Source organism: Roseomonas gilardii, assembly GCF_001941945.1.
GTDB lineage: Bacteria > Pseudomonadota > Alphaproteobacteria > Acetobacterales > Acetobacteraceae > Roseomonas.
Genome location: NZ_CP015583.1, coordinates 1,571,136 through 1,684,578 on the forward strand (window position 1 = coordinate 1,571,136; position 113,443 = coordinate 1,684,578).

The following is a 113,443-nucleotide window of genomic DNA, read 5'->3' on the forward strand; positions in this document are numbered from 1 at the left end:
TCGGTGCGCGGGCTGGAAGGGCTGCCGCAGGAGGTCCGCCTCCTCATGGGCGAGGATGCCCGCGCCACGGTGGAGGAAGGCGGCGTCGCCTTCTCGGTGGACCCGCTGGGCGGCCAGAAGACCGGCTGGTTCTATGACCAGCGCGACAACCGCGCCCGGGTGGCGGCGCTGTCGCGCGGGCAGACGGTGCTGGATGCCTTCTGCCACACGGGCGGCTTCGGCCTTCAGGCGGCGAAGGCCGGCGCCAGCGAGGTGACGCTGCTCGACCGTTCCGAGCACGCCCTGGCCACGGCGCGGGAAACGGCGGAGCGCAACGGCCTCGCCGACCGCGTCGCCTATCGCCGGGGGGAGGCGATGGAAAGCCTGGAGGCCCTGGCCGCCGAGGGGCGGCAGTTCGGCGTCGTCGTCTCCGATCCTCCCGCCTTCGCCAAGACGCGCAAGGACCACGGCCCGGCGCTGCGGGCCTATGCCCGGCTGGCGCGGCTTTCCGCCCGTCTGGTGGCGCCGGGCGGCATCCTCTTCATCGCCTCCTGCTCCCACCATGTCGGCACGGGCGAGTTCACCGACGCGGTGGTGGAGGGGCTGGGCCGGGCCCGGCGGGACGGGCGCATCCTCGGCATCTTCGGGGCCGGGCCGGACCATCCGGTGCATCCCGCCCTGCCGGAAAGCGCCTATCTCAAGGGCGTGCTCCTGCACCTGTCGTGAGCGATGGGGCGGTGCCGGCGCGGCTGCGCGCCGCCTATCGCCGCGCCCGCTACGAGGCCGGCGGCGTTCCGGTCCGGATCGGCCGGAGCAGCCCCCGGCTTGACGCGCTGCTCGCCAGCCTCGGGGGCCGTCCCGGTGCCCTGGTGGGCGGGCTGGTCACGGCCTGGAACCCGCTGGGCCGGCGCCTGTCCGAAAGGGAGAACCGCCGGCGTCAGGAACGCCTGGACCGGGCCATCCGGCATCTGCCCAGTCTGCCCGCGGCCAGTGGCGAGGGCTGCTGGCGAGAAGAGCAGCGGCTGGTCCTGACGCCGCCGCGCCGGTTGGCCATGCTGGGGCGGCGCTTCCGGCAGAACGCGGTGGTGCTGCTGGTCCGGGGGCGGCCGGCCCGGCTGCTCTGGCTGCGATAGGCCGGGGCGCTATGCCCCGGCGGCCGCGCCCGGCAGGCGGCGCCGGAAGACATCCAGCCCCTCCACGCCCACCGGTGTTTCCGCTAGTTGCCAGCCTTTCCCGGCATAGAAGCCGCGCAGCGCCGGCCGGGCACAGAGATGGACCTCCGCGAAGCCCCGGCCTTCGGCAAGGCGCGCGCCTTCCGCCAGCAGCCGCGTGGCAATCCCCCGCCCGCGCCATTCCGGCTCCACCCAGAGCGCGGCCAGCCAGGGCGCCAGCGCCGGGCGTTCGGCGAGGTCGCTGTCGATCAAAAGGACATGGCCGAGATAGGTCCCATCCCGGTGGGCCACCAGGGCCTGGGGGAGGGCGCCTCCGCGCAGGCCAGGGCGCAGCCGGGCCGCGATCGGTCCGGGGTCCGGCTCTTCCGCCTGCCACCAGGCCCGCCAGATCCGCTCCGCCACCACCTCCAGGAAGTCCGGCACGGCGGGGAGCGGGCTGACGCGTGGCTCCATCACGGGTGGTTCATCACGGGGGCCGCATCACAGGAAGCGTTCCCGCAGATCCACCCCGTTGGCACGGCCCAGCACCCCGGACCCGTCGCGTAGCCAGCGCTCCGCCGCCTCCCGCCCGTGACGCTTGAGCGCCGCCAGGAACTCGCCCTCGCCATTGTACTTGCTGGAGACGCCGAAGTTCCGCAGCAGCTCCTCGTCCTCGATCATGTGGATGTAGAGCTGGCCGTAGCGCGGGTCGTTCAGCGCGCCATTGGCCAGCAGGCGCTGCACGAAGGCGACGGCCCGCATTTCGTACATCAGCGAGGCGTTGAAGCCGATCTCCTGCATCCGGGTCATGATGTCGGAGGCGGTGTAGGGGATGTCCGGCCGGGTCAGCGGGTTGATCTGCACCAGCACGATATCGGGCGGCGACCCCCGGCCATAGAGCGGCCAGAGCGGTGGATTGCCCAGGAACCCGCCATCCCAGAAGGCCTCGCCGTCGATCTCCACCGCCTTGAAGATCTGCGGCAGACAGGCGGAGGCGAGCAGCGCCTCCACGCCGATCTCCGGCCTCTCGAAGACGCGCGCCTTGCCGGTGCGGACATTGGTGGCGGAAACGAAGAGCTTCGGCCCGCCCGGGTCCCGGCGCAGGCGGATCGGGTCCAGCACCTCGGCCAGCGCCTCGCGCAGCGGGTTCAGGTCGAGCGGCGTGGGGTTCATCTGATAGGGCGAGAAGACCCGGGTCAGCGTGTCGAAGGCCTGCCAGGCGAGGCTGTAGCTGAGATCATAGCCCCAGAAGGCCTTCTCCAGCGGCGTGTTGCGCAGCGGGCTGAAGGACAGCCGCTGCGCCAGCCCCCACCAGAAGCGGTCCAGCCGGGCCTTGGCCCGCGCGGGACCGCCCTCCGCCAGCCCCTGGGTGACGAGCGCGCCGTTGATCGCCCCGGCGCTGGTGCCGGAAATGGCCGCGATCTCCAGCCACTCCTCCTCCAGCAGCCGGTCCAGCACGCCCCAGGTGAAGGCGCCATGCGTGCCGCCGCCCTGGAGGGCGAGGTTCACCGCATGCCTCGCCCTGCCTTCCTCCCGGCCCTCCATCCCGGAGCCGGCGAGGGGCAGGGCGGGAGGAACGCTGCCTTCCATCAGGCGGCGGTCCAGCCGCCATCCAGGCTGAGGATCTCGCCGGTCAGGGAGGCCGTGTGCGGGCCGCAGATATACAGGGCCATCTGCGCCACCTCCTCGACCTCCACCCAGCGGCGCGAGGCCATGGGGCGCAGCAGGTGCTCGGTCAGCGCCGCCTCGGCGGAGATGCCCTCACGCTTCGCGATCGGCTCGACCTGCGCTTCCGCCAGCGGGGTGCGGACGAAGCCGGGGCAGATGGCGTTGCAGGTGACGCCTGTGCCGCGCGCCGTTTCCAGCGCCACGACCTTGGTCATGCCGACGATGCCGTGCTTGGCGGCGACATAGGCGACCTTGTTCGGCGAGGCGACGAGGCCATGGGCGGAGGCGATGTTGATGATGCGGCCCCAGCCCGCCTTCTTCATGCCCGGCAGCAGGGCGGCGGTGGCGTGGAAAGCGGAGGAGAGGTTGATCGCGACGATCTGGTCCCACTTCTCCTCGGGGAACTCGTCCACCGGGCTGGTGAACTGGATGCCCGCATTGTTCACCAGGATGTCCACATGGCCGAGGACTTCCTCCGCCTGGGCGCACATCTTGCGGACCTCCCGCGCATCCGACAGGTCGGCGGCGGAATAGGCGACCTCGCCGCCGGTGACCTCGGCCAGCTCCGCGCGCACCCTGTCCACCTGTCCCGGCGCGCCCAGCCCGTGCAGCAGGATCTTCGCCCCGGCCTGGGCGAAGGCGAGGGCGATGCCGCGCCCGATCCCGCTGGTGGAGCCGGTGACCAGGGCCGTGCGGCCCTCCAGGCTGCGTTCCATGGAGTTCTCCTTTGTTCCGTCCCGCCAGGGCGCCGGGCCGCGCAACGGCACCGTCAGGGCAGACGCCCGAGCAGGGACACGAGTTTCCGCAGCATGGGCCGGTCCAGGGCCGGCGCAAGCCTGTCCAGCGCCGCCAGGCGCAGGCTGGGGCCCAGGGAGGGCTGCGGCAGGGGCAGGGCGGCGAGGTCGCGCAACGGGCGGCCCAGCAGCATCGCCAGGGCCCCGGCGAGCTCGCGTGGCGCGGCGATGCCGGGTGCCAGCACGGCGGCGCCGAGCAGCCGGTCCCGCCGGTCCAGCACCAGCCGGACCAGCCCGCCCGTCCGGCCCTCGGCGACCAGCCGGCCATTCTCCGTGAGGCCGCGCCGCTGCACCCGGACGGCATGTCCCGCCGCCTCCGCCTCGGCGGCGGTCAGGCCGACCTGCAGCAGCTCGGGATCGGTGCGGACCAGCCGCGTGGGCGGGGGCACGGAGGGGTGGCCGGGAATGCGGAGGAACAGGGAGCGCAGCAGCAGCGCCGCGTGCTCCTCCGCCCGGTCGGAATGCGCGCCGGCATCCGCGACATCGGCGATGCTGCCCGCCGCCCAGACGCGCCGGTTGCCCCGGGCGCGCAGGCCGCGGCCGGTGGCGATGCCGTCCTCCGTGGTGGCGATGCCGGCGGCGGCGAGGTCCAGCGGCGCGAGCCTCGGCCGGGGCGGGGTGGCCAGCAGGAGATGCGTGCCGGTGATCCGCCGGCCGTCCTCCAGCAGCAGCTCCAGCCCTTCGGGATGCCGCTCCACCCGCGCCGCCGGCTGCCCTTCGAAAAGGGCGACCCCTTCCGCCCGGAGCGATTCGCGCAGCAGCTCCACCAGTTCCGGCTCCAGCCCGGGGAGGATCGGGCCGTCCGCGACGACGGTGGCGAGGCAGCCCAGGCGCTGATGGGCCTGCGCCAGTTCCAGCGCCTCCGCCCCATGGCCCAGGATCAGCAAGTGCCCGGGCGGCGTGTCCAGGTCGAGGCCGCTCTGCCCGTCGAGATAGGGGATGTCGGCCAGCCCCTCGATGGCGGGCAGCAGTGGCGCGCTGCCCGCTGCCACCACGGCCTGGCGGAAGCGCCACGTGCGGCCGGCGGCCTCCAGGCAGTCGGGGGCCAGGAAATGCGCCGAGGAGCCGGTAACGAGATCGACCCCCAGGCCACGCAGCCGGGCCTCCGAGGATTCGGGTTCCAGGGCCTCCGTGGCGCGGCGGAGATGCGCGCGGACGCCTTCCCAGTCGATGGCCAGGTCCGCGGCGCGGAGCCCGAGTCGTCCCCCCTGCCGCAGCGCCTGCGCGGTGCGCGCGGCGACCAGCATCGCGTCCAGGGGCAGGCGCTGCCGCAGGCGTCGCCCACCGGGCGCATCGCGCTCGAAGAGGGTGACGCGCCGGCCCAGCAGGGTCGCGAGGGTGGCGGTGGAAAGGCCGGCGGAGCCGGCGCCGATCACGGCGATGTCGGTCTCAGGCATGCGCCGCCCCTTATGGCCGCAGCCGCGCCCCGCGTCAGGAGGGGATCGCACGATGTGACAGGATTGCCGGCGGCACGGATGCAGGAAAATGGGGCCGGCTGCGCGCCGGTCCCGCGCGTTGAGTGGTTGACGGGTCCGATACCCTCTCCCTATACAGCGCCAACCGCGCCGGACCCGTTGCCTTGTGCACCGGGGCCGGTGTTGCCTGTCGTGCCTGTCTCCCTGCCCTCATGGGGAGGGGACGGAGACGGGCACGGCCGGGAGGACCCGAAACGGGGGTCGGTCCCGGCAGATCCAGCCACTTTTTCCGAACGGAGCCACGTCCCGTGAAGCGTACCTATCAGCCCTCCAAGCTCGTCCGGAAGCGCCGGCACGGCTTCCGCGCCCGCATGGAGACGGTGGGCGGCCGCAGGGTCGTCGCCAACCGCCGCTCCAAGGGCCGCAAGCGCCTGTCCGCCTGAGCGGACGGCGCGCGGTTCCGCGTATCCCATGGCCCTGCCGCGCCTGAAGCAGCGGCGCGAATTCCTTCGCGTCGCCGGCAAGGGTAAGCGCGCGGCACGGCCCAGTGTGCTGTTGCAGGCTCTTCCGGAAACGGAAGGGCCTCTTCGCGTCGGTTTCACGGCGACGAAGAAGCTCGGCAACGCCGTGGTGCGCAACCGCGCCAAGCGGCGGCTGCGCGCCGCCGCTCATGAACTGCTGCACGCGGCCCCGCCGCCGGGCTGCGAGCGTCGCGGCTGGGACCTCGTGCTCGTGGCCCGTGATGGGGTGATGACACGCGACTGGCCCACGCTGCTGGGCGACCTGCGCGGCGCGCTCCGCCAGGCGGGCGTCATCGCCGCACCCAGGCCCGCCGCCACGGAAGGCGGCGACGCTGCCGCGCCGGGGCAGGGGGCATGAGCGGGGGCATGAGCCCCGCCGCCGGCGTCCTGACCGTCGCGGTGCATGCCTATCGCTATGGGCTTCGCCCGATCATCGGCAGCCACTGCCGCTTCCACCCGCATTGCAGCGACTATGCGCTCGAGGCCCTGGCCAGCCATGGTGCCGCGCGCGGCACCTGGCTGACGGCCCGGCGAATCCTGCGCTGCCACCCCTGGAACCCGGGCGGCTGGGACCCTGTCCCGCCCGCATCGCCCCGCATTGGGGCATCCACCGCCCGCGAGAACGGTTGAATCGATGGACAACAAGCGACTGCTCGTCGCGATCGCGATCTCGATCGCCATCCTTCTGGGCTTCGAGCTGTGGAACCGCCCGACGGTGCAGCAGCAGGTGCAGAGCCAGCAGCAGGCACGCCAGGCGCCGACCGAGCCCCTGCCGCCCGGCATCGGCTCCCCGGCCCCGACCCAGGGCGCCGTGCCGCCGGAGCGCAGCGCGGCCGAGCACCTGCCGATCGAGACGCCGCGCCTGGCCGGCAGCCTCAACCTGCGGGGCGCGAAGCTCGACGACCTGGTGCTGAAGAACTACCGCGAGACGGTCGCGCCGAACTCGCCGCTGGTGCGCATGTTCGCGCCGCGCGGGGAGGTCGCGCCCTATTTCGCCCAGTGGGGCTGGAGCGCCGCCGATGGCCGCACGCCGGTGCCGGGGCCCGACACCGACTGGACGGTGGCGGACAAGGCGCCGCTGACGCCGCAGCATCCGGTGACGCTGCGCTGGGACAACGGCGCGGGGCAGGTCTTCGAGGTCGTGGTGTCGGTGGACGACAACTTCATGTTCTCGGCGCAGCAGCGGGTGATCAACAACGGCGGCGAGCCGGTGCAGGTCCTGCCCTGGACCCGCGTGCGGCGCGAGCACACGCCGCAGCTCGCGAACTACTACATCCTGCATGAGGGCTTCGTCGGCGTGCTCGGCGGGCACCTGCAGGAGCTGAAGTACTCGGCGGCCAAGGATGCCGCGAACAAGGCGCAGGGGCTGGCCTTCCAGGAGGACAGCACCGGCGGCTGGGCGGGCTTCACGGACAAGTACTGGCTGGCCGCGGTCACCGCGATGACGCCGCAGGAGCAGATCCGCGCCGCCTTCCGCCACACGCAGGAGCAGCCGGGCCCCGAGGGCGACCGCTGGCAGGTGGACTTCTCCGCGCCGCAGCCGCTGAGCGTCGCGCCGGGCGCGACGGTGGATTTCGGCACGCGCGTCTTCGCCGGCGCCAAGGAGGTCCGCACCCTCGATGCCTATCGCGACAATCTGGGGGTCACCGATTTCGACAAGGCGGTGGACTTCGGCTGGTTCTACTTCCTGACCAAGCCCTTCTTCTACGCGCTGGACTGGCTGTACCACATCGTCGGCAACTTCGGCATCGCCATCATGATCTTCACGGTGGCACTGAAGGCGCTGTTCTTCCCGCTGGCGAACAAGTCCTACAAGTCCATGGCGCGGATGCGGTCGCTGACGCCGCGGATGAACGAGATCCGGGAGAAGTTCAAGGACGACCCGGCGAAGATGCAGCAGGAGATGATGGGCCTGTACAAGACGGAGAAGGTGAACCCCGCCTCCGGCTGTCTGCCCATCCTGATCCAGATCCCCGTCTTCTTCTCGCTCTACAAGGTGCTGTTCGTCACCATCGAGATGCGGCACGCGCCGTTCTTCGGCTGGATCCGCGACCTCTCGGCGCCCGACCCGACCAACCTGTTCACCCTGTTCGGGCTGATCCCCTGGGATCCGCCGCACATGCTGCACATGCCCGTCTGGGCGATCATCATGGGCTTCACCATGTGGGCGCAGCAGCGTCTGAACCCGCAGCCGCCCGATCCGATCCAGGCCAAGCTCTTCGCCTGGATGCCGGTGATCTTCACCTTCATGCTGGCGAGCTTCCCGGCCGGGCTGGTGATCTACTGGAGCTGGAACAACACCCTCTCGGTGGCCCAGCAGGCCTGGATCACCCGGCAGGAGCGTGCCGAGCGCCGCGAGCAGAAGAAGCTGGCGCGGACATGAGCGAGGCACCGGAGCACAAGCCGGAGGCCGGTGCCCCGGCCGCTCCGGTGGATGAGCGCGAGGCCGAGCGCCTCGCGGCGCTGGAGGCCGGGCGGCTGCTTTTCGCCCGGCCCTGCCGCTTCGTCTTCGCCTCCCAGCGGCTCGACCAGCTTCCCGAGGCGAGGCTGCCGGAGGTGGCCTTCTGCGGCCGTTCCAACGTGGGCAAGTCCTCGCTGGTGAACGCTCTGACGGGGCAGAAGACCCTGGCCCGCGTTTCCAACACCCCCGGGCGCACCAAGCAGTTGAACTTCTTTGAACTGGGCGGGGAGGGGCAGGCGCGCCTGACCCTCGTGGACATGCCGGGCTATGGCTATGCCCAGGCGGCCAGGGCGGTGAAGGAGGACTGGCAGGGGCTGATGTTCGACTACCTGCGCGGGCGAACGACCCTGCGGCGGGTCATCCTGCTCCTCGACGCGCGGGTGGAGACCAAGGACTCCGACCGGGCGGCGATGGAACTGCTCGGCAAGGCGGCGGTGCCCTTCCAGATCGTACTGACCAAGGCCGACGACACGCCGTCGGCGCGGCTGGCGAAGCGCCAGCAGGAAGCCGAGCTCCTGGTGGCGAAGCAGGCTGCGGCGCATCCGCTGGTGATCACCACCAGCAGCGAGAAGGGCCTGGGCATCCCCGAACTCCGGGCGGAACTCGCCTCCCTGGCTCTGCTCCCCGGAACGGACTGAGGCGCCGAAGACACAGTGCGGCATAATGGCCGCAGATCAACCTCTGCGTGCTTTCCCCGAATCCCCTGACGATCATAAGACAGGGGAACCCCAGGGAGGGTTTCGGTGAGAGGCGTGGTCCTTGCACTCTGTGTTGCCTTGCTGGCCCCGGCCGTCCAGGCCGCGACGCCCGACCGCTGCCCGGTCGACACGAGGCCGGAGTTGCGCCGCATCATCGGGGAGCCGGGTCATCTCCGACCGCTTCCCGATGTGACGCAGAGTTCCCCCCGCATCGGCCTGTCCCGGCCGGACGCTTCCTGTGGCTTCCCCCCGGTGCGCCGGATTTCCCGCCCGCGCACCGGCTGATCGGCGCGGCGAGGAGCGGGAGCACCCGGGCTGACCCCACCGGCCCGGATGCACACCCCGCCCGCTCCTTGCCGCCCGAGAGGCCTTCCACCGATCCTGGCCCTGTCCGCCCCGGTCTTCCGGCCAGGGGTTGCCCGGCCACCGGGGAGGCCCTTGACCCTGTGCTGCGGTGCCCGCAAGAGGCGGACGGCGCCTACCGCCGCGATCCATCGGAGCCGATGCCATGACCGAGACCGTGCGCGACAACATCGCGCTCCTTTCCGGTGCGCTGCCCTTCCTGAAGCGTTACGACGACGCCGTCGTGGTCGTGAAGTACGGCGGCCATGCCATGGGGGAGGAGGATACGGCCTTCCGCTTCGGCCAGGACATCGCGCTGCTCGAACAGGTCGGCATCAACCCGGTGGTGGTGCATGGCGGCGGGCCGCAGATCAACGCCATGCTGAAGCAGTTGAACGTGCAGTCCGAGTTCGTGCAGGGCCTGCGCGTCACCGACGAGAAGACGGTGGACATCGTCGAAATGGTCCTCGCCGGTTCGGTGAACAAGCAGGTGGCCGAGGCGATCACCCGCGCCGGGGCCATCGCCGTCGGCATCAGCGGCAAGGACGGCAACCTGATCACCGCGCGCAAGACGTTGAAGACCGTCACGGACCCGCAGACCGGCGAGCCCAGGGTGCTCGACCTGGGCTTCGTGGGCGAGCCGGAGCGGGTCGACACCCGTGTCCTGGAGCTGCTGATCGGCGCCGACATCGTGCCGGTGGTGGCGCCGGTGGGGGTGGATGCGAAGGGCCAGACCCTGAACATCAACGCCGACACGGTGGCCGGTGCGGTGGCCGGGGCGCTGAAGGCGGCGCGGCTGCTGATGCTCACAGACGTGCCCGGCGTGCTGGACGAGAACAAGCGCCTGATCCCCGAAATGACGGTGGCCGAGGCGCGGGCCGGGATCGAGAGCGGCATGATCTCGGGCGGGATGATCCCCAAGGTCGAGACCTGCATCCAGGCGGTGGAGCTGGGCGTCGAAGGCGCCGTGATCCTCGACGGCCGGGTGCAGCATGCGGTGCTGGCCGAGCTCTTCACCGATGCCGGGCCGGGAACACTGATCCGGCCCTGAGGATTCCGGCCGCCCCGCGCCATGGCGGCGGGGCGGCCTATCCCAGGAAGTCCCGCAGCAGCGCGTTGAACCCGTCCGCGCGCTCGAAATAGGGCGAATGGCCGCATTCCGGCACGATCACCGCCGGCCGTCCCACCATCCCGCCCAGCGCCCGCGCCGCGGCGGGCGGGAAGACGATGTCCTCCTCCCCCGCGACGAAGAGCGTGGGCATGGCGAGGCTCCGGACTGTTTCCGCCGGTCTCGTGCGCCCGGCCATCAGGCGGGGGCGCAGCGCGGCCTTGTCGGCCTCCGCGCTCTCGTCGATCCCGCGATAGAGGAGATGGAGCGCCGGCTGCTCCCGCGCCGCGCGTTCGCCCATGGCGGGATGGATGCCGAGTCCGGCGCATCGCGCGGCGGCCTCGGCGGCGCGTTCCGGCCAGTCGCCCAGATCAGCGGCGCTGCGCGGGTCGATGGTGCCGGAGGTGGCCGACATCACCAGGGCGCGGACGCGCCCGGGGGCGCGCAAGGCCACCTCCAGGCAGCTCCACCCGCCCATGGACTGCCCGACCAGCGCCGCGTCGGGCAGTTCCAGATGGTCCAGCAGCCCGAGCAGATCCTCGGCGAAGCCATCCAGGCCCAGCGGCGGCGTGGCATCCGTGGAGGGATGGAAGCCGCGATGGGCGAAGGTGACGCAGCGGAAGTCGCGGGCGAGGTCGGGCACCTGCTGCCACCAGGACAGGTGACTGCCGCCCAGGCCATGGGCGAAGACGATGGCCGGGCCCTCGCCGGTCACCTCATAGGCGATCTCGCCGCCCGCGCGCGCGAAGCGCCCCCGCTGCCGTGGCAGGCTCCGCTCTCCGATCCTCAGCATGGGCTTCCGCGCTCCGAATCCTGTCGCCGGCGGTGATCCTGGCACGGGCCGGTGGGGCATTGTGACGCCCCGGGACCGGCAGGTGGGGCGATTCCCCCGCAAGCGGCGCGTTGACACGCCTGCTGGTGCGCGCGAGAGGGTCACGCCAAACGCATTCGCACATCTATCGGGATCATCGCGACCATGGACCTGTCCAGCCTGCGGAAGACCATCGAGGCCCTCTGGGAGCGCCGCGCGGAGGTGACCCCCGCCACCCAGGGCGCCGACCGCCAGGCGGTCGCGGATGCGCTGGGCCTGCTGGACAGCGGCAAGCAACGCGTCGCCTCGGTCTCGGACAATGGCGACTGGACGGTGCACCAGTGGCTGAAGCAGGCGGTGCTGCTGAGCTTCCGGCTGGAGGACAACACCCTCCGCCGGGAGGAGGGCGCCGGGGCCTGGGACAAGGTGCCGCTGAAGTGGGAAGGCTGGAGCGAGACCCAGTTCCGCGAGGCCGGCTTCCGCGCCGTGCCGGGCGCCGTGGCCCGCCGCCCGGCCTATATCGCGCCGAACGTGGTGCTGATGCCCTCCTTCGTGAATGTCGGCGCCTATGTCGATTCCGGCACCATGGTCGATACCTGGACGACGGTCGGCTCCTGCGCGCAGATCGGGAAGAACTGCCACCTCTCCGGCGGCGTCGGCATCGGCGGCGTGCTGGAGCCACTGCAGGCCAACCCGGTGATCATCGAGGATGACTGCTTCATCGGTGCCCGTTCCGAGGTGGCCGAGGGCGTGATCGTGGGCCGCGGCTCGGTGCTGTCGATGGGCGTGTTCCTGTCCGCCTCGACCAAGATCATCGACCGTGCCACGGGCGAGGTCTTCGTCGGCCGCGTGCCCGCCTATTCCGTGGTGGTGCCGGGCAACCTGCCCGGCAGGCCGCTGCCAGACGGTTCGCAGGGGCCGTCGCTCTACTGCGCCGTGATCGTGAAGCGGGTGGATGCCCGCACGCGCGAGAAGACCTCGATCAACGAGCTGTTGCGCGATTGAGCCGCCCTTGACCGGAGCCCGGGCCGTGACCGCCATCGCCGACCCCCTGCCGATCGCGCAGGCGCTGATCCGCTGCCGTTCCGTCACCCCGGCGGATGACGGGGCGATGGCGGTGCTGGAGGGCATCCTGGAGCCTCTGGGCTTCCGCTGCACCCGGCTGCGCTTCGGCGGGACGGAGAACCTCTTCGCCCGGCGGGGCGGGGAGGGGCCGCATCTCTGCCTGGCCGGACATGTGGACGTGGTGCCGCCCGGCGAGGGATGGAGCCACGATCCCTTCGCGGCGGAGGTCGCGGGGGAGGTGCTCTACGGCCGCGGGGCCACGGACATGAAGGGCGGGGTGGCCGCCATGCTCGCCGCCGCCCATGCGCCGCAGCCGCGCGGCAGCCTCTCCTTACTGATCACCGGGGACGAGGAGGGCGACGCCCATGACGGCACGGTGCGCGTGCTGGAATGGATGGCGGCGAACGGACAGGTGCCGGACATGTGCCTCGTGGGCGAACCGACCTCCAAGCTCCGGCTGGGCGACACGATCAAGATCGGGCGGCGGGGCAGCCTGACCGCCTATCTGACGGTGCGGGGCACGCAGGGGCATGTCGCCTATCCGGCACGCTGCGACAACCCGGTGCACCGCTTGGTGCGGGCGCTGAACCGGCTGGTGGCGGCGCCGCTGGACGAAGGCACGGAGTGGTTCGAGGCCTCCTCGATCCAGGTCACCACCTTCGATGTCGGCAATCCCACGACCAACCTCGTGCCGGCCGAGGCGAAGGCCACGCTGAACATCCGCTTCAACAACCTGCACAGCGCCGCCAGCCTGGAGCGCTGGATCCGCGATGCGCTGGAGGCCGAGGCGCCGCTACACGAGGCGCGCTTCTCCTGCTCCGGAGAGGCCTTCCTGACCGCGCCCGGGCCCTTCGTGGAGGCGCTGCGGCGCGCCGTGACGCGGGTGACGGGCGAGGAGGCGGTGCTCGACACGGGCGGCGGCACCTCGGACGCGCGCTTCATCACCCGCCACTGCCCCGTGGCCGAGCTGGGCGCGGTGGGGGCCACCATGCACAAGGTGGACGAATGCACGCCCGTTGGGGAGCTGCGCGCCCTGGCCGCGCTCTATGGCGCCGTGATCGCGGAGTGCCTCGGCTGAGCGCGCCCCAACAGCCTTCCGCCGCCCCGCCCGCCCTGGCGGTGCAGGTCCTGGCGGGCCTGCGCGGCGCCGTCCTGCTGGCGCGCGGGAAGGCGGTGGGGATCGACTTCACCTGCCTGTCGCCGGAAGGGGCGGCGCGCTCCTTCTGGGCGGCCCTCATCTGTCTGCCGGCCTTCGTGCTGCTGCGCCTCGTCAGCGGGGCGGCCGGCGAGGTCGGCACCGACCCGCTGCGCTTCCTCGTGGCGGAGCTCTCGGGCTTCGCCTGCTCCTGGGCGGGCTATGCCCTGGCCTCCTACTGGCTGGCGGCCCGGGCGGGGTTGCTGGCGCGCTGGCCACGCTTCATCGCCGCCTGGAACTGGGCGAACATCGTCCAGTACGTCGTGCTCCTGGTGCTGCTGCCGGTGCCGCCGGGCATGGTGGCGACCTGGCTGGGCATCGCCGCCTTCGGCTACGCCATGTGGCTGGAATGGTTCGTGGCGCGGGAGGCCCTGGGCGTGAATGCCTTCCAGGCGGCGACCTTCGTGGCGCTGGACCTGGCGATCAGCATCTTCCTGGCCGGGGCGGTGCAGGCCGTCGCCATGGTGGACTGACGGAAGGCCGCCCCCGTTCACGGGGTTTTCGCCCTCCGCGTCGTGGGGACAGCCTTTCGTTACCTATCACAGGTTGTTAACCTATTCCCGCATTTCCAGGGAGACGTGTGGGATGGTCCTCGATACCGCGGTGCTGACGGATGCGTGCCGCCTGGCATCCGGGTTCCGGCCGGTATGACGGACAGCCGGCCCGAGGGGACCGCTTTCTGCATCTATGGCCAGTTGCGGGACGAGGACCTGACCTTCCCTGAGACGGCCCGGATCGCGGCGGAAAGCGGAGCGAGCGTCTTTCTCAGCACCTGGCGGCGGCGTGGCGCCAAGACGGGCGGTGCCACCAACCTTTCGCAGTTCTTCCGCATGTTCGGGCGCGAGGCCGGCTTCGCGCTGCCGCGTCGCCTGGGCTACCGCTTCAGCGAGAGCTTCCCGGATTTCGCCGCCCGTGCCATGGCCGGGGCGGGCGAGGTCGAGCCCGAGAGCCTGCGCGGCTGGTTCCCGGGCGTGACGCTGGATATCGAGGACGAGGCGCTCGACCTCGACTTCGCCGGCAGCCGCAGCGACAACAACAGCCTGCGCATGCTCTACAAGCTGTGGCGCGCGGTGGGGCTCAAGCGGGCGGAGGAGAAGCGGCGCGGACGGCGCTTCGCCGCGGTCGTGCTGTTCCGCCCGGATGTGCTGCCGCCGGAGCCCCGGCAGATGCCGCCACCGGCCGCGCTGCCGGAGGCCATCTTCCTGCCGCCGGGCGGCTGGGCGCCACGCCACGCGCATGACGTGCTGATCGTCTGCTCCTCCGAGACGGCGGATGCCATCGGCGCCCTGTTCGGCCGTGCGGTGCTGGAACGGGTTTCCGGCTGGGACGGCATCCATCCCCAGTTGCACGACCACCTCGCCGCCCTGGGCAAGGAGATCCGCAGCGTGCCCGTGCCGCTGGCCCTGCGCGAGCGGGCGGAGCGGCACCAGCCCCACAACCGCGCCCTGCTCCGCGAATTGCTGGACAGCGGCAACTGGGACGCGCACGGCTGGAGCGAGCCCAAGCCACAACTGGGCAAGGCCCTGGCCGATCTGCTGCGCGCGGTGGAGGAGGTCCTGGACGGCAAGCCCGAGGCGGCGCTGGAGCGGCTGCGCGCGCTTCTGGACCGCGGGCCGCCGCTCGCGGTGCTGGAAGGCGTTGCTTCCGTGGCCGCCGATGCGCTGCTGGCCCAGGGACGGAAGCGGGACGCCTATGCGCTGCTGCTGATGCGTGTCCTGGCCGCGCTGGTGCCCGAGCCGGGCTGGCTGGAAGACGGGGAGTTCCATCGCAACCTGACCCGGCTGAGCGAGGCCGGCGGGCCGCTCACCGGCCAGCAGGGAAGCTGCGCCGCGATCGAGGCGCTGCTGGACGAGGCCCCGATGGCGCCGGTGGTGCGGGAGGTCTGGACGGCGATGCTGCGCCTGCTGCCCTGGGACCGGCTCTCGGCCGAGGCGGAGCGGGTGGCGGAGTTCTTCGGCCAGGACATCGCGGTGATGAGCCGCCGCTTCTGGCAATTGCTGAAGGGCAACCGGCTCGACGAGGCGGCGGCACTGGCGGCGCGGATGCGGCAGTCGGCGCCGGGCGACTGGCGCGGCAACGACCATCTCGGCCATGTGCATTCCCGCCGGGGCGAGGTACGGGAGGCGCTGGACTGCGCCATCGCCGCCCTGGCCATGGAGCCGGAGAACTGGGGGCTGCTGGCCCGGGTCGGCAAGCTGCACGAGCAGCTGGGGCAGTTCCCGCAGGCGCGCCGCCACATGGAGGCCGCGCTGGCCCGCGATGCCGACCATCACGTGCGGGCGGGCTATGCCCATCTGCTGGCCCGGATGGGCGAGACCGAGGAGATGCGGCGCTACGTGTCCCGCTGTCTCGCCGAGGCGCCCGAGGATGCCTGGCTGCGCGATGCTCTGGGACCGCTCGCGCCCCAGGCCGCCTGACCGCGCATCACGCCGATGGTCAGCGCCAGTCGGGCTCGGGGTCGTAGCGGACGAAGGTGAAGCAGAGGCCGGTGGGCGGTGCGGTCTGGCCCGCCTTGCGCCGGTCCCGGCCTTCCAGCAGGGCGCGCGGCCAGCCCACCGGCCGGCGGCCCATCCCGACCTCGTAGAGCGTGCCGACGAGGTTGCGGATCTGGTGGTGCAGGAAGGAGCGCGCTTCCGCCACGACCAGGATCTCCTCCCCCTGCCGCGTCACGTCCAGCCGATCCAGGGTGCGGATCGCGTCCTTCGCCTGGCAGGAACTGGCGCGGAAGGCGGAGAAGTCGTGCCGGCCCAGCAGGCCCTGCGCCGCCGCGTGCATCGCCTCCGCATCCAGGCGGCGGGGAACGTGCCAGACCCGGTTCTCGTCCAGCGCCGGCCGGGCCGGGCGGTTCAGGATGCGGTAGCGGTAGCCCCGGTGCCGGGCGCTGAAGCGGGCATTCCAGCCCTCCTCCACCCGGGCGGCCGCGATGACCGCCACCGGATGGGGCCGGGAATGGAAGTTGATCGCCTCCCGGACCCGCTCCGGCGCCAGATCGGCGGCGAGGTGCAGGCTGACCACCTGGCCCTCCGCATGCACGCCGGAATCGGTGCGGCCGGCGCACTGCGCCGTGACCGGCTCCCCGCCATTCAGGGAAAGGGCGGCTTCCTCGACCACCTGCTGCACGCTGGGCAGCCCGTCCTGACGCTGCCAGCCGGCGAAGGGGGTGCCATCATACTCGACCCGGAGGGCGTAGTTCGGCACGGTTCAGGCGTCCGGAGGGAAGGGCAGCACCGTGCCGGGCGGGAGGGCATAGCCCCGCAGGAAGGCATCCGCCTCCATCGGCGCGCGGCCGGGGCGCTGCAACCGCAGCAGGCGCAGCGCGGTGCCGCCGCCGCAGGCGATGCGGGGCAGGGTGTCGAGCACCGTCCCGGGCGGCGCATCGGCGGTGCCGGAGGGTTCCGCCGCCAGCACGCGGATCGCATCGCCCCCAGCCTCGAACTGCGTGCCGGGCCAGGGCGTCATGCCCCGCACCCGCCGGTCCAGCGCCGCCGCGTCCTCGCGCCAGTCGAGCCGCGAATCGGCCTTGGTCAGCTTCGGGGCATAGGTCATGCCCGCTTCCGGCTGCGGCACCGGAGAGGGATTCTCCGCCAGCGCCCGCAGGACCAGACGGGCCCCGATCTCCGCCAGCCGGTCGTGCAGCCCGGCGGTGGTGTCGCGCGGGCCGATCGACGTGGCCTCGCGCAGCAGCATGGCGCCGGTGTCCAGCCCTTCGTCCATCTGCATGATGGTGATGCCGGTCTCCGCATCGCCCGCCAGCACGGCGGCATGGATCGGCGCCGCCCCGCGCCAGCGCGGCAGCAGCGAGGCATGAATGTTCAGGCAGCCGCGCCGCGGGGCCTCCAGGATCGGCTTCGGCAGGATCAGCCCATAGGCAGCGACCACGGCGGCATCCAGGTCCAGCGCGCGGAAGGCGTCATGCTCCGCCGTGTCGCGCCGCAGCCGGACGGGGTTGCGCACGGGCAGGCCGAGTTCCAGCGCCGCGCGGTGGACGGGGCAGGGCGACTCCCGCTGCCCGCGCCCGGAGGGGCGGGGCGGCTGGGTATAGACCGCCGCTACCTCGTGGCCCGCCGCGACCAGGGCACGCAGGGCCGGCACGGCGAAATCCGGGCTGCCCATGAAGGCGAGGCGCATCGGCGGGGCCATGGGGCTCAGTCCTCGCGCTGCTTGTTCTTCTGGTCCTTGTTGAAGCGCCGCAGCAGCATGTTGCGCTTCAGGGGAGAAAGGTGGTCGATGAAGAGCACGCCGTTCAGGTGGTCGATCTCGTGCTGGAGACAGGCGGCCATCAACCCCTCGGCGGTGATCTCCTGCCGGGCGCCTTCCAGATCCTGCCAGCGGACCTTCACCACCGCCGGGCGCTCCACCTCGGCATACTGGTTGGGGATGGACAGGCAGCCTTCCTCCCGCAGCGCGGTCTCCCGGCTGGCCTGCACGATCTCGGGATTGACCATCACATAGGGCTGCCGCGCCTCGTCGGGCTGCAGATCGACCACGATCAGGCGCAGGCTCTCGCCGACCTGCGGCGCCGCCAGGCCGATGCCCGGCGCCTTGTACATGGCGTCGAGCATGCGGTCGGAGAGGTCGCGGACCTTGTCGGCATCCGCGGGACCGATCGCGCGGGTCCTGGCGCGCAGCCGGGGGTCGGGGATCAGGAGGATGGGCAGGGGAGGGGCGTCGTTCGCCATGATGCCCGGCATCTAGCCATGCGGCGCCGGTGGCGCAACGTCCGCTGGCCGCAGGTCTCCCCGGCGCGCGGTTCTCCGATGGGAGAGGCGCATCTTGTCGCCCCGTCTTGCAACGGGGATGCGGAGGCACGACATTGTGCGTCGCGGGCCGGTGCTTCGGGCCGGTTCCGCGCGTCTCGCTCATCCACGAGGAGGCACCAGACCGTGTCCCGTTCGTCCGTCTTCGGATCGCCGCTGTTCCTCGGCTTCGACCATCTCGAGCAGATGCTCGACCGGGTGCAGAAGAACGCCGAGGGCTACCCCCCCTACAACATCGAGCAGACCGCCGCCGAAAGGCTGCGGATCACCCTGGCCGTGGCCGGCTTCTCCATGGAGGATCTCCAGATCACCCAGGAGGACAACCAGCTCGTCATCCGGGGCCGCCAGAAGGATGAGGGGGAGGGGCGCATCTTCCTCCATCGCGGCATCGCATCCCGTCAGTTCCAGCGCGCTTTCGTGCTGGCCGAGGGGATCGAGGTCGAGGGCGCCTGGCTCGACAACGGGTTGCTCCATGTCGATCTGCGCCGCCCACAGCCGGAAACCCGGGTGAGGACGATCCGCATCAACGGCGCCGGACGGCCCGTGGTGTCCGATCAGGACTGATCCCGTGGACCTGCCCCATGGATCTGGACCCATGATCCGGGACGTGTCCGACAAAAAGGCTTGCAGCGATGTGCTGAACCCTCGCGGCCCCGCCGCGTTGGGAGAACAGGCCACCAGCAGAGGGCCGCTTCGCCAAAGGGATTACCGGGAAGCGCCCAGGAGTGTCGCCATGAATGAATCTCGCGAAGCTCGTGAAACCACGGTCCTGAAGGGCCTGTCCCCCGCCGACTGGGCCAGCTTCGGCCGCGAGCAGATCGCCTATATCCGCCCCGTCGTGGTGGACGGGGTGAAGGCGGTGGCCATCCATTCCGCCGATGGCACGCCGATCGGCGCGGCCCCGACAGCGGATCTTGCCATCGCCGCCATCATCCAGAACGAGATGGAGCCGGTCCTGGTTCACTGAACCGGCGCCGCCGGACCCGTCCTGTCACGGGACGGGTGCGGCGGACGACAGATCCCGGCAACATCCGGCATCCTCCGAAAAAGCGGGGCGCTCCTGGCGCTCCGCCTTTTTGCGTCCGCCTGTCGCCGGCACGCCGCGCAAAAATAGGGGCTTCCGAAGAAGCCCCACCTGAACGCTTGTCTATGTGATTGTTTTTATCGGGTGTGATCTGGCGCTCAGACGAGCGCGACGACATCCGTGGCGCCGGGCTCCGGCTTGCGCTCCGCCGCCTGGCAGCGCGCGTGTTCGTTCACGCGGCGGCGGTGGCGGCGCAGACGCTTGGCCACCTTGGTGGCGGCATCCTGGAAGGCGCGATGGGCATCCGTGCCCTCGCCTTCGGCCTGCACGGAAAGACCGCGGCCGGCATGGAGGTTGATGTCGCAGACGAAGAAGCTGCGATCCTTGCTGAAGGTGACGTTCGCCTCAAGGGCGCGGTCGGAGTACTTGCGGGCGATGACTTCCAGACCCTCGGCCACATGGACCTTCAGGGCATCCCCGGTTTCGACCTGCTTCCCAGAAACCATGATGTGCATTTCGGAGCAAACCTCCTCTGCTTGTCGCAGGAGGACCCGTCCCGATGCGTTCAGAAGACCGGGACGGCCTTTTCCCGCTTGCGTTGCACCGAACTGGGTATGCGCAACGCGTCCCGGTATTTGGCCACGGTTCTGCGGGCGATGTCCACCCCTTCCGTGCGCAGCCGGTCCACGATCGCGTCATCGGAGAGAATTTCGTCCGGATGCTCCGCGTCGATCATGCCGCGGATGCGGTGGCGGATCGCCTCGGCGGAAAAGGTTTCCCCGGCTGTGCCGGCGATCGCGGTGGTGAAGAAGAATTTCAGCTCGAAGCTGCCGCGTGGCGTCGCGATGTACTTGTTGGCGGTGACGCGGGAGACGGTGCTCTCGTGCATCTCCACCGCCTCCGCCACGTCGCGCAGGATCAGCGGACGGAGATGGGTGATGCCATGGCGGAAGAAGGCGTCCTGCCGCCGCACGATCTCGGCTGCGACCTTCAGGATGGTGTTCGCCCGCTGTTCCAGCGACTTCACCAGCCAGTTGGCGCTCTGCAGCCGCTCCGCCAGATAGGCACGCTCCTCCCTGTTGCGGGCGGCCGTATGCGCCTGGGCGTGGAAGCCGCGATTGACCAGGATGCGCGGCAGGGTTTCGGGATTCAGCTCCAGCACCCAGCCTTCATCCTGGGCACGCCGCATCAGGACATCCGGCACCAGGGTCGGAGCCGGGGTGTCGTCATAGGAGGCGCCGGGCTTCGGGTCGAGGCGCCGGATCTCCGCCACCATGTCGGCGAGGTCGGCGGCATCCACGCCGCAGACCCGGATCAGCGCACCCAGGTCGCGCCGTGCCAGCAGTTCCAGGTTGTCCAGCAGCGCCTGCATCGCGGGATCGAGCCGGTTCTTCTCCGCGAGCTGCGCCGCGAGGCATTCCGAGAGGCTGTGGCAGAACAGGCCGACCGGCTCGAAGCGCTGCATGCGGCGCCGCACCACGGCCACCGTTTCCTCGGCGCAGCCCATCGCGGCGGCGATGGCGGCATCGGTGGCCAGCATCCGCCCCGCCGGGTCGAGCAACGCGATGAGCTGCCCCGCGATCAACCGCTCCGCCGCATCGCCGAAGGTCAGCCGCGCCTGCTCCGCCAGCTCCTCCCGCAGCGAACGCGGATGCTCGCGCGCCAGCTCGTCGATGCCGCGCTCGTCATCCTCGAAGCCGGAGGCCTGGCCCCGCACCGCCGCCGGCAGCTCCGTGGCCTCGTAGAGATTCTGCGTGTCGTGCAGATCGAGATGCACGTCCGCCGTGGCGGACGGGAAATCCACCGGCGGCACGGCCGCCTCGGGCTCCGGCGCCGGCGCGGATTCCGTCTCGTCTCGCTCCAGCAGCGGATTGCGTTCCAGCTCCTCCTCGACGAAGGCCACGACCTCGAGATTGGAGGACTGCAGCAGCTTGATCGCCTGACGAAGCTGCGGCGTCATCACCAGGGACTGGGAGTGCCGCAGGTCCAGGCGTGGGCCGAGGGAAAAGCTCATCAGAGGCTGAAGCGCTCTCCGAGATAGACGCGGCGCACGCCCTCATGCTCGACGATGTCGCGCGGGCTGCCTTCCATCAGCACCTGCCCGTCATGGAGGATGTAGGCGCGGTCGATGATCTCCAGCGTCTCGCGCACATTGTGGTCGGTGATCAGCACGCCGATCCCGCGATCCTTCAGGTGCTTCACGAGGTCGCGGATCTCGCCCACCGCGATCGGGTCGATGCCGGCCAGCGGCTCGTCCAGCAGGATGTAGTCGGGATGCGTGGCCAGCGCGCGGGCGATCTCGCAGCGCCGCCGCTCGCCGCCCGACAGCGCCAGGGCGGGGGCGCGGCGGAGATGGGAGATGCCGAATTCCGCCAGCAGCGCATCGAGCATCTCCTCGCGCCGGTCGCGCTTGGGCTCCACCACCTCCAGCGCCGCGCGGATGTTGTCCTCCACCGACAGGCCGCGGAAGATCGAGGCCTCCTGCGGCAGATAGCCCAGGCCAAGCCGCGCCCGCCGGTACATCGGCAGCAGCGTCACGTCATGGCCGTCGAGGAAGACCTGCCCCTCATCCGGCCGCACCAGGCCGGTCATCATGTAGAAGGTCGTGGTCTTGCCGGCGCCGTTCGGCCCCAGCAGCCCCACCGCCTCGCCACGCTTAAGGTTGATCGAGACGCCGCGCACCACGGGGCGCTTCTTGTAGCGCTTGCCCAGGCCCTTCGCGACCAGCCCACCCTGATCCGGCACCAGTCGCAATCCCTCGCTGTTGTCCATCCGCGCCGCGCTCATCGTCCCCGCCCCTGCGGCTGTCCCTGCTCCTGCCTGGGCGCGGTATTAGCACCGGAAGGGTTACCAGTCCGTCCAGGCTGCGTCCCCCCTTGGGCGCCCCCCTGACCGCCCCCCGGCTGGTCGCCGGACTGCGGCACGACGAGGCCCTGCACGCGGGTGCCGGGCGCGGAAACGAGGCGGGCGAGGCCGCTGCGCATGTCCACGATCGCTTCCGACCCGTTCAGCTGGTTCTGGCCGCGCGTGATGCGCACATTGCCGAGGATGCGGGCGATGCCGGTGACGGGGCTGTACACGCCGCGGTCGCCGCGCACGATCTCCTGCTCGGTGCGGATCTCGACATTGCCGAAGACCTCCACGCGGTCGAGCTTGGAGCCTTCGCCCGGAGCCCTGCGCGGCTGGCCGCCCTGCGCGCCCGCGCGGACCGGCTGTGCCGGGGCCGGGGCGGGCGCCTGTTCCAGGAAATAGCCGACCAGCGTGTCGGCGGCGATGCGGCGGTTGTCGCTGGTCACCACGCTGGCCGCGCCACGCGCCACCGCCATGCGCTTCTGCGGCCAGTATTCCAGGCTGTCGCGGGCGGTGATGGTGTCGTCCGGCGTGGTCAGGCGCAGGTTGCGCCCGGTGAGGACCATGACCGCCTGGTCCATGTCATAGACGCCGCGGTCGCCCTGGGCCTGGTCCGTTTCCGTCTGGATATGGACGTTGCCCTCGGCCTCCAGGCGCCAGATCTCGCCGTTGGAAACCGGGCTGTCGCCGCCGGGCTGCGCCGCGGGGTCAGGGGCATTGGCGGGGGCTGCACCGTCCGCGCCTGCCTGTCCCGCGCGGTTGCGGTAGCGCGCGACCAGCCGGTCCGCCGTGAGCGTCACGCCGTCGCGCACGGCCTTCGCGTTGCCGGTGGCGATGACGACCTGCTCCGCCTGCCGCCACTCGATCCCGTTGGTGGAGGTGACCTCGACCGGGCCGCCCCGGGTCATGTCCACCGGCTGTGCCCGGGCGCCCGGCGAGGCCAGCCCCCCGGGTAGGGCCGCGAGCAGGGCCGCGAGGGCGAGGGATGACAGCAGGCCGGCCCGGCGCGGGCGCCGTGCGGCGATGGGAGGCAGGGGGGTCACTGGTTGCCCTCCAGCATGGCGTGGGTGTTGCCGGTGAAGGTGATGTCCGCCCCCTTGTCCTTGAGGATGAACCCGTCGCCGGTCAGCGTGCCGAAGGAGCCCTGTGCCGCCACGGGGCGGTCTCCCTGGGCCTCGCCGAGCTTGACCTGGATATGCGCGACCTCGGTCTTCAGGGTCGTGCCGTTGTCGTTCCAGAGAGTCACGTTCCCCCAGAGGTCCAGAAGGTCCTTGGCCTTGTCGTAGCGGCCACTGTCGGATTCGAGCAGCACCCAGCCGCCGCCGCTCATCATCAGGTCGGCGCGCGGCTTCTCCAGCATGATCGGCGCGTCCTGCGCGGTCTGGGTGGCGACGGCGGCGGTGACGTTGAAGGGCCGGCCCTGCGAATCGACCCCCTGATAGCGCGGCTGCACCACGCGGATCGTGTCGGCGGCGTTCTGGGCCATGCGGCGGAAGGAAAGCCGCGCCTGGTCGGTGGTGCGGTCGATCTCCGGCCACAGGGCGATGGCCGCCAGCAGCGACAGCGCGCCGAGCGGCAGCAGGAACTTCGCCGCCCGCACCGACCAGCGCCGGCGCAGCATGGCGCCGCGCGAATAATGCCGCCGGGCGCGGGAGGGCAGCAGCATCTCGTGCGCCTCCCGTTCCCCGGCCCCCGGGACGGCCGGCGGGGGCTGGGGCTTTCCGGCGGCGCCGCTCAAGCGACCCCCAGCCGCAGCAGGTCGTGGATATGCAGGATGCCACCGGGGCTGCCATCCGGCTCCACCACGAAGAGGCTGGTGATGCTGCGCTCGTTCATGATGCGCAGTGCCTCGGCCGCCAGCGCGTCCGGGCCGATGGTGCGTGGGCCACGGGTCATCACCTCGGCGGCGGGGCGGTTCAGCAGGTCGCCCGGGCTGGCCTCGTCATCCAGGGCACGGCGCAGGTCGCCATCGGTGATGATCCCGACCAGCCGCCCGTCCTCGACGATGCCCAGGCAGCCGAATCGCTTGGCGGTCATGTCCACCAGCGCCTGCCGCATCGGCAGGCCGGGCGGGGCCAGCGGCATGTCGCGGTGCATCACGTCGCGCACCCGGCGAAGCTGGGCGCCCAGCTTGCCGCCCGGGTGGAAGACGCGGAAATCGGCGGCGGTGAAGCCGCGCCGTTCCAGCAGCGCCACAGCGAGCGCATCGCCCAGGGCGAGCTGCAGCGTGGTGGAGGTGGTGGGGGCGAGGCCGAGCGGGCAGGCCTCCGGCACCTCGGGAAGGACCAGCGCGACATCGGCGGTCCGGGCCAGGGTGCTCCCGCCCCGGCCGGTGATGGCGATCAGCGGCAGGTCGAAGCGGCGGCTATGGGCCAGCACGTCGGACAGCTCGGCCGTCTCGCCGCCATTGGAGATGGCGAGCACCGAATCCCCGGCCACGATCATGCCGAGATCCCCGTGCGAGGCCTCGCCGGGATGCACGAACTGGCTGGGCGTGCCGGTGGAGGCGAAGGTCGCGGCGATCTTGCGCCCGACATGGCCGGACTTGCCCATGCCCGTCACCACGACCCGCCCGGTGGTCCGGGCGAGCAGGGCGACGGCATCGCGGAAACGTTGGTCGAGCGACGAGGCGAGGGCGGAAAGGCCCGCCGCCTCGATCTCCAGCACGCGGCGTCCCGCGGCGAGGTCCGGATCTTGGAAAGAGGCGTTCACCGGCCCGTTATGGTGCGCCGGGGCCAAGCGGTCAACGCGGAGTCACTTTCCGCATCAAGAATCGTGCCAGCCGTTGCCGCCGCTCTGGACGCCGGGGCTCAATGCGCGAAGATATCGGGCTCCGCATAGCCCATCAGGTCCAGCCGCCCACGGGTGGGCAGGAAGCGGAAGCATGCCTCCGCCAGTTCCAGGCGCCCCTCGCGGATCAGCAGGGCCTCCAGCCGCGCCCACAAGGCGTGCAGGTACAGCACATCCGAGGCAGCGTACTGCAACTGCTCCGAGCTCAGTTCCGCCCCCCCCCAGTCGCTGGATTGCTGCTGCTTCGAGATCTCCACCCCCAGCAGTTCCCGGCACAGCTCCTTGAGCCCGTGGCGGTCGGTGAAGGTACGGACGAGGCGGGAGGCGATCTTGGTGCAGCGCACCGGCGCCACCTCCACCCCCAGCGCGGCCTGGAGGATGGCGACATCGAAGCGGGCGAAGTGGAACAGCTTGATCCGCGCCGGGTCGGCCAGCAGGGCGCGCAGATTGGGGCAGTCCCCACCCCGGCCGCCCAGGGCTTCCGGGACGATCTGCACGCAATGGGCCGATCCGTCCCCGGCGGAGAGCTGCACGAGGCACAGGCGGTCGCGGCGGGGATCGAGGCCCATCGTCTCGGTATCCACGGCCACCACGGGCCCGAGATCAAGGTCGGGCGGCAGGTCGTGCCGGTGCAGGTGGATCCGGCGGTCGGACATGAAGATGGTGCTTCCCATGGATGCGGGCCTCGGCGGCGGTCTGGTTCCGGCCGGCGCGTCGGTCCGGCAGCCTGGAGGAAGAGCCGGCTCCTGGCGAGGGAAAGCATCCGCGCCCGGGTGTCGCCGCATCATGGATATCGGGGGGGATCGGGCAGGAGACGTGGTGCCCAGGAAAGGACTCGAACCTTCACGACCTTGCGGTCACTGGCACCTGAAGCCAGCGCGTCTACCAATTCCGCCACCTGGGCCGGTGACTTCGATCCTGTCAGTCCAACGCCGGAAACGGATCTGCGATCCGGCGGGTCAGCAACCATGGTGCCCAGGAAAGGACTCGAACCTTCACGACCTTGCGGTCACTGGCACCTGAAGCCAGCGCGTCTACCAATTCCGCCACCTGGGCAATTCGGTGCGGTGTGGCGCCGCTCTTACGGTCCCGTGACCATGCCGTCAAGCGGGGGTGGCGATGCTTTCGACACCCGCGCGAAGACCGCCGCGCCTGGCCCGTCCTTGCCGCCACCGGGAGCGTTCCATCTCTCTGAGGGAACGCAAACGGGAAGGAATCCGGCATGACGACGCGACAGGTGGCCACGGTGTTCGGCGGGGCGGGTTTCATCGGACGGCATGTCGTCCAGCGCCTCGCGCAGCTCGACTATGTGGTGCGGATTCCCAGCCGGCATCCCGATCGCGCCCGGCGGCAGATGGTGCAGGGCCGGGTGGGGCAGATCGTGCCCCTGGCGGCCGCGCTTGCCGACGAGGCGGCCGTGGCACGCGCCATCGCGGGAGCCGAGGTGGTGGTGAACCTGATCGGCATCCTGGCGGAGCGCAGGGCCGGCGACTTCCGGCGCGTGCATGCGGAGGCGGCCGGGCGGATCGCGCGGCTGAGCGCGGCGGCGGGCGTGTCGCGGCTGGTGCATGTCTCGGCCATCGGTGCCGACCCCAACAGCGCCAGCGCCTATGCCCGCTCCAAGGCGGAAGGAGAGGCGGCGGTGCGGGCGGCTTTTCCGCGGGCGACGATCCTGCGGCCCTCGATCGTCTTCGGAGCGGAGGATGCCTTCTTCAACCGCTTCGCCGCGATGAGCCGGCTGCTGCCCGTCCTCCCCATCGTGGGCGCACGGACGCGGTTCCAGCCTGTCTATGTCGGGGATGTGGCGGCGGCCGTCGAGGCGGCAGCGATGCGCCCCGACGCGCCGGGACAGACCTACGAGCTCGGTGGCCCGCGCGTGGCCAGCTTCCAGGCCCTGATGGAGCAGATGCTGGAAATGCTGGGCCGCCGCCGCCGGGTCGTGGAGATCCCGGCCGGGATCGCGAAGCTGCAGGCGAAGCTCCTGGGCGTGCTGCCCAATCCTCCTCTCACGGAGGACCAGTTGCTTATGTTGCGGCACGATAACGTCGTGTCGGGCCATTATCCCGGTCTGGGGGAGCTGGGGGTGACCCCGCATCCACTGGAAGCCATCCTGCCCTCCTACCTCACCCGTTACCGCAACCGAGGTTGATTTCGCCGTAAAGGTCCGTATCGGCCTTAAATAGCAGCCCTTAAAGAGATTGATAATCATTTTCAACAAATAACCATGATATTTATGTCAGTTATACTGACTTAACGGGCTTTTTTGCACTCGCAATGACGCGAGGAGCGTGCGATAGGCTTGCCAAACCTCCTTTAATGATCCGGTCCGACGCCCGGCCGCTTGCAGAGGGATCAACGATGGCCGAACGCATGCTCCAGTTCGTGCGCCTGCAGCAAAGGCAGCCCGAGAAGCGCGATGCCGCCGAGCGACGCCGGGATTTCGGCGAGATCTACGCGGATTTCGAGCCCGAGCGCGCCGCGCAGCAATCCAGCCGCTGCTCCCAGTGCGGCGTGCCCTTCTGTTCCGTGCACTGCCCGCTGAACAACAACATCCCCGACTGGCTGAAGCTGACGGCGGAGAACCGGCTGGAGGAGGCCTACGAGGTTTCCGCCGCCACCAACACCTTTCCCGAGGTCTGCGGCCGCGTCTGCCCGCAGGACCGGCTCTGCGAGGGCAACTGCGTCATCGAGAAGGGCTTCGAATCCGTCACGATCGGGGCGGTGGAGCGCTACATCACCGACACCGCCTGGGAGAAGGGCTGGGTGAAGCCGCCCGTGCCGGTGCGGGAGACGGAGCGCTCGGTCGGCATCGTCGGCGCCGGCCCGGCCGGCCTGGCTGCCGCCGAGCGGATGCGCCGCCGCGGCTGGCAGGTCACGGTCTATGACCGTCACGACCGGGTCGGCGGGCTGATGATCTATGGCATCCCGAACTTCAAGCTGGAGAAGGAGGTCATCCTCCGCCGCTGGAAGCTGTTCGAGGAGGCCGGCATCCGCTTCGAGCTGGGCTTCGAGATCGGCCGCGACGCCTCCCTGGCGGAGCTGCGCGAGCGCCATGACGCCATCCTGATCGCCACCGGCGTGTACCGGGCGCGCGACGTGGAGGTGCCCGGCAACGACCTCGACGGCGTCGTCCCGGCCCTGGACTTCCTGATCGCCTCCAACCGCCAGGGGCTGGGCGATGCGGTGCCGGATTTCGACAGCGGCGCGCTGAACGCCGCCGGCAAGCGGGTGGTGGTGATCGGCGGCGGCGACACCGCCATGGACTGCGTGCGCACCTCGATCCGCCAGGGCGCGGCCTCGGTCACCTGCCTCTACCGCCGCGACAAGGCGAACATGCCGGGCTCGATGCGCGAGGTGAAGAATGCCGAGGAGGAAGGCGTCCGCTTCTCCTGGCTCGCCGCGCCGAAGTTCTTCATGGGCGAGGCCGGCAAGGTGACCGGCGTGCAGGCGGTGCGGATGCATCTGGGCCTGCCCGAGGCCACCGGCCGCCAGCAGGTCGAGCCCATTCCCGGCAGCGAGTACACCGAGCCGGCGGACCTGGTGATCAAGGCGCTGGGCTTCGACCCGGAGGACCTGCCGGAGATGTTCGGCGAGCCCGGGCTGCGCGTCTCCCGCTGGGGCACGCTGCAGGTGGACCACCGCACGATGATGACCAGCATCCCCGGCGTCTTCGCCGCGGGCGACATCGTGCGCGGCGCCAGCCTGGTGGTCTGGGGCATCCGCGACGGGCGCGACGCGGCCGACCGGATCGAGCACTGGCACGAGAAGCAGTCGGCCGTCGCCCAGGCGGCGGAGTGAGGGGCGGGGAAGGGATCAGGACGATGAGCGAGAAGATGATCGAGAGCGGCTCCGCCTTCGCCGCCGCCTATCCGCTGGAGGCCGCGCGCCTGACGCAGGAGGCGCATGTCGATGTCACCGAGCACGACGCCTGCGGCGTCGGCATGGTCGCCGCCCTGGACGGCGTGGCGCGGCGGGAGGTGGTGCAGGCCGGCATCGACGCGCTGCGCGCCGTCTGGCACCGCGGCGCGGTGGATGCGGACGGCAAGACCGGCGACGGCGCCGGCATCCATATCGAGATCCCGCAGGACTTCTTCGCCGAGGCGGTAGAGCGCGGCGGCGACCGGCTGCGCCCGGGCCCCATCGGCGTCGGCATGATCTTCCTGCCCAAGACCGATTTCGGCGCGCAGGAGCGCTGCCGCCAGATCGTCGAGGTCGAGATCCTCAACGCCGGCTACAACATCTATGGCTGGCGGCAGGTGCCGATCGACGTCTCCTGCATCGGCGAGAAGGCCAATGCGACGCGCCCCGAGATCGAGCAGATCCTGATCTGGGACCCGGAGAACCGCGAGCCCGCGCTGATGGAGCGCGACCTCTACGTGATCCGCCGCCGCATCGAGAAGCAGGCCATCGCCGCGCAGGTGCCGGAGCTGTACCTCTGCTCGCTCTCCTGCCGCTCGCTGATCTACAAGGGCATGTTCCTGGCGGAGAGCCTGACGCAGTTCTATCCGGACCTGCTGGACGAGCGCTTCGTCTCGCGCTTCGCCATCTTCCACCAGCGCTACTCCACCAACACCTTCCCGACCTGGCGGCTGGCGCAGCCCTTCCGCATGATCGCGCATAACGGCGAGATCAACACCGTCCACGGCAACATCAACTGGATGAAGAGCCACGAGACGCGGCTCGCCCATCCGCTGCTCGACCCGTACATGGAGGACATCAAGCCGGTCGTGCAGGCCGGCGGCTCCGACACGGCGACGCTCGACAACGTCTTCGAGCTGCTGGTCCGGGCCGGGCGCGACGCGCCGATGGTGAAGTCCATGCTGATCCCCGAAAGCGTCAGCAGCAACGCCACCATGCCGGAGGCGCATCGCGACCTCTTCCTGTACTGCAACGCGGTGATGGAGCCCTGGGACGGGCCGGCCGCGGTCTGCGGCACGGACGGGCGCTGGGTGGTGGCCGGGCTGGACCGGAACGGGCTGCGCCCGCTGCGCTACACGGTCACGGCGAACAAGCTGCTCTTCGTCGGCTCGGAGACGGGCATGGTGAAGATCCCCGACGACCAGGTGATGGCGAAGGGCCGCGTCGGCCCGGGCCAGTGCATCGGCGTCGATCTCGACCATGCGCGCTTCTTCAGCGATGCCGAGTTGAAGGACATGCTGGCCGCCCGCAAGCCCTATGGCGACTGGGTCCACCGCACCACGCGCATCGACGGCATCGTGCGCGCCGACCAGCATGAGCCCGAGGCCCCGCCGGTGGAGGCGCTGCGCCGCCGCCAGCTCTCGGTCGGCTACACGCTGGAGGAGCTGGAGCAGATCCTGCACCCGATGGTGGAGGATGCCGCCGAGGCGATCGGCTCCATGGGCGACGACACGCCCGTGGCGGTGCTGTCGCAGCAGTATCGCGGCCTGCACCACTACTTCCGCCAGACCTTCTCGCAGGTCACCAACCCGCCGATCGACAGCCTGCGCGAGACGCGGGTGATGACGATCAAGACGCGCCTCGGCAACCTGGGCAACATCCTCGACGAGGACCCGACCCAGCTCGACATGCTGATGCTGGACAGCCCCGTGCTGTCCAATGCCGAGTTCGACGCGATGCGGGCCTATATGGGCACCAGCGCCACCTCGGTGGACTGCACCTTCCCGGCGGCGGAGGGGGAGGCGGGCCTCCGCCATGCCATCGACCGCATCCGGCGGGAGGCGGAGGAGGGCGTGCGCTCCGGCTGCGCCCATGTGATCCTGACCGACGAGGCCCAGGGGCCCGAGCGCTGCGTGATCCCGATGATCCTGGCGGTCGGCGCGGTGCACACGCATCTGGTGCGCAACTCGCTGCGGACCTTCTGCTCGCTCAACATCCGTTCCGCGGAATGCGTGGACGTGCACAACTTCGCCGTGCTGATCGGCGCCGGCGCCACCACGGTGAACGCCTATCTGGCGCAGGACAGCATCGCCGACCGGCACCGCCGCGGCCTGCTGGGCGAGATGAGCCTGACGGACTGCGTGGCGCGCTACCGCAAGGCGGTGGACAAGGGCCTGCTGAAGATCATGTCCAAGATGGGCATCGGCGTGCTCTCCTCCTATCGCGGCGGCATGAACTTCGAGGCCATCGGCCTGTCGCGCTCGCTGGTGGCGGAATTCTTCCCCGGCATGCAGTCGCGCATCTCGGGCATCGGCCTCTCCGGCATCGCCCGGCGCATCCTGGCCCTGCACAAGACCGCCTGGAACGCCGATGCGGTGACGCTGCCGGTGGGCGGCCTCTACAAGCTGCGCCGCCGGGGCGAGGCCCATGCCTTCGACGGCTCCCTGATCCACACGCTGCAGAAGGCGGTGGACACGGAGAACTACCAGACCTTCAAGCGCTACAGCGAGGCGGTGCGGCGCCTGCCTCCCGTGGCCCTGCGCGACCTGCTGGACTTCCGCACCGAGGTCGCGAAGCCGATCGCGCTGGAGGAGGTCGAGAGCGTCACCGAGATCCGCAAGCGCCTGCTGGCGCCCGGCATCTCGCTCGGTGCGCTGAGCCTGGAGGCGCATGAGACGCTCTCCATCGCCATGAACCGCATCGGGGCACGCTCCGACAGCGGGGAGGGCGGCGAGGATGCGTCCCGCGCCCGGCCGCGCGCCAATGGCGACAACGCCTCCTCGGCGATCAAGCAGGTGGCCTCCGGGCGCTTCGGCGTCACGGCGGAATACCTGAACAACTGCCGCGAGATCGAGATCAAGGTGGCCCAGGGCGCCAAGCCCGGCGAGGGCGGGCAGCTTCCGGGCTTCAAGGTGACGGAGCTGATCGGCAAGCTGCGGCATTCCACGCCGGGCGTGACGCTGATCTCCCCGCCGCCGCACCACGACATCTACTCGATCGAGGATCTGGCGCAGCTCATCTACGACCTGAAGCAGATCAACCCGGACGCCTCGGTCTGCGTGAAGCTGGTGGCGCGCTCGGGCATCGGCACGATCGCGGCGGGCGTGGCCAAGGCCAAGGCCGATGCGATCCTGGTCTCCGGCCATTCCGGCGGCACCGGCGCCTCGCCGGTCACCTCGATCAAGTATGCCGGCCTGCCCTGGGAGATGGGGCTGACCGAGACGCACCAGGTGCTCCAGCTCAACCGGCTTCGCCACCGGGTGAAGCTGCGCACCGATGGCGGGCTCAAGACCGGGCGCGACGTGGTGATGGCCGCCATGCTGGGCGCCGAGGAATTCGGCATCGGCACGGCGAGCCTCGTGGCCATGGGCTGCATCATGGTGCGGCAGTGCCACAGCAACACCTGCCCGGTCGGCGTCTGCACGCAGGACGAGGCGCTGCGGGAGAAGTTCACCGGCACGCCGGAGAAGGTCATCAACCTCTTCTCCTTCATCGCGGAGGAGGTGCGTGAGATCCTCGCCTCGCTCGGCTTCCGCAAGCTGGAGGAGGTGATCGGCCGCACCGACCTGCTGAAGCAGGTCTCGCGCGGTGCCGAGGACCTCGACGATCTCGACCTGAACCCGCTGCTGGTGAAGGCGGATTCCGGCGGCGAGAAGCCCTACTGCACCATCGAGGGCCGCAACGAGGTGCCGGAGACGCTGGACGCGGACATGATCCGCGACGCGGCACCGCTCTTCGGCCGGGGCGAGAAGATGCAGCTCCAGTACAACATCCGGAACACGCATCGCGCCATCGGCACCAAGACCTCCTCGCACATCGTGCGGCAGTTCGGCATGACCGGGCTGCAGCCGGGGCACCTGACGGTCCGCCTGCGCGGCTCGGCGGGCCAGTCGCTCGGCGCCTTCGCGGTGCAGGGGCTGAAGCTGGAGGTGCGGGGCGATGCCAACGACTATGTCGGCAAGGGCCTTTCGGGCGGCTCGATCGTGGTGCGGCCGGGCAACAACGTGAACCTCGTCTGGCACGAGAACAGCATCGTCGGGAACACCTGCCTCTACGGCGCCACGGCGGGCGAGCTCTATGCCGCCGGACAGGCGGGCGAACGCTTCGCCGTGCGCAACTCCGGCGCCACCGCGGTGGTGGAGGGCGTTGGCGCCAATGGCTGCGAGTACATGACCGGCGGCACGGTGGTGATCCTGGGGCCCGTGGGCGACAATTTCGGCGCGGGCTTCACCGGCGGCATGGCCTTCGTCTGGGACGCGGACGCCACCTTCGAGCGTCGCCTGAACCCCGAGACGCTGCTCTGGGGCCGGCTGGAGTCGGCGCACTGGGAGGGCGTGCTGCGCGAGACCATCGCGCGCCATGCCAAGGAGACCGGCTCGCGCCTCGCGGCCCGGCTGCTGAACGACTGGGCGGTGGAGCGGAACGCCTTCTGGCACATCGTGCCGAAGGATTACGCGAAGCTGCTCTCGCGCCCGATGCGGGAGGTGGCGGCGGCAGCCGAATAGGCCACCGGAACCGCGATCCCGGAAAGTCCTGGCGGGGCGGATCATGTCCGCCCCGTCATGCCGCCTTCATGCCCTGGTCGCGGCCCGGATGTCCGCGTGAATCAACCACCGCAAAACTCGGTTTAGACGGTTGGCGCCGCCGCTCTCCTGCCGTAATGGCTGCGTCGTGCGCGTCCTGTATCACCTTCCCCTCTCGCCCCATTGCCGCAAGGTCCGACTGGCCCTGGCGGAGAAGCGGATTCCCTTCGAGCTGCGGCTGGAGCGCGTCTGGGAGCGCCGGCCGGAATTCCTCGACCTCAACCCCGCCGGAATGGTGCCGGTGCTGGAGGAGGAGAACGGGCTGGTCCTCGCGGACTCCTATGTGGTCTGCGAATATCTGGACGAGGCCTATCCCGAGAACCCGCTGCTCGGCCGCACCCATGCCGAGCGGGCCGAGGTGCGACGGCTGGTGGCCTGGTTCGACGGCAAGTTCAACGACGAGGTGACGCGCAACCTGCTCTACGAGAAGCAGTTCAAGCGCATGCTTCAACGGGGCAATCCGGATGGCCCCGCCCTGCGCGCCGGCTATGCCAACATCAAGGGCCATCTGGAATATCTCGGCTGGCTGGCCGAGACGCGGAGCTGGCTGGCGGGCAGCAGCCTGTCTCTGGCGGACCTGGCGGCGGCGGCGCATCTCTCGGCGCTCGACTATATCGGCGACGTGGACTGGACCCTGTCCGACGCCGCCAAGGACTGGTACGCGCGCATCAAGTCGCGCCCGTCCTTCCGCCCGATCCTGGCCGAGCGGATCAGCGGCGTCTCCCCGCCGGAACATTACGACGACCTGGATTTCTGAACCCGGCCTCCCGGCCCGGCGCTGAAAACCCCGTGACACCGCGTGCGGCGCGGGCAACCCGCCCTGCCGCCGGGCGTCTTGCCTTCCGCACAAGGCGGAAGGCGACGGAGCGATGGAACTCGGGATCAAGGGCCGTGTCGCGGTCGTCACCGGCGGCGATTCCGGCATCGGGTTGGAAACGGCGCGCTTCCTGCTCCGGGATGGAGCGAAGGTCGTGCTCTCCGATAAGGACGCCACCTCGCTGGAAAAAGCCGCGGCCGGGCTGTCCGGCGAGGTTCTCGCCATAGCCGCCGACCTGACGAAGCCGGATCAGGTCGAAGCTCTGGCGAAGGGCGCGTGGGAGCGATTCGGGGCCGTGGACATCCTGGTGAACGCCGCCGGCATCACCGGCCCGACCGGAATCTTCCACGAACTGGATGACGAGGACTGGCGCCTGGCGCTGGAGGTGGACTTCATGGCGGCGGTGCGGATCTGCCGGGCCTTCATCCCCGCCATGGCCGAACGGGGCTGGGGCCGGGTGGTGCTGATCGGCTCCGAGGATGCGGTGCAGCCCTATGCCGACGAACTGCCCTATTGCGCGGCCAAGGCAGCGATCCTCAACCTGACCAAGGGTCTCTCGAAGACCTATGCGAAGCAGGGCGTCCTCGTGAACAGCGTCTCCCCCGCCTATATCGAGACGCCGATGACCGACGCGATGATGGAGAAGCGGGCGAAGGAGAACGGCACCTCCTTCGAGGAGGCCGTGCAGAGCTTCCTGAAGGAAGAACGCCCGACCCTGGAGCTCGCGCGCCGTGGCAGGCCGGGGGAGGTCGCGGCCACCATCGCTTTCCTCTGCTCCAATCTCGCCAGCTTCGTGAACGGCGCCAACTACCGGGTGGATGGCGGCTCGGTCGCCACGGTCTCGACCTGAGCTAACGCCGCTTCGGACCTGCCTCGCTGAGCGCCAGGTTCTGCTGCGCCAGATCGGCGGCCGCGCTCTCCGGGGCGGACTGGATCACGCTCTCCCAGTCCTCCCGCGCGCCGTCCAGGTCCCCGTTCAACTGGCGCAGGATGCCGCGTTCCAGCAGCGCCTCGGCATTGTCGGACTCGATGGTCAGCGCCCGGTCGATGGCGTGGAGAGCCTCCTGCGGCCGGTCGAGATGGCGCAGGGCGGCGGCCCGGAAGACCCAGGCATCGGGGCGGTCCGGGTCCAGCTCCGTGGCCCGCGTCGCATCGGCCAGGGAATCGGCGTAGCGCCCGAGGCTGCCGGAGGCGAGGGCCCGGTCCACCAGCAGGTCGGCAGTGTCCGGGGCCAGGGCTAGGCCCAGGGTCGTGGCGGCATAGGCACGGCCGGCATCGCCGATGGCCATCCAGGCCTGCCCCGCCTGCCCGTAGAGCACGGCGCGGGCGGTGTTGTTGAACCCCGTCTGCGCCGCCAGCGCCTCCAGCCGGGGAGCGGCCCTCTCGCCATCGCCCAGGGCCAGCAGGGCCAGGGCCTGGCAGTGGCGCGACCCGTTGCTCGTCCCTGCACGGTCCTGCCAGGCCTCGGCGAAGGCCAGCGCCCCCTGCGGATCGTCCGGGATCTGGTCCAGGCAGCGGAGATATTCCGGGCTGTCGTCCAGGCGCGGCGATTCGGGCGGCAGTGGCAGCACCTCCTCCGTCAGCGGGACGGGCGGGCGGCGCAGCAACTGCCAGCCTCCTCCGGCCAGGGCGGCCAGGAGGGCGGCGGCAAAGGCGCCCATCAGCACGGGTCGGAGGGACAGACTCATCCCTCCCATTCTAGAGCAGATGTCGGAAAGGCGGCATCGCCCGAAAGCGTGAATCTGCCGCCCGGCCCCTGGGCCGGGAAAGGCGCGCAGGGCGGCCCTAGCCAGCACCGGGGAGCCACGCCACATGGCCTTCCCGATGGTATCCGACGCTCCACCGAATCTCCTGATCCTGGGCCTGGGCTATGCCGGCGAGGCCATCGCCCGTGAGGCGCTGGCACGGGGTATCGCCGTCCGGGGCACGCATCGCCAGCCGGGGCAGGGGGCGGGAACGGGCTCCGTGCCAGCGATCCCCTTCGAGGCTGCCGGACCGGCGATCGTGGCCGCGACGCATCTCGTGGTCACCGCCCCGCCCGGGGAGGATGGCGACCCGGTGCTGGCGCGGCATGGCACGGCGCTTCGTGCCGGGCTGGAGGCGCGGCTGCGCTGGGTGGGCTATCTCTCCACCACGGGTGTCTACGGTGACCGGGGCGGCGCATGGGTGGATGAGGCGACCCCCCCCGCGCCGGGCCAGCCGCGTTCCCTGCGGCGGCTTCAGGCGGAACAGGCCTGGGAGGCCGCCCTGGCCGGCCATGCCCAGCTCGACATCTTCCGCACCGGCGGCATCTACGGCCCCGGGCGCAGCGCGCTGGACGAGGTCCTGGCCGGGAAGGCGCGGCGGGTGATCCGGCCGGGCCACGCCTTCGGGCGCATCCATCGCGACGATATCGCCCAGGCGGTGATGGCTGCGGCGGATGCCGGCGGCCCCGGGGCGGCCGTGTCCCGCGTGCTGCATCTGGTGGATGACGAACCGGCCGAACCGGCCCTGGTCATCGAGGAAGCGGCGCGGCTGCTCGGCCTGCCGCCGCCGCCCGCCCTGTCCTTCGATGAAGCCTGGGCGGGGATGTCCCCCATGGCGCGCTCCTTCTGGTCCGAGCATCGCCTCGTGGCCAATGCGCGGACCAAGGCGGCGCTCGGCCTGGAATGGCGCTATCCCAGCTACAGGGAAGGTCTGCGGCAGATCGCCGCGAAGCAGGGCCTCCACCCGGAGGGGTGAGGCTCAGGCCCCTTCCGGGCGGAGCAGGCCGTTCAGGCTGCGCCAGAGCAGGGCAAGATCGCCCGGGCGCGACAGGCGATGGTCGCCATCCTTCACCAGCGTGAGCGACACGGCAGGGCTTTCCACCGTCTCCACGATGCGCAGCGCATGCCGCCAGGGCACCTCGGCATCCTCCATGCCCTGGAGGAGCTTCACCGGGTTGGTGTAGCCCAGGGGTTGCCCCAGCAGCAGGTTGTTCCGCCCATCCTCCAGCAGCGCGGCGGTGAAGGGCATCGGGTCGCCATAGTCGGAGGGGCGGTAGGTCACGCCGTCGCGGGCCAGGGCGAGGCGGTCCTCCTCGGTCAGCTCCTGTGGGATCAGCGCCTCGGTGAAATCGGGCGCGGCGGCGATGCCCAGCACGCCGTGCACGCGCTCCTCGCCCCACAGCCTGGCCAGCAGCAGCGCGATCCAGCCGCCCATGGAGGAACCCACCAGGATCAGCGGCTCCTCCGGGGCACGGGCATCGATCACCGCCGCGGCGTCGCGGGTCCACTGGCTGATGGTGCCGTCCTCGAAGCGGCCGCCGCTGCTGCCATGGCCGGAATAGTCCAGGCGCAGATAGGCCTGCCCACGCTCGGAACAGCGCTCGCGCAGGTAGAGCGCCTTAGTGCCCTCCATGTCGGAGTGGTAGCCGCCGAGGAAGACCACCGTCGGCCCCGTGCCCTGCAAGGCGGCCCAGGCCAGTTCCACCCCGTCGCCGCGGTCGAGGCGGCCGAATTCTTCCATCATGATGCAGTCCTTGGCAGTCCACGGGCGGCCAGGGAGCGGAACAGGGCCCCGGCACCGAAGCGCCAGGGCGGGCACTCGTCCGTCCGCGCCACTTGGTTGCACAACGCGCCAAGACGCCCGGAGGCGATGCGGACCCTGTCGCCCCCGGCATGGGTGAAGCCACCGCCGGGCGTGGATCGGTCCTTGCTGGGCGAGAAGGGCGTGCCGAGGAAAAGCACGAACCCGTCCGGGTACTGGTGATGGGCATTGGCCGCCTGGGCCACCAGATCGGCCGGGTCGCGGCTGATCGAGCCGACCTGCCCGCTCTCGTCCAGGACGAAGCCGTCCTCCCCCTCGATTCGCAGCGCGATCTCCGCCCGGCGCACATCCTCCAGCGTGAAGCCGGCATCGAAGAGCCGCACCGCCGGGCCGAGGGCCGTGGCGGCGTTGTTGTCCTTGGCACGGCCGAGCAGCAGCGCCGAACGCCCCTCGATGTCACGCAGGTTCACGTCGTTGCCCAGGGTGGCGCCCAGGATCTCCCCCCGCGCGTTGACGCAGAGCACCGCCTCCGGCTCCGGGTTCGACCAGGCGGAGGCGGGATGCACGCCGATCGGCGCGGCGGGGCCGACCGCCGCCATGGGCTGGCACTTGGTGAAGACCTCGGCATCCGGCCCGATGCCGACCTCCAGGTACTGGCTCCACCAGCCCTTGGCGACGAGGGCCTCCTTCAGCCGCATCGCCTCCTCGCTGCCCGGCACCAGGGCGGCGAGATCCTCGCCGATGATGCCGCGCACCTCGGCCCGCACTGCCTCGGCGCGGGAGGCATCGCCGCGGCAGCGCTCCTCGATCACCCGTTCCAGCATGGAGCGCACATAGGTCACGCCGCAGGCCTTGATCGCCTGCAGGTCCACCGGGGCGAGGAAGCGGCCCTCCGCCAGCGCCGCCTCCGGGTCCAGCGCCAGGGGCTCGCCCCGCGCCTCGATCGCCGCCAGCGGGTCGGCCTCGTTCAGCCAGGCGCTGACCGTGCCGAAGGCGGGCGTCATGTCATAGGCCCGCCCCCGGCGCAGGGCGATGGCGACCGGCCCCTCCGGCGTGTCGAGCCGCAGCGCGAAATGGCCCTCGCGCCAGTCCTGCGGCAGGGTTGCCCGCATGGGGGCCGCCTGCATGGTGGCTGCCTGCATCGGTGCGTTCCTCTCTTGGCTTTTCAAGACTGTAGAGGCGGGGCGGGGGGCCGCCAAGCGGGCAGGGCGGCGCCGGACGGTTCCAAGCCCGCCGATTCCGCATTACAGCGGCGGCACGATGCCCGCTCCTCCCGCCATCCTCCAGGTCCTGCCCGCGCTGCATTCCGGCGGCGTGGAGCGCGGCACCGTGGAGATCGCCCAGGCCATCGCGCGGGCGGGCTACCGCGCCCTGGTCGCCTCGGCCGGCGGCGCGATGGCGCGAGAGGTCGAGGCGGTGGGCGGGCGCCACATCACCCTGCCGCTGGACCGGAAATCCCCCGCCGCGCTGGTCGCCAATGCCGGGGCGCTGGCCCGGCTGATCCGGGCGGAGGGGGTGCGGATCGTGCATGCGCGCTCCCGCTTCCCGGCCTGGTCCGCCTTCTGGGCCGCGCGGCGGACGGGCGCGCGCTTCGTCACCACCTATCATGGTGTGTACAGCGAGGATTTCCCGGGCAAGCGCCTCTACAACTCGGTCATGGTGCGCGGCGACCGGGTGATCGCCATCAGCGAGCATGTGGCCGAGGTGATCCGGCAGCGCCATGGCGTCGGGCCGGACCGGCTGCGGCTGATCCCGCGCGGGGTGGATGTCTCCGCCTTCGATCCCGACACCATCCCGGCGGAACGCGTCGCCGCACTGCGCGCCGCCTGGGGATTGCCACAAGGGGGCGTGCCGGACGGGCGCCCGTTGATGATGCTGCCCGGCCGCCTCAGCCGCTGGAAAGGGCAGGGCACCTTCCTCCAGGCCCTCTCGCGGCTCGGTGGGGACGGACCCACCGGCATCCTGGTGGGGGAGGGCGACTACCGCGCCGAGCTGGAGCGTGACGCTGCCGCGCTGGGCCTCGGGGACCGCCTGCTGCTGCCCGGCATCACTCGCGACATGCCGGCGGCGCTGATGCTGGCGGATCTGGCGGTGCATGCCAGCACCAAGCCGGAGCCCTTCGGCCGCACGGTGATCGAGGCCCAGGCCATGCGCGTGCCGGTGATCGCCGCCGATCTCGGCGCACCCCGCGAAACGGTGGAGGAGGGCGTCACCGGCTGGCGCGTGCCGCCCGGCGATCCGGAGGCGCTGGCCGGGGCGATCCGCCGCGCCCTCGCCCTGCCGGCGGAAGGGCGCGCGGCGATCGGTGCTGCGGCGCGGGCGGCGGTGCTCGCACGCTACACCACCGCCGCGATGCAGGCGGCGACGCTGGACGTGTATCGGGAGCTGCTGTGAGGATCCTGGTCATCAAGCTCTCGGCCCTGGGCGACATCGTCCTGGCCTTCGGCCCCTTCGCGGCGATCCGCGCGCATCATCCGGATGCCCATGTCACCCTGCTGACCACGAAGCCCTTCCTGGACTTCACCCGGCACATGCCCTGGTTCGACGAGGTCTGGCAGGACGACCGGCCGAGCGGGCCGGGCGGGCTGCTGCGCCTGGCGCGCCGGCTGCGGGCCGGGCGGTTCGACCGGGTCTATGACCTGCAAACCTCCGGACGCTCCTCGCGCTACCGCCTGCTGACCGGCCGCCACCCGGAGTGGTCGGGCATCGCGCGCGGCGCCAGCCATCCCCATGCCAACCCGCTCCGGGATTCCATGCACACGCTGGAGCGGCAGCGGGAACAGCTGGAGATGGCCGGCATCCACCATTTCCCGGCACCGGATCTCGGCTGGCTGGAGGCGGACCTGTCGCATCTCGGCCTGCCGGAGCGCTTCGTCGCGCTGGTGCCGGGGGCGAGCCCGAGCCGCCCGGCCAAGCGCTGGCCGCATTTCCCGGCCCTGGCGGCGCTGCTGCCCCTGCCATCCGTGGTGGTGGGCGGCCCCTCCGAGACGGCGCTGGCCGGGGCCATCCGGGCGCAACGGCCCGATGCCATCGACCTGACCGGCCGGACATCGCTCTTCGAGCTGGCGGCGGTGCTGCGCCGCGCCGCCGTCACCGTGGGCAACGACACCGGCCCGACCCATCTGGCGGCGGCGGTGGGCAGCCCGACCCTGACACTGTTCGGTGCGGACAGCGATCCCGCGCTCACCGCCCCGCGCGGGGCGAGGGCGGCGGCGCTGCAACGCCTGCCGCTGGACAGCCTGGACCCCGCTGCCGTCATGACAGCCCTGCGCGGCCTGGACGTGCTGCCGGCACCCTCCCCATCTGCCCCACCTTGACGTGTTGCGGGCGCGGTCCCAAAGGTCGCGCCTTGTTTCACACCCCTCCCCACGCAAGGAACGGCCCGCGCCCATGCCCGTGATCACTCTGCCCGACGGATCCACCCGTGCTTTCGACGGGGCGGTGACGGGCACGACGGTCGCGGCCGCCATCGGCCCCGGCCTCGCCAAGGCGGCGCTGGCCATGGAGCTGGACGGGAAGCTGGTGGATCTCGCCACCCCGGTCGAGGCGGATGCCAGCCTTCGCTTCGTCACCCGCAAGGACCCGGAGGCGCTGGAGCTGATCCGGCACGACGCGGCGCATGTGCTGGCCGAGGCGGTGCAGGAGCTGTTCCCCGGCACCCAGGTCACCATCGGCCCGGCGATCGAGGACGGCTTCTACTACGACTTCGCCCGCAACGAGCCCTTCAAGCCCGAGGACTTCCCGGCGATCGAGGCGAAGATGCGCGAGATCGTCGCGCGCAACGCCGGCTTCGTGCGCGAGGTCTGGCCGCGCGAGGAGGCGATCCGCTTCTTCGAGGAGAAGGGCGAGCGCTACAAGGCCGAGCTGATCCGCGACCTGCCGGCGGATGTGCCGATCAGCATCTACCGCCAGGGCGAATGGCTCGACCTCTGCCGCGGGCCGCACATGCGCTCGACCGGCGATATCGGCTCCGCCTTCAAGCTGATGAAGGTGGCCGGGGCCTATTGGCGCGGCGACCACCGCAACGCCATGCTGTCCCGCATCTACGCCACCGCCTGGCGCGACCAGAAGGAGCTGGACGCCTACCTGCTGCGGCTGGAGGAGGCGGAGCGGCGCGACCACCGCAAGATCGGCAAGGAGATGGACCTGTTCCATCTCCAGGAGGAGGCGGTCGGCTCCATCTTCTGGCACCCCAAGGGCTGGAAGCTCTACCGGGCGCTGGAAGACTTCATGCGCCGCCGGCTGGACGATGCGGACTATCAGGAGGTCCGCACCCCGCAGCTCGTGGACCGCAAGCTCTGGATCGCTTCCGGCCACTGGGAGAAGTTCCGCGAGAACATGTTCATCGCCACCGTCGAGGACGAGTCCGAGAAGGACCGCGTCCTCGCGCTGAAGCCGATGAACTGTCCCTGCCACGTGCAGATCTTCAACCAGGGCCTGCGCAGCTACCGCGAGCTGCCGCTGCGCATGGCCGAGTTCGGCGCCTGTCACCGCTACGAGCCCTCGGGCGCGCTGCACGGCATCATGCGGGTACGCTCCTTCACCCAGGACGACGCCCACATCTTCTGCACCGAGGAGCAGATCGCGGGCGAGACGGTGAAGTTCGTGGCCCTGCTCTCCGCGATCTACCGCGACCTGGGCTTCGAGAGCTTCCGGGTGAAGTTCTCCGACCGCCCCGAGAAGCGCGCCGGCACGGACGAGGTCTGGGACCACGCGGAGGGCGCGCTGCACGAGGCCTGCCGCATCGCCAATGTGGAATACGAGATGAACCCGGGGGAGGGCGCCTTCTACGGCCCGAAGCTGGAATTCGTCCTCCGCGACGCGATCGGCCGCGACTGGCAGTGCGGCACGCTGCAGGTGGATTTCGTGCTGCCGGAGCGCCTGGACGCCGAATACGTGGCCGAGGACGGCACCCGCAAGCGCCCGGTCATGCTGCACCGCGCCATCCTGGGCAGCTTCGAGCGCTTCATCGGCATCCTGATCGAGCAGCATGCCGGCCGCTTCCCGCTCTGGCTGGCCCCGGTGCAGGTGGTGGTGGCGACCATCGTCAGCGACGCCGATGCCTATGCCGGGCAGGTGGGGCTGGCGCTGCGCGCCGCCGGGCTCCGGGTGGAGCTCGACACGCGCAACGAGAAGATCAACCGCAAGGTGGCGGACCATATCGCGGGCCGCGTACCGCTGATGGTGGTGATCGGGCGGCGCGAGGCCGAGGAAGGGAAGATCGTGCTGCGCCGCCTGCCCGGGCGCGAGCAGGAGACCCTGTCCCTGGACGAGGCCGTGGCGAAGCTGGCGGCGGAAGCCGCCCCGCCCGATGCCAACCGCGAGAACATGGTTGCAGCGGCCTGAGCCGCGCACCATAAAATCATTCCTACGAAACCGTAACAGGAGCTAACCCTGGCCCGAGGCCCTATTCCGAACCAGCTTCCCACCCGCGACGGTCCGCGGGTGAATGAGGATATCCGCGTCCCGCAGGTCCGCCTGATCGACCAGGACGGCGAGATGCTCGGCGTGATGAGCGCGCGCGACGCCCTGCTGCGCGCCTATGATGTCGGGATGGATCTCCTGGAAATCAGCCCGAACGCCGATCCGCCGGTCTGCAAGATCACCGACTACGGCAAGTACAAGTACGAGCAGCAGAAGAAGGCCAACGAGGCCCGCAAGAAGCAGAAGGTCGTCGAGATCAAGGAGATCAAGGTACGGCCGAACATCGATGACCACGACTACGAGGTGAAGATGCGCGCCGCGCGCTCCTTCATCGAGGAAGGCGACAAGGTCAAGGTGACGCTTCGCTTCCGCGGCCGTGAGATGGCGCACCAGGATCTGGGTGCCAAGGTGCTGGAGCGGATCCGGACCGAGCTGGGCGATACCGTGAAGGTGGAATCCATGCCGCGCCTGGAGAACCGCCAGATGATCATGGTGCTGGCGCCGAAGTAAGGCCGCCCCGCCCCGGAAGGCCTCCTTCCGGTGGGGCGACCCCATGGGGCGATCCGGTTCCGGTTCGCCCGTTCCGGCTGGCGGCAGGCCCTGGGCCTGGCCGCCCGGCCGCGTTTGCGCCGTTCGCGGCGCTTCCGGCTGGTGGACGGACCCTGGCGGTGCGTGGTCTCCCGCACCGGCGGAAAAAAGCGGGCCGATGAGGTCAGCCGAAGCGGGGGTGCCGCGTTCCCGCCCTGACCGGCCGGTGCGCCCCCGGGCTTGCGGGCCATCGCCGGCTGGCTGACTTTGTGCCGGCAAGGGTGAGGAAGCCGCATGCATTTCATCCGCCTCTACGCCAGGGTTCTGGGCCTCCTGGCGCCAGACAAATGGGTCGCGATCGGCCTCGCCTTCTCGGCCCTGGCCCTGGCCGGGCTGCAGTTCCTCGAACCGGTCCTGTTCGGGCGGGTGGTGGACGTGCTGTCCGCCTCCGGCCGCCTGCCGGCCAGCGAGATCTGGCGGCAGGCCATGGCCCTGCTGGTGGTCTGGGGGGCGGTGGGCCTCACCGGGATCGCGGCGAATGTCGCGACCTCCCTGCTGGCGGACCGCATGTCGCACCGGAACCGGCTGGTCTCGATGCACCGCTTCTTCCAGCACGTGCTGTCGCTGCCGCTGTCCTTCCATGGCGACACGCAGTCCGGCCGGATCATGAAGATCATGCTCTCCGGCTCGGACAAGCTCTTCTCGCTGTGGCTGGGCTTCTTCCGCGAGCACCTGATGACCTTCCTCTCGGCCATCGTGCTCCTGCCCCTGACGCTGTTCCTGAACTGGCGGCTGGGCCTGCTGCTCATGGCCCTGGTGGTGATCTTCGTCACCGTCTCGATCTTCGTGATCAAGCGCACCCAGGCGGCGCAGGAGCATGTGGAGCAGCTCCATTCCGGGCTGGCGGGCAATGTGCAGGATGCGCTGTCGAACGTGACGGTGGTGCAGGCCTTCACCCGGATCAATGCCGAGACCCGGGCCTTCGGCGACACCATCCAGCAGGTCCTGGCGCACCAGTTCCCCGTGCTGAACTGGTGGGCGGTGGTGACGGTGATGACCCGCGCCTGCTCCACCATCTGCATCATCCTGATCTTCCTGCTCGGCACCTGGCTGCACATGCGGGGGCAGGCGACGGTGGGCGAGATCGTCTCCTTCATGGGCTTCGCCAACATGCTGATCTCGCGCATGGAGGGGGCGGTGGCCTTCGCCTCGCAGACCGTGCTGCAGATGCCGGCCCTGGCGGAGATGTTCTCGGTGCTCGATGCCCGCTCCTCCGTGCCCGAAAAGCCGAACGCCGTGGATATCGGCCAGGCGAAGGGCGAGGTGCGCTTCGAGAACGTGGCCTTCGGCTATCCGGGCGGCCCGCTGATCCTGAAGGATGTCTCCTTCACCGCGCCGCAGGGACGCACCATGGCCCTGGTCGGCCAGACCGGCGCCGGCAAGTCCACCGCCATGTCCCTCCTCCAGCGGCTCTGGGACCCGGTCTCCGGCCGGATCACGCTGGATGGGCACGACCTGCGCGACATCTCCCTGGACTCGCTGCGCGGGAATATCGGCGTGGTGTTCCAGGATTCGATGTTGTTCAACCGCACCATCCGGGAGAACCTGCTGATCGGCCGGCCGGGCGCGACGCAGGAGCAGATCGAGCACGCCTGCCGCATGGCCGAGGCGCATGACTTCATCATGCGCCAGCCCCTGGGCTACGACACGCTGATCGGCGAACGGGGCAGCTCGCTGTCGGGCGGGCAGAAGCAGCGCCTTTCCATCGCCCGCGCGCTGCTGAAGGACCCGCCGGTGCTGATCCTGGACGAGGCCACGAGCGCGCTCGACACCGCCACCGAGGCCCGGGTGCAGAAAGCGCTGAAGGCCCTGATGGCCGGGCGCACCACCTTCATCATCGCCCACCGGCTTTCCACCGTCCGGGACGCGGACGAGATCATGGTGTTCGACGCGGGCTACATCGCGGAACGCGGCACCTTCGACGAGCTGGTGGCGCTGAACGGCCGCTTCGCCGAGCTGGTGAAGACCCAGCTCGCCGGCACCACCACGGTGAGCCAGCCGGCCCCCGTGCCCGCCTGAAGGGATCGCCGGCTCGGCCGGCCAGGGCCGCGAACATGGAAAAGCCGCCACGGAACCCCGTGGCGGCTTTCGCTTCTTCCGGCTATCCCGTCCCACAAGGAGCGGGATGGCTGCTCCGGATTACCGCACCAGGCGCAGGCTGCCGTCCGGCGCCCGCTCGTACACGCCGCCGCCGCCGAGATAGGCGCCGTTGCTGGCGCTGCGGCGGGACGAGTTGGCACGGTTGCGCAGATGCGCCGGACCGGTGCCGGGCCCGCCATCGACCGACGAGGAGCCCGCGCCGCTGTAGTCGCGCGGGGTCGCCCCAGGGGTGGCGTAGGAGGTGCCCGTGCGGTTCATCGGCGGCGTGTTGACGCGCGAGGAACCGGCCGCGCTCATGTCACGCGGCGTGGAGCCATATCCCGGACGGCTGGTGGCCGGGTTGTTCAGCATCGGCGTATCGACGCCGGAGGAACCGGCGCCGCTGTTGTCACGCGGCGTGGCGCCCGGAAGGGCCTGGGTGGCCGGCATCTGCTGCGCCGAGGCGGCGCCGGCGCCGAGGGCGAGAGCCAGGGCGCAGGCCGAGAACAAGGTCCTGTTCATTGTTGATCTCCTTGGGTGGACCCCATGAAGAAGTGACTCCCCTGAATTCCAGGGGCCTTCTTCTCCCGGCTGGGTCTCGACCGGCTAACGGAGACTTTGCCGCCAAGTTGCGGTCACGTCTTCGCGCCATGGGACGGGCGTGAAAGCCGGACGAGCATTTCGGCGGGAAAGTCCCCGTTGCAATGCGGAAGACGAGGACTTGGCGCCGCGCCGCCTCAACCGTGGTCCCAGAGCCGGGCGGCGCCGAAGACGCCCGAACTGTCGCCATGCTTCGCCTGCACGATGTTGGTCCGGTGCGAGTCCCCGAAGATCCAGGGCTCCATCAGGCGCGGCACCTCGTGATAGCAGTGCTCCAGGTTCGAGACGCCGCCGCCAAGCACGATCACGTCCGGGTCCAGCATGTTCGTCAGGTTGGCCAGGGCCCGGGCCAGCCGGTCGGCATGGCGCTCCAGCCCGGCGCGGGCGATGGGATCGCCGGCCGCGGCCTGCTCGCCGATCGCGGAGGCATCGCGATGCCCGGGACCATAGGTATCGACGGCGAGGCCGGGGCCGGACAGATAGGTCTCCAGGCAGTTCGGGTTGCCGCACCAGCAATGGGTGCCCGGCATCTCCTCGGCGCGCATCCAGGGCAGGGGAGTATGTCCCCATTCGCCGGCGATCCGGTTCGGCCCGTTCAGTGGATAACCGTTCACCACGATGCCGGCGCCGCAGCCTGTGCCCAGGATCACCGCGAAGACGACCGGATAGCCCTGGCCCGCCCCGTCGGCGGCCTCGCTCATCGCCAGGCAGTTGGCGTCGTTCATGACCCGGACCTCGCGGCCGATGGCGCGCGCCAGATCGACGTCGAGCGGATGCCCGTTCATCTCCTGGGTGTTGGCATTCCGCACCAGGCCACTATGGGGGCTGATGCTGCCGGGAATGCCGACGCCGATGGTCGGCCGGCCATCGGCGCTGCGGAGCTCCGCCTCGGCTTCCGCCACCAGCGCGGCGATGTTGTTCACGATGTCGTCATAGGCCCGGGGCGTCGACCTGCGCCGGCGCAGGCGCACATGGCCATCCTCGTCCAGGGCAACGATCTCCGTCTTCGTGCCGCCCAGATCGACGCCAAGCTTGATGCGCATGAACAGCCTCGTTCTCCCGCCCCGGAGGCTGCGGCAAGACGGGGACGCAGGCAAGCGGCACCACGTACCGCCCTAACACTGGTGAAGGAAGCGGGACGTGACGCGGGGCGCGGAGCCGGGCAGAGAGGGACCGAGACAGGGGCCGCCGCCGGACACAGTCCGGTGACCGGCCCGGCCGGCGGGCACGGGGGTTCCGGCTGTGCTGGACAGGCTGGCGTGGGAGTGATGGAATTGCGACGATGAGCGAGACGGTGCTCGATGTGAAGGGGCTGAGCTGCCCCCTGCCAGTGCTGAAGGCGAACAAGGCCCTTCGATCCCTGCCTGCCGGGGCACGGCTGACGGTGCTGGCCACGGACCCGGCCAGCGTCAAGGATTTCCAGGCCTATGCCCGGGAAACCGGCCATGCGCTCGTCAGCTTCAGCGAGGGGGCCGGCCTGTACCGCTTCACGCTGCGCAAACGGAAGGACACGGTCGCGCCCGAGGCCGACTGACCCGGCGGGAGGGGACCGGGGGCAGGGGGGAAGAAAGAACAAGTGGATCTTCTGTTGCTGACGCACCGGGCTTGCCTGGGCCATGACATGGGCTTCGAGGCCATGGAACGCCCGGCGCGGCTGCGCGTGGTGCTGGAGGCGCTGGAGGCGCAGCAGTTCTCGATGCTGGCGCGGGAGGAAGCGCCCCGCGCGACCCGCGAGCAACTGATGCGCGTCCATCCGGCCAGCTACGTGGACACCATCCTGGCGACACGGCCGGAGGGCGACGAGCACGTGGTGATCGACGGCGACACGGCCATGGGCGCCGGCAGCGCCGAGGCCGCGCTGCGTGCCGCGGGGGCCGGCATCGCCGCCGTGGATGCGGTGATGCGCGGCGAATTCGCGCGGGCCTTCTGCGCCGTGCGTCCGCCCGGCCACCATGCCGAGCCCGCGCGGGCCATGGGCTTCTGCCTCTTCTCGAACATCGCCGTCGCGGCCCGCCATGCGCAGGAGGTGCACGGCGCCGGGCGGGTGGCGATCCTGGATTTCGACGTCCACCACGGCAACGGCACCCAGGCGGTGTTCGAGCGCGATCCCAGCGTCTTCTTCGCCTCCTCGCACCAGATGCCGCTCTATCCCGGCACCGGCGCCGCGAAGGAGCGCGGCATGGGCAACATCCTCAACGTCCCGCTGCCGCCCGGCTCCAAGGGGGACGAGTTCCGCGCCGCCTGGTCGGAGCTGATCCTGCCCGCGGTGGAGCGCTTCTCCCCCGGCCTGATCCTGGTCTCGGCGGGCTTCGACGCCCATGCGCGCGACCCGCTGGCCCATCTCCGCCTGACGGAAGCGGATTTCACCTGGGTGACCGGTGAAATTTGCGCGCTTGCAAGGCGGGTCTGCGGTGGGCGGGTGGTATCGATGCTCGAAGGCGGCTACGACCTGGACGCGCTGGCCCGTTCCGTGGCCGCGCATGTGCGGGCCCTGATGGATGCCTGAGACATGGATGACGGGGCCCGGCTTCTGGAAACGAGGTTCATGAACGATACGTCGCCGGCGGTGGAGGCGCTTTCCTTCGAGGAGGCGCTACGGGAGCTCGAGGAGATCGTCCGCAGCCTGGAGCGCGGCGATGCGTCCCTGGAGACGGCGATCGCCAGCTACACCCGCGGCACCGCCCTGCGGGCCCATTGCGAGCGGAAGCTGAACGAAGCGGAGCAGCGCGTGCAGGCGATCGTCCCCGGCCCCAACGGGCCGTCGCTGCGGGAGATCGAGGAATGAGCGACCAGACCATGCCGGCATCCATTCCCATCGCCCTGGCCACGGCGCTCACCGCCGCGCAGGGGGAGATCGAGCAGGCGCTCGACATCCTGCTGCCGCGCGAGGAAGGGCGGGAAGCGCCGCTCTTCGCCGCGATGCGCTACGCCGCGATGGGCGGCGGCAAGCGGATGCGGGGCTTCCTGGTCCTGGAAGGCGCGCGGCAGTTCAACGTGGCCCGGGCCTCCGCGCTGCGCGCCGCCGCTGCCATCGAGATGCTGCACGCCTATTCGCTGGTGCATGACGATCTGCCGGCGATGGACGACGACGATCTCCGCCGCGGCAAGCCCACGGTCCACAAGCAGTGGGACGAAGCCACCGCCATCCTGGTCGGCGACGCCCTGCAGACCCAGGCCTTCGCCGTGCTGGCGGCGCCCGACACGCATCCCGACCCGGCGGTGCGGGCGGAGCTCTGCCTGCACCTGGCCCTGGCCTCCGGCGCGCGCGGCATGGTGGGCGGGCAGATGCTCGACATCCTGGCCGAGAGCGCCACGGAGCCCATGACCCAGGCCGAGATCGGGCGCTTGCAACTGCTCAAGACGGGCAAGCTGATCGAGTTCTCGGCCGAGGCCGGGGCGATCCTGGGCAAGGCGCCCGCCGCGCAGCGCATGGCGCTCTGCTCCTACGGGCACGATGTCGGCGCCGCCTTCCAGATCGCCGACGACCTGCTGGACGCCACCGCCACGGCGGAGGAAACCGGCAAGGCCACCGGCAAGGATGCCGGTGCAGGCAAGGCCACCCTGGTCAGCCTGCTCGGCCTCGAACGCGCCCAGGTCCAGGCCGAGCGCCTCGTGGCCCAGGCGAGGCGGCATCTCGACAGCTTCGGGGAGAAGGCGGATCTGTTGCGCCAGCTCGCCGACTACGCGATCCAGCGTAGGAACTGACACCATCCACGCGGCCGGAGGACCCATGTCACGACCCAGCACGCCGCTGCTCGACCGCGTCCGCATCCCGGCGGACCTGCGCAATCTTTCGGCCGAACAGCTCCGCCAGCTCGCCCATGAGCTGCGGGCGGAGACCATCGACGCGGTGAGCGGCACCGGGGGGCATCTCGGCGCCTCCCTCGGGGTGATCGAGCTGACGGTGGCCATCCACGCCGTCTTCGACACGCCGGCCGACCGGCTGATCTGGGATGTCGGCCACCAGGCCTATCCGCACAAGATCCTCACCGGCCGCCGCGACCGCATCCGCACCCTGCGGCAGCCGGGGGGCCTGTCCGGCTTCACCCGGCGGTCGGAAAGCGAGTACGACCCGTTCGGCGCCGCGCATTCCTCGACCTCGATCTCCGCCGGCCTCGGCATGGCGGTGGCGCGGGACCTGAAGGGCGACACGCGCAACGTCATCGCCGTGATCGGCGACGGCGCGATGAGCGCCGGCATGGCCTACGAGGCCATGAACAACGCCGGCGCCATGAAGTCCCGCCTGATCGTGGTGCTGAACGACAACGACATGTCGATCGCCCCGCCGGTGGGGGCGCTCTCGGCCTATCTGTCGCGCACCATCTCCTCGCGGCCCTTCCTCTCCATCCGGGACGTGATGGGCAAGCTGGCGAAGCGCTTCCCGGCACCGCTGGCCCGCGCCGCGGAACGGGCGGACGAATACGCGCGCGGGCTGCTGACCGGCGGCACGCTCTTCGAGGAGCTGGGCTTCTACTATGTCGGCCCGATCGACGGCCACGACCTCGACGCGCTGCTACCGGTGCTGCGCAACCTGCGCGACGCGGATGAGGGCCAGCCCGTCCTGCTGCATGTGGTGACCAAGAAGGGCAAGGGCTACGCCCCCGCGGAATCCTCGCCCGACAAGTACCACGGCGTGCAGAAGTTCAACGTCGTGACCGGCGAGCAGCAGAAGGCGCCGCCGGGCCCGCCCGCCTACACCAAGGTCTTCGCCAATGCGCTGATCGCCGAGGCGGAGCGGGACGACCGGATCGTGGCGGTCACCGCCGCCATGCCCTCCGGCACCGGGCTCGACCTCTTCGGCAAGCGCTTCCCCCGGCGCACCTTCGACGTGGGCATCGCCGAGCAGCACGGCGTCACCTTCGCCGCCGGCATGGCGACGGAGGGGATGAAGCCCTTCTGCGTGATCTACTCGACCTTCCTGCAGCGCGCCTACGACCAGGTGATGCACGACGTGGCGCTGCAGAACCTGCCCGTGCGCTTCGCCATGGACCGGGCCGGGCTGGTCGGCGCGGATGGCGCCACCCATGCGGGCTCCTTCGACATCGCCTATCTCGGCTGCCTGCCGAACATGGTGCTGATGGCCCCCGCCGACGAGGTGGAGCTGGTCCACATGACCGCCACGGCGGCGGCCCATGATGCCGGGCCGATCGCCTTCCGCTACCCGCGTGGTGAGGGCACCGGGCTCGTCGCCCTGCCGCAGCGTGGCGAGATCCTGCCGATCGGCAAGGGCCGCATCCTGCGCGAAGGCACGGCGGTGGCCCTGCTGTCCTATGGCACGCGGCTCGCGGAATGTCTGAAGGCGGCGGATGAGCTGGCGGCGCAGGGGCTTTCCTGCACCGTGGCCGATGCGCGCTTCGCCAAGCCGCTGGACACGGCGCTGGTGGAGCAGCTCGCGCGCCATCACGGCGTGCTGGTGACGATCGAGGAGGGCTCGGTCGGCGGCTTCGGCAGCTTCGTGGCGCAGCACCTCGCCTGGAAGGGCCTGCTGGACGGCGGGCTGCGCTTCCGGCCCATGGTGCTGCCCGACCGCTACATCGACCACAACAATCCTCGGAAACAGTACGACGAGGCCGCGCTGAACGCCGCCCATGTGGTGGCGACGGTGCAGGCGGCCCTGGGCTCCGACGCGGGGGGCGCGGTGCTGGCGCCCGCCCGGGCGTGAAGGCGGATCGGAAGGCGGAGGCCGGGGCAGCCGCCCCGCACGCCCCTTCCGGCCCCGCCGCCAGCCCCAACGCCAGCCTTGCGGGGGGAAAGACCCGCGCCGACCAGGCCCTGGTGGACCGCGGCCTCGTCGAGAGCCGTACCAAGGCCCAGGCGCTGATCCTAGCCGGCAAGGTCTTTTCCGGCGAGGCGCGGGTGGATAAGCCCGGCCAGCCGGTGAAGCCGGACACGCCCCTCCAGGTGCGGGGCCAGGAGCATCCCTGGGTCTCGCGCGGTGGCGTCAAGCTGGCCCATGCCCTGGAGCATTTCGGCCTCAAGCCCGACGGGCGCACCTGCCTCGATGTCGGCGCCTCCACCGGCGGCTTCACCGACGTGCTGCTGAAGCACGGGGCGGCCAAGGTCTTTGCCGTGGATGTCGGCCATGGCCAGCTCGCCTGGAGCCTGCGCCAGGACCCGCGCGTGGTGGTGATGGAGCGGACGAACGCCCGCTACCTCGACGCCACCCACATCCCCGATCCCCTGGACGCGGTGGTCTGCGATGCGTCCTTCATCGGGCTCCGCACCGTCCTGCCGGCGGCGCTCGCCCTCGCGGCGCCCGGCGCCTGGGCCGCCGCGCTGATCAAGCCACAATTCGAGGCGGGGCCGGATGCCGTGGGCAAGGGCGGCGTGGTGCGCGACCCGAACGTGCACCGCCGGGTCTGCCACATGATCCGGGAATGGTGGGCGGGTCTGGAGGGCTGGTCGGTCCTGGGCGTGGCGGAAAGCCCGATCACCGGCCCCGAGGGAAACAAGGAATTCCTGATCGCCGCGCGGCGGAACGGGAAGGCCTGAAGCCTCCTCTTCCCCTTTGTCAGGCCGTGGAACTGGCGGAGGCGGCGGGCGTGGCGGTCATGGCATGGGTTCCGGTGCCGTCGGCGGGACCCTGGGTGCGAAGCTGGGCCAGCAGATTCCAGACGCGGTCCGGATCCATTCTGATTTCCGGATCGTTAATGAGACGGTCCAACTCCTCGAGTGCGGTCTCGAGCTCGCTATCGGTCATCCGACCTTCCCCGAATTTTGCACTGCAACGCGGCGAGAATGCCCCCCAGGGCAACAGCCTGCAACAATAACATTCATCAAGTCGCAAGGTTTTCCGGCCAGGATGCCCGGTCAGGGCTTTCCAGGGATCAGCCGCAGGATTCAACTGCAGGTAGCAAGGCCGGAAGACGCCCCTGCGGGTGCGAGGGGTGGCGGAAACGCAGCTCGCCACACGGAGTCGAGTCGGGGGGCGCCATGTCGAACATCTCCATCCGGGAGGCGCAGCTCACCGTGACCACGTGGCGCGCCACGGGCCTGGTGAGGAAGCGGCGGACCGCCCCTTCCAGCTCCAGGCTCTCGCGCAGGCTGCGCCATTCGGTCCGGTTCAGGTCCTCCAGGAACATCGCCAGGATGCCAGGGCGTGTGCCGCTGAGCCGGGAGGCCGCCAGCGTGGCGCGACGGCAGACCGCGGCAGCGATGCCATTCTCCCGCCCGGAACGCGCGGCCAGCACCAGGATGCTGTCGCTGCCGGGGTTCCCTGCCATGGCCAGGTGCGTGTCGGGACCGAACTGGGCCCGCAGCGCCGCAGGCAGCCCCACCTGCGCCCCGGCGATCAGCAACGGGTCGAGCTTCAGCACCGCGGCCTGGTCGGCATCCTGGCGCTTGTGGGAGGAGAGCAGGGCGGTGATCCGGCGGTGCAGCTCGGCGACGTGTTCCGGCTCCTGCATGCCGTCCGGCAGCGTCACCTTGAGCACGTAGCGGCCCGGATGCGCCGAGAGCCAGGTGTGCAGATCGGGATTCACCCGGTCCACCAGGGTGCACCAGCCGCTGTGGTGCAGGGGGCGTCCCTCATCGGCCAGAGCCGTCTCGCAGACGATCTCCGCCTCGGCCTCGTCCCGCCGGATCAGCAGGTCGTGCGGGGTGCCGTCGATCAGCCCGGCATGGTGCACGGCGAAGCCGCGGGACCGCTGCAGGCTCGCCACCCGCAGCATGTGGAAGAGGGGAATGAGGTTCGCCTGCCCCGTCAGCCCGGCGGCGAGCAGGTGGCGCAGCCGGTCGCGCGGCCCTGGCGGCAGGGTCGCGGCCAGCTCCACCGCCTCCCGCGCGAAATCCAGGGCCCGCGCCTCGGTGGCAGCACTGCCCTGGCGGCCCAGGCTGGCCTGGGCCTCGCCGCCGAAGATGCGGGCCAGGGCGAGTTCGAGGGCGTGGCGCTGTTGCAGGGCACGGGCGCTGAAGGAACGGCGGCGGGAGGCCTCGCTGATGTCGGAAAGGCGCTGAAGCCACGCCTCCTCGCCGGCGAGGTCGAGGAAGGCGTCCTTGATGGCGTGATGAGACCCTGCCGCATACGCCATACGGACCAACCCTCCGAAACCGTGCTGCCGCTAAATCCCGAGTTTCGGGATCGGTCAATCAAACGTCTTCGTGAGGCGTTCAGTTGCGCGGCAGGCGGACGCGGGCGGGGGCATCCGGGTTCTGGGCGCGGTGGCGCATCAGGTGGTCGGCCAGCACGCAGGCCAGCATGGCCTCGCCCACCGGCACGGCACGGATGCCGACGCAGGGATCGTGGCGGCCCTTGGTGACCAGTTCCACATCCTCCCCGAAACGGTCCACCGCCCGGCGCGGCTGGAGGATGGAGGAGGTGGGCTTCACCGCGAAGCGCGCGACCACGGGCTGCCCGGTCGAGATGCCGCCCAGGATTCCGCCGGCATGGTTGGCGGAGAACAGCACCTCGCCATCCTCGCCCATGCGCATCTCGTCCGCGTTCTCCTCGCCGGACAGGGCGGCGGCGGCGAAGCCCTCGCCGATCTCCACGCCCTTCACCGCGTTGATGCTCATCAGCGCGGCGGCAATGTCGGAATCGAGCTTGCCATAGAGCGGCGCGCCCAGGCCGGGCGGCACGCCCTCCGCCACCACCTCGATCACGGCGCCGATGCTGCTGCCGGCCTTGCGGATCGCCATCAGCCGCTCCTCCCAGCGCGCGGCGGCGGCGGCATCGGGGCAGAAGAGGGCATTGCGCTCCACCTCGGCCCAGCTCCAGGTGGAGCGGTCCACCGTGTCGCGGCCCAGCGCCACCATGGCGCCCCGGATGCGGATCTCGGGGCCCAGCACCTTGCGCGCCACCGCCCCCGCGGCGACCCGCATCGCGGTCTCCCGCGCCGAGGACCGGCCGCCGCCGCGATAGTCGCGCACCCCGTATTTCAGGTGGTAGGCGAGGTCGGCATGTCCCGGGCGGAAGCGGTCGGCGATCTCCCCATAATCGCGGGAGCGCTGGTCCTGGTTGGTGATCTCCAGCGCGATCGGAGTGCCGGTGGTCAGGCCCTCGAAGGTGCCGGACAGGATGCGGACCTCGTCCGGCTCCTGCCGCTGCGTCACGAGCTTCGACTGGCCGGGGCGGCGCTTGTCGAGGAAGGGCTGGATATCCGCCTCGGCGAGCGGAAGGCCGGGCGGGCAGCCATCCACGACGCAGCCGATGGCGGGGCCGTGGCTCTCCCCCCAGGTGGTCACGCGGAACAGGTGGCCGAAGCTGTTGTGCGACATGGGGGGAGGGAGCCTGGAATGCGGGGAAGGGCGGTCAGCCCTTCTCCACCGTGATGTCGGGGGCGTCGGGATTCTTCATGCCGACGGTGTGATAGCCGCAATCCACGTGGTGGACCTCGCCGGTGACGCCGGTCGAAAGGCCGGACAGGAAATAGAGGCCGGAATTGCCCACTTCCTCCAGCCCGACATTGCGGCGCATCGGCGCGTTGTACTGGTTCCACTTCAGGATGTAGCGGAAATCGCCGATGCCGGAGGCGGCGAGCGTCTTGATCGGCCCGGCGCTGATCGCGTTCACCCGGATGCCGCGGTCGCCGAGATCGGCGGCCATGTAGCGCACCGAGGCCTCCAGCGCCGCCTTGGCCACGCCCATGACGTTGTAGTGAGGCATCACCCGCTCGGCGCCCAGATAGGTGAGCGTCAGCAGCGAGCCGCCGTCGTTCATCATCGCCGCCGCGTGCTTCGCGACGGAAACGAAGGAGAAGCAGGAGATGTCCATCGCCTGCAGGAAGGCCTCGCGCGGCGTGTCGAGATAGCGCCCGCGCAGGTACTCCTTGTTGGCGAAGCCGATGGCATGGACCAGGAAGTCCAGCTTGCCCCAGCGCTCGCCGAGCGTCTGGAACACCGCCTCCACCGAGGCGTCGTCGGCCACGTCGCAGGGCATCACCAGGTCGCTGCCGACGCTGGTGGCCAGGGGGCGGACGCGCTTCTCCAGCGCCTCGCCCTGATAGGTGAAGGCCAGATCGCCGCCCTGGGCCGCCACCGACCGGGCGATGGCCCAGGCGATGGAACGGTCGTTGGCGACACCCATGACGAGGCCGCGCTTGCCCGCCATCAGGTTGCCCGTCGGAATCTTATGTTCTTGCGCAGTATCGGTCATGCGGTGTGGTCCCGAGGCACCGGTCCTGCGACCGGCCGTGATGTTGCGGCGGGGCCGGAGGGGTGGCACATGCCTTCCGACCCGGCAAGAGGGCAAGGGATCATGAACGCCACCCTGGACGCCAATACGGACTTCACCCTGACCACCGATCCGGTCGCGCTCTTCGGCGAATGGATGCGCGCGGCCGAGGCCAGCGAGCCGAACGACCCGAACGCCATGTGCCTCGCCACGGTGGGGGCGGATGGCCGCCCCGCCGCCCGGATCGTGCTGCTGAAGAGCGTGGATGGGGATGGCTTCATGTTCCACTCCCACTACACGGGCCGCAAGGGGCGGGAGCTGGAGGCCAACCCCTACGCGGCCCTGTGCTTCCACTGGAAGAGCCTGCACCGGCAGGTGCGGGTCGAGGGGCGGGTCGAGCAGGCCACCCCGGCGGAATCCGATGCCTACTATGCCTCGCGCGCCCGGATCTCGCGCCTCGGCGCCTGGGCCTCGCGCCAGTCGGAGCCGCTGGCCGACCGGGCCGAGCTGGAGGCGCGGCTGCGGGAGGCGGAGCAGCGCTTCTCCGGCGAGGAAGTGCCCCGCCCGGAGCACTGGGGCGGCTTCCGCCTGGTCCCCGACAGCATCGAGTTCTGGCAGGACGCGCCCTACCGCCTGCATGACCGGGTGGTCTTCACCCGGGACGGCGAGGGCTGGGGGCGCCAGCGCCTCTACCCGTGAGCCTGCCGCCGGAGCAGCGCGAGACGGGCGCCCTGCTGTCACGGCTGACCGGGGCGGCCGCGCCGCTGGAGACGCATATCTCCGCCATCTATGTCGGCGCGGACCGCACGCTGAAGCTGAAGAAGGCGGTGGCGCTGAGCTTCCTCGACTTCACCACCCTGGCGGCGCGGGAGCGTTTCTGCCGGCGGGAGCTGGAGGTCAACGCCCCCGCCGCGCCCGGCATCTACCGCACCGTGCATGCCATCACCGGCGGGGCCGGCGGGGCGCTCCGCCTGGATGGCGACGGGGAGGTGGTGGACTGGGTGCTGGAGATGGCGACCCTGCCCGCCGACGGCTTCCTGAACCTGATCGCGGCGCGCCACGGCGTGGACGGCGCGCTGGCGGATGCGCTGGGCGACACGGTGGCGGCGCTGCATGCCACCCAGCCCGTGGTCGAGGGGCTGGACTCCGAGGCGGCGATGCAGCGCGTCCTTGCGGGCGCCGTCGAATCCTGCCGCCTGGCGAAGCTGCCGATGCCGGAGGTGGAGCGCCTGTCCGCCGGCCTCGGCGCGGCCTTCGCGGCTCGGCGGGGTCTGCTCAACGCCCGCGCCGCCGCCGGGCATGTGCGGCGCTGCCATGGCGACCTGCATCTCGGCAACCTCGTGCTCTGGCAGAAGCGGCCGGTGGCCTTCGACGCGCTGGAATTCGACGAGGTTCTGGCCACGGTGGACACCGGCTACGACCTCGCCTTCCTGCTGATGGACCTGGACCAGCGCGCCGACCGGGCCGCCGCCAACCGGACCCTGTCGCGCTATCTCGGCCGCACCGGGGATACCGGGCTGCTGGGCGGGCTGGCGCCCTGGCTCTCGCTGCGCGCCATGGTGCGGTCCTATTGCGAGGTCCTGGCCGGCAAGGACGGGATGCCCTACCTGCGCGCCGCGCAACGCTACCTGGAACCCGCCCCGCCCGTCCTGCTGGCCATCGGCGGCCTGCCCGGCACCGGCAAGTCCTGGCTGGCCCGCGCCCTGGCGCCCGGGATCGGCGCGGCGCCCGGCGCGCTGGTGCTCCGCAGCGACGAGATCCGCAAGCGCCTCGCCGGGGTGGAGCCGGAGACCCGCCTGCCGCCCGGGGCCTATACCCCGGCCCGCAAGGCCGAGACCTACGCCGCCTTCCTGCGGGAGGCGCGCGAGGCCCTCTCCGGCGGCCATTCCGTGGTCGCCGACGCCACCTTCCTCGACCCGGCGCAGCGCGCGGGAATCGAGGCCGTGGCGCGGGAGGCGGGCTGCCCCTTCCTGGGCCTCTGGCTGGAGGCGCCGGTCGAGCTGCTGCGCGACCGCATCGCCGCGCGGCGCCACGATACCTCGGATGCCGACCTCGCCGTGCTGGAGGCCAGCGCGCGCCTCGATCCCGGCCCGCTCAACTGGGAAGCGGTGCGGGCGGATGATGATCCGGTCGCGGCCGCCACAGCCCTGCTGGCGCGGCTGCGGCCCGCCTGAGCAACGGCCCTGAGCGACGGCCCTGAGCGACTGCCGGTTGCATCCGTGCCTCGCTTGGTGATTGCATCCCCTCCGCGCGACTTGCCCCGCGGCCCCGGCGGCGGGACAATCCGGGCCGAGGCCCACCCTCCGGTCGGCGCGGCGCTTCGGGGCAGGCCCCCGGGCCCGCCGTGCGCGACCGGGCCGATAGGAAGCAGTTCCATGGCTTACCGCCGAATCCTTCTCCCCCTGACCGGTACGGCCGCGGGAGAAGCCGCCCTCCAGACGGCGCTGATGATGGCGCGGATCTGGCACAGCCACGTCCATTGCCTGCATGTCCGCGTCGATGCGCGCGACGTGGCGCCGCTGGCCGGCGAAGGGCTCTCCGGCGCCATGATCGAGGAGATGATGGCCGCCACCGAACGCGAGAGCGGCGACCGCGCCCATCGCGTGCGGGCGCTCTTCGACCGCTTCGTGGCGAGCAAGGACGTGCAGATCGCGACCAACGCCGCCACCGCCAACAAGGCGAACGCGGCGACCCTGTCCTTCGAGAGCGTGGCGGGGCGGGAGGAGGATCTCGTCGCCCAGCAGTCGCGCCTCTACGACCTGGCGATCGTGCCGCATCCGGAGGCGGGGGAGGATGTCTCCTCCTCCGACGCGCTGCACGCGGTGCTGTTCGACAGCGGGCGGCCCGTGCTGATCGCGCCGCGCCTGCCGCCCGAGACCATCGGCACGCGGGTCTGCTGCGCCTGGAACGGCACGGCGGAAAGCGCCGCCGCCATCGCCGCCGCGCTGCCCTGGCTGCACCATGCCTCGGCGGTGCAGCTCCTCTACGCCACCGGCTACCAGCGGCGCGGGCCGGCGGTGGACGGCATCCTCTCCTATCTCCGCTGGCACAGCATCGAGGCCGAGGCCAAGGAGTTCCAGCCGGTGAGCAAGGATATCGGCGCCGGCCTCCTGACCGCCGCCAAGGATTTCGGGGCGGACCTGCTCTGCATGGGCGCCTACAGCCATTCCCGGCTGCGGCAGCTCATCCTGGGCGGCGTCACGCGGCACGTGCTGGAGAACGCGGACATCCCCGTCCTGATGTGCCGTTGAAGGTCCGGAGGGAGGCTCCGCGCCTCCCCCCGTCCCGTCACGGCATGCCGGCGCCGCCCGAGGCCCCGAAGACCTGCCCGGTGATGTAGCTGCCATCCGCCGCGGCGAGCTGCACGTAGATCGGCGCGATCTCGGCCGGCTGCCCCGGCCTGCCCAGCGGGGTCTGCGCGCCGAAGCTCTTCAGGTTGTCCTCGGTCTGCCCGCCCGCGACCTGCAACGGCGTCCAGAAGGGTCCCGGCGCCACGGCGTTCACGCGGATGCCGCGCTTCGCGAGCTGCTTCGCCAGCCCCTTGGAGAAGTTCATGATCGCCGCCTTGGTCATGGCGTAGTCGAGCAGGATCTCGCTCGGCTGATAGGCATTGACCGAGCTGGTGTTCACGATGGCGGAGCCGGGCTTCAGGTGCGGCACAGCCGCCTTGGTGATCCAGAACATCGCATAGATGTTCGTGCGCACCGTCCAGTCGAAATCCTCCTCGCTGAGGTCGAGGATGGAGTCGTGGTGATGCTGGCGGGCGGCGTTGTTCACCAGGATGTCCAGCCCGCCCAGCCCGTCCACCGCATCCTGCACCAGCTTGCGGCAGAACCCGGCATCCCGGATGTCGCCGGGCAGGAGCACCGCCTTGCGCCCGGCCTCGCGGATCAGCCCCGCCACCTGCTGCGCGTCCTCCTCTTCCGCCGGCAGGTAGCCGATGGCGACATCCGCGCCCTCGCGGGCATAGGCGATGGCGGCAGCGCGGCCGATGCCGGAATCCCCCCCGGTGATGAGCGCCTTGCGCCCGGCGAGACGGCCGCTGCCGCGATAGCTCTTCTCGCCATGATCGGGCGGCGGGGTCATCCGGCTGGCGAGTCCCGGCCAGGGCTGGGTCTGCGGCTGGAAAGGCGGGGCGGGATAGGCCGCGCGCGGGTCCTCCAGCTTCGGCGCGGCGCCGGGGGAGGCCTGCGGAGCGGTGCCCTGGGCCTGCGCCGTGGAGGCCAGCCCCGGCACCACCATCGCCGCGGCCAGCCCCGCCGCGGTCCCCTGCATCAGCCTGCGGCGGGAGGCGCTGCTCTCGTCCTGGTCCATGGCGGTTCTCCTGTCCGTGTCGCGGGGAAGGAGGGCGCCGCGCCCGATGGTCACCCCATCGGCGCCACGCACCTCGCACCCGCGAAACGCCCGCCAGGGAAGGCCGGTGTCTTGTAGCGGTGTCACAGCCCGGCGAGGCCATGCCGGAATGGAACCGGCATGCACCTCGTCGGACAGAGCGCCTCAGTCCGCCGGACGCACGTCCTGGGCGCGCGTGTATTCGTCCGCGCGGGCGTCGATGGTCAGCCCATGGCGCAGCGCCCAGGCGTTCTTCTGGATGTGGATCGGGATCAGCCCCGTATCCGCCATCGCCATCCGCGTCGCTTCCTGCAGGATCGCTTCCCGCTTCGCGTCGTCGAGGGTCCGCATGGCCTCGTTCAGCTTCGCGTCGAAGGCGGGGTTTGAGTAGTGCCCGCGGTTGGAGGCGCCGGTGCCCAGCTCCTTGTCCTGCGTCGCCAGCAGGGCACGCAGCATGGTGGAGGCCTCGCCGCTCGTCGCCGCCAGGCCCATCAGGTGGACGCTGGTGTCGCCACGGCTGGCGCGGGCGATGAAGGCGGTGAAGGGCTGCGCATCGACCTGGGTCCGCACGCCGATCCGCGTCCACATCTGCCCCACGGCCTGGATGATCCGCGCATCGTTCATGTAGCGGTCGTTGGGGCCGTGGATGGTGATGCGGAAGCCCTGCGGATAGCCCGCCTCGGCCAGCAGCTTCTTCGCCGCCTCCGGATCGGGTTTCGGCGCCGGCAGGTCGGGCACGTAGCCGGTGGTGCCCGCCGCCATCACCTGCCCGGTGGGAACCGTCGCATCCTCCATCACCCGTGCCGCGATGGCCTGGCGGTCGATGGCGATCGACAGCGCCTTGCGCACCCGCGCGTCGCGCAGCGGGTTGCGGCCGAGCTTCTGCCCGTCCGGCCCGGTGACGAAAGGCGAATCACCCTCGTTGCCCTGGTCCATCGCGAGATAGATCAGGCGCAGCCCGACCGTCTCCGCGACATTGATCCGCTTGTCGTCGCGCAGCCGCTTCAGGTCGCTCGTCGGCACCTGGTCGATCGCGTCCACGTCGCCCGCCAGCAGCGCGGCGGTGCGCGCGGCGTCGCTGGTGATCATGCGGTAATGCACCTTGGACCAGTGCGCCTTGTCGCCCCAGTAGGCGTCGTTGCGCTCCAGCTCGATCCGGTCGCCGCTGCGATAGGAGACGAGGCGGAAGGGGCCGGTGCCGATCGCCGCCTTGCCGCTGTTGAAGTCCTCGGTCGTCGCGCCCTCATGCGTCTGCCGGTCCAGCATCATGACGTTGACGAGGTCGGTCGGCAGCAGCGGATAGGGCGCCTCCGTGTGGAAGCGGACGGTCAGCGGATCGACGATCTCGACGCGCTTGATGGCCCGGACATACTGCGCGAAGGACGAAGGCGAATTCGGCACCGTCGGCACGCGCGCGATGGTGAAGGCGACATCCTCTGCCGTGAAGTCCTGCCCGTTATGGAACTTCACGCCGGGGCGCAGCTTGAACTCCCAGGTCGTCTCGTCCACCGGGCGCCAGGACAGGGCGAGGCCGGGCTGCGGCCGCACATTCGCGTCCGTGGCCACCAGCGTGCCGAAGACCATCCCGGCCACGCCCGAATTCGGCGTGAGGTTGTGGTAGTGCGGGTCCATCGAGGTGACCTGCGCGCCCACGCCCATGGTCAGCTCCTGCGCGCGCGCCTCCGCCGTGGCGAGGGTGAGCGAAAGCGCGGCGATTCCGCCGAGAAGGGCTCGTTTCAGCATGGTGGTCTCCATCCGTGTGTCTGGCGTGTCCGGTCCGGCCGCTGCGGGCGGCTCTGGGCCCCGGAAGCGACGGGGCTCCGGGGCGAGGGGTGGTGCCGGGCGGGCGGCTCATGGCCCCCCCCTGGCACGCCCATGGTTGACGCCGCGTGAACGGCGGCGCGCGGTTCAGCCGCGCTGCTGGCGCAGCGGCGGCGGCAGCACCTCGCCGGGGATCGGGCAGGCATAGGGCCTGCCGCCCGTCCGCTCGCGCAGCTCGGCCTTGGCGCGGGCCAGCAGCTCCGGGTCGCGGAAGGCATCGAGCGCCGTGGCCGCCATGGCCTTGGCCGCCTGCACCATGCCCTTGTGCGCGTGCGGGCTCTTGCCCTGCGCCACCGCCTGCCAGGTGTGGAAGGGCGTGCCCACGGCCCAGGTGGCGCCCCAGCACTGCACGACCGGCACGATCTGGCTGACATCGCCCACATCGGTGGAGCCGTTGCCGGCGCGCGAACGGCCATCGAAGGGCAGCACGCCCTCGTGCAGCACCTGCGCGCCCACCTCCTCCGGGGCGCCCACAGCCCCGATGCTGTCGGCGATGTCCTCCTCGCTCAGCGAGCGGCGCAGCTCGGCGGCGAAGCGGCGGTCCGCCTCGTCGAAGGCCGGCGCGCCGAGGCGGAGCAGGTTCTCATGCATCCGCATCTCCAGCGCCGTGTTCGGGATGGTGTCGGAGCAGGCCTTGTCGATCTCCATGCTCATCCGCGTGCCGGTCATGATCGCGGCGCCCTCGGCGCAGGCCTTCACCCGCTCGAACAGGGCCTGCGCCTCCTTCACGCGCGGGCCGCGGATCAGATAGAGCACCTCGGCCTCCGCCTGCACCACGTTGGGCGAGACGCCGCCGCTGTTGGTGATGGCGTAATGCACGCGGCAGTCCAGCGGCATGTGCTCGCGCAGGTAGTTCACGCCGACATTCATGAGCTCCACCGCATCCAGCGCCGAGCGGCCCAGCCAGGGCGAGCCCGCCGCGTGCGAGGCACGGCCATGGAAGCGGAAATAGACCTGGAAATTGGCCAGCGAGCGGGAGGACATGACGCTGCTCACCACGCCCGGATGCCAGGAAACGGCCGCGTCGAGGTCGTCGAAGGCACCCTCGCGCGCCATGAAGGTCTTGCCGGAGCCGCCTTCCTCGCCCGGGCAGCCATAATAGCGCACCGTGCCGGACAGGTCGTTCGCCGCCAGCGCGTCGCGCGCCGCCACGGCGGCCAGCATGGTCCCGGCGCCGAGCAGGTTGTGGCCGCAGCCATGGCCGGTGGCGCCGGGGGTGACGGGCTTCGGCTCCGCCGCCCCGGCCTCCTGGCTCAGCCCGGCCAGGGCGTCGAACTCGCCCAGGAAGCCCAGCACCGGGCCGCCGGACCCGGCCTCGGCCATGAAGGCGGTCGGGATGCCGCCGACATTGCGGGTGACACGGAAGCCCTCGGCCTCCAGCAGCGCGATCTGCTCCTCGACCGACCTGTGTTCCTGGAAGCGCAGCTCGGCATGGCCCCAGATCCGGTCGGCCACGGCGGTGAAGGCGGGGCTCTTGGCCTCGACCTCGGCGGAGAGCCGGTCGAGGGAGATCGGATCGTTGCGCATGCTCTCTCCTCAAGTCTCGCCGGCACGGGACCGGCATCGGGAATTCGGGGCGGGCTGTAGCATTTCCGCCTCCGGAAGTCCGCCGGCGGGGAGGATTTTTCCTCGCCCGCCGCCGATTTCAGGCGGAAACCGGCGTCAGCACCGGCTGCCCGGAGAAATGGGCCCGCAGGTTGTCGATCACCAGCCGCACCGTCGCCAGCACCGCCTCGGGCGAGCGGCCCGCGATATGCGGCGTCAGGATCACGTTCTCCAGGCGGGTCAGCCGGGCAGGAATGTCGTCCGGCTCGCCCTCCACCACGTCGAGGCCCGCCCCGGCGATGCGCTCCTGCTCCAGCGCCTCGATCAGCGCCCCGGTATCCACCACGCTGCCGCGCGCGATATTCACCAGGAAGCCCCCCGGCCCGAGCGCCCGCAGCACCGCCGCATCCACGAGATGGCGCGTCTCCGCCCCGCCCGGCGCGGCCACCACCAGGAAGTCGCACCAGGACGCCAGGGCGCCGAGGTCCGGCTCGTGCCGGAAGGGAGAGCCCTCGCGCGGCCTGCGGCTGTGATAGGCGACCTCCATCCCGAAGCCGCCGGCGCCCCGCTCGGCGATGCGCTGCCCGATATGGCCCAGGCCGAGCAGCCCCAGCCGCTTGCCGCTGACCGAGGGCCGCAACTGCCTCGCCCCCGCCCATTCCCCGCGCCGCGCGGCGGCATCAGCCTGCACCACGCCGCGCACGGTGGCCAGCAGCAGCATCATCGCATGGTCCGCGACCGCCACGTCGTTGGTGCCCGCGCCATTGGTGACGGTGATGCCGCGCGCCGAGGCGGCGGCGAGGTCGATCTTCTCATAGCCGGCGCCCAGGGCGCAGACGATCTCCAGCGCGGGCAGGGCGGCGATCTGCGCGGCGGAGAAGCCGCTGGAGCCGTTGGTCAGCACGGCGCGGATCTCCGCGGCGCGGCTCCCGGGCATCCGGTCCGGACCGGCGGCGGGCAGGGGCTCGAAGCCCGCATCCCGCAACCGCGCCTGGTTCTCGGGCGCGACGTCGATGGCGAGCAGGAGGGGAATGGTCAATGGCGGCTCCGCGGCTCAGGGGGCATGTCCCGGCACCCGCCATCCTAGGCCGACCCGGCGCGGCCGGGCATGACGTCTTGCGGCGCTGCCCTATTCCCGCAGCCGGTAGGCCCGCTGGTCGATGTCGTGGCGGCGCAGCTTGTCATAGAAGGTCTTGCGCGGGATGCCGAGCGCCTCGATCGTGGCGCGCACGTCGCCGTCATGCTCCCGCAGCGCGTCGCGGATCACCATGGCCTCATAGGCATCCACCCGTTCCGGCAGGCTGGCCGGGGGCACCTCGCCCGGCGGGGCGGCCTCCTCCGACAGCCCCAGCGCCACCCGCTCCGCATGATGCGTCAGCTCGCGCACATTGCCCGGCCAGTCATGCTCCATCAGGTGGTGGCGCAGGGCCGGCGTGACCTCGGGCACAGGCAGGCCGAAGCGTTCCGCCGCCCGGCGCAGGAAATGCGCGAAGAGCAGGGGAATATCGTCCCGCCGCTGCCGCAGGGCAGGGAGATGCACCGTCACCACATGCAGGCGGTAGTACAGGTCCTCGCGGAACTCGCCGCGCCGGGACAGGTCCAGCAGGTTCGTCTTGGTGGCCGCCACCACGCGCAGGTCCAGCCGGCGGATCTCGTTGGTGCCGAGCGGCGCGATCTCCCGCGTCTCCAGCACCCGCAGCAGCTTGACCTGCAAGGCCAGCGGCATGGCCTCGATCTCGTCGAGGAAGAGCGTGCCGCCATCGGCATGCTCGATCCGCCCGACGCGGCGCTTCTGCGCCCCGGTGAAGGCCCCGGGCTCATGGCCGAACAACTCGCTCTCGATCACCGTCTCCGGCAGGGCGCCGCAGTTCAGCGCCACGAAGGGCCGCGCGGCGCGGCGGCTCATGCGGTGCAGCGCATTGGCCACCACGTCCTTGCCGGTGCCGGTCTCGCCCTCGATCAGCACATCCACCTGGGCATCGGCGATCTGCCGCAGGACCTTGCGCAGCCGCACCATCTCCGGCGTGTTGCCCAGCAGCGGGCTGTCCGCCTCGGCCGCCGCCACGGCCCGGGCGAGGCGGCGGTTCTCCAGCACCAGCCGCCGCTTCTCCAGCGCGTGCCGCACCGCGCCCATCAGCTCCTCGGCCGGATAGGGCTTGGCCAGGAAGTGATAGGCCCCCTCCCGGATCGCGGCCACCGCCATGGCGATGTCGCCATGGCCCGTGATCAGGATCACCGGCAGGTCCGGGTCCATCCGCCGCAGGCGGCGGAACAGCTCCGTCCCGTCCATGCCCGGCATCCGCAGGTCGGTGACCACGACGCCCGGGAAATCCTCCCCGATCGCCGACAGCGCCTCCTCCGCCGAGGCGAAGCCCCGCGCCTCCAGCCCCGCCAGACCGGCGCTCTGCAGGTTGGCCTCGCGCAGGAAGGGGTCGTCATCCACGAAGGCGAGGTCGGTCAAGCGGCTTGCTCCAGGGTGATCACGAAAAGGCTCCCCTCCGGGCCAGGAGGGGACTCCGCCTCCAGCGTGCCGCCGAAATCGCTCACGATGTCCCGGCAGATCACGAGCCCCAGCCCCAGCCCCTCCGATTTCGTGGTGGTGAAGGGCATGAACAAGGACCGACGGACCTCCGGCGCCAGCCCCGGCCCGTTATCCGAGACGGCGATGCGGATGCGGGGCGGGATCTGGCCCGGCACGGGCCGCGCCACCACCCCGATGCGCCCGCTCGGCCGCCCCTCCGGTTGCCCCTCCGGTTGCCCCTCCGGTTGCCCCTCCGGTTGCCCCTCTGGCCGCCCGGCCAGCGCCTCCACCGCATTCTGGATGAGGTTCACCAGCACCTGTTCCAGCCGCACCCGCTCGGCCCGCACCGCCAGCCCCTCCGGCACATCCACCGTCACGGCGATGGCATCCTGCCGCAGCCGGTAGCCGAGCAGGAGCAGCGCCCCCGCCACCGCCTCCGCCACGGGAACGGCCTCCAGCTCGCCGCCCGCGCGCCGGGCGAAGCCGCGCAAGCCCCCTGTGATGGCACCGATCCGCTCCGTCAGCCCGGCGATGGTGCCGAGCCCCCGCCGCGCCGAGGCGGCGTCGCCCCGCTCCAGGAACAGGCTCGCATTGTCGGCGAAGGAGCGGATCGCCGCCACCGGCTGGTTGATCTCATGCGCCACGCTGGCGGTGATCTGCCCCAGGATGGCGAGCTTGTTGGCCTGCACCAGATCGTCCCGCAGCCGGTGGATGGCGGCCTCGGCGCGCTGCCGCTCCTCGCCCTCCGCCCGCAGGCTGGCATTGGCCCGCTCCAGTTCGGCGGTGCGGAGGCGGACCTCGGCCTCCAGCTCCTCCCGCTGCCGCCGCTGCCGCGCCATGTCCAGCCCCAGGCGCCGCCGCCGCCGAAGCGTCAGCCAGGCGAGGAGCAGCGCCAGCAGCCCCGCCAGCAGCGTCAGCAGCCGCGCCGCGGCGGTGGCCAGCTCCACGGGCACGCGGGTCGGCGTCAGCAGGTGCAGGGTCCAGCCCGTGCTGGGCACCGGAACGCGGGTGAGGAGGAAGCTCTCCGGCGCGGCACCGGGCAGGCGCAGGCGGACGGGGTCCTCCGCCGGCGCCGCGTCATCCGGCAGCGGCAGCGGCTCCAGCGGCGCGTCGCCGAACTGCAGGCTCTCGCGGATGCGCTGTCGCTCCTCCTCGGACAGCGGCGCGATGGCATGGAAGCGCCAGCCCGGCTCGCTGGTGACCAGCACGATCCCCGCCCGGTCCGTGACCAGCACGGGCTGGTGCAGCGGCCGCCAGCCCTCCTCCACGCCCTCGAACAGCGTCTTCACCACGATCACGCCCAAGGCCGCGGAGCCGGCCCCGCCGGGGGAGGGCGGCACGTCGATCCGGCGGCCGAGATAGAGGCCCGGCTGGTGGCTGGCCGTGCCCAGGGCGAAATGCTCCGCCGAGCCCTGTTCCATCGACAGCCGGGCATAGGGGCGGAAGCTGTAGTCATTGCCGACGAAGCTGTCCTCCTGCCGCCAGTTGCTGGCGGCCAGCGTCACGCCCTCCGCGTCGAGCGCGTAGATCACCCCGGCCCCGGTGCTCCGGCTCAGCGATTCCAGCTTGATGTCCAGCGCGTGCAGCAGCGCGGCATCGCGGGTCTCCAGGGCCCGGCGCAGGTCCGGATCGCTCGCCAGCACCACCGGCAGGCTGCGCTGCTTGTCGATCTCGCTGCGCAGCAGGGCCACGCGCAGTTCCGCCTCGGCCCGCGCGCTGGTCCGCAGGTCGGACAGGGCGATATGCGTCGCGAGCCCGTCGGCCGCCCGGTCCAGCAGGAGCAGCAGCAGCAGCGGCAGCACCAGCCAGGCGGCGCGGCGCCAACGGGAAACCCGGCGGGACGCCTGACGCGGAATCCGGCGGAATCGCCACCGCGAGCCGGGCCGCGAGGGCTGCCGCGCCGGGCCGGAAAGAGCCTCGGTCATCAACGGAAGGCCTGTGCGGAAATCCGCACTACCGGGTCCGGCACTGTGTGGCGATCCGCATCCACCCCGCGCCGATGCCGCGATGCAGCATGAAATATCTTATAGAAGATGAAGGGCTTAGCATTCCTCGTCCCTCCGCACGCCCGCTGGCACGCCCTTTGCCCTTGGCCTCCTGAACGCCGGCATCCGGCGTGACGTCGGAAACCGGAACGCCGCATCCCGCAGAGGCGGCGGCGCAGCACAGGGGCGAGCATCCAATGGCCATCATCCAACCCACCGCCGTGGCGGTGCCACGCAAGCCGAAGAAGCTCTACCAGCAACTCTACGTGCAGGTGCTCTTCGCGATCACCGTCGGCATCCTGCTCGGCCATTACTACCCGTCCTTCGCCCAGGAGATGAAGCCGCTGGGCGACGCCTTCATCAAGCTGGTGAAGATGATCATCGCCCCCGTGATCTTCCTGACCGTGGTGACCGGCATCGCCGGCATGCGCGACATGGGCAAGGTCGGGCGCGTCGCCGGCAAGGCGATGCTCTACTTCGTCACCTTCTCCACCCTGGCGCTGATCATCGGCATGATCGTGGCCAACGTGATCCGTCCGGGCGCGGGGCTGAACATCGACCCGGCCTCGCTCGATCCCAGGGCCGTGGCCGGCTACGCCGCCAAGGCGCATGAGACGAGCATCACCGGCTTCCTGATGAACATCATCCCGAGCACGCCGGTCAGCGCCTTCGAGTCCGGCGACATCCTGCAGGTGCTGTTCTTCTCCGTGCTGCTCGGCATCGCGCTCTCCCTGGTGGGGGAGAAGGCCGATCCGCTGATGAACGTGCTGAACTCGCTCTCCGCCGGCGTCTTCAAGCTGGTGGCGATCCTGATGAAGGCCGCGCCCATCGGTGCCTTCGGCGCCATGGCCTTCACCATCGGCCGCTACGGCATCGGCTCCATCGCCAACCTGGCGCTGCTGATCGCCACCTTCTACCTGACCTCGATCCTCTTCGTGCTGGTCGTGCTGGGCGCGGTGGCGAAGTACAACGGCTTCTCCATCCTGGCGCTGATCCGCTACATCAAGGAGGAACTGCTGCTGGTGCTGGGCACCTCCTCCTCCGAGGCGGCGCTGCCCGCCCTGATGGAGAAGATGGAGAAGGCCGGCTGCGCCAAGTCCGTGGTCGGGTTGGTGGTGCCGACGGGCTATTCCTTCAACCTCGACGGCACGAACATCTACATGACCATGGCGGCGCTCTTCATCGCGCAGGCCGTGGGGATCGACCTCAGCATCTGGGACCAGATCCTGCTCCTGCTGGTCGCCATGCTGTCCTCCAAGGGCGCGGCCGGCATCACCGGCGCGGGCTTCATCACCCTGGCGGCCACGCTCTCCGTGGTGCCCTCCGTACCGGTGGCCGGCATGGCGCTCATCCTGGGCATCGACCGCTTCATGTCCGAGTGCCGCGCGCTGACCAACTTCGTCGGCAACGCGGTGGCCACGGTGGTGGTCGCCCGCTGGGAGGGTGAGCTGGACCGCGAGAAGCTGAACGCCGCCCTGTCCGGCCAGGCCGAGGAGAAGGTGGTCCTCGCCGCCCCGGTCCCGGCCGCCGAGTAACGGCCGGGCCGCATCCGGCTCCGGAGGAATGGAACGGGGCGCCCGCCAGGGCGCCCCGTTTCCGTCTGGCGCCCTCAGTCCAGCGCCACCACCAGCTTGCCGAAATTCTTCCCCGCCAGCAGCCCGGCAAAGGCCCCGGGCGCCTCGCGCAGCCCGTGCACGACATCCTCGCGGTACTTCAGCGCCCCCTCGCGCAGCCAGCGCGCCCCGGTCTCGCGCCAGACGGGGAACTGCCGGGGATGGTCGCCCACGATGAAGCCGCGGATGCTGAGCTTGTTCCGCACCGCGCTCATCAGGTTCGGGCCGGGAGCGGGGGAGCCGTCATTGTACTCCGCGACCATGCCGCACATGGCCACGCGCCCGAAGGGGTTCAGCAGCGGCCAGACCGCCCGCTGCACGGCCCCGCCGACATTCTCGAAATACACGTCGATCCCGCGCGGACAGGCTTCCGCCAGGGCGGCGGGGAAACCATCCCCCCGGTGATCGACGCAGGCATCGAAGCCGAGCTCGTCCCGCACATAGGCGCATTTCTCCGCGCCCCCGGCGATGCCCACGACCCGCGCGCCCATATGCTTCGCGATCTGCCCGGCCACCGCGCCCACCGCGCCGGAGGCCGCCGCGACCACGAAGGTCTCGCCCGGCCTGACCGGCGCGATCTCGGTGCAGCCGACCCAGGCCGTGGTGCCGGGCATGCCCAGCACGCCGAGATAGGCGGAAGGCGGAGCGGCCTCCGCATCCACCGGCGTCAACAGGTGCGGCGGCACGGAGCAGTAATGCTGCCAACCCCTGCCGCCCAGCACCCAGGTGCCGGGCTCGAAGCCGGGGCCGGACACGACCTGTCCGACGCTCTGCCCCTCCATCACCGCGCCGAGCGCGACGGGCGGGGCATAGGACTTCGTGTCGTTCATCCGCCCGCGCATATAGGGGTCGAGCGACAGGAACCGGTTCCGCACCAGCACCTCGCCCGGGGCAGGCTGCGGCACCGGCGCTTCCTCATAGACCAGGTGCTCGCCGGTCGGGGTCCCGGTGGGCCGCTTGGCCAGCCGGATCATCGGGTTCGTCTCGGGCATGAGGCGCGCACACTCCATTGTGTCTTTGGAACCGGGTCCGCCCGATTGCGGGACCATCCGGCCCTGGCGGCAAGATGGGGCCGCCCGCCCCGGGGATGGAGGGGGGGGCGGAGCGGGCGGGGCATGCTTTCGGCCCGGCCCGACATCGGCTAGCGATGCTGGCCCGCCGACAGGACGAGGTCGGCAACAGGACGGAACACAGGCATGAGCGGACCCAGGCGAATCATCGGGCTGGCCGGCTGGAGCGGCGCCGGCAAGACCACGCTGCTGACCCGCCTGATCCCCTGCCTGAACGCGCGCGGCGTCTCCGTCTCGACACTCAAGCACGCGCATCACGATTTCGACGTGGACCAGCCGGGCAAGGACAGCCACAGCCACCGGATGGCCGGGGCGCAGCAGGTGCTGGTCTCCTCCGCCCGCCGCTGGGCACTGATGACCGAGCTGCGCGACGCGCCGGAGCCGGACCTGGCCTTCCTCCTGTCCCGCCTCTCGCCGGTCGATCTCGTGGTGGTCGAGGGCTTCAAGCGCGACCGCCACCCGAAGCTGGAGGTCTTCCGCGCCGCCAACAACCGCCCCTGGCTGCATCCGGAGGACCCGGCCATCCGCGCCGTGGCCGCCGACACGCCACCCCCGGGCGGCCTCCCCCATGCCGGCCTTGACGAGATCGAGCGCCTGGCCGACCTCGTGCTGGAATTCGCCGCCCCTTGGCCCGGCTGAGCAACGACTGCTTCGCCGCTGCCGACGGCGCGCTGACCCTGGCACAAGCCGAGGCGCTGATCGCCCGCCTGCCGCCCCCGGCGGGCGGGGGCGGGACCGTGCCGCTGCTGGCCGCACGCGGGCGGGTACTGGCCGAGGACATCGCAGCCCCCATCGACCTGCCTCCCTTCGGCAACAGCGCCATGGACGGCTATGCCTTCGCCCGGGCCGATCTGGGGGGGGAAGGCGGCTGGCTGCCATTGGCCGGCCGCGTCGCGGCGGGCGATGCGGCAGCCCCCCTGCCACCGGGCCATGCCATCCGCATCCTGACCGGCGCACCCCTGCCGCCCGGCGCGGACACGGTGATGATCCAGGAGGACGCCAGGGCCGAGCCCGGCCGGGTCTTCCTGCCGCCGGGCCTGCCGCCCGGCGCCAATATCCGCCACGCCGGAGAGGACCTGCCGGCGGGCGCCCTGGCACTGCCGAAGGGCCGGCTGGTCGCGCCCCCCGAGATCGCCCTGGCGGCCGCGCTCGGCCTGACAACCCTGCCCGTGACGCGCCGCCCGCGCCTGGGCGTCTTCAGCACGGGCAGCGAACTGGTCGCGCCCGGCGGGCGGCTCGGCCCGGCGCAGGCGCATGACAGCAACCGCTTCATGCTGCTGTCCCTGCTGGCGAACCTGCCGGTGGAGGCGGTGGATCTCGGCCTGCTCCCCGACCGGCGCGGAGAAACCGAGGCGGCCCTGCGCGACGCTGCGCTCTCGCATGACATGTTACTGACATCCGGCGGCGTGAGCGCAGGCGAGGAGGACCATGTCCGCCGCGCCATCGAAACGGTGGGAAGCCTCGTCTTCTGGCGCCTCGCGGTGAAGCCGGGGCGTCCCCTGGCGATGGGGGTGGTGGAGGGCTGCCCCGTTCTGGGCCTGCCGGGCAACCCGGTCGCGGCGCTGCTCGGCTTCCTGCACCTCGCGCGTCCCCTGGCCCTGCATCTGGCCGGCGCCGCACCGAGGCCGCTGCCGCGCTTCGAGCTGCGTGCCGGCTTCAGCCACCGCAAGCTGCCGGGGCGGCGCGAATACCTGCGCGTGGCGGTGGAGGCGGGCCCGGACGGTCCCGTGGCCCGCAAACTGGGCCGGGGCGGGGCGGGACAGATCGCCTCGCTGCTGCAAAGCGACGCCTTCGCCGAACTGCCGGAAGACAGGGGCGATGTCGCCCCGGGCGACCGCATCCTGGTTCTGCCCTTCGCCGGACTGTTCTGATCCGCACCACGGAACGCACTGGGCCATGAAGCATCCCTTGCTTCTCCGCCCGCGCCCCGCTATAGGAATAAAATCAACACCAGGCTTCGCCCGGCCGACAGCGCTGGCTCCCAGTGCCACGGATGGCCGGACGTCCACGCACCTCCCGCACCGGTGACATCAGCCCCCGAGGCGCGGGCTCAACAGCACCCATCCGACACGCAGAGCGAAGCCCTGACCCCCCCGTCCAGGCAAATAAAGGACTAAAACGCTAAAACGCTAAAACGCTAAAACGTTAAAACGGTGCCGACGAAAGGCCCCTGCCTCCGGCCAACCCCCGAGAACCCCGCCGGGGCCTCATGCACCCGAGAGCCCCCACCCACGGGCCGGCGCGGCCCGCCATTCGGAGGCCCGTCCCGGGACCGCCTTCACCCCGTAAGGCGCCGCTCGGCCTCAGCCAGTTCCTGCGGCGTATTGGCATTGAAGAACGGATCGCGGTCCCCCGCCTCCCAGACGGCCATGGCGCATCCCCGGCGCGCGGCCCAGGCCGCTACCCGCCTTTCCCCGGCCAGCAGCCCGGCCCGCAACTCGTCCCTTAGCGCAACGGGCCAGAGCGCGACCGGCGGATGGGGGTCCGGACCGGTCGCCGCGCAGGCGATAGGGGCGCCTGCGGCCTCGCGCGCCGCATGCAGGCGCGCGACCAGATCGGGCGGCGCGAAGGGATTGTCGCCCGGCAGAGAAACCAGCCAGGGCAGGTCCGGACGGTGTTCCGCCACCCAGTCCATACCCGCCAGGACACCGGCCAATGGCCCGGGGAAATCCGGCACCCCATCCGCCGCCACGGGCAGGCCCCAGGCGCCGAAGCGCGCCGGATCGCCGTTCGCATTCAGCAGGCAGGCCGCGACCTGGGGGCGGAGGGAGGCCAGCACATGGTCCAGCATGGTCCGCCCGCCGAGCGGCAGCAGCACCTTGTCGCCGCCGCCCATCCGCCGCGCCAGCCCGCCCGCCAGCACGAGCCCCGCCGTGTCACCCCGCATGATCTCAGCTCAGCCGCGTCATCACCGCGATATAGGCGATGAAGACCACGCCCAGGCCCCAGACCACGCCACTGATCTCCCGCGCCCGGCCGAGCGACAGGAACAGCAGGATATAGCTCAGCGTGCCGATCGCCATGCCGTTGATCAGGTTGTTGGTCAGCACCGTCAGCAACAGCGTCAGCGCCACCGGCACGGCATTGGTCAACTGGCCGAGATCGATGCGCGTCAGCCCCTGCAGCATCAGCACGCCGACCACCACCAGCGCCGGTGCCGTCGCCTGCGGCGGGATCACGGTGAAGACCGGCCAGACGAACAGCGCCAGGAAGAACAGCGCCGCCACGGTGATGGAGGTAAGCCCCGTGCGCCCGCCCGCCTGCACGCCGGTGACGGATTCGATATAGGCCGTGACCACGGAGGTGCCGAGGATCGGCCCCACGATCGTCGCCGTCGCATCCGTGGAAAAGGCGGCCGTGGCATTGGGGATGGAGCCGTCCGGCCGGCGCAGGTTCGCCGCTCCGGTGACGCCGATCACCGTCGCCAGCGTCGAGAAGAACTCGGCGCAGACGAAGTAGAACAGGATCGGCAGCACCACGATGAAGTTCTGGAACATGTAGGAGAAGTCGAGCTGGCCGAAGGTGTTGGACGGCCAGTGCGGCAGCGCCAGGAAGGCGGAGGGCGCCCTGGTGATGACGGCACCGTTGGGCAGCGGCACGAAGCAGCCGATCAGGGTCAGCACGGCGATGGAGAGGATCAGCGCGCCCGGGATCTGCCGCGCCACCAGCATCGGCGTGACCAGGATGCCGGCCAGGGTCAGCAGCACGGCGGGTTCGCGCAGCGAGCCCATGGCGATGAAGGTGCCGGGATTGGCGACCACGAAGCCCGCCCCGCGCAGGGCGATGAAGACGATATAGGCGCCCACCGCCGCGCTGATGCCGACCTTCAGCACCTCCGGCACGTCCTTGGCCACCTTCTCGCGCAGCTTCGTCAGGCTGAGCAGCAGGAAGACCACGCCGGTGAAGCAGACCATGGCCAGCGCGCCCTGCCAGGGCACGCCCATGCCCTTCACCAGGATGAAGGTGAAGACGACGTTGGAGCCCATGGCCGGCGCCACGGCAAGCGGCAGGTTCGCCGTCAGCCCCATCATCACGCTGCCGAAGATAGCGGCCAGCGCGGTGGCGATCACCAGGTCGCCGCGGTCCATACCCGCCTGCGACATGATCGCCGGGTTCACCGCGATGATATAGGCCATGGCGGCGAAGGTGGTGAGGCCGGCGATGACCTCCTGCGGCACGGAGCTGCCGCGTTCGCTCAGCTTGAAGAAGCGGTCGAGCACGCCTTTCGGCCGTGCCTCGCCGATGGGCGCCCCCGCGCCCAAGCTTGCATTGCTCATGTGGGAAACCCCCTCCTACCAGACGACCGGATGCGTCTCGCCGGTCTGCACGTTGACGAAGCCCAGCGGCGCCTGCTCGCAGGGGGCCACGAGCACCCAGCGCCAGGGCGCGCAGGTGAGGGTGGCGAAGATCAGGCGTTCCGGGAAACCGGGGAACCAGCGGGGGTGGAAGGTGGGCTCGTACATCCACTCGACCTTCGCGCCCTCGTCATAGAGGCGCTGCATCTCCGCGTTCAGCTCCTCCGCCGGGCGGCAGCTCATCAGCCCGCCGACCTCGTAGCGCACGGTGGCGACGAGCGCGCCCTCCCGCACCAGGGCCCAGCCGCCGCCGATCCCGCGCAGCGCGTTCACAGCCTTTGCCATGGCCTCGTCGCAGGAACCCACGACCCAGATGTTGTGCTTGTCATGCGCGACCGAGCAGGCCAGCGCGGTGCCGGGCGTGGCCGGGCCGCAGCCGAGCCAGAACATGCGCGCCGTCCGCCCCTCGCCGGAGAAACGGTCCACGATGGCGAATTTCGTGACGTGGCGCGCCGCGTCGCGCTGGACGGCGCCATCCGCGACCGGCAGCTCCATGGTGATGAAGCCGTCATTCCAGTGGAAGGGGCGCAGCAGCGCCGCCTGCATCGTCGCGCGCCCCGGTTCGGCGGCGATGCGGAAATCCTCCGCCACCATCTCGCGCCGGATGTTCACCGTCTGCGTCGCCCAGGAGGGCCAGTCGATGCGCGGCACCGGCCCGGTATAGCGCGTGCCCTCGCTCACCGGCCTGCCATCGGCCCAGACCCTGGCGATCTCCAGCGTCGCGACGTCGCGCAGCAGCACCACATCGGCGAAGCGCCCGGGCGCGAGGCTGCCGACCCAGGGCGTCAGCCGCATGTGCCGCGCCGGATTCAGCGTGACGCACTGGATCGCCGTCTCCGGCGCGAGGCCCAGCCGGATCGCGGTGCGGGCATTGTGGTCCGTGGCCCCCAGCCGGATCGTGTCCGAGGCGCTGCGGTCGTCGGTGGTGAAGGCGACCTGCGACCAGTCGGCCAGGCCCTTGTCCAGCAGCCAGGGGATCACCTGGTCCATGGAATAGGGGCGGATCTCGGTGAAGATGCCGTGGCGGAGCTTCTCCCACACCTCCTCCGGCGACCAGGCCTCGTGGTCCGAGGCGAGGCCGGCGGCGGCGAAGGCGTTGATCTCCGGCAGCTCCCGCAGGCCCGCGCCATGGCCCTCCACCACGCCGCGCTGGGCGAAGGTCGCCTGGATCATGCCCCAGAGCCGCTTGTAGGAGGGGTTCTCGGGGTTCCAGACGGCAGGCCAGTCCATCACCTCGTCCAGCCCGGCCACCATCAGGCTCTCGCGCAGGAAGCCCTGCTGCTCGTCATGGCCGAACCAGCCGCCGCCCCATTCATAGGCGGTGGGCGGCACGGCCGAGCCGGGCAGGGGGAAGATCTTCAGCGGCGAGCCCTGTCGCCGGGCGGTGAGCCAGAATTCCAGGTTGTGCGGCCCGTCCACGTTGGAGAATTCGTGGCTGGCCTCGCAGGTCCAGGTATTGCCGCGCGGCAGCACCAGCGCCGCCTCCCATTCCGGCGTCAGATGGGAGCTCTCGATATGCTTGTGCACCTCGCCGAAGCCGGGCACCGCGGCGAGGTCCGGCTCGTGCACGCGCTCCCCGGCCTCGCCGGGCCAGGAGCCGGCGGGGCCGACATAGGCGATGCGGCGGCCCCGGATGACGATCTCGGCATCCTCCATCCAGCTCCGCGTGTGCACGTCCAGCAACCGCCCGACCCGCAGCACCCGGTCCGCCGGACGCTTGCCCAGGGTCACCAGTGTCAGCTCCTGGCGGATGCTCACCTCGTTCGCGGCATCGATCAACAGGTCGTCGGGAAGGGAAGCAGGGGTCATGGCATATCCGGTGGGCTGGAGACGGCGGCCGCGCGGATCGTGATCCCGGGCCGCCGGGCCCAGGGAAAATCTTGCAATTTGAGTGCCATGTACAGGACCGTTCCGGCACGCCGCTGGCCGGGAGAGCGCCGGGCCGGGACGCTCAGTTATCCCCAAAATCCGTGGAAGGTTCTGTGGATAACCATCCGGAAATGTGACGGAGCCGAGGCACTTCCTGGGCTTTTTCGACCCTGGCGGAAAATGCCTCCGGAGCGGGGGAAAATCGGCCCCGGCCTTCCGGGGCAGGAACCGGGGCGCGGAAAAACCCCGCGCGGGAGGTGCCGCCGCGCCCCGACAATCAGCCTGTCGCGGCGCGGCCCGGCATCACTTGGTGCCGAAGAGCCGGTCCCCGGCATCGCCCAGCCCGGGCAGGATATAGGCATGGTCGTTCAGCTCGCGGTCCAGCGAGGCGGTGAAGACCGGCACGTCCGGATGCGCCTCCGCGAAGACCCGCGCGCCTTCCGGCGCGGCGAGGAGGCAGACGAAGCTCACCTGGGAGGCTCCGGCCTGCTTGATCCGCGACACGGCGGCGGCGGCGGAATGGCCGGTGGCCAGCATCGGGTCCACCGCGATCACCTGCCGCGCGCCGATATCGTCGGGCAGCTTCAGATAGTATTCCACCGGCACCAGCGTCTGCGGGTCCCGGTACAGGCCGACATGGCCGACGCGGGCGGAGGGCACGAGGTCCAGCATCCCCTGCAGCAGCCCGTCGCCGGCCCGCAGGATGGACACGAAGCAGAGCTTCTTGCCGGACAGGATGGGCGCCTCCATCACCTCCAGCGGCGTCTCGATGCTCGTGGTCTCCAGCGGCAGGTCGCGCGTGACCTCATAGGCCATCAGCAGGCTGATCTCGCGCGCCAGGCGGCGGAACTCGCCGGTCGAGGTCTCCTTGCGGCGCATCAGCGTCAGCTTGTGCTGCACCAGCGGGTGGTCGATCACCTTCACGGTGGGGTGGGCGGCGGACATGGCTTGGGGCCTTTCTCGTCTCGGCGGGCTGAGAAGCGGCGGGGGTCAGAAGACCGTGCCGTCGCTCCGCACGTTCAGGGGCGGCGTGCCGCCCGGGCGCTTCTCGCGGGCGATGCGGCGGCCGGCGGCCCAGGTGCCGCCTTCCAGCACGCGGGCCAGGGGCATCCCTTCGGCGGTGAGGCCCAGCCGGGCGCGGACGCCCTCCGCCACGCGGTCCAGCAGCGCCACGGTCAGGGCGCGCCATTCCACGATGGCCTCGTGCTCCACGGGCAGGGGGGCTTCCGCCAGGGCGGGGTCGCGCAGCTCCAGCACGCCGAGATCGAGGAACAACCCGCCATTGCGGTATTCCGGCAGGCCGGTCAGCTCGTCGAGCCCGGTCACGCGCAGCCCGGCCTCCTCCAGCGCCTCGATCAGCGAGTAGCTGAGCCATTGCGACAGCTTGTGGAAGGGCAGCAGGCCGGGCGCGGGCTCCTCCGGCGCGGCCATGGGGTGCCGCCAGACATCGCCGAGATTCTCGCCACCCAGGCTGAGCCGCGAGGGCCAGATCGGCGCGAAACCCTCCAGCACCGCCGCCAGCACGGCACGCGCGGGCAGGGTGCCCTCCTCGGCCTGCGCCGCCAGATGGTCGTAGAGGCGCCCGATCCGCGCCTGCGGGCCGAAGATGTCCGGCCGGGCGCGCAGCGCCCCGCCCAGGGCGCGCATCAGCGCGGCGCGGCCCTCCAGCCCTTCCAGCGGATTGCCCGGCCCGACCTGGAAGGCCGCGCCGAGCGAGCCGGCATCGATCCGCGACAGCCCCGCCGCATCGGCGCGCAGCGGGTGCGTCGGATCGCCCGAGAAGAGCCCGGCGGCGAAGGCATGCAGGCTCGCCACGGCGAGGCCCTCGGAGCGGGCGATGCGTTCCCCATCCTCGGTGAAGGCCCAGTCGGGACCGGCCCCGGCATCGAGCAGCACGCTGACGACGCAAAGATCGAAGCGGATGCGCGCGACCTCCTCGCCAGACTGGTCCTCCAGCATGCGGGCGAGCCCGCCCCAGCGGTCGCGCCCGTTGGCGGCGAAGTGCCGCCAGCGCGCATGATAGGGGATGGCAAGGTCCGGATAGTTGTCGCGGATCACCGCCGTGACGTAGTCGGCCGCCGCGTCCAGCCGCTCCGGATGCAGCCGGAAATGCGGCAGCGCGTCGCGTTCCGCCAGCGCCAGCATGGCATGGGCACGCCGCCGGATCGTCGCCGGGGCGCGCAGCAGTGCGAGCTGAGCAACGGTGTCCGCCCTGTCCTCCGCCGCGCTCACTCCTGCAGCCCGCGTCCCTTGATGCGCGCCAACTCGGCGGCATCCGGCACCTTGTCGGTGAAGTACCCGGCGGCCTTCTTGGCGTCCATCTCCACCTGCGCATCGGGCGGGATCAGTTCCTCGGGGATGGGCACGCGCTCCACCACCTCGATGCCGCTGGCGACGATCGGCTCGTACTTCATGTTGCTCATCGAGACGAGCCGGTCGATCCGCGTGATGCCGAGCCAGTGCAGCACGTCCGGCATCAGCTCCTGGAAGCGCATGTCGTGCACGCCCGCCACGCCCGCCGTGCAGGCGAAGTAGCGGTCGGCGCGGTCGCCGCCCTCCTGCCGCTTGCGCGCGTTGTAGACGAGGAACTTCGTCACCTCGCCCAGCGCGCGCCCTTCCTTGCGGTTATAGACGATGGCGCCCACGCCGCCGCGCTGCGCCTCCTCGATGCAGACCTCGATCCCGTGCGCCAGATAGGGGCGGCAGGTGCAGATGTCGGAGCCGAACACGTCGGACCCGTTGCACTCGTCATGGATGCGGCAGGCGATGCGCGTCTCCTCCCGCCCCAGCTTCGCCGGATCGCCGAAGAGATAGACGGTCATCCCGCCGATCGGCGGCAGGAAGGTCTTGAGGTCAGGCCGCGTCACCAGTTCCGGGAACATGCCGCCAGTCTGCTCGAAGAGGCCGCGGCGCAGATCGTTCTCGGTGATGCCGAAGCGTTCCGCCACGCCGGGCAGCCACCAGACCGGCTCGATGGCCACCTTGGTCACGCGCGCATCGCCGTTGGGGCCGAGGACCTGCCCGTCCGGCTCCAGCCGCCCGGCGCGCATCGCGGCGGTCAGCTCCGGCATGTTGATATGCGCCTTGGTGACCGCGATGCTCGGCCGGATGTCGCGTCCCGAGGCGATCTCGGCGCCGAAGGCCTCCGTGGTCATGTGGCCCCAGGGATCGAGCGAGACGATCTTCCCGGGCGCCGCCCATTGCGGGAAGGGGCCGATAGGTTCCGCCGGGCGGGTGTTGGTCAGGTCCGGCCGGTGCTCGGCGGAAAGCTGCCCGGCGGCGACGGCCAGGGCGCGATAGAGCGAATAGGACCCCGCATGGGTGCCGATGGCGTTGCGGCTGCCCTCGCCGGGGGTGGCGATGACCGGGCCGCGCCGCTGCGGATCGGCGGCGCCCCACTGCACCGGGCGCGCCGCCTGGCCGCCGATCCCGGGATGCGAGGTCAAGACGATGGGCCGCGCGGGCCCGGGCAGGTTGCCGCGGAGGGCCGCCTGCGGCGGCGGCACGAGCGGGGAGGGAGCGGCTTCCGGGATCTGGCTCATCCTGCGAGTCCTCCCCGGCGGGCCGGTTCCTTCCAGGTCGGGGCTGGCCGGGACGAGGGGATCTGCACGACGCGCTGGATCATCCGGAAGGGCTCCATGGCGAGGATGGCCGCTCAAGTCAGGGAGGCTATTGTGACCTTGACCGATCGGTCAACTTGCAAGATGGGCACGGATCGGTCGCTCCGCAGGGGATCGGGATGGCGAAGCACGCGGAAATGGCAGGAAGCGATGCGGGCGACGGCAGGCCTGCCTCGCGCGAAGGCAAACGCCAGGCGCTGCGGGCGCAGATCCTGCACGCGGCGGAGCGTGTCTTCGCGGAAGCGGGCTTCGCCGGGGCCAGCATGTCGGGTCTCGCCGAGGCCGCCGGACTGCCGAAGGCCAACCTTCACTACTATTTCGGCACCAAGGAAGGGCTCTACCGGGCGGTGCTGGACGACATCCTGACGCTCTGGCTTTCCGCAACCGACGACATCCGCCCCGACAGCGACCCAGCCACGGCGCTCACCGCCTATATCCGAGCCAAGATGCGGCATTCGCGCCTGCGGCCCCACGCCTCCCGCGTCTTCGCCAACGAGGTGCTGCACGGGGCGCCCCAGCTACACGGCTTCTTCGCGACGGAGCTGCGGGAGCTCGTGGAGCGGAAGGCGAGGGTGATGGAGGGATGGATCGCCGCCGGGCTGATGCGCCCGGTCGATCCGAGGCATCTGTTCTTCTCCCTCTGGGCCATGACCCAGACCTATGCGGATTTCGCGGCGCAGATCGCGCCGGTGCTGGGCATCCCCGAAATGGATGACGAGGCCTGCGCGGAAGGGGAGGAGACGGTCCTGCGCCTCATCCTCGGCGCCTGCCTGCCACGGGCCAAGTCATCACTCTAAGGCGAAAAAGCCACAGGGATCACTAAAGATTCCCGAGGGGAACAAATGGTTAATACAACCTTTGCGATGCAACGAGGCCAATGATACACCCGTAATGTGACGAAGATCCTTGGGAGCCCCCTTGGCGAGCAAGATTACGCGAAGGAAAGCCATCTGGGCGATAGGTTCTTTCGGCGTCTCGCGTGAGGCGAGGGCGGCTTCTCCGCGTCGCCCCGCATCCGACGATTTCGCGGCGGGCTGGAACGCCTTCGCACGCCATTTCCTATCGTCCGAGGGCCGGGTGGTCGATACGGCCAATGGCGGGATCACCCACTCCGAGGGTCAGGGATGGGCGATGCTCTTCGCCTTCCGGGCTGGCGACCGACCGCGCTTCGGTCGGATCGCCGACTGGACGCGCGAGAATCTCCGCCACGCTTCGCACGGCCTGCACGCCTGGCGCGGCACGGGCAGCGACGGCAGCGAGGACCCCAACAACGCCACGGATGGCGACCTGTTCATCGCCACGGCGCTGATCCTGGCCGGCGAGCAATGGGGGCGGCCGGACTGGCGCGCGAGCGGTCTCGCCACCGCGCAGGACATCCTCCGGATGCTGCCGCGACGGGTCGGCGGGCGGCTCGTCCTGCTGCCGGGGCTGCAGGGCTTCGAGCGAGGCGGGGAGGTCATCGTGAATCCCTCCTACTACGCCTTCCCGATGCTGCGCGTCCTCGCGCGGGCGCTGCCCGATCCGCTCTGGCTCGACCTCGCCACGGATGGGCTGGCCCTGCTGCGGGATTCCTGCTTCGGCGTCCATGGCCTCCCCGCGGACTGGGTGGCGGTGTCGCAGGCGGATGGCCGCGTGACCCCGGCGGAAGGCTGGCCGGCGCGCTTTTCCTACGACGCCGTGCGGGTGCCGCTCTGGCTCGGCTGGGCCGGGCTGGTGGACGAGCCGGGGCTGCGCGGCCCGGCGGCCTACTGGGCCGAGGCGCCCCACCCGCCGCCCGCCTGGGTGGACCTGCGCAGCGCGGAAGCCGCACCGATCCCGGCGCTGCCCGGCATGGCGGCCGTGGCCGATCTGGCGATGCGCCGTGCCGGCCTGGCCATGGCGGCCAGCCAACCGGACGGCGCTTCCCGCGCCTCCCGGCGGGACAGCAATCCTCCCGCGTCCCTGCGGGACGACAACTACTACTCGGCGGCGCTGAGCCTGCTCGCCGCCCTGGCGGATCGCCCGGCATGAGCACGCCGGCCGGCCCCTTCGCCCTTTGTACTGCACGTGGCCCAAGCCGGTCGGGAGGCGCCTCGCATGGATGGCAAGTCTGATGTGTTGCGCGTGGCGGAAGCCCTGGGCGCGACGAGCCTGAGATACCGGAACTTCAGCAACGAGGCCGTGCGGCGCGATCCGCCGCCCAGGACGGTGCCGGAGGAGGCGCCCCCGCCGCCCGAGGCCGCGCCGGCTGCCGCTCCGCTTCCGCCGGCCGCAGCACCCCCTCCGGCGGCGCCCGCCCCGGCGATGGTCGCCCCGGCGATGGCCCCCTCGGCGGTGCATGCGGCGCCGATGTCCGCGCCGCCGGAACAGGCCGCGTCGATGCAGGCCCCTGTCCAGCCGCCCCCCAATCCGGCTCCGCCGCCGTATCCCGCGCAGGCCCCTGCGCCGTGGCAGGGCCCCGGCCAGGACCAGCCCCGCATGGCCGTCCCGCCCCCGTTCCCGGCCTCGTCGCCGGAATACACGCCGCCCACGCCGGCATCCTGGCCGTCCGCGATGCCCTGGAACGGCGTTCCGGACGGCTTCCAGGGGCGTCCACCGGCCTGGCCCGCCGCCGCGCCACCGCCGGTACCGCAGCCGCCACGGACGGAACACCCCATGCCCTATCCGCCGGCCCCGGCCCCAACCCCGGCGCTGGCGCCGCAGTGGCCGCCCGTCGCTCCGGCCTACCCGCCGCCGTTCCAGGGCAGCGGCCCCGCTCCCGGCTTTCCTTTCCCGGCGGCGACTGGCTATCCGCCGCTGCCCGTTCCAGTCCCGCCCGCCTCCTGGCCGCCGGGGGGCGAGGCGGGCTTCGCCGCGGCGTCCCCGCCATCCCCGGTCGCGCCGGGTTGGCCGGAGCCACCGCGCGACGCCCCGGCCGTATCCTGGCCGCCGCCACCTTCCGCCACGCCACAGGGCCCTGTGCCCATGGCCGCAGGCCATCCCCGGCCCGCACAACCGCCGCCGCAGGCCGCCGAGGCGGATTTCGCGCTCTTCACCGCCGTAGACCGCGCCATGGCGGACCTGCGTGCCTCGGTGAACGCCTCGCAGCCGGCCGCCGGCAGCCTTTCGGAGCTGCTGCGCGGCATCGCCAACGCGACGGCGCCCCATCCCTTCTCTCCGGACCAAAGGTAGGCCGAGCGTGCCGCTGATCTGCATGGCATCGCCGAAGGGCGGGGTGGGCAAGACCACCCTGGCGGCGAACATCGCCCACAGCCTTTCCCGGGCCGGGCGCCGCGTCCTGGTCATGGATTTCGACCCGCAGAACGCGCTGCGGCTGCATTTCGGCATGCCCCTCGGCGACCAGCTCGGCTGGGCCTCGGGCATGCCCGACCGGTCCGACTGGCACAGGGCGCTGCGGCAGACGGCCTCGGGGGTGGCGCTCCTGCCCTTCGGCATGATCGACTTGGCGCGGGCGCTGGCGCTGGACGGGCTGCTCGGCCGCCAGCCGGAGCTGCTTCTCGGCCCCATGCGGGCGATGCTGGCCGACGAGACCCTGCTCATCATCGCGGACCTGCCGCCCGGCCCCTCCCGCAGCCTGGCGCTGCTGGCGCCACTGGCGAACCTCGTGGTCTGCGTCCTGAAGGCGGAGGCGATGAGCGCCGCCCTGATGCCGGAGGTCGAGAGCGGCCGCTTCTCCGGCATCGGCATGGGCACCGTCGATACGCACCGGCTGCGGGTGGTGATCAACGAGGTGGACCTGCAGTCGCGCCTGTCCCGGGCGGCCGCGGAAGCGGTGGCGCGGCATGCCGGCTGGCGGCTGCTGGGCGCGGTGAGCCGGGACGAGGCGGTGATGGAAAGCCTCGCCTGCCAGCGCCTCGTGGCGGACCAGGCACCGCAGTCCCGCGCCGCGAACGACCTGCGGGAGGTGGCGCTGGCGATCGGCGCCTGCATCCCCGTCCAGCAACAGTCCGTGCCCGCCGGCATGTGGGGGGGACGATGAGCCGTCTTGCGCAGTTCTTCGAACGCCTCTCGCGCGGCCGCGCCGGGGCGCTCCTGCTCACGGCGGCGGGGCTGCTGCTCGCCCTGCCCTTCGTGGTGGCGCCGCTGGAGGCGCAGCAGCAGGCCTGGCTGGCGGTCGCCTGCTTCCTCGTCTTCCTGCTGGGCTCGCGCCTGAAGGGAAGGGGGGCGAACTTCTTCTTGGTCATGCTCTCGGTGCTGATCTCGGCGCGCTACCTGTACTGGCGCCTGACCGACACGCTCGACTTCTCGGGCTTCTGGGCGCCCCTCCTCGGCATGGGCCTGCTGCTGGCTGAGCTCTACGCGGTGATCGCGCTGCTGCTCGCCTATCTCCAGTCGATCTGGCCGCTGGAGCGCAAGCCGGTGCCGCTGCCGGAGGACCCGGCGGAATGGCCGGTGCTCGACATCTTCATCCCGACCTACAACGAGCCGCTCTCGGTGGTGAAGCCGTCCGTCTTCGGGGCGCTGGCCATGGACTGGCCCAGGGACAAGATGAACGTCTACATCCTCGACGACGGGCGGCGCGAGGAGTTCCGCGCCTTCGCCGAGGATATCGGCTGCGGCTACATGATCCGCCCCGACAACAAGGGCGCCAAGGCCGGCAACATCAACCACGCCCTGACCAGGACGAATGGCGAGTTCATCGTCATCTTCGACTGCGACCACGTGCCGGTGCGCGCCTTTCCGCAGATGACGCTGGGCTGGATGCTGCGCGACCCGAAGATCGGCATGCTGCAGACGCCGCACCACTTCTACAGCCCTGATCCCTTCGAGCGGAACCTCGCCTCCGGCCTGCGTGTGCCGAACGAGGGACTGCTCTTCTACGGCCTGATCCAGCAGGGCAACGACCTCTGGAATGCGACCTTCTTCTGCGGCTCCTGCGCCGTGCTGCGGCGGACGGCGCTGGAGGAGGTGGGCGGCGTGCCGCACCAGACGGTGACGGAGGACTGCCACTGCTCGCTGAAGATGCAGCGGCGCGGCTGGCGCACCGCCTATATCCGCCTGCCGCTGGCGGCCGGTCTCGCGACGGAGCGCCTGGCCCTGCATATCGGCCAGCGCATGCGCTGGGCGCGCGGCATGATCCAGATCTTCCGCGTGGACAACCCCTTCCTCGGCGGCGGCAAGCTGAACTGGACGCAGAAGTTCTGCTACGTCTCCTCGATGTGGCACTTCATGTTCCCGCTGCCACGCTTCGTCTTCCTGACCTCGCCGCTGGCCTTCCTGATCTTCGGGCAGAACCTGATCGCGGCCTCGCCCCTGGCCATCGCCGCCTATGCCGGGCCGCATGTGATCCACGCCGTGGCCACCAACAGCCGCCTGCAGGGCTCGGTGCGGCATTCCTTCTGGTCGGAGATCTACGAGACCGTGCTGACCCTCTGGTTGCTGCCGGTCATGCTGGCCACGCTGCTCGATCCCAAGAAGGGCAAGTTCAACGTCACCGACAAGGGCGGCGTGTTGGATGAAGGCTTCTTCGACGTGCGCGCCGTCTATCCCAATGCCGTGCTGGCGCTGGTGATGTTCTGCGGCCTGGTCCTCGGCATCTGGGGGCTGCTGAGCAGCGGCACGGGCACGCTGGCCTTCCAGGCCTATGCGCTGAACACGCTGTGGCTGTCGCTGTCGCTCTTCATCGTGCTGGCCGGGATCGCGGTGGGGCGCGAGCGGCGGCAGGTGCGCGAACGCGCCCGCGTCTCGGCACGGCTGCCGGCCTCGGTGGTGCTGCCGGACGGCCGGGTGCTGGAGGGGCACAGCGTGGACCTTTCGCTGGGCGGCGCGGCGATCGAGGCCGCGGCGCCGGACAACCTCGCTCCTGATCAGGCGCTGATGGTGGAACTGGCCGTGGGCCCCGACCGCGTTTCCGTGCCGGCCCAGGTGCTGCGCTGGCAGAACAACAAGCTCCAGCTCCGCTTCACGCCTCAGAGCCTCCGCGACGAGGGCAACATCACCCGCGTCGTGCTCGGCCGGGCGGATAGCTGGGTGCACTGGGACAGTGTCCGCCGCGACCGTCCGATGCGCGCGCTCTACGAGGTCGGCGTCAGCATCCGCGGGCTGTTCCGCGGCGACAGCCAGCTTTCCCTGCGGCGCAACCGCCGCCCGGTGCCGGGCAAGGCCCGCCCGTCGCAGGCGCGGAACGCCGCCGTGCTGATCGGGCTGGGCCTCGGCCTGGGCGCGAGCGCGGCGGCGGCACAGCCCGCGGCCTCGCCGCCGCGCCCGGCGGCGAGGCAGGGCGCGCCGGCAACGGCCCCGTCCCCGGCATGGCCATCCCCCGACCTGCCCGTGGCGGCCGAGCCACCGTCCGCCGCCCCGTCTCCGGCGCAGGACCCGGCCCAGGCGACGGTCCAGGGCGCGCCCGGCGCTACCCCCGGCGCCGCGGTCCCGGCCGCCGCGTCCCAGGGCCGGGTGCTGCGCCGCACGCTGCGCGATCTCGGCCTGCAATCCCCGATGCAGCTGCGCGGCCTGACCGACCTCCAGGGCGTCCTCTTCGGAGTGCGGGAGGACGAGGTGGTGACGGGCGCGAAGCTCGTGCTGCGCGGTGCCACCAGCCCGGCCCTGATCCCGGAACTGTCGCAGATCGCGGTGACGCTGAACGAGCAGTTCGTCGGCGCCATCACGCCGGAGCGTGCGCGGCCGAGCTTCGGACCGCTGGAATTTCCTATCAACCCGGTCTTCTTCGCCGACACCAACCGGCTGAACTTCCGCTTCACCGGCCGCTATGCGGCGGAATGCAACGATCCGCTCTCGGGGCTGCTCTGGTCCACCATCTCGGACCAGTCCGTGCTGGAGCTGACCACCGAGCGCCTGGCCATGCCGCGCGACCTGGCACGGCTGCCGGCGCCCTTCTTCGACCGGGTGCAGCTTCGCGTGCCGCTGGTCCTGCCCTTCGTGGTGCCGGCCGATGCCAGCAACGACGTGGCGCGGGCGGCGCTGATCGCCTCCTCCTGGTTCGCGGTGCAGGCGGATTACCGCGGCGCCAGCTTCCCGGTCTCCAGCGCCCCGCCGACCCGGGGCAATGGCGTGGTGGTGGCAGTGGGCGCGGATTCCGTGCCCGGCGTGGCGCTGCCCCGCTTCGAGGGGCCGTCCCTGGCGCTGGTGCCCAACCCCACCGACCCGGAATCAACCCTGCTGGTCATCGGCGGCCGCACCGGGGCCGAGGCTGTCGCCGCCGCGCAGGCGCTCGCCGTGTCGAGCCAGGGGCTGTCGGGCGAGGCTGCCATGGTCTCGGCGCCCGATGTCCCGGCGCGCCAGCCCTACGATGCGCCGCGCTGGATCCGCACGGAGCGTCCGGTGCGCTTCGGCGAACTGGTGGACCCCTCGGAACTCCAGTCCTACGGCTTCGCGCCCGGCAACATCGCTGTGCCGTTCCGCACCGCGCCCGATGTCTATACCTGGCGGCAGCGGCCCATCCCGGTGGACCTCTTCTTCCGCGCGCCGCCGGGCCCCGTGGCGGACCTCCAGGTTTCCCGCCTCGATGTCTCACTGAACGGCAACTACCTGAAATCCCTGCCGCTGCGGGAGGGCGACCCGGCCTGGCCCTGGAACTGGGTCGCGCGGCAACTGGGCGTGAATTTCGGTGAGGACCGCGGCTCCGGCTCGGCCGGCCTGCCATCCTACCTGGTCTTCGGCCTGAACAACCTGCAGATGCGCTTCGACATGCGGCCGCTGAACCGGGGCGAATGCACCGCCATCCCGGGCGACATCCGGGCCTCGATCGACCCGGACAGCACGATCGACCTGTCGCGTTCCTACCGCTTCACCGCCCTGCCGAACCTCGCCTTCTTCGCGGGCTCCGGCTTCCCCTACACCAAGCTCGCGGATCTTTCCGACACAGCGCTGGTGCTGCCGGACCGCCCGACCTCGCTGGAACTCTCCAACGCCATGGGGCTGATCGGGCGTTTGGCGGCCAATACCGGCCTCCCGGCCCTGCGGCTGGCCATCGCCCATTCCGGCAGCCTGGAGAGCGTGGCGGACCGCAACCTGCTGGTGGTCGGCGCGCTCAACCGCGTGCCCGCCCTCTCGCGCCTGCTGCGGGACAGCCCGGTCCATCTGGAGGGCAACCGCCTTCAGGTCTCGCTGCCGGGGCCGCTGGAGAACTTCCGCAACTTCTTCCTGTCGGATGACCGGCTGCGCGACCGCACGCGGCTGAACGCCGTCGTGTCCGGCCCGGGGGATGGCCAGGGCATCATGATCGGTGCCGAGAGCCCGCTGCAATCGGGCCGGACCCTGGTGGCGGTCACCGGCACCACGCCGCAGGGCGTCGAGGCCATGCTGAACGCGCTGGGCGACCCGGACCAGTTGCCGCGCATCCAGGGCGATGTCGCCTGGCTGGCCGGCGGGCGGATCGAATCCTACCGCATCAGCCCGACCTATCCGGTGGGCAGCCTGCCGATCTGGCTCTGGCCGCAGCTCTATCTCGGCAACCGGCCCGACCTGGTTCTCCTGCTGGCGGCGGGCGCGGCGCTGCTGCTGGCCATCCCATCCTACTGGATCATCCGGCGGCGCGTCGCGGCCCGCCTCAGGGCCCAGATCTGATGCTGTTTCGTCGCTCCAGGCCGTACCTCGCGGCGCTGCTCCTCGCCTCCACGGCGCTGCCGGCGACGGCCTGGGCCGAGGACCGCGCGATCCAGGTCCTCCTCGACCAGGCGAACTACTGGCGCGGCCAGGGCCGGCCGGACCAGGTGGTCCGGACGCTGGAGCGCGTGCTGGCCGCCGATCCCGACAATGTCGCGGCACTGTCCGGCCTCGCCCAGGCCCAGGCGCAACAGGGCGACCGGGCCGCGGCGGACCGCACCCTGGCGCGGCTGCGGCAGGTCGCGCCCGGCAATGCCGTGGTGGGCAGCACCGAAACCCAGCTCCGCGGCGCCTCCGCCGACCCGGCACAGGTGGCCGAGGCGCGGCGGCTGGCGCAGGCGGGGCAGAACGCGGCGGCGGTGGCGCGCTACCGGCAGATCTTCGGCGGCGATACCCCGCCGGATGTCTTCGCGCAGGAATACTACCAGGCCCTGGCCGGGGCGCCCAACGGCTATGCCGAGGGCCGCGACGGGCTGAAGCGGCTGCTGGACCGCAATCCGGGCAACCGGACCCTGCAGCTCTCCTATGCCCAGACCCTGACTTGGCGCGAGGGCTCGCGCGCGGAGGGCGTCCGCCTGCTCCGGCAGCTTTCCCAGAGCCCGGACATGGCACAGCAGGCGCGGAACTCCTGGCGACAGGCGTTGAGCTGGGACGGCGCCAACGCCTCGGCCATCCCGGGGCTGGAAGCCTATCTGGAGCGCTATCCGGACGACCAGCAGGCGCAGCGGCAACTGGCCGAGGCCCGCAACCCCACCCGCACCCCACAGGATGAAGCCGGGGCGCAGCGCCAGGCGGGCTTCGAGGCGCTGAACGGCAACCGCATCGCCGCGGCGGAGACAGCCTTCCAGGCGGTGCTGCAACAGTCGCCCGAGGATTCCGACGCACTCGGCGGGCTGGGGCTGGTGCGGCTGCGCCAGGGCCGCAACAGCGAGGCGAAGACCCTGCTGGCCCGCGCCATCGCCGCTGATCCGCAGCAGGGGCGCCGAAAATGGGGACAGGCGCTGGATGGCGCCAGCTATGCCGGGGTGGTCAACACCGCGCGGTCACAGATCGCCCGGGGGCAGGTGCAGCAGGCCGAGGCGACGCTGGAGGCGGCGGTGCGCCAGGGCGGCGCGGAACAGGCCGATGCCCAGACGCTGCTAGGCGACATCCTGATGCGGCGGGGCGACGCGGCGGGGGCGGAGAGGCGCTACCGTGCCGCCCTGGGCCGCCGGCCCAATTTGCCCGGCGCCCTGTCCGGGCTCTACGAATCCCTGCAGTCCCAGGGCCGGATGGCGGAGGCGGAGGAGCTCGCGGCGCGGCAGGGAGGCACCTTCGCCAACAGCCTTGCGGCCTCGCGCGCCGAACAGATCCGGGCGGAGGCGCAGCGCAGCGCGGACCCGGCGCAGGCGGTGGCCCTGCTCCAGTCTGCCTATGCCTCCAACCCGGAGAATCCCTGGGTCCGGCTAGACCTCGCCCGCGCCATGGCGCGGCAGGGGCGGGGTGCGGAAGGGCGGGCTCTGATGCAGGAGCTGGTCCAGCGCAGCGCCAGTGCCGACAACCTCTACGCGGCGGCCCTCTTCGCGCAGGAGGAAGGCCGCGCCAGCGAGGCGGCTTCATTGATCGAGCGCATCCCGCTTCGCCTGCGTTCGGCCGATGCCAGCCGCCTCCTTCGTGCCACCGCCGTGCAGAGCGAGATCGCGGCCGCGGCGGAACCCGCGCGCTATGGACAATACGATCTCGCACGGCAGCGCCTGATGCAGATCGTCGCGCGCCCCGATCCCACGGGGGAGACCGCCGCCCAGGCGGTGCGCGCGCTGAACGCGGTGGGTGACACGCGCGGTGCCGTGGAGCTGGCCCGGATGGCCGTGGCGACCAACGGCAAGGCGGCGCCGGCCGGGCGCATCGCCCTGGCGGATGCGCTGCTCGATGCCGGGCAGGGGGCCGAGGCCGCCGCCCTGGCCGCCAGCCTGGCGGCGGACCCGCGCCTCACGGCGCAGGACCGGCAGCGCCTGGGCGGCTTGCAGACGGGGATCGCCATCCGCGAGAGCGACCGGCTCAACGAGGCGGGCGACCAGGCCGCGGCCTATGACCGGCTCGCCCCCGCGCTGAGTGCCAAGCCGCAGGACCCGGACGTGAACCTCGCCTTGGCGCGGCTCTACCAGGGGGCGCAGGACCCCGCGCGGGCGCAGGAAGTCGCCGAGGCGGTGCTGCGGCGTGATCCGCGCAACGCCGACGCCCGGCTGGCGGCCGCCAGCGCCGCCATCGCGCGGGGACAGACGCGCCGGGCCGAGGAGCTGCTCGCCGAGGGACGCACGCTGACGCCCAACGACCCCCGGGTCGCGGTGGTGGAGGCGCAGCTCGCCCGGGCCTCCGGCGACACCCGGCGCGCGCAGGCGGCGCTGCAACGGGCCGAGGAGCTCCGGCGGGCCCAGCTCAGCGGCACCCAGGCGGCGGTTCCGGTCCTGGCGGCGCAGCCGGCCACGATGCGGGGCCGGGGTACGGCGAATCCCTTCCAACAGGTGGCTCTGGCGGGCGGGGAGCCGGCCATCCTGGCCACGGCCGCACCGGCCGCGGCCAGCGACCCCCTGCTCGGCGACATCCAGCGCCAGCTCGCCGAGGTTCGGGAGGAATCCGCGCCGCGCATCGGGCCGAACTTCGCCGGGCGCTTCCGCTCCGGCAGCGGCGGCCTCGACCGGCTACAGGAATATTCCGGCGGGGCCGAGGCCTCGGCCGCGATGCCGGGGATCGGCGGGCGGATCGCCGCCCGCGCCCAGCTCTACAGCATCGATTCCGGCTCGATGGACCAGAGCACGGGCAACCTGCGCCGCTTCGGCACCAATCCGCTGGTGCTGCCGGGGGCCAGCGAGAGCGTCTCCGCCGCCACGGCGGCCCGGCTGGTGCCGAAGGACACCACGGCCTCCGGCGTCGCCCTCGGCCTCGCCTACACGCGGGGCGAAAGCCTGTCGCTCGATGTCGGCTCCACGCCGATCGGCTACCGCGTGCAGAACATGGTGGGCGGGCTGGAGCTCGCCCCTTCGCTGAACGGCAACCTGCGCCTGCGCCTGACCGGCGAGCGCCGGGCCATGACCGACAGCCTGCTCGCCTGGGCCGGGCAGCGCGACCCGGTCACCAGCCGGGTCTGGGGCGGCGTGGTGCGCAACACCGGGCGCGGCCAGTTCGAATGGAGCGCGGGCCGGGCGAATTTCTATGCCGGCGGCGGCTACTCGCAGGTCGAGGGCAAGGGGGTCGCGGACAACAACCGGATCGAGGCCGGGGCGGGCATGAGCTATGCCTTCTTCCGGCGGCCGGACGAGGAACTGACCAGCGGGCTCGACCTCGTCTATCTCTCCTACGACAAGAACCTCCGCTTCTTCACCCTGGGCCAAGGCGGCTATTTCAGCCCGCAGAACTATGTCGCGGCGAATATCCCGATCGACTACCGCGCCCGGATGGGGAACCTCTCCTACCATCTCGGCGGCCAGATCGGCCTCGCGCATTTCAAGGAGGATCGCTCTCCGCTCTTCCCCAACGACCCGGCCCTGCAGGCCCAGGCCGAGTCGCGGGCGGCGGCGGATTCCACGCAGAGCGCCTATTACAGCGGCCAGACGCAGACCAGCCTGGTTGGCGGCGTGCGGGCGGATGCGGAATACGCCATCACGCCGCAGTTCAAGGTCGGCGGGCTGCTCCGCTACGACCGCGCGGCGGACTGGAACGAGGTGCGCGCCATGCTCTTCGCGCGCTACCGCTTCGACTGAGCCGGATGGCGCCGGGGTCAGCGCCCCCGGGGGCCGGGCGGGGCTTCGCCCAGGCTCCGTTCCTCGGTGCCCAGCGCCTCCGCCAGTCGGACCGTGGCGCTGCCAGGCTGGGCGGGCTGCTGCTGGGTCGGAGCCGGCGCCCAGCCGGTCAGCGTCAGGAGGCGCAGGGTGACGGGCACCGGCTCATCCGGTGCTGCCCCCCCCGCCAACCGGGCCAGTGCCGCCGGGAACAGTGCGCGCGGCACCGGGCGCGAGTCCCGGGCCAGGACCGCGTTGGTTTCCCCGGCCGCACGCAGGTCGCGCAGCAGGGCGAGCGGCGAGCGATAGGCGAGGCGAAGGGTCTCCGCATCCGCCACCGGCAAGGCGAACCCCGCCCGCTGCAACAGGGCCGCGCCGTCCGAGACCTCCGGGAAGGGCGAGACACGCGGCGAGACGCCGCCACGCAGCGCCTCCTCCTCGGCGGCCAGGGACTCGCGCAGGTTCTGCAGGGTGCCCAGCGCCGGGACGCTGGCCAGGAAGAGTCCGTCCGGGCGCAGCGTGCGCCGGATCTGTACCAGGGCACCGGGAAGGTCGTTCACCCAGTGCAGCGACAGGCTGGCCACCACCAGGTCGAAGCTGTTCTCGGCGAAGGGCAGCCATTCCTCGTCCCCGGCGACCGGCAGGCCGCCAGCCTGCCGCGCCAGGGCCACGGACATGTCCATGGACACCACCTGTCCGACGCCGCGGGCGTGCAGCCGCGGCGCCACCACGCCCCGTCCGCCGAGGTCGAGGGCGCGGTCGAAGCGCAGCGTGAAGTCGTCCAGACGGTCCAGCAGCCGGTCGGCGGCTTCTTCCAGGATGGGGGCCACCCGACTCAGGCTTCCGGCGGAGCGGTCGCGGCGGAGGCGGTGGAGGTGGCGGTCGAAGACCTGATGCGGCGCGGACATGCAGCGGCAGATGGCGCGAAGCGGGCCGCGGCGCCAGGGGGTAGTGCCGGCTGCCGGCGCCGGACCGGCGGGAGCCAGGGGGTAGAACGGGTGGGTGTCCGGGAAGGGGCGGTGGCTGGAGCGGGGGCGAGGGGCATGAGGGGCGGATGGCGCGATGGCGCCGGGCGGGGTGGACGTTGAGCGGGATGGAAGCGGCGCCCGGCCCCTGGCGAAGCTGGGGCCGTCTCGCAGGCCGGGTGGGGGAGGGGCTGCTGGATGCGCTGCTGCCGCCCGGTTGCCTCACCTGCCGGGAGCCGGTGATGCGCCACGGCGCCTTCTGCCCCTCCTGCTTCCGGGATCTGCAACGGATCGGCGATCCGCTCTGCGACGGCTGCGGCGTGCCTTTCCTGCATGTGGAGCAGGGCGTGCCGGTCGGGGGGCGCCTCTTCTGCGCACCCTGCGCGGAACGGCCTTTCCCCTTCGCCCGGGCGCGCGCCGCTTTCGTCTATGGGGAGGTGCCGAAGCGCCTGATCCTGCCCTTCAAGCATGGCGACCGTCCCGATCTGGCGCGCCCGATCGCGCGCGCCATGGCGCTGGCGGGTCAGGAGCTGCTGGCGGAGGCCGGAATCCTGGTTCCGGTGCCGCTGCACTGGCGGCGCCTGCTGCGGCGCCGATACAACCAATCGGCCCTGCTGGCGCGTCATCTGGGGCGGCATGCCGCGAGGCCCTGGCTGCCCGACGGGCTGCGCCGGACCCGCGGCACGGCCTCCCTGGGTGGTCTTGGCGCGGCCGGACGGGTGATGGAGGTGGAAGGCGCCTTCCTGGTGACGCCCAGGGGGCGCCGCGCCATCGCCGGGCAGCGCGTGCTGCTGGTGGACGACGTGCTCACCAGCGGCGCGACCGCCGCCGCCTGCGCCCGCGCCCTGCTGGAGGCCGGGGCACGGGAGGTCGATGTGCTGGCGGCGGCCCGCGTGCTGCCCCGGGACTCGCCTGGTGCCGCGGATGGGGCCGGGTGACGGCTTGACCCGGAGGCTTGGCGGAACGAATTGAAGGGACATGGCCAAGGTCGAGATCTTCACCACCCCCTTCTGTCCCTATTGCGCGCGCGCGAAGACGCTGCTGACGCGCAAGGGCGTCGTTTTCGAGGAATCTGATGCGCCGCATGGGTCCCCGGCGCGCGAGGAAGCGGTCCGCCGGTCCGGCGGCCGCACCACGGTACCGCAGATCTTCATCGACGGAGAGGCGATCGGCGGCTGCGACGATCTCTTCGCGCTGGACCGCGCGGGCAAGCTGGACGGCCTGCTGGCGGCCTGACCCCCGCGCCCGGCGTGGCGTCCGCCGGGGGTTCCGGCGGGTGGGCATGGCCGTACTGGCACCCGGGAGGCCCCAGTGCCAAATAGGGGGCTGGACGGGTGTATGGCTTGCGGGACCGGAATGCTGGCGTCCCGGCCCCCATGGGGTGGCGTGGCGCTGACGGAGCCGAGAACAGGACAGGGATGATCCACTACCAGCTGCGTTGCGAAGGCGGCCACGAGTTCGATGGCTGGTTCAAGGACAGTGCCGGTTTCGAGAAACTCGCCAGGGCTGGCCTCGTGGAATGTCCGGTCTGCGGCGGGACACAGGTCCAGCGCGCGCTGATGGCGCCCGCGATCGCGAAGCCGCGGCCGGAGGCCGGCCCTGTGGCCGGTCCGGCCCTTCCCGATGCGGCGGCTCCCTCGCCGCCCGTGCCCGCCGCACCGGGCCCCGCGACCCAGCCCGTGGCAGCGGGGCCGATGCCCGCCCAGGTCATGGCGCTACTGCAGCGCATCCGCGCCGAGGTCGAGCGCAACTGCGACTATGTGGGCAGCGAATTCAGCGAGGAGGCGCGGCGGATGCAGGCGGGCGAGAGCGAGCGCCGGGGCATCTATGGCGAGGCCACGGATGCCGAGGCCGAGGCACTGCGCGACGAGGGCATCGAGATCGCCCGCATCCCCTGGGTGCCCCGGTCGGATGGGTGATGTCCTTTGCCGTGGCGGGGGCTACGTCAGGACGCCCTGCCACGGTGACGCGATCCGGCGTGCCGGCTGATGGAAAGGCTGGAGCGCTGGGAGCGCGACACCGGATCCGCCCTGGCCAGCGATTTTTCCGACCCTGGCCTGCCTTTCCTCGTCGTCGCCGGCTACAGCCCGGCGCCCATGGTGCTGACCGATCCGGCGCGCGCGGACAACCCGATCGTCTTCGCCAATGCCGCCTTCCTTCAGATGACGGGCTATGCCGGCTGGGAAGTGCTGGGCCGGAACTGCCGCTTCCTCCAGGGCCCCGCCACGGACCGCGCCACGGTGGCCGCCCTCCGGGACGCTCTGGAGGGCGCGCGCGACATCACCGTCGAGCTGCTGAACTACCGGCGGGACGGGACGCCCTTCCGCAACGAGGTCCGCATCGGCCCGCTGCGGGACGCGCAGGGCCAGGTCCGCTATTTCCTGGCCACGCTACACGACGTGACCGTGGCCCGCGACGTCATGCGGGTCGAGCGGGCGTTGCGCGTCAGCGAGGCGGGCGCGCGCCTCGCGGTGGAGGCGAGCGGCCTCGGCACCTGGGACCTCGACGTCGCCAGTGGCGTGCTGCACTGGAATGTCGCCTGCTGCGTCATGTTCGGCCTACCACCGGATGACGCGCGGTCCCTGACCTATGAGGACAGCTTCCTGGCCGCCCTGCACCCGCGCATGCGCGCGCGGGTCCGCAAGGAGATGGAGGACTCTTTCTCGCCCGCCGGCAGCGGGCGGCTGACTACGGAGTTCCGGATCGTCGGGCTGCTGGACCGCCGGGAGCGCTGGCTGTCGCTGACCGGACAGAGTTTCTTCGAGGAGGGACGCTGCGTCCGCTTCGTCGGCGTGGTGAGCGACACCACGGCGCGGAAGCGCGAGGAGGAGGCGCTGCTCCGCTCCCGCGAGAAGCTGGAGGCCAGGGTCGAGCAGAGCAGCCGGGACCTGCACCGCATCTGGCAGTACTCCCAGGACATCATGGTGGTGATCCGCCAGGGGGACCTGACGGCGGAGGCGGTGAACCCGGCCTGGGAACGCGTCCTGGGCTGGCCCGCCGAACCGCCCTCCGGGACCGGCATCCTGGGCTTCGTGCATCCGCAGGACTTGGCCCTGACCCGCGTCCAGCTCGCGCGCCTAGCGGATGGCCAGGGGGTCGAGCATTTCGAGAACCGCATCCGGCACCGGGACGGCTCCTACCGCCGGATCTCCTGGAACGTCGTGCCGGATGGCGAGTTCCTGCATGCGGTGGGCCGCGACGTGACGGTGGAGCGGCGGCAGGACGATATCCTCCGCCGCACGGAGGCGCAGCTCCGCCAGTCGCAGAAGATGGAGGCGATCGGCCAGCTCACCGGCGGCGTAGCGCATGATTTCAACAACCTGTTGCAGGTGGTGCTGGGCAATCTGGACATCCTGCAGCGCAGCCTGCCGGCCGAGGCGGGCCGGTTGCGGCGCTCGGCCGAGAATGCCGCGAGCGGTGCCCGCCGCGCGGCGGTGCTGACGCAGCGCCTCCTGGCCTTCTCCCGCCGCCAGCCCCTGGCACCGCGCGCCTTGCAGGTGAACGGGCTGGTGGAGGGGATGTCAGACCTGCTGGCCCGTACCCTGGGCGAGACCATCTCCATCCGCACCGCCCTGGCGCCGGATCTGTGGCGGGTCGAGGCTGATCCGGGGCAGTTGGAGAATGCGCTGCTGAACCTCGCGGTGAATGCGCGCGATGCCATGCCCGGCGGCGGCAGGCTGGCGATCGAGACGGAGAACCTGACCCTTACGGAAGCCATCACCCTGCGTGGCGAGGAGATGGGGCCGGGCCAGTATGTGGTGGTCAGCGTGACCGATACCGGCACGGGCATGGACCAGGAGGTGATCGGCCGGGTCTTCGAGCCCTTCTTCACCACCAAGCCGGTGGGGCAGGGGACGGGGCTGGGCCTGTCCATGACCTATGGCTTCGTGCGCCAGTCCGGTGGCCATGTGCGGATCTATTCGGAGCCCGGACTGGGCACCACGGTGCGGATCTACCTGCCGCGCCTGGTTTCCGCCGAGGAGGAGGCACCACCGGAGGCGGAGCCCGCGCCGGCCGCCCGCGCCCGGCAGGAAAGCATCCTGGTGGTGGAGGACGACGCCGATGTCCGCAGCTACTCGGTGGAGGTGCTGTCGGAGCTCGGCTATCAGGTGATCGAGGCGGAGGACGGGCCGGGCACGCTGCGGCTGCTGGAGGATTCGCCCTCGCTGGTGCCGGACCTGCTGTTTTCCGACGTGGTGCTGCCCAACGGCATGAACGGGGCGGAGCTGGCGGCGCGGGCGCGGCTGCTGCGGCCGGGGATGAAGGTGCTCTTCACCAGCGGCTATGCCCGCGACGCCCTGACGCATCACGGCCGGCTGGATGCGGGCGTGGAGGTGATCGGCAAGCCCTTCACCTTCGCCGAGCTGGCGGCGCGGGTGCGTGGGGTGCTGGACGGGCCGCCGGGCCGCTGAGCGCCCACCGCTGGGGGCCGTGCCCCGGAACGCGGCGGGCGGCCTTGCCGGGAATCGCCGGGGGCGGGAAGCTGCCGGGCGGACACGGATGGGAACCGGCATGAAGGTCTTCTGGGACGACCGGCAACTGGCGCATGCGCCGCGCTTCTTCCTGCAGCGGGGGCGGTTGCGGCCGCATTTCGAGGTTCCGGCCCGGGCGGAGGCGCTGCTCGCGGCCTGCCGGCGCATGGGGCTGGAGATCGCCGCCCCGGCGGAGGCGGACGCCGCGGCCCTCGGCACGGTCCATGCCCCGGACTACCTGGACTTCCTGCGGACCGCCCTGACGGAATGGGAGGCCATGCCGGGCCATGGGGAGGAGGTGGTGCCCAACATGCACCCCTCGCCCGAGATGCTGGCCCAGGGCGCGCGGCGTTCCGCCACGATCATCGGCAAGACCGGCTGGTACACCGCCGACACCTCCTGCCCGATCGGGCCGGGAACCTGGGAGGCTTCCGCGCTGGCGGCGGCCGGTGCCCTGGCCGCGGCCGAGGTGGTGGCGGGCGGCGGTTCCGCCTATGCGCTGGCGCGGCCGCCCGGGCACCACGCCTATGCCGCCCGGGCCGGCGGGCACTGCTACCTGAACAACGCGGCCCTGGCGGCGGAGCGGCTGCGTGCCCGGGGCGCGGGCAAGGTCGCCGTGCTCGACATCGACAGCCACCACGGCAACGGCACCCAGGGCATCTTCTGGGAGCGCGACGACGTGCTCTTCGTGTCGGTCCATGGCGATCCGGACCGCTACTACCCCTGGTATGTCGGCCATGCCGACGAGCGTGGCGGGGGGATGGGCGCCGGGTTCAACCTGAACCTGCCGCTGGCCCTGGGCAGCGGCGATCCGGAATGGCTGGAGGCGATCGGCACCGGCCTGGGCGCCATCCGGGACTTCGGCGCGGAGGCGCTGGTGGTCAGCCTGGGCTTCGATGCCTCGAAGGACGAGCCGCTGAACGCCCTCTCGGTCACCGAGGACGGTTTCGCCCGGGCCGGCGAGGCCATCGGCGGCCTGCTCCTGCCCACCGCCATCGTGCAGGAAGGCGGCTATGCCGTGGAGGTGATCGGCGGGCTGCTGGAACGCTTCCTGACCGGCTTCGGGCGCTGAGGCAGGAGCGCCGCCGGGCCTGACGGCCCGGTCAGCGAAACGGGTTGCTGCGCGGCAAGGCCGGGGTGTTCCACTGCTCGATCTTGCGGAGAAGTTCCGCCTCGCTTCCGGGAAAGGTGCTGTGGAGGATGCAGGGCTGCTGCCCCCGTGCTTTGCAGTCCTCCGACCGGCGGCGCATCTCCGTTCAGTTCGGTGAAGGGCTCCAGTGCCACCGTCTCCATGCAGGATGGCGGGTCGCGCCTCTGGTGGCCGATCTCGTAGCGGATCTCCGGCTCGCCGGGCCGCCAGGACGTGACGATGCTGAAGCAGCGCATGCCCTCCGCATCGCGGCCAAGCCAGTCCCTGCGGCGGACCGGATAGCGCGCCAGCAGATAGGTCCGCTCTCCCCCGAGCAGCGAACTAGCGCGCCAGGGCGTGGACTCGATCTCCGCCGGCCCGGTGCCGTCCTTCTCGTAATCGAGGAGCATGTGGAAGGCAGCGGAGCGGCGGTAGCCCTCGGGCAGCGGGGGCGGCGGTTCGCCCGGCTTACGGGAGATGCCTCCGCAGGCGGCGAGGCCGACCAAGGCGAGAACGAGCGTGGCCGCCGGGAACAGGGCAGCACGCCGGATTGAGGCAGGAAGCAGGGCGGACGACTCCGAAAGGCGCGGCACGGCATTGTCGTGCACGTTTCCCTTCGGAAACAACCCAAGGTTGCATGTTAATCTCTGCCTGCCATCAGGATATAGTTCACCCCGACATCCCGCGTGGCCTTCCAGCGTCGGCTGAGCGGATCGAAGCTCATCCCCGCGATGTCCTCCACCCGCAGTCCGGCCTCGCGCAGCCCGGTCCCCAGCTCGGCCGGCGTCATGAAGAGCTTCCAGTCATGGGTGCCGCGCGGCAGCAGCCGGAGCACATACTCCGCCCCCAGCTTCGCCATCAGGAAGGCGCGCGGCGTGCGGTTCAGCGTGGACAGGAAGACGGCGCCGCCGGGCCGGGTCAGCCGCGCCAGGGCGCCGAGAAAGGCCGGGCGCTCCTCCGGCGCCACATGCTCGATGACCTCCAGCGAGACCACCGCATCCCATTCGCCGGTCAGCTCCTCGGGACGGGCGGCACGGTAGTCGATCTCCAGGCCGGACCGGGCGGCATGGACCCGCGCGGCCTCCAGCGCGGCGCCGGCCGCGTCGATGCCGGTGACGCTGGCGCCCCGCCGCGCCAGTGCCTCGCTGGCCAGCCCGGCACCGCAGCCGACATCCAGCACCCGCAGGCCGGACAGGTCTTCCCCTGGCCGGCCCAGGCGCCGCGCCAGCCGCTCCGCCACCCAGCCGCAGCGCAGCGGGTTCATGGCATGAAGGGGCGCCATGGGGCCGCGCGGGTCCCACCAGCGATCCGCCAGCGCATCGAATTTCGCGATCTCCTCCGCCCTCGCCGTGCCGGACATGCGATTCTCCCAAGGGTGTCGTGGTGCGGACGAGGTTGCAGCCACCCGCAGCGCCCGGTATCTGTCCCGACCCTTCGCGGCGCGCAACCGCCGCCGCTCCTTAGCAGAACCGGAAAACGCCCGGCGCCATGGCCCGTATCGTGATGAAGTTCGGCGGCACCTCCGTCGCCGACCTGGACCGTATCCGCAATGTCGCCCGCCGCGTGAAGCGCGAGGTCGAGGCTGGCAACGAGGTCGCCGTGGTGGTCTCCGCCATGTCGGGCGTGACCAACCAGCTGGTGAAATACTGCACCGACCTGTCGCCGCTGCACGATGCGCGGGAATACGACGTGGTCGTCGCGACCGGCGAGCAGGTGACGACCGGCCTCACCGCCATCGCCCTGCAGGCCGAGGGCGTCGATGCCCGGTCCTGGCAGGGCTGGCAGGTGCCGATCCGCACCGATGGCGCGCATGGCAAGGCGCGGGTCGAGGAGATCGACGGCTCGGCGCTGATCGAGCGGATGAAGGCCGGGCAGGTGCCGGTGATCGCGGGCTTCCAGGGCATCGGCCCACGGGAGCGCATCACCACGCTGGGCCGCGGCGGCTCCGACCTTTCGGCGGTGGCCGTGGCGGCGGCGGTGAAGGCCGACCGCTGCGATATCTACACCGATGTGGACGGCATCTACACGACCGACCCCCGCATCGTGCCGCGCGCCCGCAAGCTGGAGCGCGTGAGCTTCGAGGAGATGCTGGAACTGGCCTCGGTGGGGGCCAAGGTGTTGCAGACCCGCTCGGTCGAGCTGGCGATGAAGCAGAAGGTTCGGGTGCAGGTCCTGTCCTCCTTCGAGGACAAGCCGGGCTCCCTGGTGGTGGACGAGGACGAGATCGTGGAACAGCCCGTTGTGACCGGCGTCGCCTATTCGCGCGACGAGGCGAAGATCACCCTGCGCCGCCTGCCGGACAAGCCCGGCATCGCCGCCCATGTGTTCGGCCCACTCTCGGCGGCCAATGTGAACGTGGATATGATCGTCCAGAACCTGGGCGCCGACGGCACCACGGACATGACCTTCACCGTGGGCAAGACCGACCTGCCGCGCGCGCGGGAGACGCTGGAGAACGCCCGGTCTTCCATCGGCTTCGACGCCATCCTGACCGATCCCGAGGTCGCCAAGATCTCCATCGTCGGCATCGGCATGCGCTCCCATGCCGGCGTGGCGGCCACGATGTTCAACACGCTGGCCGAGAAGGGGATCAACATCCAGGTCATCTCGACTTCCGAGATCAAGACCTCGGTGCTGATCGGCGTGGAGTACACCGAGCTGGCGGTGCGCGCCCTGCACACGGCCTATGGCCTCGACGCGCCGGCCGGGAAGGCTCAGGCCTGATGCTCGCCCCGTCCCCCACCGTTCCGCCGGCCGAGGGAGGCACCGGTCCCACGGTGCCCGACTGGGCCTTCGCCGAACTCGACCGGCTGATGGCGCGGGGGGCGGGCTTCCTGGGCTCCCGCTGGGCGATCCTGGGCGGCGCCATGTCCTGGGTCAGCGAGCGCAACCTGGTGGCGGCGTTGAGCGAGGCCGGCGCCTTCGGCGTGCTGGCCTGCGGCGCCATGGAGCCGCCGCGGCTGGCCGAGGAGATCGCGGCGACCCAGGCGCTGACGGACAAGCCCTTCGGCGTGAACCTGATCACCATGCATCCCCGGCTGGAGGCGCTGGTGCAGGTCTGCCTGGACGCGAAGGTGGGCCATATCGTCTTCGCCGGCGGCATCCCGCCCGGCCCCGCGATCCGCAAGGCCAAGGATGCCGGCGCCCGGGTGATCTGCTTCGCCCCGGCCCTGGCCCTGGCGAAGAAGCTGGTCCGCTCCGGCGCGGATGCCCTGGTGATCGAGGGCTCCGAGGCCGGCGGGCATATCGGCCCAGTCAGCCTGAACGTGCTGGCGCAGGAGATCCTGCCCCATATCCGCGACGTGCCGGTCTTCGTGGCTGGCGGCATCGGGCGCGGCGAGGCGATCCTCTCCTACCTGGAGATGGGCGCCGCCGGGGCGCAGATCGGCACCCGCTTCGTTTGCGCCTCGGAATGCGTGGCGCATGCGAACTTCAAGCGCGCCTTCATCCGCGGCGCGGCCCGTGACGCCCTGCCGACCGTGCAGCTCGACGAGAGCTTCCCCGTCATCCCCGTCCGCGCCCTGCAGAACGCGGGCACGAAGCGCTTCCTGGAGCATCAGGCCGAGGTGATCCGCCGCTTCCGGGCGGGGGAGCTGACGAAGGAGGCCGCGCAGCTCGACATCGAGCATTTCTGGGCCGGGGCGCTGCGCCGGGCGGTGGTCGATGGCGATGTGGAGAACGGCTCCCTGATGGCCGGCCAGTCGGTCGGCATGGTGGCGCGGGAGGAGCCGGTGGCGGCCATCCTCGCCGAGATCATGGCCCAGGCGGCGGCGGCGATCGCCGCGCGGGGACCTGCCCGCCCGTTAAACCGGAGCGGCCCCGGGGGGGTTTGCTCCGCCGCAAGCTGCGGGATAGGGTCGTTTCTTGCCCGATGACATGACGCCTATGGCCAGAACAGTGGAACCGACCGCCCTCGACAATTCCGGGGTGGGATCAGAGCTTCGCGACGCCCGCCTGGCGATCGGCGCGACGATCGAGGACATGTCCGAGCACCTCCGCATCAGCCGCCGCTATCTGTCGGCGCTGGAGGAGGGGCGGACGCGCGACCTTCCGGGGCCGACCTATGCGCTCGGCTTCGTGCGCTCCTATGCCCAGTCCCTGGGCCTGGATGCGGAGGAGCTGACCCGGCGCTTCCGCGACGGGGCCGGGGCGGCGGCGAAGCAGCGCACCGACCTCGTTTTCCCGGAGCCCGTGCCCAAGCGCGGCGTGCCCGCCGGCGCGGTGATCCTGATCGGTGCCGTGCTGGCGATCGGCAGCTACGTGGCCTGGTGGCAGTGGAGCGGATCGGGCGACCGCAGCGTGGACCAGGTCCAGGCGCCGCCGCGCCGGCTGGAGGAGGCCGCCGGAACGGCGCCCCGCCCCGCCGCGCCCGTGCTGCCGCCGACCCTGGGACAGGTGGTGCCCGCCTCGCCCCCCGCCGCCGGGGGCGGGCAGGGCCATGCGCCCAGCCCGGCGCCGGCTCCGAATCCGGCACCCGGCCCTGGCCAGCAGGGGACGGCCGCCTCCGTGGCGCCGACGCCCGCCCGGCCGACCGCTCCCGCGGCTGGCGGGGTGCCCGGCACCCTTCCCGGCAATAACCTTCCTGGGGGGAGCACCCCCGGGCCGGCGACGCAGCAGGCCCAGACGGCCGCGCCGCGTCCGGTGGCGCCACAGGCCCCGGCTCCGGCTGCACAGCCGACCCAGGGTGCGACCGCGCCCACGACGGGTGAGGCGCCTGCCGCCCCGGTGCCGCCGCCCCTGGCCGCGCCTGTCACGCCCACCGCGCCCAACCAGGCGGATGGCCAGGGCCGCATCGTGCTGCGCGCCGCGCCCGGCCCGGGAGAGGGGTCCTGGGTCCAGATCCGGGCGAAGGGGGCCAGCCGTCCGCTGCTGAGCCGCCTGCTACGGCCGGGCGAGACCTATACCGTGCCGGCGGGCGAGGGGATGACCCTGACCACCGGCAAGGCGGATGCGCTGGAGATCATCGTGGACGGGCAGGCCAGTCCCTTCCTGGCGGGCCGGACCAATGTGGTGCGGGATATCCCGCTGGACCCCGACCGGCTCCGCAACCCGGCTCCGGCAGGCGGCTGAGGCCGTCTGCCCGGGCTCCCCGCCGGGAAAACCGGCAGGGACGGGGCGTGACATTTCGGTGAAAGCCGCGGGCCGCCTCCGCCCGTCATGGCCGCCCCGGTCCTCGCGCACCCCGCCAAGGCTTGGCCCCCGCCCTGGCTCCTGCCATATCTTCGCCGTCCGAACAGTCTGAACTGACTATTCCCTGCCGGCCGCACAGGAATTTCCATGTCCTACCGTCCCTACCAGCAGATCCTGCGTCGCAAGTCCCGCCAGATCCGCGTGGGCAACGTGCTGGTGGGCGGGGATGCGCCGATCTCCGTCCAGACCATGACCAACACCCCGACCGAGGATGCCGAGGCAACGATCGCCCAGATCCGCCGGGCGGAGGTCGCGGGGGTGGACATCGTCCGCGTCTCCTGCCCGACGCCGGAGGCGACGGCGGCGCTGCGCGAGATCACCCGCGAGGTGAACGTGCCGGTCGTGGCGGACATCCACTTCCACTACAAGCGCGCCATCGAGGCGGCGCAGAACGGCGCCGCCTGCCTGCGCATCAACCCGGGCAATATCGGCTCGGCGGAGCGGGTGAAGGAGGTCATCAAGGCCGCCCGCGACCATGGCTGCTCGATCCGCATCGGCGTGAACGCCGGCAGCCTGGAGAAGCACCTGCTGGAGAAGTATGGCGAGCCGAACCCGGAGGCGCTGGTCGAGAGCGCCCTGTGGCATGCCGACCACCTGCTCCAGAACGGCTTCGACGAGTTCAAGATCAGCGTGAAGGCCTCGGACGTCTTCCTGGCGGTGGCGGCCTATACCGCCCTGGCCGAGGCCTGCGACCATCCGCTGCATGTCGGCATCACCGAGGCGGGCGGCAAGCGCGCGGGCACGGTGAAGTCGTCGATCGGCATCGGCAACCTGCTCTGGGCCGGGATCGGCGACACGATCCGTGTCTCCCTCTCCGCCGAGCCGGAGGAGGAGGTCTATGTCGGCTGGGAGATGCTGAAGACCCTGGGCCTGCGGCACCGGGGCGTGAAGATCATCTCCTGCCCCTCCTGCGCCCGCCAGGGCTTCAACGTGATCCAGACCGTGGCCACGCTGGAGGAACGCCTCGCCCATATCGAGGTGCCGATGAGCCTCTCGATCATCGGCTGCGTGGTGAACGGGCCGGGCGAGGCGCTGATGACCGATCTCGGCGTCACCGGCGGCGGCAATGGCCGGCACATGGTCTATGCCGCCGGCAAGACCGACCACACGGTCGAGAATGGCGACATGATCGAGCACATCGTCGGGCTGGTGGAGGCCAAGGCGGCGCAGCTCCTGGCCGAGAAGAAGGCCGAGGCCGAGCGCAACGAGCAGGGCCACGAGGCGCCCCAAGCCGCGGAGTAGTGGCTGCGGATCAGGCGGCGCGGTAGGCGCCGTCCCGCAGCAGAGGGGCCGTGGCGCTGACATCCTCCTCCACCGCCAGGTCCACATCGCCGGAATAGCCGCGCGACACCAGCTCCTGCCCGGAGGTGCAAAGGCGGATCATCCCGCCCAGCCGGTGCCCTGCCGCCTGCCAGGCATCGCGCGCGACCTCCGCCTCGGGCGAGGCCTCGCCACCCAGATGCCCGATGATCGCCCCGGCCCCGAGCAGGTCCTCGACTGCCGGGCGCAGGCCGCCATCGGGCCAGAGCTCTCCCGCCGGGATCACCCCCACCGGGCCACGGCCGGCGAGGCGGCGCGCGGCTGCCGCCACCGCACGGGCATTGCGCAGGCAGCCGGCCAGCACCGGGACGCGCCGCCTCGTCGCGGCGGCGGCGACCGAGAGGCGGGACCCGTTGGGCGAAGGCAACAGTAGCCGCGTGCCGCGCGGTATGGTGGCGAGGCTGGCGGGGGAAAGGCTGTACTGGCCGCCGGCCGCATTCCGGGGATAGGCCAGGGTGGCCCCGAGGCGCAGTGCCTCCTGCTGTGCCGCCCGCTGGTCCTGGAAGGGGAAGGGATGCACCAGCGCGCCGCGCGCCACGGCGATGTCCACGGCGGTGGAAAAGGACAGGACATCGACGATCACCAGCGCCGCGACCCGTTCATGGAGGGCGAGGAGCCCGGCCATGCCCCATTCGCAGAGAATGTCCGGCATGGGTCTCCCTTGCTTCCGCCGCCCCCGCCTGCCGGGGCCAGCAGCATTCCACCATCTCTCGCCCAAACGGGCGAGCGGTGGTAACTGCGCCCCATCATGGCCTCCCAGCTTCAGCCCGCCCGCGGCACGCGCGACCTCATCGGCGAGGATTTCGCCCGGCACCACCATGTCATCGCCACCGCGCGGCGCGTCGCGTCGCTCTACGGCTTCGAGGAATGGGCGACGCCCGTCTTCGAGGACACTCGGGTCTTCTCGCGCTCGCTGGGCGAGACCTCGGATGTCGTCTCGAAGGAGATGTACACCTTCCCGGACCGGGGCGGGGAAAGCCTGACGCTGCGGCCCGAAGGCACGGCGGGCGTCTGCCGCGCCCTGGTCTCGAACGGGCTGACCCAGGGCAACCTGCCGCGCAAGGTCTTCTATGCCGGGCCGATGTTCCGCTACGAGCGGCCGCAGAAGGGCCGCTACCGGCAATTCCACCAGATCGGCCTGGAAATCCTGGGCGCGGCGGAGCCGCTCTCGGATGCCGAGGCCATCGCCTGCGGCTGGCACATCCAGCAGGAACTGGGCATCGCCGAGGGCACGGTACTGGAGATCAACACGCTGGGCGACGCGCCATCGCGCGACGCGCACCGTGCGGCGCTGGTGTCCTATTTCACCGAGCGGAAGGAGAGCCTTTCCGCCGACAGCCTGGTGCGGCTGGAGAAGAACCCGCTCCGCATCCTCGACAGCAAGGACGCGGGCGACAAGGCGCTGGTGGCCGATGCGCCCTCGATCCACGACCACCTGACCGAGGCGGCGCGGGCGCATTACGACGCGGTGCGGCGCTACCTGGACGGGTTCGGCGTGCCCTACCGGGTCAATCCGAACATCGTGCGGGGGCTGGACTACTACAGCCACACCGCCTTCGAGTTCGTGACGGAGCGGCTGGGCGCCCAGGGCACAGTGATGGCCGGCGGCCGCTATGACGGGCTGGTCGAGGAGATGGGCGGGCCGCACACCCCCTCGGTCGGCTGGGCGGCGGGGATCGAGCGGCTGTCCATGCTGATGGAGGGCGCCCCCGAGGCGCCGCGCCCGGTGGCGGTGATCCCCGTGGGCGAGGCGGCCGAGGCAGCGGCGATCGCGGCGGTGCAGTCGCTGCGCCGGAGCGGGCTGGTCGCGGAGATCGCCTACAAGGGCAACACCAAGCGCCGCATGGAGCGGGCCAACAAGCTGAAGGCGCGCGCCGCCGTGCTGATCGGCGAGGAGGAGCTGGCGCGCGGCGTGGCACAGGTGAAGGACCTCGATGCCGGCACGCAGCGGGAGGTGCCGCTGGATGCGCTGGCCGCCGCGCTGCTGGAGGCGGGCGAGGGCTGACCGTGGCGCTTCCGGAGAAGCTGGACCGGCTCCTGCTCCGCGCCGAGGAGATCCGCCACACGCTGAACACGGCGGATGGCGGGCAGATCGGGGCGCTGACCAGGGAGCTTTCGGAGCTCGACCCGCTGGTGGAGAAGGTCACCGCCCTGCGGAATGCCGAGCGCGCCCGGGACGAGGCCGAGGCGCTGCTGGCCGATCCGGAGATGCGCGAACTGGCGGAGGTGGAGTACCAGGCGCAGAAGGAGGCCGTGCCCGCGCTGGAGCATGAGATCCGCCTCATGCTGCTGCCGAAGGACGCCGCCGACGAGCGTTCCGCCATCCTGGAGATCCGCCCCGCCGCGGGCGGGGACGAGGCGGGGCTCTTCGCCGCCGAGCTGTTCCGCGCCTATCAGCGCTATGCCGAGTCGCGCCGCTGGCGGTTCGAGGTGCTGGACTATGACGAGAACGAGCTAGGCGGCGTGAAGGGGGCCAGCGCCGAGATCGCGGGGCAGGGGGTCTTCGCCCGGCTGAAGTTCGAATCCGGCGTCCATCGCGTGCAGCGCGTGCCGGCCACGGAAACGCAGGGCCGCATCCATACCTCGACCGTCACGGTGGCCGTGCTGCCGGAGGCGGAGGAGGTGGATGTGCAGATCGACGAGAAGGACCTGCGGATCGACACCTACCGCGCCTCGGGCGCCGGCGGACAGCACGTGAACAAGACGGACAGCGCCGTCCGCATCACTCACCTGCCCACGGGCGTCGTGGTGGCGATGCAGGAGGAGCGCTCCCAGCACAAGAACCGCGCCAAGGCGATGAAGGTGCTGCGCGCCCGGCTGTACGATGCGCAGCGCACCAGCCTTGCCGCCACGCGCACCGATGCGCGCCGCGCCCAGGTCGGCACGGGCGACCGCAGCGAGCGCATCCGCACCTACAATTTCCCCCAGGGGCGGGTGACGGACCACCGGATCGGCCTGACCCTGCACAAGATCGACCGGGTGATGCTGGGCGAACTGGACGAGCTGATCGACGCCCTGACCGCCGAGGACCAGGCGGCCCGCCTGGCGGCCCAAGGGGAATAGGTGGGAGTAGGCGGAGCATGAGCGGGGCCTGCGCCGATCCGGAGGGCTCGGTCGGCGCCTTCCTGTGCCGGGCGGGGCAGCATCTGCGCGCCGCCGCCATCCCGCAGCCGCGGATGGAGGCGCGGATGCTGCTGTCTCATGCCATGGGGGTGACGCAGGAGGCCCTGCTGCGCGATCCGCGCGCCCCGGTGCCGGGGGCGGCCGCCGCGCATTTCGCGGAGATGCTCCGACGCCGCCTGGACGGGGCGCCGATGGCCTATCTCACCGGCAGCCAGGGCTTCTGGACGCTGGACCTCGCGACCTCGCCGGACACGCTGATCCCGCGCGCCGATACCGAGGCGCTGATCGAGGCGGCGCTGGAGCTGTTCCCGGAACGGGCGGCTGTAGGGCGCATCCTCGACCTCGGCACCGGCACCGGGGCGATCCTGCTGGCGGCGCTGGTGGAGTTCCCGGCAGCCTTCGGGGTGGGGGTGGACCTCGTGCCGGGGGCGGCGGCGCTGGCCGCGCGGAACGCCCGCCGCAACGCACTCGGGGAGCGATGCGCCTTCCTGGCCGGCTCCTGGGCGGAAGCGCTGGCGGGGCGCTTCGACCTGATCCTGTCCAACCCGCCCTATATCGAAAGCGCGGCCATCGCCGGGCTGATGCCCGAGGTGGCGCGGCACGAGCCCCTTTCCGCCCTGGATGGCGGGCGCGACGGGCTGGTGGCCTATCGCGCCCTGGCGAGATGCCTGCCACGGCTGCTGGCGCCCCGGGGCCGGGCCGTGCTCGAACTCGGAGAGGGGCAGGAACCGGCGGTCACCGCGCTGATGCGCGATGCAGGGCTGCGGGTGCCAGGGGCGAGGCAGGACCTGGGCGGCGTCGCCCGTGCCCTGGTCGTGGCGCCTTGACCATTGCCCCCGTCGTACCCCTGGAAAACGCGGGCGGGCCTGCCTATCTGTGCGGCAACCGGCATCGTTTCCCATGCGGCGCATGGCACCTTTGCCATGCCGTATGCCGGTTGCCCGTCGCGGCCCCGAAAAAAGGGTTGGCGCGGCCGAATGGCGCCGCTAGGTTGCCCTGGCGGACCCTGCGGACCTCAAGAGGCGTAAGCAGGTTGTCACGTTCGGCGATTGAGGTGGCAAATCCACCAGCCGGCGTGCCGCGTGGGAAGAGAACCACCATCGCTAGTCCAGTCGGCGGAGCACGAAGTTGCCCCCGGCCGGCTGCAGCATGAGAGTGCGAACACGACACCCATGAATATGAAGCGCATGCGCGGCCGTGGCGGCCACCGTCATGGCGGCGGCGGCCAACAGGGCGGAGGTGGCGGTGGCGGCGGCGGTTTCCGCCAAAGCGGCCAGCAGCCGATGAACCGGAACCACGTGTTCGACTCTTCCGGACCGGATATGCGGATGCGGGGCACGGCCCAGCAGCTTTTCGAGAAGTATCTCCAGCTCGGCCGCGACGCGACCGGCTCTGGCGACCGCGTGATGGCGGAAAGCTATTTCCAGCACGCCGAGCACTATTTCCGCATCCTGAACGCCATGACCCAGGCGCAGCAGCAGAACCAGCCGGGCGATCGCCAGAACGGCGACCGGCAGAATGGCGAGCGCAATGGCGACCGGCGCCGCTGGCAGAACAGTGCCGGCAGCGACGACCAGGGCCAGGGCGGCGAGCCGGGCGAGGGTGAGGAACAGGGCCTCAATGGCCATTCCGACAGCGACGACGCCTCGGACGACCCTCGCCACCCCATCCAGTGACGATGGCGCCCTGACGCCGGCCCGGTGACGACCGTCCGGTAACGGGCCGGTCCGTCCGGGCGGGCGTCCCGCCGCGTGGGACAGGCGGCCTGGCCGCCCTCCCGGCCCAGCCCCCTTCGGACGGGCCGGGCCGAGAGGCCGTGCTTCAGGTGATGACCGCCACCTCGACATCGCCGCGCCGGCCCAGGACGTTCAGCGACACGCTGCCGTCCGTGCCGTGGCGACGCAGCCGGACATCGACGCTGGCGTCGTTCAGCGTCAGGTTGTCGATGCGCAGCTCTTCCAGCCAGGGCGGCAGGACCGGATGGAGGAAGCGGATCACCCGCATTTCCGGCCGGAAGGAAATCCCCAGCATGGCGCCGATCACCGCGAAGGCGCTTGCGGCGGCCCAGGCCTGCGGCAGGCAGGCGACCGGATAGGCGGTCGGCCCCTCGGCATCGATACGCGGGAAGCCGCAGAAGAGTTCCGGCAGGCGCTTCATGTCCACGGCCAGCGCCGTGTCGAAGAGCCCGCTGGCGAGGCGCTCCAGGGCCTCGTTCATGCCATAGCGCTTCAGCCCCATGGCGATCAGCCCGTTGTCGTGCGGCCAGACGCTGCCATTGTGGTAGGACATCGGGTTGTAGCGGGCCTCGCCCTCTGGGATGGTCCGGATGCCCCAGCCGCAGAAGGATCGCGGGTGCAGCAGGGTCTCGGCGAGTTGCGCCGCCCGTTCCGGCAGGGCGAGGCCGGTCAGCAGGGCATGGCCGGCATTGCTGTTGCGGACGCGGCAGGGGCGGTTCTCCCCATCCAGCGCCAGGGCGTAGGTCCCGAGATCCTCGCACCAGAAGAGGCGATCCACGGTGTCCCGTAGCGCGTCGGCCCTTGCCAGCCAGTCCCGCGCGGCCTCCCCCTCCACGCTGAGCAGGTTGGCCAGTTGCGCCGCGCCGCGCCAGGCCGCCTCGGCATAGGCCTGCACCTCGATCAGCGCGATCGGCGCGTCGGCGAGGCGGCCATCGGCGTGGAAGACGCTGTCGAAACTGTCCTTCCAGCCCTGGTTGACCAGCCCGTTCACCGAGCGCCGGTCATAGCGGAGCAGCCCGTCCTCGCCCGATCCGCCATGTGCCTCCATCCAGCCCAGGGCCCGGACGACGGCCGGCCAGATCTCGCGGATCGTCGCGAGGTCGCCGCTGCGCTCTGCATAGGCGGCGGCGAGCACCACGAAGAGCGGCGTGGAATCGACCGAGCCATAGTACTGGCCGAAGGGGACCTCCCCCAGCGCCGCCATCTCGCCGCGGCGCATCTCGTGCAGGATCTTGCCCGGCTCGGCGTCCCGCTTCGGGTCCAGCGTCTCCGCCTGATGCGCGGCCAGGAAGCGCAGCGTTCCGCGCGCCAGGAAAGGGTCCACCCAAAGGCATTGCAACGCCGAGATCAGGCTGTCCCGCCCGAAGGGGCAGGAGAACCAGGGAATGCCGGCATAGGGGAAGGGGCCCTGGGGCATGCTGGTGGTGAGCATGGCCAGATCGGCCTGGGAGCGGTGGACCCAGTCATTGAAGGCGGCGTTGGAGGTATGGACCATGGCCCGCTCCTCCACCCGCCGCATGGTCCAGCGCCGCAGGTCGCCCAGCAGCGTCTCGAAATCCGGCACCGGCTCCGGTGCCCGGTCGCTGCGGAGACAGCGGATGGTCACGCCGAGATGCCAGGATTCGCCGGGCTCCAGGGCGAGCTGCCAGATGCTCTCGCGGCCCTGGTGGCGGGCCGGCCGGGGCTCGAAGATCAGGTCGGTGTTGCGGATGACGCCATCCAGCCCGGTATAGCCGAGGCGTATCCCGGCCCCGGTCTTGGCCACGGCGTGCCTTTCGCCGCGGCGGGCGCGCTTCATGCCGCGCACCTCGAAGATGTCGGCGAAATCGGCGGAATGGGTGAGCGAGATCTCGAAGCTCAGCGGCTTGTCGCCGAAATTCTCGACATAGAGACGCTCCTGCACCACGCCCGGGCCCAGGACCATCTTCCGCTGCAGATGCAGCGTGTCCCGCTTCAGTACCGTCCCGTCGGTCAGGTGCAGGTCGGGATTGGTCATGTTGATGGAAAGCAGCGCGTTGTCCTGGCTGACCGCCGAGGACAGCAGCAGCGGCCGGATGCCACCCAGGCGCAGCGACATGCGCGACAGATGGCGAGCGTCGTCGTGGAACAGGCCCTCCGCCGTGTTCCCGATCGCCTGGGCATCGCCGTAGTGATCCAGGACCAGGAAGGTGTCGCCGCATTTCAGCGTCCGGGGCCGGTAGAGGCTCAGGGCCGTGGCGGCGGTCGCGGCGATCGCCCATTCCCCTTCCGTGTTGACGACGGATGGCGCCGGCGAATCGTTCATG

98 protein-coding genes and 2 tRNA genes (1 of these 100 running past the window's edge) are annotated in these 113,443 nt (G+C 71.3%); 56 read left to right on the forward strand and 44 right to left on the reverse strand.

Annotated features, from left to right (window positions below; translation table 11 throughout):
- Together RGI145_RS07105 and RGI145_RS07110 are read left to right on the forward strand one after the other, a co-directional pair.
- Window positions 1–705, forward strand: partial view of a class I SAM-dependent rRNA methyltransferase gene (locus tag RGI145_RS07105; RefSeq protein ID WP_237183232.1) — the 3' portion only. It extends 486 nt beyond the left edge of the window; 705 of the gene's 1,191 nt are visible here — the last part of the coding sequence; its start codon lies off the left edge, out of view; it ends in the stop codon at window positions 703–705.
- Complete coding sequence (locus tag RGI145_RS07110) at window positions 702–1,112, forward strand: DUF3293 domain-containing protein (RefSeq protein WP_075797813.1); 411 nt, start codon at window positions 702–704, stop codon at window positions 1,110–1,112. Before RGI145_RS07105 ends, RGI145_RS07110 begins: the two co-directional genes overlap by 4 nt.
- A gap of 9 nt (window positions 1,113–1,121) precedes the next feature.
- Here RGI145_RS07110 and RGI145_RS07115 read toward each other — a convergent pair whose 3' ends face one another.
- Genes RGI145_RS07115 through RGI145_RS07130 form a run of 4 tightly spaced genes read right to left on the reverse strand, consistent with a single transcriptional unit; the run spans window position 1,122 to window position 4,989 of the window.
- Window positions 1,122–1,604, reverse strand: coding sequence for a GNAT family N-acetyltransferase (locus tag RGI145_RS07115; protein WP_075797814.1), 483 nt, complete (start codon window positions 1,602–1,604; stop codon window positions 1,122–1,124).
- 27 nt (window positions 1,605–1,631) lie between these two features.
- Window positions 1,632–2,720, reverse strand: coding sequence for a patatin-like phospholipase family protein (locus RGI145_RS07120; RefSeq protein ID WP_237183233.1), 1,089 nt, complete (start codon window positions 2,718–2,720; stop codon window positions 1,632–1,634).
- Complete coding sequence (locus tag RGI145_RS07125; RefSeq protein WP_075797815.1) at window positions 2,720–3,514, reverse strand: 3-hydroxybutyrate dehydrogenase; 795 nt, start codon at window positions 3,512–3,514, stop codon at window positions 2,720–2,722. The genes RGI145_RS07120 and RGI145_RS07125 overlap by 1 nt, the downstream gene beginning before the upstream one ends.
- Before the next feature lie 53 nt (window positions 3,515–3,567).
- Entirely contained in the window at window positions 3,568–4,989 is a 1,422-nt protein-coding gene (locus tag RGI145_RS07130) for an FAD-dependent oxidoreductase (RefSeq protein ID WP_075797816.1), read from the reverse strand.
- Window positions 4,990–5,315: 326 nt separating this feature from the next.
- Between RGI145_RS07130 and rpmH the strand changes: the two genes are divergently transcribed.
- From rpmH to argB, 6 genes are all read left to right on the forward strand, one after another.
- A complete protein-coding gene (gene rpmH / locus RGI145_RS07135) occupies window positions 5,316–5,450 on the forward strand; it encodes a 50S ribosomal protein L34 (protein WP_019461403.1) in 135 nt (44 codons plus the stop codon).
- A gap of 28 nt (window positions 5,451–5,478) precedes the next feature.
- A complete protein-coding gene (gene rnpA, locus RGI145_RS07140; protein ID WP_075797817.1) occupies window positions 5,479–5,886 on the forward strand; it encodes a ribonuclease P protein component in 408 nt (135 codons plus the stop codon).
- An 8-nt stretch (window positions 5,887–5,894) separates the two neighbouring features.
- Window positions 5,895–6,158 carry a membrane protein insertion efficiency factor YidD gene (gene yidD / locus RGI145_RS07145; RefSeq protein WP_075799913.1) on the forward strand — a complete coding sequence of 88 codons (264 nt, stop codon included), beginning with the start codon at window positions 5,895–5,897 and terminating at the stop codon, window positions 6,156–6,158.
- 4 nt (window positions 6,159–6,162) lie between these two features.
- Window positions 6,163–7,911: a membrane protein insertase YidC gene (gene yidC / locus RGI145_RS07150; RefSeq protein WP_075797818.1), complete on the forward strand. Its 1,749-nt coding sequence runs from the start codon at window positions 6,163–6,165 to the stop codon at window positions 7,909–7,911.
- Window positions 7,908–8,627: a ribosome biogenesis GTP-binding protein YihA/YsxC gene (gene yihA, locus RGI145_RS07155; protein ID WP_156878462.1), complete on the forward strand. Its 720-nt coding sequence runs from the start codon at window positions 7,908–7,910 to the stop codon at window positions 8,625–8,627. The genes yidC and yihA overlap by 4 nt, the downstream gene beginning before the upstream one ends.
- A 568-nt stretch (window positions 8,628–9,195) precedes the next feature.
- A complete protein-coding gene (argB, locus tag RGI145_RS07160; RefSeq protein WP_075797819.1) occupies window positions 9,196–10,080 on the forward strand; it encodes an acetylglutamate kinase in 885 nt (294 codons plus the stop codon).
- A gap of 37 nt (window positions 10,081–10,117) precedes the next feature.
- On the opposite strand, the gene RGI145_RS07165 is transcribed toward argB, so the two are convergent.
- Window positions 10,118–10,930: an alpha/beta fold hydrolase gene (locus tag RGI145_RS07165; protein ID WP_075797820.1), complete on the reverse strand. Its 813-nt coding sequence runs from the start codon at window positions 10,928–10,930 to the stop codon at window positions 10,118–10,120.
- Between the two features lie 183 nt (window positions 10,931–11,113).
- On the opposite strand from RGI145_RS07165, the gene dapD reads away from it, so the two are divergent.
- The 4 genes from dapD to RGI145_RS07185 all read left to right on the forward strand — a co-directional run bounded on the left by dapD (window position 11,114) and on the right by RGI145_RS07185 (window position 15,625).
- On the forward strand, window positions 11,114–11,953 hold the full coding sequence (gene dapD / locus RGI145_RS07170) for a 2,3,4,5-tetrahydropyridine-2,6-dicarboxylate N-succinyltransferase (RefSeq protein WP_075797821.1): 840 nt from the start codon (window positions 11,114–11,116) through the stop codon (window positions 11,951–11,953).
- 25 nt (window positions 11,954–11,978) lie between these two features.
- Complete coding sequence (dapE, locus tag RGI145_RS07175) at window positions 11,979–13,091, forward strand: succinyl-diaminopimelate desuccinylase (protein WP_075797822.1); 1,113 nt, start codon at window positions 11,979–11,981, stop codon at window positions 13,089–13,091.
- On the forward strand, window positions 13,079–13,681 hold the full coding sequence (locus tag RGI145_RS07180; protein ID WP_075797823.1) for a hypothetical protein: 603 nt from the start codon (window positions 13,079–13,081) through the stop codon (window positions 13,679–13,681). Before dapE ends, RGI145_RS07180 begins: the two co-directional genes overlap by 13 nt.
- A gap of 174 nt (window positions 13,682–13,855) precedes the next feature.
- Window positions 13,856–15,625 (forward strand): tetratricopeptide repeat protein, encoded by a 1,770-nt coding sequence (locus tag RGI145_RS07185; protein ID WP_075797824.1) that lies wholly within the window; start codon window positions 13,856–13,858, stop codon window positions 15,623–15,625.
- Window positions 15,626–15,644: 19 nt separating this feature from the next.
- Here the strand turns inward: RGI145_RS07185 and truA are convergent, their stop codons facing one another.
- The 3 genes from truA to def are packed head-to-tail and all read right to left on the reverse strand — an operon-like array spanning window position 15,645 to window position 17,887.
- Window positions 15,645–16,406 carry a tRNA pseudouridine(38-40) synthase TruA gene (gene truA, locus RGI145_RS07190; protein WP_075797825.1) on the reverse strand — a complete coding sequence of 254 codons (762 nt, stop codon included), beginning with the start codon at window positions 16,404–16,406 and terminating at the stop codon, window positions 15,645–15,647.
- A 3-nt stretch (window positions 16,407–16,409) separates the two neighbouring features.
- Window positions 16,410–17,336, reverse strand: coding sequence for a methionyl-tRNA formyltransferase (gene fmt / locus RGI145_RS07195; RefSeq protein WP_075799915.1), 927 nt, complete (start codon window positions 17,334–17,336; stop codon window positions 16,410–16,412).
- A gap of 17 nt (window positions 17,337–17,353) precedes the next feature.
- On the reverse strand, window positions 17,354–17,887 hold the full coding sequence (gene def, locus RGI145_RS07200; RefSeq protein WP_237183234.1) for a peptide deformylase: 534 nt from the start codon (window positions 17,885–17,887) through the stop codon (window positions 17,354–17,356).
- Window positions 17,888–18,151: 264 nt separating this feature from the next.
- On the opposite strand from def, the gene RGI145_RS07205 reads away from it, so the two are divergent.
- The gene (locus tag RGI145_RS07205; RefSeq protein WP_075799916.1) at window positions 18,152–18,529 is read left to right on the forward strand and encodes an Hsp20 family protein; all 378 of its coding nucleotides are present in this window, start codon (window positions 18,152–18,154) and stop codon (window positions 18,527–18,529) included.
- 169 nt (window positions 18,530–18,698) lie between these two features.
- Entirely contained in the window at window positions 18,699–18,932 is a 234-nt protein-coding gene (locus RGI145_RS07210) for a DUF1150 family protein (RefSeq protein WP_027279673.1), read from the forward strand.
- A gap of 215 nt (window positions 18,933–19,147) precedes the next feature.
- Here RGI145_RS07210 and hpf read toward each other — a convergent pair whose 3' ends face one another.
- From hpf to RGI145_RS07255, 9 genes are all read right to left on the reverse strand, one after another.
- Window positions 19,148–19,495 (reverse strand): ribosome hibernation-promoting factor, HPF/YfiA family, encoded by a 348-nt coding sequence (hpf, locus tag RGI145_RS07215; protein ID WP_237183236.1) that lies wholly within the window; start codon window positions 19,493–19,495, stop codon window positions 19,148–19,150.
- 59 nt (window positions 19,496–19,554) lie between these two features.
- Complete coding sequence (gene rpoN, locus RGI145_RS07220) at window positions 19,555–21,003, reverse strand: RNA polymerase factor sigma-54 (protein WP_075797827.1); 1,449 nt, start codon at window positions 21,001–21,003, stop codon at window positions 19,555–19,557.
- On the reverse strand, window positions 21,003–21,776 hold the full coding sequence (lptB, locus tag RGI145_RS07225) for an LPS export ABC transporter ATP-binding protein (protein ID WP_019461420.1): 774 nt from the start codon (window positions 21,774–21,776) through the stop codon (window positions 21,003–21,005). The genes rpoN and lptB overlap by 1 nt, the downstream gene beginning before the upstream one ends.
- Complete coding sequence (locus RGI145_RS07230; RefSeq protein ID WP_237183237.1) at window positions 21,773–22,882, reverse strand: LptA/OstA family protein; 1,110 nt, start codon at window positions 22,880–22,882, stop codon at window positions 21,773–21,775. The genes lptB and RGI145_RS07230 overlap by 4 nt, the downstream gene beginning before the upstream one ends.
- Entirely contained in the window at window positions 22,879–23,505 is a 627-nt protein-coding gene (gene lptC, locus RGI145_RS07235; RefSeq protein ID WP_075797828.1) for an LPS export ABC transporter periplasmic protein LptC, read from the reverse strand. The genes RGI145_RS07230 and lptC overlap by 4 nt, the downstream gene beginning before the upstream one ends.
- Before the next feature lie 68 nt (window positions 23,506–23,573).
- Window positions 23,574–24,551, reverse strand: a complete 978-nt coding sequence (locus tag RGI145_RS07240) for a KpsF/GutQ family sugar-phosphate isomerase (RefSeq protein WP_075799917.1) — start codon at window positions 24,549–24,551, stop codon at window positions 23,574–23,576.
- Between the two features lie 98 nt (window positions 24,552–24,649).
- A complete protein-coding gene (locus RGI145_RS07245) occupies window positions 24,650–25,303 on the reverse strand; it encodes a ribonuclease D (RefSeq protein ID WP_075797829.1) in 654 nt (217 codons plus the stop codon).
- A 143-nt stretch (window positions 25,304–25,446) separates the two neighbouring features.
- A tRNA-Leu gene (locus tag RGI145_RS07250) sits at window positions 25,447–25,533 on the reverse strand.
- Window positions 25,534–25,598: 65 nt separating this feature from the next.
- A tRNA-Leu gene (locus RGI145_RS07255) sits at window positions 25,599–25,685 on the reverse strand.
- A gap of 166 nt (window positions 25,686–25,851) precedes the next feature.
- Here RGI145_RS07255 and RGI145_RS07260 point away from each other — a divergent pair.
- From RGI145_RS07260 to RGI145_RS07280, 5 genes are all read left to right on the forward strand, one after another.
- On the forward strand, window positions 25,852–26,778 hold the full coding sequence (locus tag RGI145_RS07260; RefSeq protein ID WP_075797830.1) for a complex I NDUFA9 subunit family protein: 927 nt from the start codon (window positions 25,852–25,854) through the stop codon (window positions 26,776–26,778).
- 209 nt (window positions 26,779–26,987) lie between these two features.
- Window positions 26,988–28,427 carry an NAD(P)-dependent oxidoreductase gene (locus RGI145_RS07265; RefSeq protein ID WP_075797831.1) on the forward strand — a complete coding sequence of 480 codons (1,440 nt, stop codon included), beginning with the start codon at window positions 26,988–26,990 and terminating at the stop codon, window positions 28,425–28,427.
- A 23-nt stretch (window positions 28,428–28,450) separates the two neighbouring features.
- Window positions 28,451–32,992, forward strand: a complete 4,542-nt coding sequence (gene gltB / locus RGI145_RS07270; protein WP_156878464.1) for a glutamate synthase large subunit — start codon at window positions 28,451–28,453, stop codon at window positions 32,990–32,992.
- A gap of 166 nt (window positions 32,993–33,158) precedes the next feature.
- Entirely contained in the window at window positions 33,159–33,827 is a 669-nt protein-coding gene (gene fzlA, locus RGI145_RS07275; protein WP_075799919.1) for an FtsZ-binding protein FzlA, read from the forward strand.
- Window positions 33,828–33,939: 112 nt separating this feature from the next.
- Complete coding sequence (locus RGI145_RS07280; RefSeq protein ID WP_075797832.1) at window positions 33,940–34,737, forward strand: SDR family NAD(P)-dependent oxidoreductase; 798 nt, start codon at window positions 33,940–33,942, stop codon at window positions 34,735–34,737.
- A 1-nt stretch (window position 34,738) separates the two neighbouring features.
- Here RGI145_RS07280 and RGI145_RS07285 read toward each other — a convergent pair whose 3' ends face one another.
- On the reverse strand, window positions 34,739–35,575 hold the full coding sequence (locus RGI145_RS07285; protein ID WP_075797833.1) for a tetratricopeptide repeat protein: 837 nt from the start codon (window positions 35,573–35,575) through the stop codon (window positions 34,739–34,741).
- A gap of 124 nt (window positions 35,576–35,699) precedes the next feature.
- Here RGI145_RS07285 and RGI145_RS07290 point away from each other — a divergent pair, with 124 nt between their 5' ends.
- Complete coding sequence (locus RGI145_RS07290; protein WP_237183238.1) at window positions 35,700–36,608, forward strand: Rossmann-fold NAD(P)-binding domain-containing protein; 909 nt, start codon at window positions 35,700–35,702, stop codon at window positions 36,606–36,608.
- Window positions 36,609–36,611: 3 nt separating this feature from the next.
- On the opposite strand, the gene RGI145_RS07295 is transcribed toward RGI145_RS07290, so the two are convergent.
- A complete protein-coding gene (locus tag RGI145_RS07295) occupies window positions 36,612–37,376 on the reverse strand; it encodes an alpha/beta hydrolase (RefSeq protein ID WP_075797834.1) in 765 nt (254 codons plus the stop codon).
- On the reverse strand, window positions 37,373–38,536 hold the full coding sequence (locus RGI145_RS07300; RefSeq protein WP_075797835.1) for a fumarylacetoacetate hydrolase family protein: 1,164 nt from the start codon (window positions 38,534–38,536) through the stop codon (window positions 37,373–37,375). The genes RGI145_RS07295 and RGI145_RS07300 overlap by 4 nt, the downstream gene beginning before the upstream one ends.
- 118 nt (window positions 38,537–38,654) lie before the next feature.
- Between RGI145_RS07300 and RGI145_RS07305 the strand changes: the two genes are divergently transcribed.
- From RGI145_RS07305 to RGI145_RS07325, 5 genes are all read left to right on the forward strand, one after another.
- The gene (locus RGI145_RS07305) at window positions 38,655–39,788 is read left to right on the forward strand and encodes a glycosyltransferase family 4 protein (RefSeq protein WP_075797836.1); all 1,134 of its coding nucleotides are present in this window, start codon (window positions 38,655–38,657) and stop codon (window positions 39,786–39,788) included.
- Window positions 39,785–40,711, forward strand: a complete 927-nt coding sequence (locus RGI145_RS07310) for a glycosyltransferase family 9 protein (RefSeq protein WP_075797837.1) — start codon at window positions 39,785–39,787, stop codon at window positions 40,709–40,711. Before RGI145_RS07305 ends, RGI145_RS07310 begins: the two co-directional genes overlap by 4 nt.
- 73 nt (window positions 40,712–40,784) lie before the next feature.
- The gene (thrS, locus tag RGI145_RS07315; protein ID WP_075797838.1) at window positions 40,785–42,740 is read left to right on the forward strand and encodes a threonine--tRNA ligase; all 1,956 of its coding nucleotides are present in this window, start codon (window positions 40,785–40,787) and stop codon (window positions 42,738–42,740) included.
- Between the two features lie 63 nt (window positions 42,741–42,803).
- The gene (infC, locus tag RGI145_RS07320; protein WP_075797839.1) at window positions 42,804–43,328 is read left to right on the forward strand and encodes a translation initiation factor IF-3; all 525 of its coding nucleotides are present in this window, start codon (window positions 42,804–42,806) and stop codon (window positions 43,326–43,328) included.
- A 312-nt stretch (window positions 43,329–43,640) separates the two neighbouring features.
- Window positions 43,641–45,425 carry a glucan ABC transporter ATP-binding protein/ permease gene (locus RGI145_RS07325; RefSeq protein WP_075797840.1) on the forward strand — a complete coding sequence of 595 codons (1,785 nt, stop codon included), beginning with the start codon at window positions 43,641–43,643 and terminating at the stop codon, window positions 45,423–45,425.
- 120 nt (window positions 45,426–45,545) lie between these two features.
- On the opposite strand, the gene RGI145_RS07330 is transcribed toward RGI145_RS07325, so the two are convergent.
- Window positions 45,546–46,007 carry a hypothetical protein gene (locus RGI145_RS07330; RefSeq protein WP_075797841.1) on the reverse strand — a complete coding sequence of 154 codons (462 nt, stop codon included), beginning with the start codon at window positions 46,005–46,007 and terminating at the stop codon, window positions 45,546–45,548.
- Window positions 46,008–46,222: 215 nt separating this feature from the next.
- Window positions 46,223–47,128: an ROK family protein gene (locus tag RGI145_RS07335; RefSeq protein WP_075797842.1), complete on the reverse strand. Its 906-nt coding sequence runs from the start codon at window positions 47,126–47,128 to the stop codon at window positions 46,223–46,225.
- A gap of 239 nt (window positions 47,129–47,367) precedes the next feature.
- On the opposite strand from RGI145_RS07335, the gene RGI145_RS07340 reads away from it, so the two are divergent.
- From RGI145_RS07340 to RGI145_RS07365, 6 genes are all read left to right on the forward strand, one after another.
- Window positions 47,368–47,619, forward strand: a complete 252-nt coding sequence (locus RGI145_RS07340; RefSeq protein ID WP_027279652.1) for a sulfurtransferase TusA family protein — start codon at window positions 47,368–47,370, stop codon at window positions 47,617–47,619.
- 42 nt (window positions 47,620–47,661) lie between these two features.
- Window positions 47,662–48,591: a histone deacetylase family protein gene (locus tag RGI145_RS07345; protein WP_167668248.1), complete on the forward strand. Its 930-nt coding sequence runs from the start codon at window positions 47,662–47,664 to the stop codon at window positions 48,589–48,591.
- Between the two features lie 39 nt (window positions 48,592–48,630).
- A complete protein-coding gene (locus RGI145_RS07350) occupies window positions 48,631–48,870 on the forward strand; it encodes an exodeoxyribonuclease VII small subunit (protein ID WP_075799922.1) in 240 nt (79 codons plus the stop codon).
- Window positions 48,867–49,790, forward strand: coding sequence for a polyprenyl synthetase family protein (locus RGI145_RS07355; RefSeq protein WP_418314496.1), 924 nt, complete (start codon window positions 48,867–48,869; stop codon window positions 49,788–49,790). The genes RGI145_RS07350 and RGI145_RS07355 overlap by 4 nt, the downstream gene beginning before the upstream one ends.
- Before the next feature lie 25 nt (window positions 49,791–49,815).
- Entirely contained in the window at window positions 49,816–51,747 is a 1,932-nt protein-coding gene (dxs, locus tag RGI145_RS07360) for a 1-deoxy-D-xylulose-5-phosphate synthase (protein WP_075797843.1), read from the forward strand.
- 110 nt (window positions 51,748–51,857) lie between these two features.
- Complete coding sequence (locus tag RGI145_RS07365) at window positions 51,858–52,577, forward strand: TlyA family RNA methyltransferase (protein ID WP_075799924.1); 720 nt, start codon at window positions 51,858–51,860, stop codon at window positions 52,575–52,577.
- A gap of 19 nt (window positions 52,578–52,596) precedes the next feature.
- Here RGI145_RS07365 and RGI145_RS25565 read toward each other — a convergent pair whose 3' ends face one another.
- The 4 genes from RGI145_RS25565 to fabI form a co-directional block, all read right to left on the reverse strand.
- The gene (locus tag RGI145_RS25565) at window positions 52,597–52,785 is read right to left on the reverse strand and encodes a peptide chain release factor 1 (RefSeq protein WP_208863946.1); all 189 of its coding nucleotides are present in this window, start codon (window positions 52,783–52,785) and stop codon (window positions 52,597–52,599) included.
- Between the two features lie 127 nt (window positions 52,786–52,912).
- On the reverse strand, window positions 52,913–54,115 hold the full coding sequence (locus RGI145_RS07370) for a hypothetical protein (protein WP_075797844.1): 1,203 nt from the start codon (window positions 54,113–54,115) through the stop codon (window positions 52,913–52,915).
- Window positions 54,116–54,194: 79 nt separating this feature from the next.
- Window positions 54,195–55,301, reverse strand: a complete 1,107-nt coding sequence (gene aroC, locus RGI145_RS07375; RefSeq protein WP_075797845.1) for a chorismate synthase — start codon at window positions 55,299–55,301, stop codon at window positions 54,195–54,197.
- A gap of 34 nt (window positions 55,302–55,335) precedes the next feature.
- Entirely contained in the window at window positions 55,336–56,178 is an 843-nt protein-coding gene (fabI, locus tag RGI145_RS07380) for an enoyl-ACP reductase FabI (protein WP_075797846.1), read from the reverse strand.
- Window positions 56,179–56,280: 102 nt separating this feature from the next.
- On the opposite strand from fabI, the gene pdxH reads away from it, so the two are divergent.
- The 3 genes from pdxH to RGI145_RS07395 all read left to right on the forward strand — a co-directional run bounded on the left by pdxH (window position 56,281) and on the right by RGI145_RS07395 (window position 59,447).
- Window positions 56,281–56,895: a pyridoxamine 5'-phosphate oxidase gene (gene pdxH, locus RGI145_RS07385; protein WP_075797847.1), complete on the forward strand. Its 615-nt coding sequence runs from the start codon at window positions 56,281–56,283 to the stop codon at window positions 56,893–56,895.
- Entirely contained in the window at window positions 56,892–58,370 is a 1,479-nt protein-coding gene (locus RGI145_RS07390) for a bifunctional aminoglycoside phosphotransferase/ATP-binding protein (protein ID WP_075797848.1), read from the forward strand. The genes pdxH and RGI145_RS07390 overlap by 4 nt, the downstream gene beginning before the upstream one ends.
- 201 nt (window positions 58,371–58,571) lie before the next feature.
- Window positions 58,572–59,447: a universal stress protein gene (locus tag RGI145_RS07395; RefSeq protein ID WP_075797849.1), complete on the forward strand. Its 876-nt coding sequence runs from the start codon at window positions 58,572–58,574 to the stop codon at window positions 59,445–59,447.
- Between the two features lie 37 nt (window positions 59,448–59,484).
- On the opposite strand, the gene RGI145_RS07400 is transcribed toward RGI145_RS07395, so the two are convergent.
- The 6 genes from RGI145_RS07400 to RGI145_RS07425 form a co-directional block, all read right to left on the reverse strand.
- Window positions 59,485–60,510 carry an SDR family oxidoreductase gene (locus RGI145_RS07400; RefSeq protein WP_075797850.1) on the reverse strand — a complete coding sequence of 342 codons (1,026 nt, stop codon included), beginning with the start codon at window positions 60,508–60,510 and terminating at the stop codon, window positions 59,485–59,487.
- Between the two features lie 183 nt (window positions 60,511–60,693).
- Window positions 60,694–62,271, reverse strand: a complete 1,578-nt coding sequence (locus RGI145_RS07405; protein WP_237183239.1) for an ABC transporter substrate-binding protein — start codon at window positions 62,269–62,271, stop codon at window positions 60,694–60,696.
- A 165-nt stretch (window positions 62,272–62,436) separates the two neighbouring features.
- Window positions 62,437–63,876 carry a M20 family metallopeptidase gene (locus RGI145_RS07410; protein WP_075797852.1) on the reverse strand — a complete coding sequence of 480 codons (1,440 nt, stop codon included), beginning with the start codon at window positions 63,874–63,876 and terminating at the stop codon, window positions 62,437–62,439.
- A 118-nt stretch (window positions 63,877–63,994) separates the two neighbouring features.
- Window positions 63,995–64,933, reverse strand: coding sequence for a 2-hydroxyacid dehydrogenase (locus RGI145_RS07415; protein WP_075797853.1), 939 nt, complete (start codon window positions 64,931–64,933; stop codon window positions 63,995–63,997).
- Window positions 64,934–65,023: 90 nt separating this feature from the next.
- Window positions 65,024–66,355, reverse strand: coding sequence for a sigma-54-dependent transcriptional regulator (locus tag RGI145_RS07420; RefSeq protein ID WP_075797854.1), 1,332 nt, complete (start codon window positions 66,353–66,355; stop codon window positions 65,024–65,026).
- Complete coding sequence (locus RGI145_RS07425) at window positions 66,352–68,340, reverse strand: sensor histidine kinase (protein ID WP_083670511.1); 1,989 nt, start codon at window positions 68,338–68,340, stop codon at window positions 66,352–66,354. The genes RGI145_RS07420 and RGI145_RS07425 overlap by 4 nt, the downstream gene beginning before the upstream one ends.
- Window positions 68,341–68,597: 257 nt before the next feature.
- Here RGI145_RS07425 and RGI145_RS07430 point away from each other — a divergent pair, with 257 nt between their 5' ends.
- Window positions 68,598–69,935: a dicarboxylate/amino acid:cation symporter gene (locus tag RGI145_RS07430; RefSeq protein WP_075797855.1), complete on the forward strand. Its 1,338-nt coding sequence runs from the start codon at window positions 68,598–68,600 to the stop codon at window positions 69,933–69,935.
- Window positions 69,936–70,009: 74 nt separating this feature from the next.
- Here the strand turns inward: RGI145_RS07430 and RGI145_RS07435 are convergent, their stop codons facing one another.
- Entirely contained in the window at window positions 70,010–71,005 is a 996-nt protein-coding gene (locus tag RGI145_RS07435; protein WP_075797856.1) for an NADP-dependent oxidoreductase, read from the reverse strand.
- A gap of 204 nt (window positions 71,006–71,209) precedes the next feature.
- On the opposite strand from RGI145_RS07435, the gene mobB reads away from it, so the two are divergent.
- Both mobB and RGI145_RS07445 read left to right on the forward strand, forming a co-directional pair.
- Window positions 71,210–71,722, forward strand: a complete 513-nt coding sequence (gene mobB / locus RGI145_RS07440) for a molybdopterin-guanine dinucleotide biosynthesis protein B (RefSeq protein WP_075797857.1) — start codon at window positions 71,210–71,212, stop codon at window positions 71,720–71,722.
- Window positions 71,710–72,954, forward strand: a complete 1,245-nt coding sequence (locus RGI145_RS07445) for a molybdopterin molybdotransferase MoeA (RefSeq protein ID WP_075797858.1) — start codon at window positions 71,710–71,712, stop codon at window positions 72,952–72,954. The genes mobB and RGI145_RS07445 overlap by 13 nt, the downstream gene beginning before the upstream one ends.
- A 407-nt stretch (window positions 72,955–73,361) precedes the next feature.
- Here RGI145_RS07445 and mobA read toward each other — a convergent pair whose 3' ends face one another.
- The 6 genes from mobA to RGI145_RS07475 all read right to left on the reverse strand — a co-directional run bounded on the left by mobA (window position 73,362) and on the right by RGI145_RS07475 (window position 80,849).
- Window positions 73,362–73,970, reverse strand: a complete 609-nt coding sequence (gene mobA / locus RGI145_RS07450) for a molybdenum cofactor guanylyltransferase MobA (RefSeq protein WP_075797859.1) — start codon at window positions 73,968–73,970, stop codon at window positions 73,362–73,364.
- A gap of 4 nt (window positions 73,971–73,974) precedes the next feature.
- Window positions 73,975–75,360, reverse strand: a complete 1,386-nt coding sequence (locus RGI145_RS07455; RefSeq protein WP_075797860.1) for an NCS2 family permease — start codon at window positions 75,358–75,360, stop codon at window positions 73,975–73,977.
- 15 nt (window positions 75,361–75,375) lie between these two features.
- Window positions 75,376–77,247 carry an adenine deaminase gene (locus RGI145_RS07460; protein WP_075797861.1) on the reverse strand — a complete coding sequence of 624 codons (1,872 nt, stop codon included), beginning with the start codon at window positions 77,245–77,247 and terminating at the stop codon, window positions 75,376–75,378.
- 363 nt (window positions 77,248–77,610) lie between these two features.
- A complete protein-coding gene (gene upp, locus RGI145_RS07465) occupies window positions 77,611–78,252 on the reverse strand; it encodes a uracil phosphoribosyltransferase (RefSeq protein ID WP_027279630.1) in 642 nt (213 codons plus the stop codon).
- 45 nt (window positions 78,253–78,297) lie between these two features.
- Window positions 78,298–79,539: a URC4/urg3 family protein gene (locus RGI145_RS07470; protein ID WP_075797862.1), complete on the reverse strand. Its 1,242-nt coding sequence runs from the start codon at window positions 79,537–79,539 to the stop codon at window positions 78,298–78,300.
- A complete protein-coding gene (locus RGI145_RS07475; RefSeq protein ID WP_208863947.1) occupies window positions 79,536–80,849 on the reverse strand; it encodes a GTP cyclohydrolase II in 1,314 nt (437 codons plus the stop codon). Before RGI145_RS07475 ends, RGI145_RS07470 begins: the two co-directional genes overlap by 4 nt.
- A gap of 197 nt (window positions 80,850–81,046) precedes the next feature.
- Here RGI145_RS07475 and RGI145_RS07480 point away from each other — a divergent pair, with 197 nt between their 5' ends.
- The 6 genes from RGI145_RS07480 (at window position 81,047) to RGI145_RS07505 (ending at window position 93,205) form a co-directional block, all read left to right on the forward strand.
- The gene (locus RGI145_RS07480) at window positions 81,047–81,724 is read left to right on the forward strand and encodes a TetR/AcrR family transcriptional regulator (protein ID WP_075797863.1); all 678 of its coding nucleotides are present in this window, start codon (window positions 81,047–81,049) and stop codon (window positions 81,722–81,724) included.
- A 280-nt stretch (window positions 81,725–82,004) separates the two neighbouring features.
- Complete coding sequence (locus tag RGI145_RS07485; protein ID WP_418314497.1) at window positions 82,005–82,937, forward strand: family 8 glycosyl hydrolase; 933 nt, start codon at window positions 82,005–82,007, stop codon at window positions 82,935–82,937.
- Between the two features lie 933 nt (window positions 82,938–83,870).
- The gene (locus RGI145_RS24965) at window positions 83,871–84,077 is read left to right on the forward strand and encodes a hypothetical protein (RefSeq protein ID WP_156878465.1); all 207 of its coding nucleotides are present in this window, start codon (window positions 83,871–83,873) and stop codon (window positions 84,075–84,077) included.
- A 7-nt stretch (window positions 84,078–84,084) separates the two neighbouring features.
- A complete protein-coding gene (gene bcsQ / locus RGI145_RS07495) occupies window positions 84,085–84,885 on the forward strand; it encodes a cellulose biosynthesis protein BcsQ (RefSeq protein WP_075797866.1) in 801 nt (266 codons plus the stop codon).
- Complete coding sequence (gene bcsA, locus RGI145_RS07500; RefSeq protein WP_075797867.1) at window positions 84,882–89,429, forward strand: UDP-forming cellulose synthase catalytic subunit; 4,548 nt, start codon at window positions 84,882–84,884, stop codon at window positions 89,427–89,429. The genes bcsQ and bcsA overlap by 4 nt, the downstream gene beginning before the upstream one ends.
- A complete protein-coding gene (locus tag RGI145_RS07505; RefSeq protein WP_075797868.1) occupies window positions 89,429–93,205 on the forward strand; it encodes a cellulose biosynthesis protein BcsC in 3,777 nt (1,258 codons plus the stop codon). Before bcsA ends, RGI145_RS07505 begins: the two co-directional genes overlap by 1 nt.
- A 17-nt stretch (window positions 93,206–93,222) precedes the next feature.
- On the opposite strand, the gene RGI145_RS07510 is transcribed toward RGI145_RS07505, so the two are convergent.
- Window positions 93,223–94,131, reverse strand: a complete 909-nt coding sequence (locus tag RGI145_RS07510; protein WP_075797869.1) for a methyltransferase domain-containing protein — start codon at window positions 94,129–94,131, stop codon at window positions 93,223–93,225.
- Between the two features lie 146 nt (window positions 94,132–94,277).
- Here RGI145_RS07510 and RGI145_RS07515 point away from each other — a divergent pair, with 146 nt between their 5' ends.
- The 5 genes from RGI145_RS07515 (at window position 94,278) to RGI145_RS07535 (ending at window position 99,732) form a co-directional block, all read left to right on the forward strand.
- Window positions 94,278–95,126 carry a ComF family protein gene (locus RGI145_RS07515; RefSeq protein WP_237183240.1) on the forward strand — a complete coding sequence of 283 codons (849 nt, stop codon included), beginning with the start codon at window positions 94,278–94,280 and terminating at the stop codon, window positions 95,124–95,126.
- Between the two features lie 40 nt (window positions 95,127–95,166).
- Window positions 95,167–95,424, forward strand: a complete 258-nt coding sequence (grxC, locus tag RGI145_RS07520; protein ID WP_075797870.1) for a glutaredoxin 3 — start codon at window positions 95,167–95,169, stop codon at window positions 95,422–95,424.
- A gap of 182 nt (window positions 95,425–95,606) precedes the next feature.
- Complete coding sequence (locus tag RGI145_RS07525; protein ID WP_075797871.1) at window positions 95,607–96,107, forward strand: DUF1178 family protein; 501 nt, start codon at window positions 95,607–95,609, stop codon at window positions 96,105–96,107.
- A gap of 69 nt (window positions 96,108–96,176) precedes the next feature.
- Window positions 96,177–98,600, forward strand: coding sequence for a PAS domain S-box protein (locus tag RGI145_RS07530; RefSeq protein ID WP_075797872.1), 2,424 nt, complete (start codon window positions 96,177–96,179; stop codon window positions 98,598–98,600).
- A 100-nt stretch (window positions 98,601–98,700) separates the two neighbouring features.
- Entirely contained in the window at window positions 98,701–99,732 is a 1,032-nt protein-coding gene (locus RGI145_RS07535) for a histone deacetylase family protein (protein WP_075799928.1), read from the forward strand.
- On the opposite strand, the gene RGI145_RS24970 is transcribed toward RGI145_RS07535, so the two are convergent.
- Window positions 99,672–100,397 carry a hypothetical protein gene (locus RGI145_RS24970; RefSeq protein WP_156878466.1) on the reverse strand — a complete coding sequence of 242 codons (726 nt, stop codon included), beginning with the start codon at window positions 100,395–100,397 and terminating at the stop codon, window positions 99,672–99,674. The two genes, RGI145_RS07535 and RGI145_RS24970, sit on opposite strands and share 61 nt — an antisense overlap.
- A 32-nt stretch (window positions 100,398–100,429) precedes the next feature.
- Window positions 100,430–101,149 carry a bifunctional 2-polyprenyl-6-hydroxyphenol methylase/3-demethylubiquinol 3-O-methyltransferase UbiG gene (ubiG, locus tag RGI145_RS07540; RefSeq protein ID WP_075797873.1) on the reverse strand — a complete coding sequence of 240 codons (720 nt, stop codon included), beginning with the start codon at window positions 101,147–101,149 and terminating at the stop codon, window positions 100,430–100,432.
- A 128-nt stretch (window positions 101,150–101,277) separates the two neighbouring features.
- Between ubiG and RGI145_RS07545 the strand changes: the two genes are divergently transcribed.
- The 4 genes from RGI145_RS07545 (at window position 101,278) to ispG (ending at window position 106,221) form a co-directional block, all read left to right on the forward strand.
- Window positions 101,278–102,513, forward strand: coding sequence for an aspartate kinase (locus RGI145_RS07545; RefSeq protein WP_027279617.1), 1,236 nt, complete (start codon window positions 101,278–101,280; stop codon window positions 102,511–102,513).
- A gap of 89 nt (window positions 102,514–102,602) precedes the next feature.
- Window positions 102,603–103,664 carry an NAD(P)H-dependent flavin oxidoreductase gene (locus RGI145_RS07550; protein WP_237183279.1) on the forward strand — a complete coding sequence of 354 codons (1,062 nt, stop codon included), beginning with the start codon at window positions 102,603–102,605 and terminating at the stop codon, window positions 103,662–103,664.
- A gap of 10 nt (window positions 103,665–103,674) precedes the next feature.
- Complete coding sequence (locus RGI145_RS07555; RefSeq protein WP_075797874.1) at window positions 103,675–104,859, forward strand: helix-turn-helix domain-containing protein; 1,185 nt, start codon at window positions 103,675–103,677, stop codon at window positions 104,857–104,859.
- A 207-nt stretch (window positions 104,860–105,066) separates the two neighbouring features.
- Window positions 105,067–106,221, forward strand: a complete 1,155-nt coding sequence (gene ispG, locus RGI145_RS07560) for a flavodoxin-dependent (E)-4-hydroxy-3-methylbut-2-enyl-diphosphate synthase (RefSeq protein ID WP_075797875.1) — start codon at window positions 105,067–105,069, stop codon at window positions 106,219–106,221.
- A 10-nt stretch (window positions 106,222–106,231) separates the two neighbouring features.
- Here the strand turns inward: ispG and RGI145_RS07565 are convergent, their stop codons facing one another.
- Complete coding sequence (locus RGI145_RS07565) at window positions 106,232–106,951, reverse strand: 2-phosphosulfolactate phosphatase (RefSeq protein WP_075797876.1); 720 nt, start codon at window positions 106,949–106,951, stop codon at window positions 106,232–106,234.
- A 96-nt stretch (window positions 106,952–107,047) separates the two neighbouring features.
- On the opposite strand from RGI145_RS07565, the gene hisS reads away from it, so the two are divergent.
- The 4 genes from hisS to RGI145_RS07585 all read left to right on the forward strand — a co-directional run bounded on the left by hisS (window position 107,048) and on the right by RGI145_RS07585 (window position 111,098).
- Window positions 107,048–108,304, forward strand: coding sequence for a histidine--tRNA ligase (hisS, locus tag RGI145_RS07570; RefSeq protein WP_075797877.1), 1,257 nt, complete (start codon window positions 107,048–107,050; stop codon window positions 108,302–108,304).
- A gap of 2 nt (window positions 108,305–108,306) precedes the next feature.
- Window positions 108,307–109,362 carry a peptide chain release factor 1 gene (prfA, locus tag RGI145_RS07575; RefSeq protein ID WP_075797878.1) on the forward strand — a complete coding sequence of 352 codons (1,056 nt, stop codon included), beginning with the start codon at window positions 108,307–108,309 and terminating at the stop codon, window positions 109,360–109,362.
- Window positions 109,363–109,379: 17 nt separating this feature from the next.
- Window positions 109,380–110,249: a peptide chain release factor N(5)-glutamine methyltransferase gene (prmC, locus tag RGI145_RS07580; protein ID WP_075797879.1), complete on the forward strand. Its 870-nt coding sequence runs from the start codon at window positions 109,380–109,382 to the stop codon at window positions 110,247–110,249.
- 345 nt (window positions 110,250–110,594) lie between these two features.
- On the forward strand, window positions 110,595–111,098 hold the full coding sequence (locus tag RGI145_RS07585; RefSeq protein WP_075797880.1) for a DUF4167 domain-containing protein: 504 nt from the start codon (window positions 110,595–110,597) through the stop codon (window positions 111,096–111,098).
- Window positions 111,099–111,243: 145 nt separating this feature from the next.
- On the opposite strand, the gene RGI145_RS07590 is transcribed toward RGI145_RS07585, so the two are convergent.
- The gene (locus RGI145_RS07590) at window positions 111,244–113,442 is read right to left on the reverse strand and encodes an amylo-alpha-1,6-glucosidase (RefSeq protein ID WP_075797881.1); all 2,199 of its coding nucleotides are present in this window, start codon (window positions 113,440–113,442) and stop codon (window positions 111,244–111,246) included.
- Window position 113,443: the final 1 nt, after the last annotated feature.

Coding starts and splice junctions, on each gene's coding strand:
- RGI145_RS07115 (WP_075797814.1), bottom strand. CDS start 1,604: ATGGAGCCACGCGTCAGCCCGCTCCCCGCCGTGCCGGACTTCCTGGAG.
- RGI145_RS07120 (WP_237183233.1), bottom strand. CDS start 2,720: ATGGAAGGCAGCGTTCCTCCCGCCCTGCCCCTCGCCGGCTCCGGGATG.
- RGI145_RS07125 (WP_075797815.1), bottom strand. CDS start 3,514: ATGGAACGCAGCCTGGAGGGCCGCACGGCCCTGGTCACCGGCTCCACC.
- RGI145_RS07130 (WP_075797816.1), bottom strand. CDS start 4,989: ATGCCTGAGACCGACATCGCCGTGATCGGCGCCGGCTCCGCCGGCCTT.
- rnpA (WP_075797817.1), top strand. CDS start 5,479: ATGGCCCTGCCGCGCCTGAAGCAGCGGCGCGAATTCCTTCGCGTCGCC.
- yidD (WP_075799913.1), top strand. CDS start 5,895: ATGAGCCCCGCCGCCGGCGTCCTGACCGTCGCGGTGCATGCCTATCGC.
- yidC (WP_075797818.1), top strand. CDS start 6,163: ATGGACAACAAGCGACTGCTCGTCGCGATCGCGATCTCGATCGCCATC.
- yihA (WP_156878462.1), top strand. CDS start 7,908: ATGAGCGAGGCACCGGAGCACAAGCCGGAGGCCGGTGCCCCGGCCGCT.
- argB (WP_075797819.1), top strand. CDS start 9,196: ATGACCGAGACCGTGCGCGACAACATCGCGCTCCTTTCCGGTGCGCTG.
- RGI145_RS07165 (WP_075797820.1), bottom strand. CDS start 10,930: ATGCTGAGGATCGGAGAGCGGAGCCTGCCACGGCAGCGGGGGCGCTTC.
- dapD (WP_075797821.1), top strand. CDS start 11,114: ATGGACCTGTCCAGCCTGCGGAAGACCATCGAGGCCCTCTGGGAGCGC.
- RGI145_RS07185 (WP_075797824.1), top strand. CDS start 13,856: ATGACGGACAGCCGGCCCGAGGGGACCGCTTTCTGCATCTATGGCCAG.
- fmt (WP_075799915.1), bottom strand. CDS start 17,336: ATGCGCCTCGCCTTCATGGGCAGCCCGGATTTCGCCGTGCCGGCCCTG.
- def (WP_237183234.1), bottom strand. CDS start 17,887: ATGGCGAACGACGCCCCTCCCCTGCCCATCCTCCTGATCCCCGACCCC.
- RGI145_RS07205 (WP_075799916.1), top strand. CDS start 18,152: ATGCTCGACCGGGTGCAGAAGAACGCCGAGGGCTACCCCCCCTACAAC.
- RGI145_RS07210 (WP_027279673.1), top strand. CDS start 18,699: ATGAATGAATCTCGCGAAGCTCGTGAAACCACGGTCCTGAAGGGCCTG.
- hpf (WP_237183236.1), bottom strand. CDS start 19,495: ATGGTTTCTGGGAAGCAGGTCGAAACCGGGGATGCCCTGAAGGTCCAT.
- rpoN (WP_075797827.1), bottom strand. CDS start 21,003: ATGAGCTTTTCCCTCGGCCCACGCCTGGACCTGCGGCACTCCCAGTCC.
- lptB (WP_019461420.1), bottom strand. CDS start 21,776: ATGAGCGCGGCGCGGATGGACAACAGCGAGGGATTGCGACTGGTGCCG.
- lptC (WP_075797828.1), bottom strand. CDS start 23,505: ATGCTGCTGCCCTCCCGCGCCCGGCGGCATTATTCGCGCGGCGCCATG.
- RGI145_RS07245 (WP_075797829.1), bottom strand. CDS start 25,303: ATGGGAAGCACCATCTTCATGTCCGACCGCCGGATCCACCTGCACCGG.
- RGI145_RS07260 (WP_075797830.1), top strand. CDS start 25,852: ATGACGACGCGACAGGTGGCCACGGTGTTCGGCGGGGCGGGTTTCATC.
- RGI145_RS07265 (WP_075797831.1), top strand. CDS start 26,988: ATGGCCGAACGCATGCTCCAGTTCGTGCGCCTGCAGCAAAGGCAGCCC.
- gltB (WP_156878464.1), top strand. CDS start 28,451: ATGAGCGAGAAGATGATCGAGAGCGGCTCCGCCTTCGCCGCCGCCTAT.
- RGI145_RS07280 (WP_075797832.1), top strand. CDS start 33,940: ATGGAACTCGGGATCAAGGGCCGTGTCGCGGTCGTCACCGGCGGCGAT.
- RGI145_RS07285 (WP_075797833.1), bottom strand. CDS start 35,575: ATGAGTCTGTCCCTCCGACCCGTGCTGATGGGCGCCTTTGCCGCCGCC.
- RGI145_RS07290 (WP_237183238.1), top strand. CDS start 35,700: ATGGCCTTCCCGATGGTATCCGACGCTCCACCGAATCTCCTGATCCTG.
- RGI145_RS07295 (WP_075797834.1), bottom strand. CDS start 37,376: ATGATGGAAGAATTCGGCCGCCTCGACCGCGGCGACGGGGTGGAACTG.
- RGI145_RS07300 (WP_075797835.1), bottom strand. CDS start 38,536: ATGCAGGCAGCCACCATGCAGGCGGCCCCCATGCGGGCAACCCTGCCG.
- RGI145_RS07305 (WP_075797836.1), top strand. CDS start 38,655: ATGCCCGCTCCTCCCGCCATCCTCCAGGTCCTGCCCGCGCTGCATTCC.
- thrS (WP_075797838.1), top strand. CDS start 40,785: ATGCCCGTGATCACTCTGCCCGACGGATCCACCCGTGCTTTCGACGGG.
- RGI145_RS07325 (WP_075797840.1), top strand. CDS start 43,641: ATGCATTTCATCCGCCTCTACGCCAGGGTTCTGGGCCTCCTGGCGCCA.
- RGI145_RS07330 (WP_075797841.1), bottom strand. CDS start 46,007: ATGAACAGGACCTTGTTCTCGGCCTGCGCCCTGGCTCTCGCCCTCGGC.
- RGI145_RS07335 (WP_075797842.1), bottom strand. CDS start 47,128: ATGCGCATCAAGCTTGGCGTCGATCTGGGCGGCACGAAGACGGAGATC.
- RGI145_RS07340 (WP_027279652.1), top strand. CDS start 47,368: ATGAGCGAGACGGTGCTCGATGTGAAGGGGCTGAGCTGCCCCCTGCCA.
- RGI145_RS07350 (WP_075799922.1), top strand. CDS start 48,631: ATGAACGATACGTCGCCGGCGGTGGAGGCGCTTTCCTTCGAGGAGGCG.
- RGI145_RS07355 (WP_418314496.1), top strand. CDS start 48,867: ATGAGCGACCAGACCATGCCGGCATCCATTCCCATCGCCCTGGCCACG.
- dxs (WP_075797843.1), top strand. CDS start 49,816: ATGTCACGACCCAGCACGCCGCTGCTCGACCGCGTCCGCATCCCGGCG.
- RGI145_RS25565 (WP_208863946.1), bottom strand. CDS start 52,785: ATGACCGATAGCGAGCTCGAGACCGCACTCGAGGAGTTGGACCGTCTC.
- RGI145_RS07370 (WP_075797844.1), bottom strand. CDS start 54,115: ATGGCGTATGCGGCAGGGTCTCATCACGCCATCAAGGACGCCTTCCTC.
- aroC (WP_075797845.1), bottom strand. CDS start 55,301: ATGTCGCACAACAGCTTCGGCCACCTGTTCCGCGTGACCACCTGGGGG.
- fabI (WP_075797846.1), bottom strand. CDS start 56,178: ATGACCGATACTGCGCAAGAACATAAGATTCCGACGGGCAACCTGATG.
- pdxH (WP_075797847.1), top strand. CDS start 56,281: ATGAACGCCACCCTGGACGCCAATACGGACTTCACCCTGACCACCGAT.
- RGI145_RS07395 (WP_075797849.1), top strand. CDS start 58,572: ATGGCTTACCGCCGAATCCTTCTCCCCCTGACCGGTACGGCCGCGGGA.
- RGI145_RS07400 (WP_075797850.1), bottom strand. CDS start 60,510: ATGGACCAGGACGAGAGCAGCGCCTCCCGCCGCAGGCTGATGCAGGGG.
- RGI145_RS07405 (WP_237183239.1), bottom strand. CDS start 62,271: ATGCTGAAACGAGCCCTTCTCGGCGGAATCGCCGCGCTTTCGCTCACC.
- RGI145_RS07410 (WP_075797852.1), bottom strand. CDS start 63,876: ATGCGCAACGATCCGATCTCCCTCGACCGGCTCTCCGCCGAGGTCGAG.
- RGI145_RS07425 (WP_083670511.1), bottom strand. CDS start 68,340: ATGACCGAGGCTCTTTCCGGCCCGGCGCGGCAGCCCTCGCGGCCCGGC.
- RGI145_RS07430 (WP_075797855.1), top strand. CDS start 68,598: ATGGCCATCATCCAACCCACCGCCGTGGCGGTGCCACGCAAGCCGAAG.
- RGI145_RS07435 (WP_075797856.1), bottom strand. CDS start 71,005: ATGCCCGAGACGAACCCGATGATCCGGCTGGCCAAGCGGCCCACCGGG.
- mobB (WP_075797857.1), top strand. CDS start 71,210: ATGAGCGGACCCAGGCGAATCATCGGGCTGGCCGGCTGGAGCGGCGCC.
- mobA (WP_075797859.1), bottom strand. CDS start 73,970: ATGCGGGGTGACACGGCGGGGCTCGTGCTGGCGGGCGGGCTGGCGCGG.
- RGI145_RS07455 (WP_075797860.1), bottom strand. CDS start 75,360: ATGAGCAATGCAAGCTTGGGCGCGGGGGCGCCCATCGGCGAGGCACGG.
- RGI145_RS07460 (WP_075797861.1), bottom strand. CDS start 77,247: ATGACCCCTGCTTCCCTTCCCGACGACCTGTTGATCGATGCCGCGAAC.
- upp (WP_027279630.1), bottom strand. CDS start 78,252: ATGTCCGCCGCCCACCCCACCGTGAAGGTGATCGACCACCCGCTGGTG.
- RGI145_RS07475 (WP_208863947.1), bottom strand. CDS start 80,849: ATGAGCCAGATCCCGGAAGCCGCTCCCTCCCCGCTCGTGCCGCCGCCG.
- RGI145_RS07480 (WP_075797863.1), top strand. CDS start 81,047: ATGGCGAAGCACGCGGAAATGGCAGGAAGCGATGCGGGCGACGGCAGG.
- RGI145_RS24965 (WP_156878465.1), top strand. CDS start 83,871: ATGGCCGCAGGCCATCCCCGGCCCGCACAACCGCCGCCGCAGGCCGCC.
- bcsA (WP_075797867.1), top strand. CDS start 84,882: ATGAGCCGTCTTGCGCAGTTCTTCGAACGCCTCTCGCGCGGCCGCGCC.
- RGI145_RS07505 (WP_075797868.1), top strand. CDS start 89,429: ATGCTGTTTCGTCGCTCCAGGCCGTACCTCGCGGCGCTGCTCCTCGCC.
- RGI145_RS07510 (WP_075797869.1), bottom strand. CDS start 94,131: ATGTCCGCGCCGCATCAGGTCTTCGACCGCCACCTCCACCGCCTCCGC.
- RGI145_RS07515 (WP_237183240.1), top strand. CDS start 94,278: ATGGCGCGATGGCGCCGGGCGGGGTGGACGTTGAGCGGGATGGAAGCG.
- grxC (WP_075797870.1), top strand. CDS start 95,167: ATGGCCAAGGTCGAGATCTTCACCACCCCCTTCTGTCCCTATTGCGCG.
- RGI145_RS07525 (WP_075797871.1), top strand. CDS start 95,607: ATGATCCACTACCAGCTGCGTTGCGAAGGCGGCCACGAGTTCGATGGC.
- RGI145_RS07530 (WP_075797872.1), top strand. CDS start 96,177: ATGGAAAGGCTGGAGCGCTGGGAGCGCGACACCGGATCCGCCCTGGCC.
- RGI145_RS07535 (WP_075799928.1), top strand. CDS start 98,701: ATGAAGGTCTTCTGGGACGACCGGCAACTGGCGCATGCGCCGCGCTTC.
- ubiG (WP_075797873.1), bottom strand. CDS start 101,149: ATGTCCGGCACGGCGAGGGCGGAGGAGATCGCGAAATTCGATGCGCTG.
- RGI145_RS07545 (WP_027279617.1), top strand. CDS start 101,278: ATGGCCCGTATCGTGATGAAGTTCGGCGGCACCTCCGTCGCCGACCTG.
- RGI145_RS07550 (WP_237183279.1), top strand. CDS start 102,603: ATGGCGCGGGGGGCGGGCTTCCTGGGCTCCCGCTGGGCGATCCTGGGC.
- RGI145_RS07555 (WP_075797874.1), top strand. CDS start 103,675: ATGGCCAGAACAGTGGAACCGACCGCCCTCGACAATTCCGGGGTGGGA.
- ispG (WP_075797875.1), top strand. CDS start 105,067: ATGTCCTACCGTCCCTACCAGCAGATCCTGCGTCGCAAGTCCCGCCAG.
- RGI145_RS07565 (WP_075797876.1), bottom strand. CDS start 106,951: ATGCCGGACATTCTCTGCGAATGGGGCATGGCCGGGCTCCTCGCCCTC.
- hisS (WP_075797877.1), top strand. CDS start 107,048: ATGGCCTCCCAGCTTCAGCCCGCCCGCGGCACGCGCGACCTCATCGGC.
- prmC (WP_075797879.1), top strand. CDS start 109,380: ATGAGCGGGGCCTGCGCCGATCCGGAGGGCTCGGTCGGCGCCTTCCTG.
- RGI145_RS07585 (WP_075797880.1), top strand. CDS start 110,595: ATGAATATGAAGCGCATGCGCGGCCGTGGCGGCCACCGTCATGGCGGC.
- RGI145_RS07590 (WP_075797881.1), bottom strand. CDS start 113,442: ATGAACGATTCGCCGGCGCCATCCGTCGTCAACACGGAAGGGGAATGG.